The following is a 109,621-nucleotide window of genomic DNA, read 5'->3' on the forward strand; positions in this document are numbered from 1 at the left end:
TTGGCCAAGGGATGACCCGTCGCGTCCGCCTGGGGGTCAATATCGATCATGTCGCCACGGTGCGGAACGCGCGCGGGGGCGTGCATCCCGATCCGGTGCGGGCGGCGCAAGAGGCGATAGGGGCGGGGGCGGACGGCATCACCGCCCACCTGCGCGAAGACCGCCGCCACATCACGGACGCCGACATCACCGCCCTGACCGATCTGTGCCGCCGGGCCGGCCGGCCGCTGAACCTGGAGATGGCGGTCACGGACGAGATGCTGGCCATCGCCCTGCGTCACCGGCCCCATGCGGCCTGTCTGGTGCCCGAGCGGCGCGAGGAGGTGACGACCGAGGGCGGCCTGGCCGTCGCGGGTCATGAGGCGCGGATCGCCCCGGTGGCCCGGGCCCTGGCCGAGGCAGGAAGCCGCGTCAGCCTGTTCATTGAGCCATCGCCGGAACAGGTCGCCGCCGCCGCCGCCGTGGGGGCGCAGGTGGTGGAGTTTCACACCGGGCGCTATTGCCACCTGCCGGTCGGCGGGCGCGACGCCGAGTTCGCCCGCCTGGCCGCCGCCGCGAAACAGGCCCATGCGGCGGGACTGGAGGTTCATGCCGGTCATGGGCTGGATTACGATACGGCGCGAGAGGTTCTGGCCATTCCCGAAATCGTGGAGCTGAACATCGGTCATTTCCTGATCGGAGAGGCGGTATTCGTCGGTCTGGGGCCCGCCATCCGCGCCATGCGTCAGGCGATGGACGAGGCGACGGCATGATCGTCGGGGTGGGCGCGGACCTGTGCGACATCCGACGCATCCAGACGTCCCTGGACCGGTTCGGCGACCGGTTCCGCAACCGGTGTTTCACCCCCATCGAGATCGCCCGTTCCGAGCGCAAGCCTGATGCGGCCTGGAGCTACGCCAAGCGGTTCGCGGCCAAGGAGGCCTGCGCCAAGGCCCTGGGAACCGGAATGCGGCGGGACGTCTATTGGCGCGACATCGGGGTGGTGAACCGGCCATCGGGCCAGCCGACCCTGGCGCTGACCGGCCACGCGGCCGAGCATCTGGAGCGGATGACGCCGCCGGGACATCGGGCCGAAATCCACCTGACGCTGAGCGACGAACATCCCTATGCGCTCGCCTTCGTGGTGATCGAAGTCTTGCCCGCGACATAATCACGCTATACCGAATTCGCGCCGAAAGACCGCGCTCAGCGGCCGGGGGACAGAACGATGAGCGACGAACACAAGCCGCACGACGAACACGACCATGGGCATGACCACGCGCACGCCCCGGACACGCCGGTCGAGGGCGCCCACGAGGCCGATCCGCATGCGGTCGAACACGCCCCCGCCGCGGTCGAGGCGATCAGCGACGGCGACGACCACGGTCATGCGCCGGAAGACCATGTCCACGCCGAGAGCGCGCCGGTCGACGAGGCCGAGCCTGTGGCCGCCGAGGTGACCGAGGACGTTCACGTCGACCATACGCTGGACCCGGTGGAAGCGGTCAGCGACGGTGACGACCATACCCATGCGGAGCCCTCGGCCCCGGCGGCGGAGGCGGCCCCCCTGGCGGCCGTCGCCGCGACAGCGGCGGCGTCGGATCGCAAGCCGATCTGGAGTGACGCCGGCGACGCCCCGTTCGAAGAACCCGCCGCACCCATCTATGACCGCAAGGCCCGCAAGAAGGGCCGCAAATCCGGCGGTTCGGCCAATGAGACGGTCGAGATCTTCAAGACCGTCTTCTTCGCCCTGCTGATCGCCCTGGTGATCCGGGTCTTCCTGTTCCAGCCCTTCACCATCCCGTCGGCCTCGATGGAGCCCAACCTCTATGAGGGCGACTATATCGTCGTGTCCAAGTGGAGCTATGGCTACTCCAAACACTCGATCCCGTTCAGCCCGGGCCTGTTCCAGGGCCGGATCCTGGACCGCGCGCCCAAGCGGGGCGACATCGTGGTGTTCAAGCTGCCGCGCGACAACAAGACCGACTATATCAAGCGGCTGATCGGCCTGCCCGGCGACACCATCCAGATGCGAGCCAACCGACTGTATATCAACAACGAACTGGTGCCCGACGTCGTCCTGAGCCAGAGCCAGGTCGAGGATATGTTCGGGCCCCGGCCGGTCACACGCCTGCGCGAGACCCTGCCGGGCGGCAAGACCTTCACCATCCAGGACTGGGGTCCGGGCGGGGAGGTGGACGACACCGGGGTCTATTCGGTGCCCGCCGGCCACTATTTCATGATGGGCGACAACCGCGATAACTCGGTGGATAGCCGGTACGACGTCAACAGCGGCGTCGGCCTGGTCCCGGCCGAGAACCTGGTGGGCAAGGCGGAGATCATCCTGTTCTCCTGGACGCCGGGCGCCTCGCTGCTCAATCCGGTGTCCTGGTTCGCCAACGTCCGGCCCAGCCGCTTCTTCACCGTTCTGGACTGATGGCCGACCGCCGGGCCGAGGCGGTCGCCGCCCTGGCCCGCCGGATGGGCCACACGTTCACTGACCGCGCCCTGCTGGAGCGGGCCCTGACCCACTCCAGCGTGGCCGAGGGCGCGCCGCCCGGCCCGCGTGGGCCGATCGACAACGAGCGGCTGGAGTTCCTGGGCGACCGCGTCCTGGGCCTTCTGGTCGCCGACCGCCTGTGCCGCGACAATCCTCTGGCGGACGAGGGACGGCTGTCCTCGGCCCTGCACGCCCTGGTGGACAAGACCGCCTGCGCCCGGGTGGGTGAGCGGCTGGGCGTCGGCGAGGCGCTGCGCCTGTCGCCGGGTGAGAGCAAGTCGGGCGGGCGACGCAAGGCCGGGCTGATCGCCGATGCGGTCGAGGCCCTGCTGGCGGCGGTCTGGCTGGACGGCGGCATAGACGCGGCCCGCGCCGTGTTCGACCGGGCCTGGGCCGAGGAGCTGGCGGCGCCGCCGCCGGCCGCACTGGCCAATCCCAAGTCGGCGCTCCAGGAGTGGGCCCAGGCCAGGGGGCGGCCCCTGCCGACCTATGCGGTCGTCGAGCGCACCGGCTCGGACCACGCCCCGACCTTCACGATCAGCGTCTCCGTCGAAGGCGTCGAACCCTTGACCGCGCAGGGGCGTTCGCGTCAGGAGGCTGAGAAGGCGGCCGCCACGGCCCTGCTGAAACGAGAAGGCGTGATTTGACCGAACCGACCCCCACCACGCGCGCCGGCTTCGTGGCCGTGATCGGCGCGCCCAACGCCGGAAAATCCACCCTGGTGAACCGGCTGACGGGGTCGAAGGTCTCGATCGTCACCCAGAAGGTCCAGACGACCCGCTTCCCGGTGCGCGGCATCGCCATGGCGGGCGAGGCCCAGCTGGTTCTGGTCGACACGCCGGGCATCTTCACCCCCCGCCGACGGCTGGACCGGGCCATGGTCGCCTCGGCCTGGGGCGGGGCGGAAGACGCCGACGCCGTGGTGCATCTGATCGACGCCCAGGCGGAACTGGGGGCCGAGGGCCGCGAGGGCACGGCCGCCGACCGCCGCTCGGCCGAGGACACCGAGACCATCATCGCCAATCTGAAGGCCACCGGGGCCAAGGCGATTCTGGCGCTGAACAAGATCGACGGCATGCGGCGCGACACCCTGCTGGCGCTGTCCCAGCGGCTGTTCGACACGGGGGTCTATTCCCAGGTCTTCATGATCTCGGCCCTGTCGGGAGACGGGGTGGATGATCTGAAGGCGCATCTGGCCGGGCGGATGCCCGAGGGACCGTGGCTGTATCCCGAAGACCAGGCCGCCGACGTGCCCGCGCGCGTCCTGGCCGCCGAGATCACGCGCGAGAAGGTCTATCTGCGGGTCCATGAGGAACTGCCCTATTCGGCGGCGGTCGAGACCACGGCCTTCGACGAGCGGGCCGACGGCTCGGCCCGGATCGAGCAGACCATCTATGTCGAGCGCGAAAGCCAGCGGCCCATCGTCCTGGGCAAGGGCGGCCAGACGCTGAAATGGATCGGCCAGAAGGCCCGGGAGGAGCTGACGCTGATCCTGGACCGGCCGGTGCACCTGTTCCTGACCGTCAAGGTCGATCCGAAATGGCAGGACAGCCGCGCCCTGTACGCCCAGTTCGGCCTGGAGTTCGACGTCTAGCCTCGTGTTCAACGTACCCAAGACCGCCGGGGGACACCCCCGGTTCGTGCTGGGCGGCCTGGCCGTCCTGATCATCGGCGGGGCGGCCCTGGCGGCGGTGGCGACCGCCCGCCCGGCGGCCGCGGTGCGACCGTCTCCGGCCCAGGACGCCGCGGCCCGTCCGGCCGTGGTGGCGGTCGAGGACCTGCCGCAGCTGGCCGCCCGCCTGCGCGAAAGCCGCTTCATGGGCGGCGTCCTGGTGGCCCAGGGCGATCAGGTCCTGTTCCGCCAGGTCTATGGCGAGGCCGACCACGACACCGGCGCCCCTCTGAAGCTGGACACCCGGTTCCGCCTCGCCTCGGTGTCGAAGCAGTTCACGGCGGCGGCGATACTGAAGCTGCAGGACAGGGGCGTGCTGGACGTCCGCGACCCGGTCTGCCGTTGGATACGGCCCTGCCCGGAGGCCTGGGCGCCGATCCGCATTCATCACCTGCTGTCGCACACCTCGGGCATCCCCGACCTGATGGCGCGGCCGGGATGGGGGGTGCGACGGGTGACGCCAGCGACGCTGGACGAACTGACCGAAGACTCAAAGCGCTATCCGCTTCAGTTCGCGCCAGGGACGAAGGTCAGATACAACAATGCCGGCTTCAACCTGGCGGCGGCCGTGATCGAGGCGGCGTCCGGCCAGTCGTATGAATCCTTCGTCCAGCAGGAACTGTTCGGCCCGGTCGGCATGAACCGCACGGGGCTGGGCGACGCGGCGGGGATGGCGCGCGGCTACGCCAACCTGCCCGGCGGACTGACGGCGCAGGATCGGGCCAATGTCTCGATCATTCCCGGCGCCGGGGCCGCCTATTCGACCCTGGACGACATGCTGGCCTGGGAAAGGGCGCTGCATCATGGCCGGGTGCTGAGCGCCTACAGCTACGCCCAGATGCTGGCCGACCATGCCCCGGCCGAGGCGCATGAGCGGGGTCGGACGAAGGACCGTCTTTGGGGCTATGGGCTGTTCACGGACGCCATCGGTCGGCGGGTGTCGCCCGCCCTGGACGTGCGTCAGGTCTTCCATACGGGCAGCTGGTCCGGGTTCCGCAACCTGGTGACCTGGCAGCCGGACAGCGATATCACCGTGGTGGTCCTGTCGAACAACTATCACCAGCGCGACCAGGTGCTGCTGATCACCCAGCAGGCGATGGCCGAGGCGCTGGGACGGCCGATCCCCATGGGGATGGCGCGCGCTTCGGATCGGTCAGGCGGTCCGGTTGAGGGTGACGGCGCGGCCGTCGCCGGGGGCGGCGGCGCCTGAGGCGCCATAGGCCGATGCGGGCGGGCGAGCGGCCGCCATCTCCTCGGCGATGGCGCGCACCAGGCCTTCGGAGATGACGCGGGCGGCCTCCACGGCCCGGCCATGACGCGCCAGGACGGCCTCGAACGCCTGGGTCGCGGCGATCAGGGCCATGCGGTCGGCCGCGGGCGCATCCGCCAGGGCGGCGGGACTGGCCTTCAGCTGGGCTGACTCGCGGCGATAGGTGTTGGCCATCTCCTGGGTCTCGGCCATTCCGGCGGCGACGTCCTGGGGCCGGCGCGATTCGAAGGCGCGGGTCTCGTTGATCAGCCGATCAGTCAGGTCCTCGGTCAGGCGGATCAGTTGGCGCACGCGGGCGGCGGCCAGATCGTTTCCGGCGGTCATTGCGACAGCTCCTGCATCTTCAGCATTTCGGACATCACCTGGTCGGCCAGGCCGATGCCGCCGGCGCGGACGGTCTGTTTGGCCATGGCGTCGATCATGAAGCTGCGCCAGGTGTTTTCGGCCTGACCCCCGCCGAACGGGCCGTCGGTCGACAGGCCTTCGAACATCGGTTTCAGCATCTGCGACAGGAAGCTGGCCTCGAAGGCCTCGGCCGTTTCGCGCATGCGCGCATTCACCTGAGGGCGTTGGGGCGCGGCGGCCAGAAGGTCGGGCGAGACGGACAGGTCGCTCATCACATCACCTCGATTTCGGCCTGAAGGGCGCCGGCGGCCTTCACCGCCTGCAGGATGGAGATCATGTCGCGCGGACTGACCCCCAGGGCGTTCAGCCCATTGACCAGGGTGGACAGGGAGGCCGCGCCGCCGACGATCCGCATCTGGCGGCCCAGATCCTCTTCGACGCTGACGTCCGACTGGGGGACGACGGCGGTCTGGCCCTGGCTGAAGGGCGCCGGCTGGCTGACCATCGGCGTCTCCTGGACCGAGACGGTCAGGTTGCCCTGGGACACGGCGACGGTGGAGATGCGGACGTTCTCGCCCATGACGATGACGCCGTTGACCTCGTCGATCACGACCTTGGCGGGGGCGTCGACCTGGACCGGCAGGTTCTCGATCCGGCTGATGAAGCCGGCCATGCCGATCTGGGCGGGCGCGCGCAGGGCGACGACCGAGCCGTTCTCGGCCATGGCCGAACCCGGATAGACGCCGTTAACGGCGGCGGCCAGCCGCTGGGCCGTGGTGAAGTCCGGGTTGCGCAGCGTCAGCCGCACCTCGTTCATATTGGCCAGCTCGAACCCGGTCTCGCGTTCCACCGTGGCGCCCGAGGCGATGCGGCCGGCCGTGGGCACGCCGCGCGTCACCGACGACCCGGACCCGCCCGAGGCCGAGACGGCCCCGGTCTGGACCGATCCCTGGGCCACCGCATAGACCTGACCGTCCGCGCCCTGCAGGCTGGTGACCAGCAGGGTGCCGCCCAACAGGCTCTTGGCGTCGCCCATGGTCGAGACAGAAACGTCGATGCGCGAACCGGGCGTGGCGAAGGCGGGCAGCTCGGCGGTCACCATGACGGCGGCCAGGTTCTTGGTGTTGGCGTTGGCCGAGCGGATGTTGACGCCCAGCCGTTCCATCATCCCTTCCAGGGACTGGCGGGTGAAGGGCGAGTTGCGCAGGGAATCCCCGGTCCCGTTCAGCCCGACGACCAGGCCATAACCGACCAGCTGGTTCGACCGGACGCCCTCCACCGCGGCGATGTCCTTGATCCGCGACTGGGCCAGGGCCGCGCCGGGCGTCAGTCCGACCATCAGGGCCAGGGCGAGGGCGGCAAGCAGGTTTTGCATCGTGGGGCCTTCCGGAAGCCGTTTCGATTAACCCTGATGCGAAAGCCGTGCCGGATGCGGCCTGTAAGAATTACAATGACTTGTTGATGTATCCGCCGCGAGGGGGCGGCAGGTTTTGCCGCGCCATTAACCAAACGGTGACGCGCCACGCCGATGGTCCGCGCATGGACTGGAGTCTCCGCCCATGAAGGTCACGGGATCGACCGGCGCCCCGGCGTCAACAACAGGACGGACCACGCCGCGCACGAGTGGGGGGTTCAGCCTGACGGGCGCGAGCGGCGCGGAACGCGCGGCGGCCACGGCGGCGGCGGTCGGCGCGGGGCCAGTCACCGACGTCACCGGCCTGATGGCGCTTCAGGGTGTCGAGGATGCGACCGAACGGCGTCGCCGGGCGATCCGGCGCGGGGCCGGCCTGCTGGACCGGCTGGAGGAACTGAAGCTGGCCATGCTGGGCGGCGAGGCGGGGGAGGCGGCGCTGGAACGACTGGCCCGCGCGGCCCGGGAAGACCGGCCTGACATGCCCGATCCGGACCTGGCGGCCGTGCTGGATCAGATCGACCTGCGCACAGCCGTCGAGCTCGCCAAGGCCGAAATTGGCCGTCGCTGAGTGTAATTGCTGAACTTCCTGCAACTTATCGCCGCTCATCAGGCGAAAAGTGATGAAGAAATGTCACGGCGGACCCGGCGATGAAAGCTTGGCCGATCACGGAGGCGCGAACGGCGTTGCCGCGACTCGTGGATTTCTCATATACGGCGGACGACGCCAGGGGGGCGTCGAGGTTGACGAGCGTGAATGCGATGACCGCAACGGCGTCTGTTAGGGTCGAGGCCCCGGAATATCGACCGTCCGAGACCGAGCCCTTCATGAATGAACGGCAGCTGGCCTATTTCAAGAACAAGCTGCTGGCGTGGAAGGACGACATCCTGCGCGAATCTCGCGGGACCGTCGTGAACCTGAAGGCCGAAACCGAGAACCACCCCGACCTGGTGGACCGCGCCTCGTCCGAATCCGACCGGGCGCTGGAGCTGCGGACCCGGGACCGGCAGCGCAAGCTGATCTCCAAGATCGACGAGGCCCTGCGCCGGATCGAGGACGGATCCTACGGCTACTGTGAAGACACCGGCGAGCCGATCGGCCTGGGCCGGCTGGAAGCCCGCCCCACCGCCACCCTGTCGGTCGAGGCCCAGGAACGTCACGAGCGCCGCGAACGCGTCCACCGCGACGACTGAACGGTCCGTACCGATGCGGCTGCTGATCGGCCTGGTCTTCGTTCTGCTGTCGGCCATGCCTGTCGGCGCCCAGGCGCCGACGCCCGCCGCCATGCAGGGCGACTATGTCTTCATCGAGTCGGCTGAGGTCGGGCGGGGTTTCCATATCCATGTCCGATATCCCGAAGGCTACGACCCGACGGCCGCGCGTCTGTATCCGACCGTCTATGTAACCGACGGGGACAGCCTGTTTCCCATGCTGGCTCCGGTCCAGCTGTTCCTGCACTATGACGACGGCCTGCCTGAGGTGCTGATGGTGGGCATCGCCTATGGCGGTTTCGACCCGTCGGTGAACCGCCGCAACATCGACTTCCAGACGCCGGGCGACCGTGTGGAACAGGCCGGCGCGGCAGCCTTCCAGCGGTTTCTGACAACCGAACTCATCCCCCAGATCGAGTCTCGCTACCGCTCCGATCCCGAACGCCGCATCCTGTTCGGCCAGTCACGGGGCGGAGCCTTCGTGCTGTATTCGGCCGTGACAGACCCTGATCGGTTCTGGGGGCGGATCGCGAGCAATCCATCGATCACGCCGGGAATAGAGTCCTTGCTTTCCCCCGCCGCATCGGCGGCGCGGCGCGATCTGAGCCTGATCGTGGCCAGCGGGACACGCGATCGCGCCGATCTGCAGGTCGAGGCGGCGCATTGGCTGGCCGCCTGGGAGGCGCGGCCCGAGCGCCCCTGGGCGCTATATGGCGAACGGATCGATGGCGGGACACACGCGGCGGACGCCCCCGCGGCCTATCGGCGAGGCATGAGCCGACTGTTCGCGGGCGTGCAGGACTAAGCCTTCGCCTTGACTTCGGCCTGATGGGGCGCGACCTAGCCGCCTCGCATCGCAAGGTCGCCTGAACCCATGTCCGTCAAGGTCCGCTTCGCCCCGTCGCCGACGGGGAAACTGCACGTCGGCAACGTGCGCACCGCCCTGGTCAACTGGATGTTCGCCAAGGGGCAGGGCGGCAGTTTCGTCCTGCGCATCGACGACACGGACCTGGCGCGGTCGACGGCCGAGTTCGAGCAGGGGATCGAGGACGATCTGACCTGGCTGGGCCTGTTGTGGGACGAGCGGCACAACCAGTCCAAGCGGTTCGACCGCTATGAGGCGGCGGCCGAGAAGCTGAAGGCCGATGGCCGGCTGTACCCCTGCTACGAAACGGCCGAGGAACTGGATCGTCGCCGCAAGGTGCAGCTGTCGCGCGGCCTGCCGCCCGTCTATGACCGCGCCGCCCTGAGCCTGACCGAGGCCGAGAAGGCCGCCTTCGAGGCCGAGGGCCGTCGCCCCCACTGGCGGTTCAAGCTGGACGGCAAGCGGGTGGCCTGGGAAGACCTGGCGCGCGGCCATGCCGAGGTGGACACCGCCTCCATGTCCGACCCCGTGCTGATCCGCGAGGACGGGCTGTTCCTCTACACCCTGCCGTCGGTGGTGGACGATATCGACATGGGCATCACCCATGTGATCCGGGGCGAGGACCACGTCACCAACACCGGCGCCCAGATCGAGATCTTCGAGGCCCTGGGCGGACCCGTGCCGGATTTCGCCCATATGCCGCTGCTGGTCGGGGCCGACGGCGCGGCCCTGTCGAAGCGGCTGGGGTCGCTGTCGATCAGCGAGATGCGGGATCAGGGCTATGAGCCGATCGCCATCACCAGCCACCTGGGCCGTATCGGCACCTCCGATCCGCTGGAAGTCGCCGAGTCCGTCCAGGCCCTGGGGGCGGGCTTCGCCTTCGCCAAGATGGGGCGGTCGCCGGCGCGCTACGACACGGCCGATCTGGATCGGCTGAACGCCCAGGCCCTGCACGCCATGGACTACGCCAGCGCAAGGCCGCGACTGGAGGCCCTGGATTGCGACCTGGGTCCGGACTTCTGGGAAACTGTGAAGCCGAACCTGAACAAGATGGCCGATGTCATTGAAATGGCGCGTATCGTGCGCGGCCCCGTGGCCCCGGTCATCGAGGATGCAGGCTTCGCCCAGGCGGCGCTGGAGACCTTGCCCGAGGTCATCGACGCGGGCGCCTGGGCGGTCTGGACCGAGGCGGTGAAGGCCCGGACGGGGGCCAAGGGCAAGGCCCTGTTCATGCCGCTGCGGCTGATGCTGACCGGCCAGGCGCATGGGCCGGATATGGCGGCCATGGTGCGGCTGATGGGACGCGAGACCCTGGTGCGTCGGCTGAACGGCGAGGCGAGCTGACCGGACGCCGGTCAGCCCTGCTTCTTCGCTTTGAACTTGGGCTTGCCCTTGTTGGGGCCAGCCTTCTTGACCCAGGGCTTGTCACCCGCAGCCTTGGGTCCGGGGGCCTTCTTCGCCCACGGCTTGTCGCCGTCCGGTTTCGGCCCGCGCGGCCCCTTGGACCAGGGCTTGTCGCCATCGGCCCGAGCCGGGCCGTCATCCCGGCGCGGCTTCTTGCTCCAGGGCCTGTCCTCGCCGCCGCCGTCGCGCGGCTTGAAGGGCTTGCGGTCGCCTTCGGGCTTGTCGTCGCGGCGCATCTTGAAGGGCGGGCGGTTTCCGCGCGGCGGGGCGGTACGCTCCCTGGGCGCCGGGGCGACGGTCGGTTCGATCTTCACCCCGTCCTCGGCCGGAGCCTGGATGGCCTGGGTGAAGCGTTCGACGGCCGAACGGGTGATCTCGAACTTGGTGTCGCGCTCGAAGATGCGGATGGCGCCGATGTCGCGCTTGGTCACATGGCCCAGGCGGCAGATCAGGGGCAGCAGCCATTTCGGATCGGCGTTCTTCTCGCGCCCCAGATTGATGCGGAACCAGTCGCAGTCGGCGTCGCGGGCGAAGTCGATAAAGGGCTCGTCCTTGGTCCGCACCTGGTCGCGCTTCATCCGCTCGTCGTCATAGACCTCTTCCGGCTCGGGCATGCCGGCCTTGCGGGCGCGGATCAGCAGGGCGGCGATCTCTTCGGCCGGGCGACGGGCCAGAAGGTCGCGCGCCAGGGCCGTCTCCTCGTCCGAGAATTGCTCGACCGCCGTCAGGCCGTCCAGCAGGCGCGCCCTGTCCTTTTCGCGGATCTCCTCGGCCGAGGGCGGGCCGCTCCAGACCGCGTCCAGCCGCGCCTCGGCCAGCATACGCTCGACCTTGCGACGGCGGGCGTAGCTGACCAGCAGCACCGACACGCCCTTCTTGCCCGCGCGGCCGGTGCGGCCCGACCGGTGCAGCAGGCCGGCCTGGTTGATCGGCGTCTGGGCGTGGATCACCAGCCCCAGGTCCGGCAGATCCAGTCCGCGCGCCGCCACATCGGTGGCCACGCAGACGCGCGCATGACCATCGCGCAGGGCCTGAAGCGCGTCCGACCGCTCGCGCTGGCTCAGTTCGCCCGACAGGCCGACGACGGAAAAGCCACGCTCGCGCAGGGCGGCGTGCAGGTGGTTCACCGCCTCGCGCGTGTTGCAGAAGACGATGGCGCCGGGCGATTCAAAGTAGCGCAGCACATTGACCACGGCCCGTTCCATGTCGGTCGGGGCGATGCGCATGGCGCGGTATTCGATGTCGCCGTGCGGCGTGTCCTTGGAGGTGGCGTCGATGCGCAGGGCGTCGCGCTGATAGGTCCTGGCCAGGGTCACGATCTCGCGCGCCAGGGTGGCCGAGAACATCAGGGTGCGGCGCTCGGCCGGCGTCGTTTCCAGGATGAACTCCAGGTCCTCCTTGAAGCCCATGTCCAGCATCTCGTCGGCTTCATCCAGCACCACGGCGCGGATGGCCGTCAGGTCCAGATTGCCCCGTTCGATATGGTCGCGCAGGCGGCCGGGGGTGCCGACGACGATATGGGCGCCGAAATTCAGGGTGCGGGCCTCCTTGCGCGCATCCATGCCGCCGACGCAGGTGACCACCCGCGCGCCCGTCTCGGCGTACAGCCAGGTCAGCTCCGTCGCCACCTGAAGCGCCAGTTCGCGCGTTGGGGCGATGACCAGGGCCAGGGGGGCGTCCGCCTTGTCGAACCGTTCGGCCTCGCCCAGCAGGGTCGGGGCGGCGGCCAGGCCGAAGGCCACCGTCTTGCCCGAGCCGGTCTGGGCCGAGACCAGCAGGTCGCGCCCGGCGGCCTCTTGGCCCAGAACGGCGGACTGCACCGGGGTGGGCGTCTCATAGCCACGGCCGGCGAGGGCGTGGTCCAGCGAGGGATGACAGGGCGGGAAGGGCATAGGGGGTAGGTCCGAAACGGCGATGACGCCATGGCCGACAGGGGCCGGGGCGGGTAAGAGAGCGGGCGAAAGAGGAAGGCAAGGCGACGGCGGGCGAAACGGGCGGTTCAAGGACCGCGGTTCAGCGTCCGTGGCGGCTCATACGCCCTTTGCACGCCTCTGAGGGTTTTTTCTGGGCGGAACCGGATGAGTTTCGATTTCGACGCGACCGTGGTCGGAGCCGGGGCCGTGGGCCTGGCCTGCGGGCGGGCGCTGGCCCGGCGCGGCCTGTCGGTGCTGGTGCTTGAGGAACAGCCGCACATCGGCCAGGGCGTGTCGTCGCGCAATTCCGAGGTGATCCACGGCGGCCTCTATTATCCGACCGGATCGCTGAAGGCGCGATTCTGCGTCGAGGGGCGCCGGGCGCTGTACGCCTTTCTGGACAGCCACAAGGTCGATTACCGCCGATGCGGCAAGCTGGTCGTGGCGACCGAGGCGGCCGAGGTTTCGCGCATCGAGGCCATCTTTGCACAGGCGGTGACCAATGGGGTCGAGAACCTAGAACACCTGACCGGCGCCCAGGCGCGGACGCTGGAGCCGGAACTGAACGCCCACGCCGCCATACTGTCGCCCGAGAGCGGCGTGTTCGACAGCCACGGCTACATGCTGGCCCTGCAGGGCGAGATCGAGGATGCGGGCGGATCGGTCGTGGTCTCGGCGCCGTTCGAGCGGGCCGCGCCGCTGCCGGGCGGCGGCTTCACTGCCCGCGTGGGCGGGGAGGGGGCGACCGAGGTGACCAGCCGCCTTCTGGTCACCGCGCCCGGCCTTTCGGCCCAGGCCGTGGCGGCGCGGATCGAGGGGTATCCGGCCGACCGCATTCCGGCGCGCCACCTGGGCAAGGGCGTCTATTTCCGTCTGACTGGCGCGGCGCCGTTCGACCGGCTGATCTATCCGCCGCCGATCCCCGGGGCCCTGGGCACCCATTATCGCCGCGACCTGGGCGGGCAGGGGGTGTTCGGGCCGGACCTGGCCTATGTTGAGACCGAGGACTATTCGGTCGATCCGGCCGAGCGTGAGGAGTTCGTGCGCTATATCCGTCGCTTCTGGCCAAATGTTCAGGCAGATCGTCTGACGCCCGACTATGCCGGCATCCGGCCCAAACTGCATGGGCCGGGCGAGGTGCAGCCGGATTTCCAACTGCACGGGCGCGAGGTTCACGGCATCGACGGCCTGGTCGCCCTGTTCGGCATCGAAAGCCCCGGACTGACCAGTTCGCTGGCCATCGGCGAGGCGGTGGCGGGGATGCTGGCCCATGACTGAGCTGACCATCCGCGACGCGGTTCCCGACGACATCCCGGCCCTGCATGCCCTGATCGAGAGCGCCTATCGGGGCGAGGCCTCGCGCGCGGGTTGGACGACCGAGGCCGATCTTCTGGATGGCCAGCGCACCGACCCCGACGATCTGGCGGACATCCTGGCCGATCCGGCGCAGCGGATGCTGACCGCATGGCGTACCGGCATCCTCGTCGGTTGCGTCCTGATCGCCGACCGGGGGCAGGGGACGGGCTATTTCGGCATGTTGTCCGTCAGCCCGACGCTTCAGGCCGCCGGCCTGGGGCGGCGGCTGGTCGCGGCCGCGGAGGCGGAAATGGCCGCCCGATTCGGCGCCCGACGGGTCCGCATCTCGGTCTTCCCCCAGCGCGCCGAACTGATCGCTTGGTATGAACGGCTGGGGTATGCGGCGACCGGTGAGACCCTGGCCTTTCCCTATGGAAACCCCAGATTCGGCCTGCCGCGGCGTGACGATCTGCATTTCATCGTCATGGAGCGAGACCTGGCGTAACCGCGCCTTGAAATCGCCCGCGGCTTCATGCATAAGCCCGCCCTCGCGTGGCGGCCTCACCCGGCCGCCGCAACCGTTTTTGCGCCTTCGCAGGCGCCCGACCCAGAAGATTGAGACGGACATGGCCGTTCCGAAGCGCAAAGTATCCCCCTCGCGTCGCAACATGCGCCGCGCCCACGACGCCCTGGGCGCCAACGCCTATGTCGAGGACAAGGACACCGGCGAGCTGAAGCGCCCGCACCACATCGACCTGAAGACCGGCACCTATCGCGGCCGCCAGGTCCTGACGCCCAAGGAAGACTAAGCCTCTTCCAGGCTTCGGCTGGAATTGAAGCGGCGCGCGGTTGGTCCCGCGCGCCGTTTTCGTGCGTTATGGCGGCTGCACCCAATCCGAGGAGCCGCCCATGATCCGCCGCCTGATGCTGACCGCCGCCGTGGCCTCGCTCGCCGCCTGCAATGCGCCCGAGCCGGCCCAGCCCGCGCCCGAACAGCCGGTCCCGCCCGTCGAACAGCCCGGCGCCCCGGTCTCGGCGGGCGACAAGCTGACGGCCCAGGGGTTCGGGCCGCTGCGTATCGGCATGACCCGGGCCGAGGTCGAGGCGGCCCTGGGCCCCGACGCCAACCCCAACGCCGTCGGCGGCGCGGATCCCCAGATCTGCGACCAGTTCCGTCCCGCCCGCGCGCCCGAAGGCCTGCTGGTCATGCTGGAGAACGGCGTCCTGACCAGCGTCTGGGCGACCCGCAATCCGGCCATCGAGACTGATCGCGCCCTCAATATCGGCGACACGGCCGCCGAGGTGCGCCGCGTCTACGGCACGGCCGTCGTCGCATCGCCGCACAAATACGAATCCGCGCCGGCCGAATATCTGACCGTCTGGTCCACGGCCGACCACACCGGCCCGGACGCGCGCGGCGTCAAATACACCATCGGCTCGGACGGTAAGGTCCAGTCCATCGCGGGGGGCGGGCCGTCCATCGAATACGTCGAAGGCTGCGCCTGACGACCGAAGGTTGGCGATTCGCGCGCGGCTCCGCTAAACCGCGCGCAATCCCTTTTTCGCCAGCCTGAAGGCCGCCCCCATGACCGACATCGCCGACATCGTCGCCCGCCAGATCCTCGATAGCCGGGGCAATCCGACGGTGGAGGTGGATGTGACCCTGGACGACGGCAGCTTCGGCCGCGCCGCCGTGCCCTCGGGCGCCTCGACCGGCGCGCACGAGGCGGTCGAACTGCGTGACGGCGACAAGGACCTGTGGGGGGGCAAGGGGGTCCAGAAGGCGGTCGACGCCGTCAACGGCGAGATCTTCGACGCCCTGTCGGGCATGGACGCCGAGGATCAGCGCCGCATCGACTCGACCCTGATCGGCCTGGACGGCACGGCCAACAAGGGCCGCCTGGGCGCCAACGCCATCCTGGGCGTCAGCCTGGCCTGCGCCAAGGCCAGCGCGGTGTCGGCCAACCTGCCCCTGTATCGCTATCTGGGCGGCGTCTCGGCCCGCGTCCTGCCGACGCCGATGATGAACATCATCAACGGCGGGGCACACGCCGACAATCCGATCGACATCCAGGAGTTCATGATCCTGCCGACCGGCGCCGAGACCTTTTCCGAGGGCCTGCGCATGGGGACCGAGATCTTCCACGCCCTGAAGAAGGCCCTGAAGGACGCCGGCCACAACACCAACGTCGGCGACGAGGGCGGCTTCGCCCCTAACCTGGCCTCGGCAGAAGCGGCGCTGGAGTTCATCACCAAGGCGGGCCAGGCGGCCGGCTATCTGGCGGGCGAGGATTTCCACCTGGGCCTGGACGTGGCCTCGACCGAATTCTTCAAGGACGGCAAATACGTCATGACGGGCGAGGGCAAGACCTTCGACCCGGACGGCATGGTCGGATACCTGGCGGACCTGTGCGAACGCTTCCCCATCGTCTCGATCGAGGACGGTTGTGCGGAAGACGATTTCGACGGCTGGAAGATCCTGACCGACCGTCTGGGCGACCGGGTGCAGCTGGTGGGTGACGATCTGTTCGTGACCAATCCGGCCCGTCTGGCGGCCGGCATTGGCGAGGGCCTGGCCAACTCCATTCTCATTAAAGTCAATCAGATCGGCACGCTTTCGGAGACCCTGGATGCGGTCGATATGGCCCATCGCGCGGGCTATACGGCCGTCATGAGCCATCGCTCGGGCGAGACCGAGGACGCCACCATCGCCGACCTGGCCGTGGCCACCAACTGCGGTCAGATCAAGACCGGATCGCTGGCCCGCTCGGACCGCACGGCCAAATACAACCAGCTGCTGCGCATCGAGGAGATGCTGGGCGACCAGGGCGCCTATTACGGCGACGGCATGCTGCTGAGCCGCTGAGTTCCGACTTACGGTCAAGCTACGGTTCATTAGGCATTTTCGGTCACGGTCGCTCAATCGTGTTTGCGCGCTCAGAAGGAGCGTCCGAAGTGCCCGAACGTATGAAGCCGTATCTGCCCACCCTGTGTCTGCTGGCGGCCGTCCTGTACCTTGGGGTGCAGGCCCTGACCGGCGAGCGGGGCCTGCTGGGCGCCGCCGAACGGGACGCCCTGCTGGATCGGCGCGAGGCCCAGCTGGACGCCCTGACCGAACAGCGGCGCGATCTGGAGGTGCGGGTCCGCTATCTGCGCAGCGAAAGCCTGTCGCGCGATCTGCTGGAGGAACGCGCCCGCGCCGTGCTGGGGTTCGCCGACCCTCGCGACTATGTGATCCGCGTTTCCGCGCCGACGCATCAGGCGGTTTCGACGACCCGGTCCTGAACTTTCGTTACATGCCGTGAGGGTGACTTTGCCTTTCGGGAACGAAGGCTGCTAAAGCCCCTTTCCGTAACGACAGAGAAGGCCCCAGAGCGTTTTCCGCCGGGCCCAGACGGGAGATGGCGGATGGCGAAAGCCCCCTCCGACAAGACGAAGCCCAAGACCATTCCGAACGCCCCCCAGGCGTCGAAGGAAGACCTGCTGCGCTATTACCGCGAGATGGTGCTGATCCGCCGGTTCGAGGAGCGGGCGGGCCAGCTGTACGGCATGGGGCTGATCGGCGGCTTCTGCCACCTGTATATCGGCCAGGAAGCCGTGGCCGTGGGCGTTCAGGAGAGCGTCAAACAGGGCCATGACAAGATCATCACCGGCTATCGCGACCACGGCCACATGCTGTGCGCGGGCATGGACCCCAAGGAGGTGATGGCCGAGCTGACCGGCCGCATCGGCGGCTCGTCCAAGGGCAAGGGCGGCTCGATGCACATGTTCGACGTGCCGACCGGCTTCTATGGCGGTCACGGCATCGTCGGCGCGCAGGTGGCGCTGGGCACCGGCCTGGCCTTCGCCGGCTGGTATCGCGGCGATGACAGCGTGTCGTTCGTCTATTTCGGCGACGGCGCGGCCAACCAGGGCCAGGTGTACGAGAGCTTCAACATGGCCCAGCTGTGGAAGCTGCCGGCCATCTACATCATCGAGAACAACCAGTACGCCATGGGCACCTCGATCGAACGGTCCTCGGCCACGACCGAACTGTTCCAGCGCGGCGCCAGCTTCGGCATTCCGGGCGAACAGGTGGACGGGATGGACGTCCTGGCCGTGCGCGACGCGGCGGCCCGCGCGGTGAAGCGCGCCCGCGAAGGCGGCGGACCCTTCATCCTGGAGGTGAAGACCTATCGCTATCGTGGCCATTCCATGAGCGATCCGGCCAAATACCGCACCAAGGAAGAGGTCGACGAGGTCAAGAAGACCCGCGATCCGATCGAGCATATCAAGGGGCTGCTGGATCAGGCCGGGGCGACCGAGGACGACCTGAAATCGATCGACAGCGAGATCAAGGCCATCGTCGCAGAGGCCGTCCAGTTCGCCCAGGAAAGCCCCGAGCCCGATCCGTCCGAGCTCTATACCGACGTCTATGTGGAGGCCGCCCAGTGACCGACATCCTGATGCCGGCGCTGTCCCCCACCATGGAAGAGGGCACGCTGTCGAAATGGCACGTCAAGGCGGGCGACACGGTCAAGGCCGGCGACGTCATCGCCGAGATCGAGACCGACAAGGCGACCATGGAGGTCGAGGCCGTGGATGAGGGCGAGATCGCCGAGATCCTGGTGGCCGAGGGCTCCGAGGGCGTGAAGGTCAACACCCCCATCGCCCGGATGGCGGGGGAGGGCGGCGCCGCGGCGCCCGCTCCCACGTCTGCGCCCAAGACCGAGACGCCCAAGGCCGAGGATCAGACGACCACTGACCAGGGCGGCGAGCCCGAGAAGAAGGACGCCACCGCCAGCGGCCCCAAGGTCGAGTTGCGCGATCCCGACATCCCCGCCGACGCCAAGCTGGTGAAGACCACCATCCGCGACGCCCTGCGCGACGCCATGGCCGAGGAGATGCGCCGCGACGAGGCCGTCTTCCTGATGGGCGAGGAAGTGGCCCAGTATCAGGGCGCCTATAAGGTGTCGCGCGAACTGCTGCAGGAGTTCGGGCCGAAGCGGGTGGTCGACACCCCGATCACCGAGCACGGCTTCGCCGGCCTGGGCGTCGGCGCGGCCATGAGCGGGCTGAAGCCGATCGTTGAGTTCATGACCTGGAACTTCGGCATGCAGGCCATCGACCACATCATCAACTCGGCGGCCAAGACCCTGTATATGTCGGGCGGCCAGATCCGCGCGCCCATCGTCTTCCGAGGCCCCAATGGCGCCGCCAGCCGCGTGGCGGCCCAGCATTCCCAGGACTATTCCGCCTGGTACGCCCAGATCCCGGGCCTGAAGGTCATCGCCCCCTATGACGCGGCCGACGCCAAGGGTCTGTTGAAGGCGGCGATCCGCGATCCCAACCCCGTCGTCTTCCTGGAACACGAGATGATGTACGGGCTGGAATTCGACGTTCCGGACGTCGAGGACTGGGTCCTGCCGATCGGCAAGGCCAAGGTCCGGCGCGAGGGGACCGATGTGACGATCACGGCCCACAGCCGCATGGTCGGTTTCGCCTTGCAGGCCGCCGAACAGCTGGAAGCCGAAGGGATCAGCTGCGAGGTCGTGGACCTGCGCACCCTGCGGCCGCTGGATACGGACACCGTCATCGAAAGCGTCAAGAAGACTAGCCGCCTGGTCTCGGCCGAGGAAGGTTGGGGTTCCATGGGCGTGGGCGCCGAGGTCGTGGCCCGGGTGATCGAACACGCCTTCGACTATCTGGATGCGCCGCCGCTGCGGGTGCATCAGGAAGACGTGCCTCTGCCCTATGCCGCCAATCTGGAGGCCCTGTCGCTGCCGGGCGCCGACAAGATCGTGAAGGCGGTCAAGGCGGTGATGGCATGACCGACATCCTGATGCCCGCCCTGTCTCCGACCATGGAGGAGGGCGTCCTGTCCAAATGGCACGTCAAGGCCGGCGATGTGGTCAAGGCCGGTGACGTCATCGCAGAGATCGAGACTGACAAGGCGACCATGGAGGTCGAGGCCGTGGATGAGGGCGAGATCGCCGAAATCCTGGTGGCCGAAGGCTCCGAGGGGGTGAAGGTCAACACCCCCATCGCCCGGCTGAAGGGTGAGGGCGGCACGGCCGCCCCGGCGCCGAAACCCGACGCGTCGTCTCCTCCCCGTGAAACGGGGAGGGGGACCGCCGAAGGCGGTGGAGGGGTTCTTGCCACCTCGCCGTCGCCCCAATCCGCGACCACGCCCGCCGCTCAGACCCCCTCCACCGCTTCGCGGTCCCCCTCCCCACAGGGTGGGGAGGAGACAAGGATTTTCGCCTCGCCCCTGGCCCGGCGCATCGCCGCCCAGAACGGCGTGGACCTGAAATCCGTCAAGGGCACCGGCCCGCACGGCCGCATCGTGCGCCGCGATGTCGAAGGGCTGAAGGGCGGCGCTGCCCCGGCCACGGCTTCGGCCGCCGCCGCCGAACCGCGCAAGGTGATGTCGCTGGAACAGCAGGGCATCCCGGCCGGCAGCTACGACCTGGTCCCGCTGGATGGCATGCGAAAGGCCATCGCGCGGCGTCTGACCGACAGCTTCCGCGACGTGCCGCACTTCCCCCTGACCATCGACTGCGAGATCGACGGCCTGCTGGCCAGCCGGGCCAAGGTCAATGCGATGCTGGAAGCCTCGGGCGTCAAGGTCTCGGTCAACGACTTCGTCATCAAGGCCAGCGCCATGGCCCTGAAGGCCGTGCCGGAGGCGAACGCCAGCTACACGCCCGAAGGCATCGCCATGCACCACCACGCCGATGTGGCCATGGCGGTGGCGATCCCAGGACAAGATGGGGGCTCCGGCGGCCTGATCACCCCGATCATCCGCCAGGCCGAGCTGAAGTCCCTGTCGCAGATCGCGACGGAGTCGAAAGACCTGGCCAAGCGCGCCCGCGACCGCAAGCTGAAGCCCGAGGAGTTCCAGGGCGGCACCTTCAGCGTCTCGAACCTGGGCATGTTCGGCATCAAGGCCTTCGCCTCGATCATCAACGAACCGCAGGGCGCGATCATGAGCGTGGGCGCCGGCGAACAGCGTCCGGTGGTCAAGAACGGGCAACTGGCCGTGGCCACGGTGATGACCGTCACCCTGACCTGCGACCACCGCGTGGTCGATGGCGCCGTGGGGGCGCGGTTCCTGCAGGCGTTCAAGGCCATGATCGAAGATCCCGTGACGATGCTGGCCTGAGGATCAACAGATGGATTTCGACCTCATCGTCATCGGCTCGGGCCCCGGCGGATATGTCGCCGCCATCCGCGCCAGCCAGCTGGGCCTGAAGACGGCCATCGTCGAACGCGAGAACCTGGGCGGCATCTGCCTGAACTGGGGCTGTATCCCGACCAAGGCCTTGCTGAAATCGGGCGAGAAATACGAGAGCCTGAGCCATCTGAAGGACTACGGCCTGTCGGCGGAAAAGGTCGGCTTCGACTTCGACGCCATCATCCAGCGCTCGCGCGGGGTGGCCAAACAGCTGAACAGCGGCGTCGGCTTCCTGATGAAGAAGAACAAGATCGAGGTCATCGAGGGGACGGCGAAACTGGAGAAGGGGCAGGGGGCCCCCAAGGTCGTCATCGCCCTGAAGGACGGCGGATCGCGCACGGTCCAGGCCAGGTCGGTCATGCTGGCGGTCGGCGCCCGCGCCCGCGCCCTGCCGCAGATCGGGCTGGAAGCCGACGGCGACCGCATCTGGGCCTATCGCGAGGCCATGACGCCGAAATTCCTGCCCAAGTCGATCGTGGTCATCGGCTCGGGCGCCATCGGCATCGAGTTCGGCAGCTTCTATCGCGCCCTGGGCTGCGAGGTGACGGTGGTCGAGGCCCTGGACCGCATCATGCCGGTCGAGGATATCGAGGTGTCCAAGGCGGCCCAGAAATCCTTCGAGAAGCGCGGGATGAAATTCCGCGTCGGCGCCAAGGTGACCAAGGTCGCCAAGGACAAGTCGGGCGTCACCGTGGCCATCGAGGCCGGCGGCAAGGCCGAAACCCTGACCGCCGAGGTCTGCATCTCGGCCGTGGGCATCACGGCCAACACCGATGGCATCGGCCTGGAGGCGCTGGGCGTCGAACTGGACCGCGGCCACATCAAGACCGACGGCCATTGCCAGACCAATGTAAAGGGCCTTTACGCCATCGGCGACTGCGCCGGCGCGCCCTGGCTGGCGCACAAGGCGTCGCATGAAGGCATCCACGCCGCCGAACACATCGCCGGATTTGCGACGCCGCACGTCGTGTCGCCCATCGCCGGCTGCACCTATGCTCAGCCTCAGGTCGCCTCGGTCGGCCTGACCGAGCAGGGGGCCAAGGAAGTGGGCCGGGCGGTCAAGATCGGCCGCTTCCCGTTCAAGGTGAACGGCAAGGCCATTGCGTCGGGCGACACCGACGGCTTCGTCAAGGTGCTGTTCGACGACAAGACCGGCGCCCTGGTCGGCGCCCACATGATCGGCGCCGAGGTCACCGAGATGATCCAGGGCTATGTCACCGCCATCACCATGGAGGCGACCGAGGAGGACGTGATGGGCACCGTCTATCCGCACCCGACCATGTCCGAGGCCATGCACGAGGCGGCGCTGGACGCCTATGGCCGCGTAATCCACATCTAGGTCATGCGGATCGTCGGCATCGCGGGCAGCCTGAGGGCGAAGTCGTTCAACCTGGGCCTTCTTCATGCGATGCATGAAGTCGCGCCGGAGGATGTGGAACTGGACGTGCGGACCCTGCACGGGACGCCGCTGTATAACGCCGATGACGAATCGGAAGGCGGGCTGCCCGAGGCCGTGCGGGTGCTCAAGGACGCGGTGGCCCAGGCGGACGGGCTGATCCTGGCGACGCCGGAATACAACAATGGCGTGCCGGGCGTGTTCAAGAACGCCATCGACTGGATGTCGCGGCCGGCGGGCGACATAGGCCGGGTGTTCGGCGGAAAGCCGGTGGCCCTGTTGGGTGCGTCACCCGGCGGATTCGGCACGATCCTGTCCCAGAGCGCCTGGCTGCCGGTGCTGAGGACGCTAGGAACGCGCCCGTGGTTCGAACAGAAGCTGCTGGTGTCGCGGGCGGGTAGTCTGTTCGACGACGAGGGCCGGCTGACGGACGCGGCGACGCGCGAGCGACTGCGGGAATTCATCGAAGGCTTCGCACGCTTCGCCAAGGAGGGCTGAGGGGACGCCGGGGACGCAACCAGAGGACTTCAGGCTGAGCAGCCACATTTATCGCCTAAGATATATTATGCGAAATAAGCTGGCATGCCTGATGGGGTTGGTGCATCCGGATACGCCCGGAAACCGCTGATCACATTCAATATATCAGGAACGGCCTTCGCTCTTCGATCCAGTCGCTCTCGTCCGCCGACGCCATATGATCCAGGTCGCCCGCATGGGCGTCGCGATCATCCACCCATTCGCGCAGCGCCGTGCCGCCGTTGATGGTGTCGATCGGCAGTTTGCCGAAGGCGTATTCGTACGGGAAATCCCGCCACAGATCGTAGTCGGGATAGAGGTTGCGGATCGCCTTGAACCCCGCCGCCTGCACCCGCCATGGCCGAAAGGCGTGGTGGTCATAGACGGGGTCCTCGCAGTGGATCTGGACCCCCGAACACAGTTTGCCGACATGTTTGTGGAAGGTCGGCTCGAACCACATGTCCCGCAACACGCAGCCGTCCAGCCAGCCCGGCGCGATGCGGCGCATCTCGGCGATCACCGCCCGCGCGTCGATATCGGGCGCCCCAAACAGCTCCAGCGGCCGGGTCGTGCCCCGCCCCTCGGACAGGGTCGCCCCCTCGATCATCACCGTGCCGGCGTAGGCGCGGGCCATCGACAGGTTCGGTGCATTGGGGCTGGGGTTGATCCACGCCCTCTGACCCAGCGGCCAGCCATATCCCGGAGCGCCCTCGGGATCGTAGTTTTCCATCCCGATGACGCGATATTGCACATCGATCTTGAAGTGATGGATAAACCAATGCCCCATCTCGCCCAGGGTCAGGCCATGCCGCATCGGCATCGGCCCGGCGCCAACGAAGCTTTCCCAGCCGGGCTTCAGCGTCGTGCCCTCGACCGGCCGCCCGGCGGGGTTGGGACGGTCCAGAACCCAGACCTCCTTCCCATGCGCGGCCGCCGCCTCCAGCACGTAAAGCAGGGTCGTGACGAAGGTGTAGATGCGGCAGCCCAGGTCCTGAAGATCGATCAGGATGACGTCGAAGGTCTGCATCCATTCGTCGCGCGGACGACGCACCTCGCCATACAGGCTGAAGACCGGGACGCCATGCACCGGATCGCGGTAATCCGAGCTTTCCATCATATTGTCCTGCAGATCACCCTTCATGCCGTGCTGAGGCCCGAAGGCGGCGCTGAGGGTGATGTCGGGACAGGCCGCCAGGGCGTCCATGGTGTGCGTCAGGTCCGCGGTCACCGAGGCGGGATGGGCCAGCACGGCCACCCGCCGGCCCTGCAGCGGCGCCCGCAGCGCGGGATCGGACAACAGGCGGTCGATGCCGAATTTCATGGGATCTCCAGCACGAAGGAGTCGGGGTGATGAAAGTCCGGCTTATCCGACGCATGGGCCAGGGCCCAATAGGAAATCCGCCCGTCCAGGGCCTCGATCACAGCAGCCAGGCCCAGCGCCTGCGCGCCCGGCGGCAGGTCGATCACCGTTTCCAGGCCGACGTAATCAGAACCACCGTCCAGAAGCGCGGGGTCGGCGGCCTCGGCTGCCTTAGCCATGCCGTCGCGATAGCCGTTGAACCGATAGCTGGCCCACTGGCCCGATGGGGACAGGTTGAACTCCCGGTATCCCTCGGCAGTCCGCACGAAGACTTCGAAACAGGTGTGCTTCCACAAGCCATCGACGCGTCCCTGAGCCGGTGCGGGCCATTTCAACGCATCGACGTCACCGTCCGTAAAATAGCGCAGCCACAGGCGGTTGCCGCGTCGTTCCAGTTCGACCGAGACCTCGATCTGCGGAGCCGGCGTTGTCGGATGGGGCTTCAGATCCACGTGCATCACTCATCGATGGCGAGCCGTTCGGTGCGGGTCAACGCAGGGCGGCCGACTCACAGGAAAAACCCCACCGCCAGCCGGATCAGGACCAGGAAGATACCCACCGCAGCGATCATTGGGGGCGCGATCAGCAGCCCCACCGCCAGCCGCATTCGTCGCAAGCGTTGCGCGATCCAGGCCAGACCCCCGAAGACGCCAAGGGCACAGGCGGTCACCGCATAGTGTCGCACATCGGCGCCGCCCAGCATCAAGGCCAGACCTAGAGCACTCCAGGCGAGAACGACAGGGCCCAGACCGCGACGCCAGCCTTGATCCGCATGCATGATCATTCGCTCCTATGGGCCCGCGTGCTACACGCGCGCTTCGTCTCCTTGCCAGCGCCTCCCGCCATGATCGATCAAGACTTCAAATCTGACTTCCTGCGCACCCTCCGTGACCGGGGCTACATCCACCAGATCACCCATCCGGCCGAGCTGGATGCGGCGGCCAGCAAAGGCGTGATCGCCGCCTATATCGGCTTCGACGCCACGGCGCCCAGCCTGCATGTCGGCAGTCTGATCCAGATCATGATGCTGCGCCGGCTTCAGCAGGCGGGGCACAAGCCGATCGTCCTGATGGGCGGCGGCACGACCAAGGTCGGCGATCCGACCGGCAAGGACGCCTCGCGCCCGCAACTGACCGATGAGATGATCCAGGCCAATATCACCTCGATCCAGACGGTCTTCGCCAAATTCCTGACCTTCGGCGATGGGCCGACCGATGCGGTCATGGTCGACAATGACGAGTGGCTGTCGAAGTTTGGCTATGTCCAGTTCCTGCGCGAGTTCGGGACCCAGTTCACGGTCAACCGGATGCTGGCCTTCGACTCGGTCAAGCTGAGGCTGGAACGCGAACAGCCGATGACCTTCCTGGAATTCAACTACATGCTGATGCAGTCGGTTGATTTCCTGGAGCTGAACCGCAGCCGCAACGTCACCCTGCAGATGGGCGGCTCGGACCAGTGGGGCAATATCGTCTCGGGCGTCGATCTGGTGCGGCGCAACGAGGGGCGCACCGCGTTCGGCCTGACCACGCCGCTGTTGACCACCGCCTCGGGCGGCAAGATGGGCAAGACCGCCCAGGGCGCGGTCTGGCTGAACGCCGAACAGCTGTCGCCCTACGATTACTGGCAGTTCTGGCGCAACGCCGACGACGCCGACGTGGGCCGGTTCCTGCGCCTGTTCACCGACCTGCCGCTGGACCAGATCGCGTCTCTGGAGACGCTGGAAGGCGCGGGAATCAATGACGCCAAGAAAGCCCTGGCCGACGCCGCGACCACCATGCTGCACGGCGCCGATGAGGCGGCCAAGGCGCGCGCTGCGTCCGAGGCCGCCTTTGAACAGGGCCGACTGTCGGCCGACCTGCCGACCGTCGAACTGCCGCGCGACGAGGTCATCGGCGCCATGATCGCAGCCCTGGCGACCAGGGCCGGCCTGACCGCCTCCAACGGCGAGGCCCGGCGCCTGGCCCAGGGCGGGGGCCTGCGCCTGAACGACGCCGCGATCAACGACGGCGCCCAACTGGTTTCCGAGGGCGACCTGAACGCGGACGGGGTGCTGAAACTGGCGGCGGGCAAGAAGAAGATCGTGCTGGTGAGGCCCGTCGGATGATCGTCGCCGAAGGCTCCAAGCCCCCTGCCCTGTCCCTCCCGACCGACGGCGGAGGGCATATCGACCTGGCCGGTCCGGCCGTGATCTATTTCTATCCCAAGGACGACACCCCCGGCTGCACCAATGAAGGCAAGGATTTCTCGGGCCTGATCGAGGATTTCCACGCCCTGGGCGTCGCCGTCATCGGCGTTTCGCGCGACAGCGTGAAGAAGCATGATCGCTTCAAGGCCAAGCATGACCTGAAGGTGATCCTGGCGTCCGACGAGGACGGCGCCGTCACTGAAGCCTGGGGCGTCTGGGTCGAAAAACAGCTCTATGGCCGCAAATACATGGGGATCGAGCGGGCCACCTTCCTGATCGACGCCGATGGAACCATCCGGCGCGCCTGGCGGAACGTGCGGGTTCCCGGCCATGCCCAGGAGGTGCTGGAGGCCGCCAGGGCCCTGTAATCCGCCACCGGAAAGAACAGTCCCAGATTCGTCCGCGCAACCACCGGGCGAAAAACTCCCCTATCCAGATTCGCGGCGCCTGTCCGTGCGGGAAATCATGGTTAAGATTGGGTGAACGCTATTGCAGAAACGTCACGGCTCTCGGATAAAGCCGGGTACCGGGGGGTGTGGCGTATGGATCAGGATCAGGGGAACGGGCGACGCTCAGTAATCGAGCGCTGGTTCCCGGAACGGCATCTTTATCTGCGGTCCAATGGCGAGACGCGCGGCTATGTCCTGACCCGCGGGCGCCAGATGCTGGGCGTGGCCGCCGCGGTCCTGCTGGGCGGCTGGACCCTTGTCGCCTCGGGCGGCTTCCTGTTCGATCTGGCCACCGAAAGCACGGCCGACCAGGCCGTCCGCCGCACCCGAGCGGAATCCGAGCGCCGCACCGCCGATCTTCAGGCCCGCCTGGACAGCGCCGTGGTGCGGATGTCGACGACCACCGGATCGCTGGACGAAATGGCGGCCATGGTCGAGCGGCGCCATGCGGCCCTGACCAAGGTCATGGGGATGTTCCACGGCGTGCCGGGGGCCGAACAGGCCCTGCAACCGGCCCCTACGGGAACCCAGACCGGCAATCCGATCCGGCGGATCCTGGGCGTCCGGATGGACCAGGAGCGGCTGATCGCCCGCGCCGACGCCTTCGCCCAGACGCGTGCCGAACGGCTGCGACTGGCCTTCCGCCTGGCCGGACTGAACCCCGCGGCCTATGCGCCCCAGGGGGCGCCGCTGGGCGGCCCCCTGGTCGAGGCGCGCGATCCCAAGGCCCTGGCCGTCATCCTGGATGTCGACGAGGCCTTCGCCGTCCGCATCCGCAACGCCGCCGACAATCTGACCGACATGCGTCGCCTGGCCGATGCGGCCGATGGCCTGCCCTTCGACCGGCCGACCCAGGCGCGGACCACCTCGGGTTTCGGCGTCCGCTTCGACCCCTTCAACGGCCGGCCCGCCGTGCATCAGGGCCAGGACTTCGCCGCCCCTCTGAACAGCCCCGTCCACGCCACCGCCCCGGGCGTGGTCTCTTTTGTCGGGATCCGTTCAGGGTATGGAAAGACTGTCGAGATAGATCATGGTCGCGGTTTCAAGACGCGCTTCGCCCATCTCAACGCCACGGCGGTGACGCCCGGCCAGCGCGTGGCCCTGGGCCAACGTGTTGGCGCCATGGGCAACACCGGCCGCTCCACCGGCGTCCACCTGCACTATGAGGTGTGGGTCGATGGCCGCCCCCAGAATCCAGCCCGCTTCATGAAAGCCGGAGACCAGCTTGTTCAACAAGACTAAATCCCCCGCCCGCCCCGCCGCGGCCCCGATCCCGCCGCTGCCGGACCTGCCCTCTCCGAGCCAGCCCAAGGCCGCCGCACCGGCCCCGACGCCCTCGCCCGCCAGCGCGACGCCGGGGCGCGGCCTGTCGATGCTGTCGGCCGACCTGCAATTCACCGGCAATATCGCCGGCTCGGGCGACCTGCAGGTCGACAGCCAGGTCAAGGGCGACATCCGCGTCGGCCGTCTGATCGTCGGCGAAACCGGCGCCGTGGAAGGCAATGTCTCGGCCGACTATGTCGAGGTGCGCGGCCGGATCGTCGGCGGCGTCTCGGGCAAGCAGGTGAAGCTGATCTCGACCGCCTATGTCGATGGCGACATCACCGCCGAACAGCTGTCCATCGACATCGGCGCCTATTTCCAGGGCCGGGTGTTGCAGGGATCGCGCCAGCCCGCGCCCGCCGCCGCGCCGACGCCGGCGCCCAAGCCGGTCATCCCCCAGATGGGCGATGCGCCGGCCCCGGCGGCGCCGACGGGTTCGACGCCCGCCTGATCTGGAGGCGACAAGAGGGTCGCGTCTCGGTGCGGCCCTTTTCACGCCATAAATGTTCTTGCTTTGTTCGAATGGTTCGGCTATGTTCGCTCATGGCCAGACAGCCGACGAAAGGACGCGGGGCCCGGTCCAACGCCAGTGGGCGGTATGAAGCGACGCAGACTCAGGAATTCGACGACGGCTGGACCGTCGATGACGCCCCGATCGCGTCGCTCCGCACCAGCCTGACCCCGGAACGGGCGCGGACGATCATCGCCCGCAACGACAGTCCCGACGTCGGCTTCGACCGATCCATCAACCCCTACAAGGGCTGTGAACATGGCTGCATCTACTGCTACGCCCGTCCGTCCCATGCCTGGATGGGCCTATCCCCGGGCCTGGATTTCGAGAGCCGGCTCTTCTTCAAGCCCGAGGCCGCGCGTCTGCTGGAACAGGAGCTGTGCCGGCCCCGATACCGCTGCCGGCGCATCCACATAGGCGGCAACACCGATCCCTATCAGCCGGTCGAGCGGACGTTGAAATCGACCCGTTCGGTGCTGGAGGTGATGCAGCGGTTCAACCACCCCTTCTCGATCATCACCAAGTCGGTCCTGATCGCGCGCGACGCGGACATTCTGGGCGCCATGGGGCGAGAGGGTCTGTGCTCGGCCTTCGTCTCGATCACCACCCTGGACCGCAAACTGGCCCGCGACATGGAGCCCCGCGCCTCGACCCCGGCGAAACGGCTGGAGGCCATCAGCCGCCTGGCCGAGGCTGGGTGCCCGGTCGGGGTCGGCTTCGCCCCGGTCATCCCCGGCCTGAACGATCATGAGTTGGAGGCGGTGCTGGAGGCCGCCGCCAAGGCCGGGGCGACCAGCGCCATGTATGTGACCCTGCGTCTGCCCCTGGAGATCAAGGACCTGTTCCGGGAGTGGCTGGCCGACGCCCGGCCCGACCGCGCCGCCCGCGTCATGTCCCTGATCCGCCAGACGCGGGGCGGTCGCGATTACGATCCGGACTGGTCCCAGCGGATGAGGGGAACCGGCCCCGTGGCCGAGCTCATCGCCACGCGGTTCAAGGCGGCGGTCAAGCGGTTTGGGCTGGATGGACCCCGCCCCCTGCTGGACGAAAGCCGATTCCGCATTCCCGATGACGCCCGTACCCAGCGGGATCTGTTCGACCGGGACCATCGCCCGGCAGCCTGAAGTCTGTAGGCCTGAAGTCTGGCGACCGCCTCGACCGCCTCAGCGCGAAAACACCCCCACCAGTTCGACGTGGGCCGACCACAGGAACTGGTCGATCGGCGTCACCCGTTCCAGCCGGAAGCCGGCGTCGATCAAAAGGCGCGCATCGCGGGCGAAGGTGGCCGGATTGCAGGAGACGCCGACCACCACCCCGGCCTTGGTCTGGGCGATCTGGGCCGTCTGTTCAGCCGCCCCCGCGCGCGGCGGGTCGAACACGATGGCGTCGCACCCCCTCAGGTCATAGGGGGCGAGCGGACGGCGGAACAGGTCGCGCGCCTCGGCCGTGATCGGCTTCAGTCCCTTCGCGGACCGGATGCCCGCCCGCAGGGCGGCGATCCCAGCGGCCGAGGCGTCGGCCGCCAGGACCGGCGCGATCTGGGCCAGGGGAAAGGTGAAGGTCCCGGCACCGCAGAAGAGGTCCGCGATCTTACCGGCGTCCTGAACCGCCGCGACCGCCCGCTCGACCATGGCCGCCTCGGCCTGGGGCACAGCCTGCAGGAAGCCGCCGGCCGGAAGCGGAATGGTGGCGGGCCCGAAGGCGACACGCGGCTGGCGCGCCATGACCAGGGTCTCGCCCGCAAGACTCAGCCGCGCCAGGCCTCCCTCCCCCGCCGCCTGGATCGCACGCATCTGGGCGTCGCGCGACAGGCCGCCCGAGCGGCGTTCGACCCCCGTCACATCGACATCCAGCCCGTCCAGGGTCCAGGTCGCATGCAGGGTCGGGGCCGATTTCGGATGCTCCAGGAAGGCGTCGGCCACCGCCCTGAGCGCCGGGATGGCGGCCACGATCCGGGGGTCCGCCACCGGGCAGGCGCTGACGGAAACCAGTCGCCAGGACCGCCGCGCCTTGAAGCCCAGAACGACGCCGCCGTCCGGCCCGCGCCGGGCATGAAGCGCGAGCCGACGCCGCGCGCCCGGCGGGGTGGCGACCGTGGCCTCGATCTCGCTCTCGATCCCCTCGCGCGCCAGGGCCTGACGCACCAGATCCTGTTTCCATTCCAGATACGGCGCTGCGGCCCAGTGCTGCAGCGAACAGCCGCCGCAGTCGCCATATTGGGGCGAGACCGGAGCGACGCGCTCCGGGCTGGGCGCCATGACCTCGACCGCCTCGGCCCGGCCGTCGCGAACCGTCGCCTGGATCGTCTCGCCGGGCAGGGTCAGGGGGGCATAGACCGGGCCTGAGGCAGTGCGGGCCACGCCGTCGCCCTGGGCGCCGATGTGGGAGATGGTCAGGGTCTCGCGCATCCAGGCCTTCTAGCCTTCCCTGACGGCGTGAGGAACATGAACGAAGATGAACGCTGCGCTCAAAATCCGTTCAGCTTGGCGGCCCTATCTGTTCACGCAACGCAAACGGCCTCCGGGTCGTTCAGCGCCCGGACAGACCAGCAAACGGAGGGCCCGAAATGATCGGCGCCAAGACCAAGATCGCCGCCGCCGCCACCGTCATCGCGGCCCTGATGGTTCCGGGCGCGGCCTCGGCCCAGTCGGCCTACTACGGCGGGGGCTACGGCCAGAACTACGGCCGTTCCTACAACAATCAGGCCTATGACCCCTGCTATCGCGACGGACGCACCGGCGCGGGCGGCGTCATCGGCGCCACGGCCGGCGCCGTCCTGGGCTCGCAGATCGCCGCGCGCGGCCGCCGCACCGAAGGCAGCGTCCTGGGCGGGGTTCTGGGCGCCGTGGTCGGGTCGCAGATCGGCCGCTCGTCCAGCCAGGCCTGCTACAGCCAGCAGGGCTATGGCTATCAGGCGCCCAGCTACAACGAACGTGATGGCCGCTATGACAACGCCTACAGCCAGGGCCGCTACGACGAACGGTATGAAGAGCGGTACGAAGACCGCTATGACGACCGGTACGACAGCCGCTATCAGGGCGGCTATTCCGATCGCGGCTATGACTATGACCGCGGCGGCGACTGCCGCATGGCCGAAAGCCGCATCCGCCTTCCCGACGGCCGCTACGAGACCCGCTATGTCCGCAGCTGCCGCGACAGTTCGGGCCGCTATCGCGTCGTCGATTAACATCCAGCCCCCCTGGCAATTGACGACGTGACGGAGCCGCCGGTGGAGAAATCCACCGGCGGTTTTCTCTTGTTTGTTTCGCTATCGCTCGCGACGCGGTCGCTCGCTGCTTGAGCGAGGTCGTTCGCCATGTGGCGGCTCGCTGCTTGAGCGAGGATTGGCCATCGCAGCCCCGCTAGAGTTTCGCCCAGAGCAGATATTCGACATTGCCGTCACCGCCTGTGATCGGACTGTCGGCCGTGTCGCGCACGGTCCATCCCAGGCCGCTCAGCCAGGCGACGACGCGATCCAGCGCCGCCTGGCGCGCCTCGGCGTCGCGCACAACGCCGCCGCGCCCGACGTCCTGGCGACGCTCCATCTCGAACTGAGGCTTGACCAGGGTGACCAGATCGGCGCCCGGCCGGGCCAGCGCCAGGACGGCGGGCAGCACCTTGGCCAGGCCGATGAAGCTGGCGTCGCAGACGATCAGATCGACCGGATCGGGGATCACCGCCGGCGACAGGTCGCGCGCATCGGTCTTCTCCAGATTGGTCACGCGCGGGTCGGCGGCGATGCGGGGGTGCAACTGCCCCTGCCCCACATCCACGGCGAAGACGCGCGCCGCGCCGCGCTCCAGCAGAACCTCGGTGAACCCGCCGGTCGAGGCGCCGACGTCGATGGCCGTGCGTCCTTCGACCGCCACGGGCCACAGGCTGAGGGCGTGATCCAGTTTCAGCGCCCCGCGCCCGACGAAACGATGCGCCGCCTCGGCTTCGATCACCGCGTCCTCGGCCAACTGTTCCGACGGCTTGGCCACGGTGCGGCCGTCGGCGGTCACCCGCCCGGCCTCTATGGCGGCGCGGGCGCGGACGCGGGTGTCGAACAGGCCGCGCGCGACGAGAAGTTGGTCGGCCCGCACCCTCAACGCCTTCTGCCCTCGGGGGAGAAGGTGGCATGCGAAGCATGACGGATGAGGGGGCTGTCGGCAGCGCCATTGATAGGCGACAGAGAAGGGGTGGAGGCAGCCCCCTCATCCGAGGCGCTCCGCGCCCCACCTTCTCCCCCGAGGGGAGAAGGAATCATAGGGCGCTCAGGCGATCCAGCGCCGCCTGAAGGCGCACCTTGCCCGCCTCGGCCTCGGCCTTCTTCTGTCGCTGCTCCTCGACCACCTCGGCGGCCGCGCGGGCGACGAAGTTCGGGTTGCCCAGCTTCTTGTCGACATGGGCGATGTCGCTGTCGAAGGCGGCGATCTCCTTCGACAGCCGCGCGCGCTCGGCCGACAGGTCGATGATGTCGGCCAGGGACAGGGCCGCCGTGGCGCCGCCGGTGACGAAGGTCACGGCCCCCGAAGGCGCCGCCGAGGCGGTGTCCAGCGACGAGACCCGGCCCAGGGTCAGGATCAGTTCGCGGTGGCGCGCCATCCGTTCGGCGGTGGCGGCGTCGGGCGCCACGAAGGCCAGGGGCGGCTTGGCCGAAGGCGGAACGTTCATTTCCGCGCGCAACTGACGGATTTCGGTGACCAGATCGACCAGCCAGCCGATCTCGCCCTCGGCGGCCGCATCGACGAAGGCGTCCGGCAGTTCGGGCCAGCGCGCGCCCAGCAGCATGGGCTCGGCCCGCGCCGCGCCCTGGTCTGCCAGCTGGTCCCACAGCTCCTCGGTGATGAAGGGCATGACCGAGTGCATCAGCTTTAGCGTCTGATCCAGCACCCAGGCGGTCATGGCCCGGGTCTCGGCCCTGGCCGCCTCGTCCGCACCGTTGAATACCGGCTTGGCCAGCTCCAGATACCAGTCGCAGAAGACGTTCCAGACGAAGCGGTAAAGGGCCGATGCGGCCTCATCGAACCGGCCCGCTTCCAGCGCCGACGACACGGCGCGCTCGGCCTTGGTCAGCTCGCCGCGGATCCAGCGGTTGATCGTCTGGTCCACGCCCGCCGGGTCGAAGCCCGCGACGCGGCGCGCCTCGTTCATCTGGGCGAAGCGGGCGGCGTTCCACAGTTTGGTACCGAAATTACGATAACCTTCAATGCGCTGTTTCGACAATTTGATGTCGCGCGTGCCGGAAAGGATGGCCATGGTGAAGCGCAGGGCGTCGGCCCCCACCTCGTCGATGATGTTCAGCGGGTCGATGACGTTGCCCTTGGACTTCGACATCTTCTGGCCCTTCTCGTCGCGGACCAGGCCGTTGATGATGACGCGCTTGAACGGCGCCTCGCCGGTGAAATGCAGGCCCATCATCATCATCCGGGCGACCCAGAAGAAGATGATGTCCGCCGCCGTCACCAGGTCGCTGGTCGGATAGAAGCGGGCCAGATCCTCGGTCTTCTCGGGCCAGCCCATGGTCGAGAAGGGCCACAGGGCCGAGCTGAACCAGGTGTCTAGGACGTCCTCGTCCTGGGTCAGGGGCAGGTTTCCGGCCTGGGCCTGGGCCTCCGCCTCCGTTTCGGCGACGAAGATCTGGCCGTCCGGGCCATACCAGGCCGGGATGCGGTGGCCCCACCACAGCTGGCGCGAGATGCACCACGGCTCGATGTTGCGCAGCCACTCGAAATAGATCTTCTCGTAGGACTTGGGCTCGAACACCGTGTCGCCCTGCTCCACCGCCTTCAACGCGGGCTGGGCCAGGGTCTTGGCGTCGACATACCACTGGTCCGTCAGCCACGGCTCGATGACCACGCCCGAGCGGTCGCCGTGCGGGACCATGTGGCGGGTCTTCTCGATCTGCTTCAGCCAGCCCTCTTCCTCGGCGCGGGCCACGATGGCCTTGCGCGCGGCGAAGCGGTCGAGGCCTTGAAGATCGTGAGGGATAGCATCAAGCGCACGCCATTCCTCTTCCTTCCATATGCTGGAAGAACCGAAATCATTGTAGTTTCCGGTGGCGGCGTCGTAACGGGCATCAATCCTTTCCGCCGCGATGATGCGGCCGAAGGCGTCCATGATGTTCAGGGCAGCCAGCCCCGCCCGCTTGCCGACCTGGAAATCGTTGAAGTCGTGCGCCGGGGTGATCTTCACCGCGCCGGAACCCTTGGTCGGATCGGCGTACTCATCGGCGACGATGGGAATACGCCGCCCGGTGATCGGCAGGATCACCGCCTTGCCGACGATGGACGCATAACGCTCATCGTCCGGATGCACGGCCACGCCGGTGTCGCCCAGCATGGTCTCGGGCCGGGTGGTGGCGACGACGATGTAGTCGCGCGTCTCCCATTCCGTGGCCTTGCCGTCGTCGTCGAAGGCGGCCGGATGTTCATAGGTGACGCCGTCGGCCAGCGGATAGGCGAAATGCCAATAGGCGCCGTCGACCTCCTTCTGCTCGACCTCCAGGTCGCTGATGGCGGTCTGGAAATGCGGGTCCCAGTTGACCAGCCGCTTGTCGCGATAGATGAGGCCTTCCTTGTGCAGTTGCACGAAGACCTTGCGCACGGCGGCCGACAGGCCCTCGTCCAGGGTGAAGCGTTCGCGGCTCCAGTCGCAGCTGGCGCCCAGGCGGCGCAGCTGGCGCACGATGGTTCCGCCGCTTTCGGCCTTCCATTTCCAGACGGTGTCGACGAAGGCGTCGCGGCCCATGTCGCGGCGGCTGACGTTGCCGGCCGCCGCCAGCTGGCGCTCGACGACCATCTGGGTGGCGATGCCCGCGTGGTCGGTGCCGGGCAGCCACAGCACCGCCTTGCCCTTCATACGGTGATAGCGGGCCAGCACATCCTGAAGCGTGTTGTTCAGCGCATGGCCGATGTGCAGCGACCCGGTCACGTTCGGCGGCGGAATGACGATCGAATAGGCGTCGGCGGCGCCGTCCGTCGGCAATGCGGCGCGCGGCGCGAACAGGCCGCTGCTTTCCCACATCTCGTAAAGACGGGGTTCGGCGGATTTCGGATCGAAAGTCTTATCAAGCATCGGGAAGGGTCTTTGCAGAAACGAGAAAGGGCGGCCCCGCCGGAGCCGCCCTGTGGTGATCTAGTGGAGATCAGGTCGCAGGTGAAGGTCAGCCGGCGTTGCGGGCGATGCGTTCGACTTCCTTGCGTACCTGGGCCTCGACGATGGCGGGCAGATTGGCGTCCAGCCACTCCTTCAGCATCGGTCGCAGCAGTTGGCGCGCCAGTTCGTCGATGGTCGGGCCGGCGGCCGAGGACATCTCTGTCGGTTCGGGCTGGCGAAGCGAGGCGGCCAGGCCCGCGAAGGCCGAGGCGGCGGTGGAGGCCGCGGCCGTTCCGACCAGGGTGTCGCCGGTGGGCGCCGGATAGGCGGGGGGCTCGGGCGTAGGGGCCTCGGCCTGGGGCTCGAAGGCCGGCTCGCTGACCGTGCGCGCTTCGGGGAAGGGTTCGGGCGCCGGCTCCGGTTCGGGGGCGGGGGCCACGTCCAGGTCGCCGATCGTCTCAGCGGCCGGCGCTTCATAGCGATCAGTCAGGTCCAGAACATCGTCCTCGGACGCGACAGGCTCTTGGACAGAGGGGGTTTCGTCCATCAGGGCCGGAGACACCGCTTCGGGTTCGGCCTCGGTCGGCGACTCGACGGCGGCGTCCGGCGCGGCCGCGGTGGTTTCGGCCGGGGCCTCGTCCTCGGAGATGATCCGGCGGATCGACGCCAGGATCTCCTCCATCGTCGGTTCCTGGGCGGTCTGATCGGTCATGGCGAAACCCTGGGACGAAGCGGTTCGGGACGGGCCCTGAGGTGGGCGAAGCGCGGCCGCGAGGGGCGGACCGGCCGCAAAGTCGTCGCATCTACGCCCGCTGGAATCAACGGCCGTTTTCGCCTGTCAGGATAAATCCGGGCCAGCCTGGCGTCTTCAGGCGCCCGGCGCGGTGCGGATGATCCCGTCCTTCAACTGGGCGTCGATCGGCGCGTCGGGAGCGTCCGCGGCCGGAACGACCGGCGGGGCGGCGATGCGGTCGATGGCTTCGATCACCCCATCCCAGGGCAGGGCGCCGCGAAGACGGACGCGATTGTAGTTGGCGACCGGATCATAGGCCTCGACCGCGACCAGGTCGGGTCCTTCCAGCCGGCCCATGGCCGCCAGAAGCTGGGCCTGGGCCACATATTCGTTGCGACGCGCGGAGGCCAGGGTGACCTCGGCGCTGCGCAGCTCCAGTTCCTGGTTCAGGACATCCAGGGTGGTGCGCAGGCCGACCTGGGCCTCCTGGCGGACGCCTTCGGCGGCGACCGAGGCGGCGCGAACCGCCTCCTGCCCCGCCTGCAGGGTCGAACGGGCCGACACCACCTGGGCGTAGGCCGAGCTGACCGACTGAAGCACATTGCGACGCTCGCCTTCGACGCCGATCTGGGCGGCGTTGGCCTGCTCCAGGGCCTGGGCGACGCGCGACCGGTTCAGTCCGCCGGTGAACAGGGGAATCGACACCGAGGCGCCCGCGCGGAAAGAGGTGCGGTCCGCCAGGTCGGGATCATTCAGCGTGCCGGCCCCGCCATAGGAGGCGGTCAGCTGGGCCGAGGGCAGATAGGCCGACCGCGCCTGGGCCACACGCGCCTCGGCGGCGCGCTGGTTGAAGGCGGCGGCGCGCAGGGCCGGATTGTCGTCCAGGGCCACGTCCATGGCGGTTTCGAAATCGGCGGGCAGGCCCGGCAGGGCGGGCAGCGCGTCCAGAGTTCCCGGCGACTGGCCGACCACGGCGGCGTAGGCGGCGCGCGACACGGACAGCTGGGCCTGGGCGTTGGCCAGGTCGGCCTCGGTCTGGGCCAGGCGAGCCTCGGACTGGGCCACGTCGGTGCGGGTGATCTCCCCGACCTCGAACCGGGCGTTGGATTCGTCCAGCTGGCGGCGCAGGACTTCGCGGTTGGCCTGGCGGATACGCAGGATCTCGACATCGCGCAGGACGTCGGCATAGGCCTGGATCACCGAAGCCAGCACCTGCTGTTCCACCCGGCGCAGGTTCTCGCGTCCCGCCAGGACGCCGGCCTCGGCCGCCGTCACCCCGTGGCCGACGCGGCCGGCGGAATAGATCGTCTGGGTCAGGTTCAGCCCGAGGTTCAGGCTGTCGCTCTCGCTGTTGCCGCCGGTGGTGACGGTGTCGATGATGCCGTCATTGTCCAGATCGACGCCGGTGGAGGTCGTCACGGTGGGGGCGCGGGTGCGGGTGTAATCGACGCCGCCCTGGGCGTTCAGGGTGGGGCGAAGGCCGGCGCGGGCCTGGGGCACGGTCTCGTCCAGCGCCCTCTGCTCGGCGCGCTGGGCCAGCAGGGTGGGATTGGTCTGATAGGCCAGGGCCAGGGCCGTCTGCAGATCATCGGCCCAGGCCGGCTGGCCGGCGGCGACGGTAAGGGCCGCCAGTGCGACCGAAACGAGCGCGCGCGAACGTTGCAACATCTTCTGTTCCTGTCAGACGCCGGGGGAGCGGCGTCAGTAAATCGGTTGTCCGCGTTGGTGGCGACGGTTTTGGCCTGACGCCAGTTAAGTTTTCTTCACGCGGCGGCGGCGGGAGTCCGTCGCCGCGTCGTGATTCACAGCGCGAATGTAGGCGCCGGCGTCAGTTCCGCCAGAACCGGCGGGGTGGAATCGAACAGTTCCTTGCGCGACAGCCCCCCCTCGCGGCCGCGGACATAGAGGACCGCCTTGCCAACCGGCCCGGAGCGTTCGACCACGGCCAGCCGCCCGCCGGGCCGCAACGCCGCCAGCCAGGCCTCGGGCCGCACGTGGACGGCGGCCTCGCTGACCATGACGTCCCATCCTTCGCCTTCCGGCTCTGCGAACGGGCGAACGACCGTCGCCACCGTTTCCTCGACCAAGGCCGGCCCCACCTGATTCATGACCGCCTGGGAGGCCTCCTGGGCAGTGACGTTCAGGCCCATCCGGGCCAGGACCATGGCCGCATAGGGCGCCGCCAGGCACAGGGCGCGCTCGCCGGGCCGCGCCTCCAGGGCCTGCATCAGCTTGGCGATGTCGCGCGCGGGCATCAGCTTGCGGCCCTCGGCGATCTCGACCGCCGTTTCGGCATAGACGGCATAGGCCCGCTCGGCCGGGACCAGTCCTTCGCGCGGCGCCGCCATCAGGGCGGCCTGCAGCGCCCGATCGGTGACGTCGTTCACGCGGACCTGAGAGTCCACCATGACCTTGCGCGCGGCGGCGAAATCCATAGCGAGGCGTTCCTGAGACTTTGGACGGGAATTGCGCGTGCTTATAGGTCCGTGCGTTGCAGCGGACAATCCGATCTGATAGCGAACGCGCCTCGCGATGGCGCGGCCCTTTTCCAGGGCGCGGGGCCTGATGGCGGAGTGGTGACGCAGAGGACTGCAAATCCTTGCACCCGGGTTCGATTCCCGGTCAGGCCTCCATCGCGAGATTTCCTTACTCGGACGGGCTTCGCGTCACGCCGGTTATACCGGTGCGGTGATCCAGCCTATGGCGCCCGCCGCGCCCAGGGCCGCCCCCACGATGGCGGCGACCAGCACGATGCGCGCATTGCGATGGATGAAATACAGAATGCCCATGACGCCCACTCCCAACCCGTGGGCGCCAAGTTGCCACATTCCACGCATTCATCAAGGTGTACGAAGGGTTAATGCGGTGACGGTTGCGTGATCATCGAACCCGGATCAGTTCATAGAGCGCCAGGGCGGAGGTCGTGGCGACGTTCAGCGAATCGAACCCATCGGCCATGGGGATTCCGACGACGCGCAGCCGTTCCAGAAGCGCTGCAGGCAGGCCGGGACCTTCCGATCCCAGCAGAATGGCGCGGCGACCTCCTTCCCTCACCTGATCCAGCCGTTCCGACGCCCCGGGGCTGAGCGCCAGGATCTCGAACCCTTGGCGGATCAGCGCGCCCACCAGATCCTCGGCCGAGGCCGCCGCCATGGGGGTTCTCAGCACCGCTCCGACCGAGACCCGGATGGCCTTTCGGTAGAAGGGATCGCAGCAGCCGGGGTCCAGCAGGACCGCATGGGCGCCGAAGGCGGCGGCGTTGCGGAAAATCCCGCCCATATTGTCGTGGTTGCCGATGCCGATGGCGGCCACGACCACCGCATCCTCGGGCGCCGCGGCCAGCAAATCTTCCAGGGGCCTGGCCTGGGGACGGCGGCCAACGGCCAGGATGCCGCGATGCAGGGGAAAGCCGGCGATGGCGTCCACCACAGCCTGATCGGCGACATGGACGGGAACGGCGTCCGGCAGAGCTTCGATGATGGGGCCCATGGCCTCGACCCTGTTCTCGGCCAGAAGCAGGGCCTCTGGCGCGCACAGGCAGCGGGGCGAAACCAGGGTTTCGACCACGACCCTGCCTTCGGCGATGAACCGCCCGTGGCGTCCCACCAGGTCGCGCTCCTTCACATGGCGGAAAGGCGCGACGCGCGGGTCTTCGGGATCATGGACGAAAGTCAGGGCCATTTTCGATGATTACCCATTGCACGACGCGCGAGGCCGCTGCTATAGGCGCGCCTCCCGAGCATGTTCCGCGGTAGCTCAGTGGTAGAGCAGCCGACTGTTAATCGGCTGGTCGTAGGTTCGAATCCTACCCGCGGAGCCATCTCCCTCCCCCTCGAAAACCGCCAAAAAAGAGCCCGACGCGAGCGCCGGGCTATAATCAGGTTCGGTGATGGTGGGTGTCCTCAAAGACAGAAGACGACCCCTTGATCCGCCGCTTTGGTTAACGAAACCTCAATGCGACGCCGGGGCTGAATCGGGAAGCCAGGTCGTCTGGAATCCGGCCTCCCCCAGGGGTTGTCGGATCAGCCAGCCTTCGCCAGCCCGGGTCGCCGCGGCGCGTGTCTGGTCCGCTCCGGGATAGGCGTATCGCCGTCCGTTGATGCTGATGTCCGCGGGGCCGGGGCGTCCTCCGGCCACGGCCGCCCAGCGCCCCACCTTGTCTCCCGTTGCTTCGATCGCCGGCCGTCCGTCGATGACCAGGTGAACCGGTGCGCCCGGCTCCACCGATCCCGAAAGGGCCAGCATGCGCCCGTCCCAGTCGACGGCGCCCAGGGGCTGACGCGTATCTAGGCGTCGGCTCGGCCCGCCCGGCGTAAGCGCGGCGATCGGTCCGCGCCCACCGGCGAGGATCAACAGTCGCTCGGGCGCCGGGGACGCCTCCTGTCCCGTCTGCACTTCGGGTGTCAGAAGCACGGCGTTCGCGGGCGCCGGCATGCGGATGTCGAACCGTCCCGAATCGTCCGCCGAGGCGGCGAAGACCACGCCTTCGGCGCCTCTCAGGGCGACGCGGGCGCCCGGGGCGGCCTGGCCGGAAACGGAGAGGTCCGATCCGGATGGCCGGACCGCCTCGACATGGGGTGGGGATCGCCAGGCGGCCCCCGCGTCCTGAGCCCGTTCGGCCGGATCGGCCCGCCCCTGCGAACAGGCGGCGACGGCCAGGGCCAGCATCATCAGGCTCAGACGTTTGCGCGGGCGCATGAAGCCTCTATGGCTAGGAACACGGATCGACAGGCCGCCGCGCGACAGTCCTAACGCGCGCCTCCGCGTCTGTCTCGCCACCCATCGTATCAGAGGTTCCATGTCGCCTGTTCAACACCCCGCCATCCAGCCGTTCGACGGCCCTTCGGTCTGCCTCTTCTGCGGCTCGTCCGAGGCCGCCCATGCCGACTATATCCAGGTCGCGCGGGATTTCGGGGCCGCGATGGCCACCCGGTCATGGCGGCTGGTCTATGGCGGCGGCGGGGTCGGGCTGATGGGCGCCTCGGCGCGCGCCGCCCATGAGGCGGGCGGCAAGGTCCTGGGCATCATGCCGAACTTCCTGCGCAGCCGCGAGCGGCTGTTTGATGATGTCGAGACCCTGGTCGTCGACACCATGCATGAGCGCAAGATCCTGATGTACGACCAGTCCGACGCCTTCGTGGTCGCGCCGGGCGGGGTCGGCACCCTGGAAGAGGTCGTCGAACTGCTGTCGTGGAAGCGGCTGGATCTGCACGCCAAGCCGGTCATCTTCCTGAACACCCATGGCTTCTGGGCGACCTTCTTCGCCCTGATGGAGCACAGCGTCGCCGAAGGGATGACGCCGCCCTCCTTCCTCCAGGCCTGGGATGTGTGTGACACGGTGGAAGAGGCCGCGGACCTGCTGGCGCGTCGGTTCTCCGAGGCTGCGTCAACCCGCGCCTTGAAATATGATCAGCGTTAAGTAAACGTCGATCATGCGACGTACTGAGTGCATTGCCTTTCAAGATGCGCATTGACAGTTTTGAAACGCAACGCACAATGGCGCGCAGGGCCATGCCGCCCTCACATCCTTCCGGAGACTCCCCAATGCGCGTTCTTCTGATCGCTGCGGCCGCCCTGATCGCGGCCCCCGCCCTGGCCCAGTCGGCCCCCGCCCCGACCCGTGCGACCCTGTCGGACGCCGGCCGCGCGCCTGCCGCCGCCACCATCATCGACGGCGCCAACTGGCGTTGCGACGGGGTCGAATGCGTCGCCACCGGCGGCGCCAACCAGCCGGCCGCCCGCGCCTGCCGCCGCGTGGTTCAGCGCTTCGGTCCGGTTTCGGCCTTCGCCTGGAAGGGCGTCGAACTGAGCGCCGAACAGCTGGCCGCCTGCAACGCCTGATCCTGACGCGAGGATGGATCGGGCCTCTGCTTCGGCGGAGGCCCGACACCTCAAGGCCTGCCTGGCGTCGATCAGACGCCTGCGTATCTCCGTTTCGCCTCAGCCTCGAAACACTGCATCAGCCTGTCGACCGCACGGTCGAAATTGGCCTGGAGCATCAGGTCCAGCAAACGAGACTTGAAGGCGAAGTCGATCATGAACTCCACGCGCGTTCCTATTGGATCGACGTGGAATTCCCACCTGTTCTTGAGGTGTTTGAACGGCCCGCGGATCAGGCCGACCTCGACCATGTTCCGGTTGGCGTCATGCCGCACCCAGGTCGAGAACCGCTCTTTCAACATGGCGAAACCGACCCCGGCCTCGGCGTCCAGCAGGCTGACGCCCGGCGCCTCTTGCCGCGCATTCCAGACCCGCATCGAGGTCACCCACGGCAGAAAGTCCGGATAGGCGCGCACGTCCGCGACCAGCGCCGCCAGTTGCGCGGGCGCATAGGGCAGGATTTTCGTGACGCGGTGGACGGCCATTCAGATCCCTTCCCCCCTTGCGGGGGAAGGTGGCTCGCGGAGCGAGCCGGATGGGGGGGCTTGTTCAGCGCGCAGACTGTTGAGGATCGGGCTTGAGGTTGGCAGCCCCCCAATCCGAGCCGCGCTGCGGCCCACCTTCCCCCGCAAGGGGGGAAGGGAGAAAAGAGCGACCGTCAACGCCGGTTCTGCCCCTCGCGCGCCGCCTTTAGCCGAGCGAAGTCGTCGCCGGCGTGGTGCGAACTGCGGGTCAGGGGCGAAGACGACACCATCAGGAAGCCCTTGGCGCGGGCGATGGCCTCATAGGCCTTGAACTCTTCGGGCGTGACGAAGCGGTCGATGGCGGCGTGTTTCCGCGTCGGCTGCAGATACTGGCCGATGGTGATGAAGTCGACGCCGGCGGACCGCATGTCGTCCATCACCTGCATGACCTCTTCCTTGGTCTCGCCCAGGCCGACCATGATGCCGGACTTGGTGAACTGGTTGGGGTCGCGCTCCTTGACCATCTGCAGCAGGCGCAGCGAGTGGAAGTAGCGGGCGCCGGGCCGGATCTTCAGATACAGGCGCGGCACGGTTTCGAGGTTGTGGTTGAAGACGTCGGGCGTGGCGTCGATCATCACCTCGGCCGCCCCGTCCTTGCGCAGGAAGTCGGGCGTCAGGATCTCGATGGTGGTGTTCGGCGCCTGGATGCGAATCTGGCGCACCACCTCGGCGAAATGGGCCGCCCCGCCGTCGGCGACGTCGTCACGGTCCACGCTGGTGATGACCACGTGGTTCAGCCCCATCTGCTGGACAGCCAGACCGACCTTGCCGGGTTCTTCGGGATCGAGCGGCTGCGGCAGGCCCGTCTTGACGTTGCAGAAGGCGCAGGCCCGCGTGCAGGTGTCGCCCATGATCATCAGGGTGGCGTGCTTCTGGCTCCAGCATTCGCCGATGTTCGGGCAGGCGGCCTCTTCGCAGACGGTGTGAAGGCCCTTTTCCTTCACGATGGCGCGGGTGGTGTTGTACTGGCCCGACCCCGGCGCCTTGACGCGCAGCCAGTCGGGCTTGCGCAGCACCGGGCTTTCCGGCCGGTTCTGCTTCTCCGGATGGCGAAGCTGGGCCGGAGAGGCCTTGAGCGTGTCGATCAGGGTCACCATTCGCCCGCTATGTCGGCTTTCGGCGGCGCAAAGGCAAGCCGCCGGCCGAGACCTCGGTTCACGGCGCGTTACACATCTTTTCTTCGCGTGTTCGGCCCTCTAGTTTGCCTTCCCTTGAACGTGGGCGGTCAAGACCCGCAATGGAGGGACGGCTTGAAGGTTTCGGCGGATCTGCTGGCGGGGCAGGAACCGATCTTCGACGCGCTGATTACGGCGCGCGACCGGTTCGGCGACAAGGACATCCTGGAAGACCAGGACCGCAATCCCCTAACCTACACGGGCCTGATCCGCGCCGCCTTCGTGCTGGGCCGCAAGATCGCGGCGGTGACCGAGCCTGGTGAGCGGGTGGGTATATTGCTGCCGGCCAGTTCCGGGGTGGTTGTGACCTTCTATGGGCTGCATGCGCACGGCCGTGTGCCGGTGATGCTGAACTTCACCTCGGGCGAGCGGAACCTGAAGGCGGCGATCAAGGCCGCGGGTGTGAAGAAGGTGCTGTCGGCCAAGCGGTTCGTCCAGCAGGCCAAGCTTGACGACCTGATGGCCGACCTGGCCACGGTCGCCGAGATCGTCTGGCTGGACGATGTGCGCAAGACGATCGGCCTGCAGGACAAGATCTATGGCCTGGTCGCCGGGATGGCGCCGCGCCGGTTCCGTGCACGGACCAGGCTGGAGGATCCGGGCGTCATCCTGTTCACCTCGGGCAGTTTCGGTGCGCCAAAAGGGGTGGTGCTGAGCCAGGGCAACCTGACCGCCAACTGTCGCCAGGTGGCGGCCCATATCGACCTGGACCCCGCCTGGGTGGTGTTCAACCCCCTGCCCACCTTCCACTGTTTCGGATTGACCGGCGGGGTTCTGCTGCCGCTGCTGTGTGGAATGAAGGCGTTCCAGTATCCGTCGCCCCTGCACGCCAAGCAGATCGTTGAACTGCTGCCGCAGGTGAGGGCGTCCATCGTCTTCGCCACCGACACCTTCCTGAACCAGTGGGCGCGGGTGGCGGGACCGGACGACTTCTCGACGCTGGAATTCATCGTCGCCGGCGCCGAGAAGGTGAAGGACGAGACCTATCACCTGTTCAACACCAAATTCCGGGGAGTGAAGCTGCTGGAAGGCTATGGGGCGACCGAGGCGGCGCCGGTGGTGGCGGTGAACCATCCGGATCACAACCGACCCGGCACGGTGGGCCAGATGCTGCCCGGCATGGAATGGCGCCTGGATCCCGTTCCCGGCATCACCGAAGGCGGCCGCCTGTATCTGCGTGGCCCCAATGTGATGCGGGGCTATCTGTCGGCCGACGACCCGCAGGTGATCGAGCCCCTGGAAGGCGGGTGGCACGACACGGGCGACATCGTGGACGTGGACGCCGAAGCCTATGTCTCGATTCTCGGCCGGGTGAAGCGGTTCGCCAAGATCGGCGGCGAGATGGTCAGCCTGACGGCCGTCGAGGGCTTGGCCAGCGCGGTCTGGCCCGAGGCGCGGCACGCGGTAGTCTCCATCGCCGATGCGCGCAAGGGCGAGAAGCTGGTCCTGGTCACGGACCGCAACGACGCCGAGGTGGCCCAGTTGGCCGAGTGGGCGCGCAATCACGGCGCTCCGGAACTGGCCGTGCCCAAGAAGATCATGCGGGTGGCCGAGGTGCCGGTCCTGGGCACGGGCAAGACCGACTATGTCGCCATCCAGCAGATGGCCGAGATGGACAAGGCCGCCTGACGAACGCGGTTGCGGGAAAGGCGTAGCTGTTCCACCCTCCCCTTCCCTGAACCTTGGGAGGAGGGATTCGGATGTTTGCATCGTTCTCGCGTTATCAGCCGCAGTTGCTGTCATTGCTGCGGATCGTGGCCGGCCTGCTGTTCGTCAGCCATGGCACGGCGAAGGTGCTGGGTTTCCCCGCGATGGAGGGGATGCCGGGGCCGGGTCTGAGTCTGGGCGGCCTGTCGGGTCCGCTGGAGCTGATCCTGGGTGTGCTGCTGGTGCTGGGCCTGTTCACGCGCCCGGCGGCCTTCCTGGCGGCCGGATTCTGCGCCGTTGGCTATTGGGCGGTCCATGGCATGCAGACCTTCATGCCGATCCAGAACGGCGGCGAGACCATCGCCCTGTATTGCTTCGTCTGGCTGTACATCATGGCCGCCGGCCCGGGCGCCTGGGCGGTCGACAACATGATCGGCAAGAAGGGCTGATCAGCCGATCCTGACGCCCGTCATCGAGATCGAACCGCCCTCGATGAGGTCGTTGAAGAAGCTGACGTCGTCGCCCGGCCTGCGCTGGGCGGCGACATACAGCAGCGGCAGATAATGTTCGTCAGTCGGGACGCTCAACTGGGCTTCCTCGGCCAGATGCACCCAGTCGATCAGGGCGTCATCGTGCCCCCGCGACAGGGCTGATTTGACCGCCTCGTTAAAGGCCACGGCCCAGGGATAGGCCTCTCCGCCCGCCCGCTTCCATGTCCGCAGATTGTGCACGAAGTCGCCCGATCCGGCGATGACCACGTCTTCGTCACGCAGGGCGTTCAGCCGTTTCGCCAAGTCGTAATGACCGCGCGCATCCAGGCGCCGGTCCAGCGACAGCTGCACCACCGGCACATCGGCGTCCGGCCAGACATGGGTCAGCACAGACCAGGTTCCATGATCGAGCCCCCATTGGTCCGTCATCGTCGCGCCGGTCAGGTCCGACACGCGCCGCGCCAGATCGGGCGAACCGGGCGCGGGATACTGCATGGCGTGAAGTTCGGGCGGGAAGCCGCCGAAATCATGGATGGTCTGGGGCCGACCCATCGCCGTGACCCCCAATCCTTGCGTCTCCCAATGGGCCGAGACCATGACCACGCCCCTCGGCTTGCCCAGGTCGCGGCCGACCTGGGCCCAGGCGTCGGCGAACGGCCCGCCCAGGGCGTTCATGGGCGAACCATGGCCGAAGAAGACTGCTGGACGGGTCATGGGATCAGCCCACCAGCTTCTTGGCCGTCTCGGCCACATAGCGCCCCTGGAAGCGGGCGCCGTCCAGTTCGTTCTCGCTGGGCATGCGCGATCCATCGCCGCCGGTGATGGTGGTGGCGCCATAGGGGCTGCCGCCGGTCACTTCGTCCAGGCGCATCTGGCCCTGGAAGGCATAGGGAAGGCCCGCCACCAGCATGCCGTGATGCAGCAGGGTCTGGATCAGGCCGATCAGGGTGGTCTCCTGGCCACCGTGCTGGGTGGCGGTGGAGGTGAAGGCGGCGCCGACCTTGCCGACCAGGGCGCCCTTCATCCAGATGCCGCCGGTCTGGTCCAGGAAGTTGCGCATCTGGGACGCCGCCGTGCCGTAGCGGGTGCCGGCGCCGATGATGACGGCGTCATAGTCGGCCAGGTCCTCGGGCCGGGCGATGGGCGCGGCCTGATCCAGCTTGTAGCCGCTGCTGCGCGCCAGATCTTCGGGCACCAGTTCGGGGACGCGCCTGATGTCCACCACGGCGCCCTCAACCGACCGCGCGCCTTCGGCGACGGCCTCGGCCATCTTCTCGATGTGGCCATAGGTGGAATGATACAGGACCAGGATCTTCGGCATGGCGCCCTCCGCATGATTGACAGCTGTCTGTAACAGCGACGGATGCTGATATGGGGCGCGCCCCATGCAGGACGCAAGGCCCGATGTTCAGATTTCCATGTGGCGGCGCCCGACCGGACAGACACGGTCATAGAAGGCCTGATCGGCCGGAACCTTCCCGCCGCGCGACAGACGGAATCGATGCTCGACGATCATGGCCTGCTGTTCGATGTTCAGGCCGGGCCACAGGCAGTCGTCGCTGACCGCATAGGCATAGGCGGTTGGGCCGTCCCCGGCCTTCAGCTTGCCGGTCAACAGGTTGACGCCGTGCTGGGCCTGCCAGACATGCACCAGTTCATGCACCAGAACCGCCTGGCGGCTGAGTTCGACCGTGGACAGGTCGGGCGCCAGGTCGCGCGCGGGCCAGACGATCCAGTCGCGCCCGAACCAGCGGCCGGGCACGAAGGCGCGCGAGAACGGCCATGGCGCGGCCAGCAGACAAAGGGTGTCCAGCCTCAGGTCATCAGCGAACACCTCGACCGCCAGGGCCCGTTCGCCGGGCGTCAGGGCGCGTATTGTCCAGGCCGGCGTCACGGATGACCCTGTGGGGCCGCCTCGCCCACCCATTCCCAGTGCCAGGGCTCGAACACATAGGGGACGAAGCCGAAGCGGCCTGCATTGGCGACCAGCCAGCGATAGGCGGCGCCCTGGCTCATGTGCCGGCGGCTGGCCGGGACGGTGGAGTCGACGCCCAGCCCCTCGATCTGGCCGACATAGAGATCCACGGCCGTTCCGGTGCGGTGGGGCGAACAGACGGCGCGGCGCACGCCGTCGCAGTTCCCCTGCTGGGCGCAGCGGGCGGCGTCGGCCTCGGGATCGCGGAAGCCGGAGAAGATCTGGAGCAGTTCCGGGTCGGCGGCGATCTCCGGGACCTCGGCGCGGGCGGCGGCGACCATGCGGCGATAGGCGGCCAGGACGTCGCGGCGCAGCAGGCGGGTCAGGCGGTCCGCATGCTCTTCTTCGGCGACCAAATAGCCCAGGCTGCTCAACGGCGGCGGATCGGGGCAAGGGCCGCCGTTGACCCGGGCCATGATGAAGGGCCGCCGTTCCTGCCAGACGCCGCGCAGAACCTGGAAGGTGTCCTGATCGAACACGCCGGTGGCCGGCAGGTTGTAGCGGGCCTGGAGCCGCGACAGGGCCTCGGCGAAGACCGGCGTCGTGGGCGCGCACGCCGTGCCCAGTTCCTTGTGGACCAGGGGCAGATAGGTCTCCCAGCCCCATTCCTGGGCCCCGAAGGGTGACCATTCCAGCGAATAGACCGAGATGGCGTTGGCGAAGGCCTGGCCCGCCCATCGATCATCGCCGGCCTGACAGGGGTCGCGGGTCTGGGCCGCCACGGGCGAGGCCAGCAGGGCGATCAGCAGGCTCAGCATGGGCCAGAGGGCGCGCATGAGGGCAACAGACCCCGGACTTGCGGCGACGGCAAGGCTGCATCGCCTGACGATTGCTGGCAGGGTGGCCGGGCCGCCCGACTCGCAGGCGGCGTCCGCTGGATCGCCGGATGACCGACGCCGCCCCGCCCGCCCCCGTGTCTCAGCGCCGCAGCAACCGCACCCTGGCCGCCTTCGCCGCCAGCTGCCTGCCCTACGCCGCCCTGGGCCTGCCGGTCTATGTGACCCTGCCCGAGTTCTACGCCAGTCATGTGGGCGTGCCCCTGGCGGCGGTCAGCCTGATCTTCCTGATCGTGCGGCTGGCGGACATCGTGGTCGATCCGGTGCTGGGCGTGGTCATCGACCGCACCTCGACCAAGTGGGGCCGCTACCGAGTCTGGATGGCCATCGGCGCGCCGATCCTGATGCTGTCGGTGGCCATGCTGTTCTTCGTGGCCCAGGGCGCGTCGGCGACCCATCTCGCGGTGTGGCTGGTGGTCATGTATCTGGGCTATTCCATCAGCCTGCTGAGCCAGATGAGCTGGGCCGCCGTGCTGTCGCCCGACTATGACCAGCGGTCGCGCATCTATGGCTGGTGGCAGGTGTTCAACATCCTGGGCGTGCTGGCGGTTCTGCTGATCCCGGTGGCGGCGCAAGGCCTGGGCCATAGCTATGTCGAGGCGGTGCGGATGCAGGGCGGCTTCATCGTCGTGCTGCTGCCGCTGGCGCTGCTGGTCACCTTCCTGTTCACGCCCGAGCCGAGGAACGTCACGCCGCCCCCGCACGGCGGACTGGGCGCGACGCTGCGGATGATCGCCAAGCCGGTTCTGAGGCGCCTCTTGATCTCGGACCTGATGCTGGGCGCGGCGCGGGGCCTGATCGGGGTGCTGTTCTTCTACTTCTTCGAGCAGGCGCGCGGCTTCGAGCGCGAGCAGACCTCCATCCTGTTGCTGGTCTATTTCGTGGCCGGCCTGGTGGGCGCGCCGGTGTGGGCGGCGCTGGCGACACGGATCGGCAAGCACAGGGCGCTGGCGGTCGGCAGCGTCTACTTCGCGGTCAGCTTCGCGGCGGCGACCCTGCTGGTCCCGGCGGGGAACTTCCCGGCCGCCCTGGCCGCCATCTTCGGCACGGGCCTGGCCTTCGGGGCGGCGGACCTGCTGCTGCGGGCCATGATGGCCGACGCCTCGGACGCGGTGCGGCTGGACGACGGGGCGGACCGGACGGGGCTGTTGTTCTCGATCCTGAACGCCACGTCGAAGATGGGATACGCCCTGTCGGTCGGCGCCTTCGCGGTGCTGGAATGGATCGGCTTCGACGCCCAGCCGGGGGCGGTCAACGACCCCGGCGTGATCGCCGGCCTGCAGTGGCTGTTCATCGCCGCCCCGGTGACCCTGTTGCTGATCTCGGCCGCCGTGCTGCGTATCTATCCGCTGACGCCGGATCGTCATGCCGAGATCCGCGCCCGCCTGGCCGCCCGCGACGGCGAGGCGGCATGACCCCCATCGACCGGCTGAAGGCCATCATGGCGCGGCTGCGCGACCCGGACGGCGGTTGTCCCTGGGACGTGGAGCAGACCTTCGCCACCATCGCCCCCTATACGATCGAGGAGGCCTATGAGGTCGCCGACGCCATCGAGCGGCGCGACTGGGACGAGCTGAGGTCCGAGCTGGGGGACCTGCTGTTCCAGGTCGTCTTCCACGCCCGCATGGCCGAGGAACGAGGGCTGTTCGCCTTCGACGACGTGGCGAACGCCATCGCCGACAAGCTGGAGCGGCGTCATCCGCACGTGTTCGGCGCCGAGGACGCCCGGCCCGACGCCTGGTCCCAGAAGGCCCGGTGGGAGGACATCAAGGCCGAGGAGCGCAAGGCGCGGGCGCAGCACGGGGTTCTGGACGACGTGCCGGTGGCCCTGCCCGCCCTGGCCCGCGCGGCCAAGCTGACCAAGCGGGCCGGACGGGTCGGCTTCGACTGGCCCTCGACCGACGAGGTGTTCGACAAGCTGGCCGAGGAGGTCGCCGAACTGAAGGCCGAGATCGCGGCGGGCGACCTGGACAAGGCGCGCGAGGAGATGGGCGATCTGCTGTTCGTCGTCGCCAACCTGGCGCGCAAGCTGAACGTCGAGCCGGAGGACGCCCTGCGCGGGGCCAACGCCAAGTTCGTGCGCCGCTTCGCCTTCATCGAGGCGGAACTGGCCAAGGACGGGCGGACGCCGGACCAGTCGGACCTGGCCGAGATGGACGCCCTGTGGGACGCGGCCAAGGCGGCGGAACGGGCATGACCTCCGGGGCGCATGATCCCGGCGGCAAGGTGCGGCTGGCGCTGATGGACGGCGTCCGGGGCGATGCCGTGTTCAGCGAGGACGGCCGCTATCGCCCCTTGATGCGGCGTTGGCTGGGGGACGCCTTCCCCGACCGCTACCTGCTGTTCATCGGCATGAACCCCTCGACGGCCGACGCCACGGTCAACGACCCGACCTGTGCGCGTGAATGGACCTTCGCCCGGCGCGAGGAGTTCGACGCCATGGTCAAGGCCAATGTCGGCGACTATCGCGCCACCGACCCCAGGATGCTGCTGGCGCCCGGCGTGGTCGCCTCGTCGCCCGCCAACCTGCCGGCGATCCGACGGGCGGCGGCGGGGGCGGAGAAGGTGATCCTGTGCCACGGCAGGCTGAACCGCGCCCTGGCCCCGGCGGGAGCGGCGATGGTGGAGGCGCTGAGCGCGGACGGCGTGGACCTGTGGTGCTTCGGGACCAATGGCGACGGGAGCCCGAAGCATCCGCTGTATCTGCGTGGGGATACGCCGTTGGTGCGGTGGCCCTGATCCCTCTCCCGTGGGGAGAGGGCTTGAGGCTCGCAGAGCGCAGCGATGCGCCAGCCGAAAGGGTGAGGGGTTTGGCTCTCACCCGGCCAGCACCGTAACCCCTCACCCTTTCACGCCGCCAATCGCCCTGACGGGCTCTTGGGCGTTCAAGCCCTCTCCCAACGGGAGAGGGGATTCGAGCGGGGGATCGGACTCCGGAAAAACAGGGTGCAAGGAGTCCAGTGGCGGAGATTCCGCATCAGGATTTTCCGTCAGATTATTAAAATCATTGATGTTCGCATCCTCGACCGCCACCAGCCTCAGCGGCTCGGCTCCGGACTCCAGCCGGGGCGGGGCGGCGTCGGGCAGGTCGGCCATGACCTGGGATCGGGCGCGGTCGGCGAGCTTGTCGTAGAGGCGCATCCAGCTGGACGCCTCGGCCGCGCGGCCCGTGCCCAGGGCGCGGCGGATGTTCAGGAAGGCCTGATCGGCCAGGTCGGCGAAGCTGACATCGTCGTCGGGGTGGTATTCGCCGGGCTCGGGCGCGACATCACAGGCCGGCTGGTCCATCCGCCGCCAGCCGCCGACCCGCGCATGCAGCCGGAACGAACTGAGCGACATGCCATACCTCTGGCAGATGCTGGCCGCCGTCATCCCCGCCAGATATTCGCGCCGTGCGTGGTCCCAGAGGGTGTCCGACGGACCGGCGAAGTCGGCGGGGTCGATTTGGGTGCTGGAAGGCATGCCGGGCGCTTAGCACGCGGGTGCGTCAGGAGCGGACGGGGGTGGAGGAGAACAAGCCGACGCCCGAGCAATTCAACCTGTCTAAGATGCGCTAGTAAGACAAGCCGCCTTCAAGGTGACTACACGTCAGAATCGCGCTGACTTGCGACCTTCTTCAACTTGGAAGCGTGTCGTGAAACTCAACATATCAAAAGCGCCCTTGGGCCTGGGCGCCGTCAGCGTTCTTTCGCTGCTCGTGGCTGTGTTTTTCGACACGGCTCCGGAAGGCACTCACAACATCGGTCTGATGCAGACACAGATGCTATGGTTTCAGTTCGGCGCATTGTGTGCAATTTTGGCCTGCCTCCTGTTAATCGCTCAGCGCCTTGACCGACCTAATCATGCGTCCAGCGTTAAGGACATAAGGTGACAAGTCCTCGGGTTGCATTGGTTTTTTGCCGTCGCATTGGTCAGTTTGGGATATCAGGGCCCATCCGACGGCGAGTTTGAGGCCGCGATCCAAGGGGCCATTGAAATGGCGCAGAGCCCAGAGCGGATCGATATCGAAGTATTCTCAGCAACAAGGATGAGTTGTCAGCCGCCGAGAAGCGTCGTTTTGTCACGATCCATGAACGTGCGGCGAAGGCGGCAAGGAACAGACAGGCGATTGAAGCAGAAGGACGCGCGAAAGGTTATCTCTGATGTTTAGAAACGCTAGTTGAGCCATACCCAACGTGGCCGAGACGTCTGAGACCGCCTCCTCTTTCGTCATTCCGGGCGAAGGCTCGCTCGCGAGCCGCAGACCCGGAACCCAGCGGCGCGCGTGAGCGCGAAACGGTCAGGAGCGCGGTGGTCAACGCTTTTACCCGGAATGGCGCCGTCCGCCTTTCGCCGCCGTCGCGGCGCCGCTGGGTTCCGGGTCTTCGCTACGCTTCGCCCGGAATGACGAAAGGAAGAGTGCTCACCCTGCCTCGAAACGCCGCTTGAACCGCCCCAGCGCCGCCGGGTGCGGCCGCACGGTGATGTGGAACCGGCCCTGGCCGTTCATGTCAGGCGTAGCGGATTTCCTGAAGGTCGATCTCGCGGATCAGCCTGCGCGCCGTTTCCTCGTCGATGACGCGACGGCGGCTGAGACGGACCAGTTCCTCCCGCTCGGCCGCCAGGCCCGCCAGACGCAGGCGCCGTTCGACATCGTCGGCCTTGCGCGCCTTCTGAACCGCCTCGGCCTCGGTCTCGGAGCGGGTCTCGATGCGGTGACGATAGACCTCCATGATGCGGGCCGCCGTGTCGGCGTAGAGGTCGGGATCGGCCTTGCCTTCGGCCATGGCGTGCTGGGCGTCCTCTATGGCCCGGATGGCGGCCCAGGCGGCGGCGACGCGGGACCGGTCCTCTTCGGCCAACCGCCCCGTCTCGGGCGGCAGCTGGACGTTCTTCAGCAGGCGCGGCAGGGCGACGGAGGCGACCACCAGCGACACGACGATGACTCCCGCGGCCAGGAAGATGGCCAGGTTCCGCGCCGGCATCGGCGTGCCGTCGCCCAGCACGAACGGCAGGGTCAGGATGCCGGCCAGGGTGATGGCCCCGCGCACCCCGGCCAGGGACATGACGGTCACCAGTCGCAGATCGACCTTGGGCGTGCTGCGCCCGCGACGACGGAACAGGGTCAGCTTCAGCGAGGTCCACACCCAGATGAAACGCAGCACCGCCAGGGCCGCCACGATGGCCAGGACATAGATGGCCAGCCACCAGACATCGCGGTGCTGGGTCGTCTGGATCACCTCGGCGGCGCGCGCCAGGATCGAGGGCATCTGTTCGCCCAGGATGACGAAGATCAGGCCGTTGGCCACGAACTGCACCGTGTCCCAGACCACGGCCCGGCGGATGCGGGTGGCGGCCAGGGCCGAGCCCTTGCGCTCGGTGAAGCTCATGGCCACCCCGGCGGCGACGGCGGCCAATATGCCCGAGGCGTGGATGGCTTCGGCGGCCAGATAGGCGGCGAAGGGCATCAGCAGGCTGATCAGGATCTGGCCCCCGACGTCCTCGCCCCAGCGGCGGCTGACCAGCCCCTTGACCAGGCTGATGGCCATGGTCATGGCCACGCCCGCGGCGACGCCGCCGACGGCCAGCCAGGCGAAGGTTCCCACCGCGTTCGTCAGTGAAAACGCACCCGTCGTCGCCGCGATCACCGCGATGCGCATGCAGGTCAGGCCCGTGGCGTCGTTCAGGAGGGACTCGCCTTCCAATATGTGCATCAGCCGCTTGGGGATCGGCGCGCGCGAGGCGATGGCCGAGACGGCGATGGGATCGGTCGGCGACAGGATGGCGGCCAGGGCGAAGGCCACCGCCAGAGGCATGGCCGGGATCATCCAGTGGATCAGGAAGCCCAGGCCCACCACGGTGAAGACCACCAGGCCCAGGGCCAGTTCCAGGATGACGACGCGGTCACGCAAGACGTCTTCCTTCGGAATCCGCCATCCATCCACGAACAGCAGCGGCGGCAGGAACAGCAGGAAGAAGATCTCCGGGTTCAGATCGACCGATTCCCCGGTGATCAGGACCACCCCCGCCCCCAGGCCGATCTGGATCAGAGGCAGGGGGACGCGGGTGATGCGCGCGACCCAGCCCGAGAGGACCACGGCCACCAGCAGCAGCAGAACGGTCTCGATCAGATGCATGGGCGCGCCGGGATGTCGGGATACAGACGCTCGAACCGACCCAGGGCGGCGGGATGCAGGCGCACCGTCAGCCGCAGGTCGCCATCCGGCGCCGTTTCGCGCGCCGTGACGCGGCCGTTCTCATAAAGCCAGGCGGCCACCTCGCCGCGATGGGGGGGAACGGTGAGCAGGGTTTCCGGTTCGTCGTCGATCAGGGTGGTGATGGCGTGGCGAAGGGCGTCGATCCCCTGCCCCGTCCAGGCCGAGATGGCGACGGCGCGGCCGGTTTGCACCAGGCGGTCGGCGGCGCCGACGATCTCGGCCCTGGCGTCGTCGTCCAGCAGGTCGATCTTGTTCCAGACCTCCAGCACCCGGCGGGGCTTGCCCTCTATCGCCGGGATCTGTTTCAGCACCGCTTCGACGTCGCGGGCCTGGGCGGCCGTATCGGGTGAGGCGATGTCGCGCACGTGCAGGATCAGGTCCGCCTCGCCCACCTCTTCCAGGGTGGCGCGGAAGCTTTCGACCAGTTCGTGCGGCAGGTCGGAGATGAAGCCGACGGTGTCGGCGACGATGGCGGGGCGGCCCTGGGGCAGGCGGATGGTGCGCTGGGTCGTGTCCAGGGTGGCGAACAGCAGGTCCTTGGCCAGGACTTCGGAGCCGGTCAGCCGGTTGAACAGGGTCGATTTGCCGGCGTTGGTGTAGCCGACCAGGGCCACGGTCGGGAACGGAACCTTTTGCCGCTGTTTGCGGTGCAGGCCGCGGGTGCGGCGCACGTCCTCCAGCTCGGTCTTCAGTTTGACGATGCGGTCGGCGATCAGGCGGCGGTCGATCTCGATCTGGGTCTCGCCAGGGCCGCCGGTGGCGCCTGTGCCGCCGCGCTGACGCTCCAGGTGGGTCCAGGTGCGGACCAGGCGGGAGCGTTCGTATTCCAGCCGCGCCAGCTCGACCTGAAGCCGGCCTTCCCTGGTGCGGGCGCGGCGGCCGAAGATTTCGAGGATCAGGCCCGTGCGGTCGATGACCTTGGCGTCCCAGGCGTTCTCCAGATTGCGCTGCTGGACCGGGGTCAGCTGGTCATCGACGACCACGGCCTCGGCCTCGGCCGCGCGGACCAGGGCGGCCAATTCCTCGACCTTGCCGGCGCCGAAAAGGGTGGCGGGCGCGGGCTTGCGGATGCGAACGATCTCTTCGGCGCGCACGTCCAGATCGAGGGCGCGGGCCAGGCCCACCGCCTCTTCCAGTCGCTCGTGCGCCAGGCGATCGCTTTCGCTGCGCCCGTCCGGATGGACGACGATGGCGCGGATCAGCGGGACGGCGTGGTCGATGCTTTTTTGGGTCAATCAGTCTTCTTCGGCGTCGGGTTCGTACAGCTGAACCGGCGCGGACGGCATGATGGTCGAGATGGCGTGCTTGTAGACCAGCTGGGACTGGCCGTCGCGGCGCAGCAGGACACAGAAGTTGTCGAACCAGGTGACGATGCCCTGCAACTTGACCCCGTTCACGAGGAAGATGGTCAGCGGCGTCTTGGTCTTGCGGACGCTGTTCAGGAAGGCGTCCTGGAGGTTCTGGCGTTTGTCTTGCGACATGGCGGGTTGGCCCCTGTTCTTGATTGTTCGCGCCGGAGGAGGCGGCGCGAGCGCCAGATTAGACGCCCGCCCCTTGCGCCCGCAATGCGCTAAATGGCGTCGCGTTCGGCGGCTTCAAGATAGAGCGCCCTCAGACGGGTGGCGATCGGGCCCGGCTTGCCGTTGCCGATCTTCACGCCGTCGATCGACACCGCCGGCATCACGAAGCCCGTGGCCGAGGTGTAGAAGGCTTCGCGCGCGCGCTTGGCCTCGTCCACGCTGAAGGCGCGCTCCTCAAGCTCCAGTCCCTCTTCGGCGATCAGGGCCATGACGGCGGCCCGTGTGATGCCGCGCAGGATGTTGGACTGGGCGTCGCGGGTGCGCAGCTTGCCCTCCTCGTCCACGATCCAGGCGTTGGTCGAAGAGCCTTCGGTGACCAGCCCCATGTCGTCGACCATCCAGGCCTCGGCCGCGCCCCGCTCTTTGGCCGCCTGTTTGGCCAGGACATTGGGCAGCAGGCCGACCGTCTTGATGTCGCACCGGCCCCAGCGGATGTCGGGCTGGGTGATGACCGCCACCCCCTTGGCCGCCAGGGCGTTCCCCTTGGACAGCGGCAGCGACTTGGCGGTGATAACGACGCTAGGCGGGGTGCCCTCGGCCGGGAAAGGATGGTCGCGGCGGGCCGTGCCGCGCGTGACCTGGATATAGACCAGGCCTTCGACAATGCGGTTGCGGCGCACCGTCTCCTTCAGCACCATCTCCAGCGCCTGGCGGGTCATCGGGTGGTCGATGCGCAGTTCGTCCAGGCTGCGCCACAGCCGGGTCAGGTGGCCATCGAAGTCGGCCAGCCGGCCGTCGAAGACCGACCAGACCTCATAGACGCCGTCGGCGAACTGGAAGCCCCGATCCTCGACATGGACCACGGCCTGACCGTGCGGAAGATACTGGCCGTTGACGTAGGCGATGCGCGACATCAGCCCAGGTCCTCGTCATCGCCGCCGCGCGCGGGCGAGACGCCCAGGGACTTCAGTTTCCTGTGCAGGGCGGATCGCTCCATGCCGATGAAGGCGGCGGTGCGGCTGATGTTGCCGCCGAAGCGCATGATCTGGGCGGCCAGATACTCCCGCTCGAACACCTCGCGCGCCTCGCGCAGCGGCAGGGCGATGGTGCGTTCGGCGCCCAAGCCGCCGCCCGAGCCGCCGCTGGCCACCTCCTGGGGCAGCATGTCGGCGGTGATCGGCTCGTCCGGGTCGCCGGTGGCCAGGATCAGCAGCCGTTCCACATTGTTGCGCAGCTGGCGCACGTTGCCCGGCCAGGGATGGACCTGGAGCACGGCGATGGCGTCTTCGCCCATGCGACGGCGCGGCAGGCCCTGGGAGGCGGCCAGGCTGTCGATGAAATGCTCGATCAGTTCGACGATGTCCTCGCGCCGTTCGGCCAGGGGCGGGACGCGGATCGGCACGACGTTCAGCCGGTGGAACAGATCCTCGCGGAATCGGCCGTCGGCGATCTCCTGCTTCAGGTCGCGCGAGGTGGAGGTGATGACCCGCACATCGACCTGGACATCCTGTTCGCCGCCGACCCGGCGAAAGCGCTGTTCGACCAGGACGCGCAGGATGCGGCTCTGGCTCTCGCGCGGCATGTCGGCGACGTCGTCCAGATAGAGGGTGCCGTTGTGGGCGCGTTCGAAGACGCCGATCTTGGACGGACGGCCGTCGGCGCCCTCCTCGCCGAACAGTTCGACGTCCAGCCGTTCAGGCGTCATGCCGGCGGCCGAGATGGCCACGAACTCGCCGCGGGCGCGGGGGCTGTTCTCGTGGATCTGGCGCGCGACAAGCTCCTTGCCCGAGCCGGGCGGGCCGGAGATCAGGACCCGGCTGTTCGCCGGCGCCACCTTGGCGATGGTGTTGCGCAGGGTCTGGGCCGCCGCCGAACGGCCGATCAGACCGGCCGGGGCGCCCGCCTGGGCGCGCAGGCGGCGGTTCTCCCGCTTCAGCGAGGCGGCTTCCAGCGCCCGTTCGACCACCACCACCAGCCGGTCGGACTTGAACGGCTTTTCGATGAAGTCATAGGCGCCGCGTTTCAGGGCGCTGACCGCTGTCTCGATGTTGCCGTGGCCCGAGATCATCACGACCGGCAGGTCCGCATCGATCTCCCGGATGACGTCCAGCAGTTCCAGCCCATCCAGCCCGCCGCCCTGCATCCAGATGTCCAGGATGGCCAGGGAGGGCTTGCGCGCGCCAATGGCGGCCAGGGCCTCGCCCGAGTTCGAGGCGGTGCGGACGGCGTGGCCTTCATCTTCCAGCAGGCCGGAGACGAGGTCGCGGATGTCCGCTTCGTCGTCCACGACCAGGATGTCGGCTCCATTGGATCGCATGGCTATCGCTCGCTATTCGGCCGCGACCGCGCCGCCGGAACTGGGGGCGCGGCCGGCCTTGCCGGTCGGTTGCAGGGGAAAGGTCAGGGAGACGCAGGCGCCGCTCAGGGCCTGGGCGTCGCCCAGCCGCATCTCGCCGCCGTGGTCCTCGCAGATGCGCTTGACGATGGCCAGGCCCAGGCCGGTGCCCTTTTCTCGCGTCGTCACATAGGGTTCGGCCAGACGGTCCCGATCCTTGGCGGGCAGTCCGACGCCGTCGTCCTCGATCATGAAGACGGCCTGGCCGTCGGCCACGTCCAGCCGCGCGATCATGCCCGGACGGGCGCTGTGGAAATTCATGCCTTCGACGGCCCGGCGGGCCGAGACCGCCTCGCCCGCGTTCTTCAGGATATTGGTCAGGGCCTGGCCCACCATCCGGCCGTCGCAGCGCAGGGTGGCGGCCGGCAGGGGTTCGGCGATCTCGACCAGGATCTCGGGCGCCGCCACGCGCTGGGCGAAGACAGCCTGGCGCAGAATCTCGGCCGGGTCCTCATCGGCGAAACGCGGGGCGGGCATGCGGGCGAAGGCCGAGAATTCGTCGACCATGCGGCCGATGTCGCCGACCTGGCGGATGATGGTCTCGGTGCAGCGGTCGAAGGTTTCGACGTCGTCGGCGACCCGGGCCCGATATTTGCGCCGCAGCCGTTCGGCCGACAGCTGGATCGGCGTCAGCGGATTCTTGATCTCGTGCGCGATCCGCCGGGCCACGTCGCGCCAGGCGGCGTTGCGCTGGGCCGTCACCAGCCGGGTGATGTCGTCGAAGGTCAGGACCATCTCGCCGCCCAGGCCGCCCTCGATCCGGACGCGCAGGCGGCGTGTCTCCCCGCCCCGGCTGACGTCGATGTCTTCTTCGATATGGGCCTCGGCGCGGCCGACCAGGTCGCCGAGTTCGGGCGAGACCTTGGCCAGGGACTTGCCGTGAACCTCGGCCTCGGCGATGGCCAGAAGCTCGCGCGCGCTGTCGTTGATGGCCGAGATGCGGCCGCGCCGATCCAGGCCGATGACGCCGGCGCTGACCCCGGAAAGCACGGTTTCGATGAAGCGGCTTCGGCCCTGGGCGTCTTCGCTGGCGGCGCGCAAGGCTTCCTGCTGAGCCTGAAGATCGCCTGTCATTCTATTGAAAGCGTTGGACAGAACGGCGATTTCGCCCGGATCCTGGCTGGCGTCGACACGGGCGGTCAGGTCGCCCCCAGCCACCTGGTCCGCCGCCTTCACCAGCCGGGCGATGGGGGCCGCGATGGCGCCGGCGGCCGACAGGCCCAGCCAGACGGCGCCGACCAGGACCAGAAGGACGGTCTCCAGATAGCTGAGGGCGAAGGCCGCCTGGATGCGGGCGCGGCTTTCCTCGGCCTCGCGGTAGGCCTGGATCGACTGGTCGGACGCCCGCATCCGCGCGATCAGGCCGGGCTGCAGCGGCCGCACAACATACAGATAGGCGTCGCCATAGGCCGGCAGGGCCAGCAGCGACCGCACCACGTCCGGACCCTCGGTCACCGCCTGGGGCGGGGCGCCGCCGTCGGCCGCGGCTTCCAGCGCCTGATGCGGCGGCGCGCGATAGGGCGGCGCTTCCGGAGATTCGCCGCGCGCCAGGACCTGTCCCTGGCCGTCGATGATGTAGATGGCCGGATAGCCGAAGATCTCGGCCGCCTGCATCAGGGCGTCGGAGAACTGGATGCGGTTGTCGAACAAAGGCCGTGCCGCCGTCAGCTGGTCGGCGATGGTCTCCAGGTCCGCGTCCATGGTGCGAGACACGTCGGAAATGTAGGCCCGGCCGATCACGGCCCCATTGTTGACCGCCGCCTGGACGTTCTGGCTGAACCACTGGTCGACGCCGCGGTTGACCAGGACGCCGAAGACCAGGGCGATCAGGATGGCGGGCGCCAGGGCCACCGCCGAGAACAGGGTCACGAAACGCAGATGCAGACGGGCGCCGGCGTCGGCGCGGTCGCGCACCAGGTTGCGGATCTGGCGCGCCGCGACCAGGGCCAGTCCGGCGATGACCACCAGATTGGCCAGCAGGATGTAGAGAACCGCCCGGCTGGCCTGGGCCCGGGCGCCGCTGGCGGTATCGCCCGGCGCGACGGCCACCAGCCAGATGGCCAGGCCCGTGATCAGCAGGGCGGCGACATAGGCGACGCCGAAGGCCAGTCGGGTGCGATCGCCGGTCAGCCTGGCCCAGGCCGAGGGCGAACGGCCCCTGGCGTCTTCCATGGCGGAGGCGGGCGTGGCGGTCATGCCATGGCAGCTTCCACCGGCTGTGGCGGAAAATCAACAGGACAGTGGCTATCCGGCGTCACCTCGCCGCACCACAGGGCGGACAGGGCCTGTTCGACGGCCTCGGGCGTCTCCAGACGACACAGGCGCGCCTTGGCCGCCCGGCGCTCGGCCGCGTCCGCCGGCCAGGGGGCCTGCTCGACATACCAGCCCAGGTGTTTGCGGAACATCTTCAGGCCCAGGGGAAGGCCGTAGAAGGCCACCGAGGCGCGCAGGTGGTCGATGACGATGGCCAGGCGCGCCTGCGGTCCCGGCTCCTGCAGCACCGTCCCGTCGGCCAGGGCCTGTTCCAGATAGGCCGGCAGCCAGGGCCGGCCATAGACCCCGCGCCCCAGCATCAAGGCGTCCGCGCCCGAGGCCGTCAGGGCCTCCCGGGCGTCTTCGGCCGTGACGATGTCGCCGTTGACGATGACGGGGATCGCGACCGCCGCCTTGACCTGTGCGACCGCCCGCCAGTCCGACGTCCCGGTATAGAATTGCTGGCGCGTGCGGCCGTGGACGGTGACGGCGGCGACACCGGCCGCCTCGGCCCGGCGGGCGATGTCGGCGGCGTTGCGGCTGTGGTCGTCCCAGCCTAGCCGCATCTTGACGGTCACCGGGCGCGAGACGGCGCCCACGACCGCCTCGACGATCCGCAGCGCCTGGTCCGGCGTCCGCATCAGGGCCGAGCCGCAGGCGGCGCCGGTTACTTCCTTGGCCGGACAGCCGAAATTCAGGTCGATGATGTCGGCGCCCGCCCGCTGGGCCATAAGGGCGCCCTCGGCCATCTTGTCGGGGTCGCCTCCGACCAGCTGGATGACGGTCAGGGGTAGCCCCTGCCCCACCGCGGCGCGGCGCACCACGTCGGGCCGTCCGCGCGCCAGCTCGGCCGAGGCCACCATCTCGGTCGCCACATAGGGCGCGCCCAGCCGCGACGCCAACAGCCGGAACGGCAGGTCGGTGATCCCGGTCATGGGGGCGGTCAGCACCCGGCCGGGCACCGTCACGTCGCCGATCTGGAGGCTGCGGCTCATCCGCCGCCAGATAGGGCGCCGGACGCGCCGGGTCCACGCCTCAGAAGACGGCCAGGGCCGTCCGCACCGCCAAGACCAGCAGGACCAGGCTGGCCGCCGAGAACACCAGGAAGCGCAGCCGGATGACGTTGACCGTCGCCTGAACCAGGCTGTGAACCACCCGCAGCGCGACATAGGCCCAGGCCAGCCAGACGGCGGCCGGATCGGCCACGCCCGCCACGGCCGCGCTCAGGGCCGTGGCGTAGAAGATCGTCGGCTGCTCCATCAGGTGGTTGTAGTTGTCGGCCTTCCATCGCACCTGGGGCGGAAGCGGCGCCAGCAACTGATCGCGCGGCAGGGTCGGGTCCAGCCGCACCCGGGCCCGCGCCATGGCCGGCAGCCGGGTGGCGTAGAGCCACAACCACATCACCATTGACCACAGGACCAGGGCCATCACGGGCGCAAGAATGGATGGGGTCATCGGCTGTCCTCCCTTTCGGCCAGGGTCGCCCGGCGTGCGGGCGGCGTCAACGCGCCCCGCCCGCTCTCGCCAGGGGTGGAAAATGGTCTAGAAGCGCGGCCATGAGGTTCTCATCGGTCATTGTCGCCGCCGGGTCGGGACGGCGCGCGGGCGGCGCCAAACAGTGGCGCGCCCTGGGCGGCCGCGCGGTGGTGCGGTGGTCGGTCGAGGCCCTGCTGAAGGCCGGGGCCGAAGAGGCGGTGGTGGTCATTCCCGCCGGCGCCGAGGGCGAGCTGGGCCAGGCCTTGGCTGGGCTGACCGGCTGGCGCGCGGTGACCGGCGGCGCGACGCGGGCGGATTCGGTGCGGGCGGGGCTGGCGGCCCTGACCTGCGCGGCCGACCAGCAGGTGCTGGTCCATGACGCGGCCCGGCCGCTGTTGAGCCGGGGGGTGATCGAACGGCTGCTGGCGGCCCTGGAGACCGCGGACGGCGCCCTGCCCGGCCTTGAGGCGGCCGACAGCCTGCGTCGCGTCGATCAGGGAATGGTGGGCGACAGCGTGCCGCGTGACGGCCTGGTCCGGGCCCAGACTCCCCAGGCCTTTCGCCGCGGGACGGTCGAGGCCGCCCATGCCGCCTGGACGGGGGCCGAGCCGCCGACCGACGAGGCCGAGGCCGTGCGCGCGGCCGGCGGGCGCGTCGCCGTGGTGGCGGGAGACCCGCGCCTGATGAAGCTGACCTATCCCGAGGATTTCGCCATGGCCGAGGCCCTGATCCCCCGCCGCACCCATGTGGGGATGGGATTCGACGCCCACCGCTGGGGGCCCGGCGGGGCGGTGTGGCTGTGCGGGGTGGAGATTCCGCACGACCAGACCCTGATCGGCCATTCCGACGCCGACGCGGGCCTGCACGCCCTGACCGACGCCATACTGGGGGCGCTGGGCGAAGGCGACATCGGCGACCATTTCCCGCCCACCGACCCGCAATGGAAGGGGGCGTCGTCCGACCGCTTCCTGAGCCATGCGGCCGGTCTTGTCGCGGCGCGCGGCGGCGTCATCGTCCATGTGGACGTGACCCTGATCTGCGAACGACCGAAGGTGAAGCCGCACCGCCAGGCCATGCGCGAACGGATCGCCGCCCTGCTGGACATGCCGCTTCAGTCCGTCAGCGTGAAGGCGACGACGACCGAGGCCATGGGCTTCACCGGCCGTGGCGAAGGCCTGGCCGCCCAGGCCGCCGCGACGGTGGAGTTGCCCGTCAAACCATAAATCACGTCACTGGGTGAGGTGGCGCCACAGGGAGCCGATCAGGTTGACGTAGTCGTCGGTCCAGGGCCTGACCTGGGTTTCCTGAAGCTGGTTCCAGCGGCCATCGGCGCGGAAACGGGCCAGGCCCGCCTCGGTCGGAGACAGGATCAGGGCCTCGGTCGAGGCCTCGGCCATTTCCGGCGCGTCCGGGTCCTCGACATAGACCTGATGCAGGGCCGGAACGCCCAGGGCCTGGGCCGCCGCCTGGGCCGGCAGGGTGATCTCCAGATTGCGGTTCGACAGGTGCAGCACCACCACGCCGTCCGGCTTCAGCAGGCTGAGATACAGGCCCACCGCCTCGCGCGTCAGCAGGTGGGTCGGCACGGCGTCGGACGAGAAGGCGTCGATGACCAGAAGGTCGTAGGTCCCCCTCGCCTCCTTGCCCAGGGTCAGGCGGGCGTCGCCCAGGACCGTGCGGATCGGGCCGTCGGCGCAGGTCGAGATGAAGGTGAACCAGCGCGGATCGCGCGACATCCGATCGACCATCGGATCGATCTCGAAGAAGGTCAGGCTGTCGGACGCCCGCTTGTAGGCCGCCAGGGCGCCGGACCCCTGGCCCACCACGCCGATCACGGCGCCGGGCCGGTCGCGCAGGGACAGGGCCGCCTGTCCGAGCGGAGTCGAGGGGGCGTAGTAGAGGGTCGGCTGGCAGGCCCTGGCCGGATCCCGCGCCTGGGCGCCGTGCAGGGTGGTGCCGTGCATCAGGACATGGACCGGCCCGCCCAGCCGCGGGTCGGTCGTCTCGGCCACCTTCATCACACCGAAGAAGCTGCGGTCCGTGAAGCGGGCGTCATAGCCGCGCGCGATGTAGTGGGACGACAGGGCCATGGCCGCCAGGATGATGACGAAGGCCGGGCCGCGATCCCGCAAAAGGAAGGCGCAGATCGCCGACACGCCCAGAATGACGATGGCCAGTTGCTGCATCCCCCAGGGCAGAACCCGGTTGAAGGCCCAGGCCAGGTCCCAGTTGGCCCTGAAGACGGCCGACAGCAGGGGCGGAATGGCGGCGACCAGCAGGGCGGCGACGAACAGGATGATCTCGTTGCGCTGGACCGGCCGGGTCAGGGGCGGCCGGGCCAGGCCGACCAGGACCAGAACCAGAGGATATTCCCACACCATCTTGAAGATCACCGGCGCCAGCAGGGCCGTGAAGGCGCCGCCGATCACCCCGCCCAGGGACATCAGCAGGTAGAACTCCGTCAGCCGGTCCGGCGCCGGTCTCCGCTCGGCCAGCAACTGGTGGCACATCAGGGCGGTGAAGAAGAAGGTCGCCAGGTGGACCGCGAACAGCATGGGCCAGAAGCCGGTGCGGAAGGCCACCAGCATGACACAGGCCGAGGCCAGGGCCGCCTGCAGCAGCAGGGTGGCCCAGATGGGGATGGCCGGCCGCGTCTGGAAGGCGATGACGAAGGTCAGCAGATACAGGGCCAGGGGCGCGACCCAGAGAAACGGCGCCGAGGCCACGTCGGTCGACAGATGGGTCGTGACGCCCAACATCAGGCTGGACGGGGCGGCGGCCAGAAGCACCAGTATGCCCCTGTCGCGCCAGGAAAGGGCCGGACTGGTCGCCAGACGCGGCGGCTCCTGGGCCAGGCCGCGGGTGCGCCAGACCACAAAGGCCAGGCCGGCGACCATCAGGATGAAGACTCCATAGCCGGCGCTCCACCCCGCCCTCTGCCCGCCCAGCGTCGCCAGGGGCTCGATCAGCAGCGGATAGGCCAGCAGGGCCAGGAAGCTGCCCAGGTTGGAGGCGGCGTAGAGGACATAGGGATTGCGTCCCTCGGGCGTGCCGGCGCGGACGCGGGCGAACCAGGCCTGGAGCAGGGGCGCGGTGGCGGACAGGACGGCGAAGGGCGCGCCGACCGACAGGGCCAGGGTCGCCAGCAGCCATCCGATCGGGGCGGCGGGGTCCGGATCGCCGAACAGGCCGCTGACATGCAGCGGCAGGAACAGGGCCGCCGCCGCCAGAAGGGCCAGGTGAACCGCCACCTGAAGACGGATCGAACCGATACGCTGAAGCCCGTGGGCATAGCCATAACCCGCCAGAAGCGCGGCCTGGAAGAAGACCATGGAGGTGTTCCAGACCGAGGGGGAGCCCCCCAACTGAGGCAGGACCAGCTTGGCCACCATCGGCTGGACCGCGAACACCAGGGCGGCCGAGGTGAAGATGGCGACGGCGAAGAGGCCGTAGGTCATTCGCCCTTCGCGGCCGGGCGCGGTCTGGACGGCGGTGTCGGTCATGTGCAAGGCCCATCGACATCGGCGGTCGACAGACGCCCGCCCCTTCGGTCACGCTAGACCGACTCGCCCAGCTTGCGGATAGCCGATGTTTCCAGACGATCTTCAGGCCCTGGCTGAACATGTCGTCGGCCGCGCCATCGACCGGGGGCTGACCTTGGCCACGGCCGAAAGCTGCACGGGCGGCCTTGTGGCCGGGGCGTTGACAGCGGTCGCGGGATCGTCGGCGGCGGTCGACAGGGGCTTCGTCACCTACAGCAACGCGGCCAAGATGCAGATGCTGGGCGTGGCCGAGGCGACCCTGGCGGCCCATGGCGCCGTCTCGCGCGAGACGGCTCTGGAAATGGCCCAAGGGGCGGTGGAGCGATCGGAAGCCCAGGTCGCGGTGTCGATCACGGGGATCGCCGGCCCCGGCGGCGGATCGCCGGACAAGCCGGTGGGCCTGGTGCATTTCGGCTCGGACGGGCCGGCGGGGCCGAGGCATGTCGAACGGCGGTTCGAGGGCCTGGACCGCGAAGGGGTTCGGCTGACCAGCGTGCGCCAGGCGCTGGAGATGCTGTTGGAGCAGATGGAATGATTGTCGATGCGCGCGGCCATCGCTGCCCCGTGCCGACGCTCAGACTGAGAAAGGCGATGGCGACGGCCGGGCCGGACCGACGGCTGACCCTGCTGGCCACCGATCCGATGGCGCGGATCGACGCGCCGCACCTGGCGGCTCAGATGGGATGGGCCGTGGTCTCGATAGAGGAGGCCGACGGCGTCCTGACCATCATCGTCGAGACGCCCGCCGCGCCGACAGACTGACCACCTCGGCCGCCGGGGTCTCTTCCTGCGGCTGGAACTCGGGCGCGCCGCGCGAGCGCCAGGCGATCTCCATCTCGGTGGCGAAGGCGCCGCCGTAGAAGATGGCGTTGACGTTCCACGACAGCCAGATCAGCAGAACCACCACCGCCCCGACCGAGCCATAGGTGGCGCCCAGCTGGGCGATCCGCTCGACATAGATGGCGCACAGCCAGGACGAGATCATGGACAGCAGGGTGGCCGCCACCCCGCCCACGATGGCCGGAACCCAGGCGACCCGCGTCCGGTGGCTCATGGCGTAGCGGTAGAGCATGGTCAGGCCCAGGGCCAGGCCGGCCGCCGGCAGCAATCCGTCGAACGGCAGGGCGTCGTTGCTGCCCGAGGCGCCCGCGGCCACGCCCGCATGCATCAGGACCCGCGCCGTGACGACCGCGCCGGACACCACGGTGAACAGGCCGAAGGCGAACAGGGCCACGAAGAAGGCCAGCAGGTTGAATTTGAAGAAGCCGTGCGGCTCGGTCTCGTCATGGATCAGGTTCAGGCCCGCCAGCAGGGCCTTGAACCCGCGGTGGGCCGCATAGGCGCCGATGATCAGGGCGAAGGCCGACTGGGCCGAGACGGCGCTGGCGGAGGTGGCGGCCAGGCGGTTGATCTCGGCCAGGAAGATGGCCTGGGCGGCATGCGGCAGGACATCGGCCAGGGCCGCCGCCTGCTGGCTGACCGGCCCGATCGACAGGCCGATCTTGTACAGGCCGATCAGGATGGCGATGGCCGGAAAGACCGCCAGCAGGGCGAAGAAGGACACGCCCCCGGTGTAGAGCATGACGTCCCGGCCCCAGCTGCGCGTGAAGGCGCGGACGGCCATCCGGCCCCAGAACGCCGGAGTGGCGATCTCGTTGATACTGGATTTCAAACCCCAAGCTCCGCGACTCACCCGCCGCGTCTCCTACCCAATCCGGGCGCCATAAAAGCGCCATCGACGATCCGGCGCAACGCGCCATTGCATCTGGGGGCGCCGCCGCTATGGTCCGGCCGCCCGGACCCTGCGTCGGGGCGCAATGGCAGTGGAGGCCGTTCTTGGAGTCTGATCCGCGCGTTCTGATCGTCGCTGCGACGGACGACCGGATCGAGGCCCTGTCGCAGGGGCTGGACGCCCTGGGGTGGCGCACGGTCTCGGCCCGGACGGCGAGCGCGGGCGCGGCGACGCTGAGGGATTTCCCGCTGGATGCGGCGGTGGTCGATCTGGAGGCGATGGAGCCCGACGCCATCGATCACCTGCGCGACGCCGCCCTGCCCCGCAGCCTGGCCGTCATCGCCGTGGGCCCGGCCGACGCCCCGGCGGCGGCGGGCGCGGACCTGATCATGCGACGGGCGCCCCATCCGGCCCAGGCCGCGCTGCGCCTCGAACAGCTCAGCCGTGCGGCGGTGGCGCGCGAGGAATTCAGCCTACGGCAGGCCACATTCGCGGCGCGCGATGTCGATCTTTCGCTGGAGCCCAAGGTCGAGACGCCGCTGAAGATCCTGGCGGCGGGGGCGGCGGACCGGCGTTTCCTGGCCCTGTCCAACGCCCTGACCGCCGAGGGCGCCGAGGTGGTGGCCGCCCCGACCCCCTATACCGCCTTCGACTATCTGCACGAGGCGGCGTTCGACGCCGTGGTTCTGTGGGGCGGCCAGGACCATGCGCCGGCCCTGTCGATCGCGGCGGGGATGAAGCGGAACACCCGGCTGTTCCACATACCGCTGGCCCTCTATCTGCGCAGCGTCGGCGAGGTGAACCCGGCCGACCTCTACAACCGCGGCCTGGCCGACGTCGCGGCGGCCGATACGTCCGAGCAGGAGACGGCGGACAGGGTGCTGAGCCTGGCCCGCACCCATCGGCGCGACCAGGCGGTGCGGATCGCCCTGGACCAGGTGCGCGCCAGCGGGCTGATGGACTCCGCGACCGGACTGTTCACGCCCGAGATCTTCGCCGCCCACCTGGCGCGCCTGGCGTCCGCCGCCCAGGCCCGGCGGCGGCCCCTGTCGGCCTGTGTCTTGAGGGTGGCCGAGACCGAGGCGGTCCGGGCCGCGCGGACCGGAGGCTGGCTGGACCGCGCCATGCCCCAGATCGGGGCCATGGTGTCCCGTCTGGTGCGGGTCGAGGACACGGCCGCGCGCCTGGCGCCCGAGGTCTTCGCCCTGGCCCTTCCGGCGACGCCGGGCGAAGCGGCGCGGCTGGCGGCCGAACGGATCGCGGCGGTGATCGGATGCACCGCCTTCGACGCCGGACCCGACCGCTCGCCCTTCGTGGTCGAGTTCGATATCGGCGCCGCTTCCCTGGGCGACAGCGACAGCGCGGCCGTGCTGCTGGAGCGGGCGTCGATGAATATCCGACGCTCCGTCCGCTGAGTCGTCCGGATCAGGCGCCGGCCACCCGCGCCAGATCGGCCGTGATCCGCTCGGCGACCTTCAGCCGGTCATCCGGCGTGGGCCAGTCGCCCTTGACCACGATCTTCTGGTCCGGGCGGATCTTCCAATAGGCGTGGTTCTTCTGGATCAGGCCGACCAGGCCGACCGGGTTGGGGAAGCGGTTGTCGCGCAGGGTCAGGACGGCGCCCATAGGCCCGACGTCGATCTTCTCGATACAGGCGGTGCGGCAGTTGGCCTTGATCCCGACGATGCGCAGCAGCTGTTTCGCCTCGTCGGGCAAGGGGCCGAACCGGTCGATCAGTTCGGCGGCCAGGGCCTCGCGGTCCTCCATCCGCTCGGCGTCGGACAGGCGCCGATACAGGCTGAGGCGAACATTCAGGTCTGGGACGTAATCCTCTGGAATCAGGACCGAAGCCCCGACGTTGATGGCGGGAGACCAGCCGCGGTCCGGCGCGCCCTCGCCGGCCTCTCGCAGCTCGTTGACCGCGTCTTCCAGCATCTGCTGATACAGCTCGACGCCCACCTCGCGGATATGGCCCGACTGTTCGTCGCCCAGCAGATTGCCGCCGCCGCGCTGGTCCAGGTCGTGGCTGGCCAGCTGGAAGCCGGCGCCCAGGTTGTCCAGCGACTGCAGCACCTGCAACCGCCGCTCGGCCGACAGGGTCATGGGCCTGTTCGGATCGGTGGTCAGATAGGCGAAGGCCCGCGCCTTGGACCGGCCGACGCGGCCGCGGATCTGATACAGCTGGGCCAGGCCGAACATGTCGGCGCGGTGGACCACCAGGGTGTTGGCCGTGGGAATGTCCAGGCCGGATTCGACGATGGTGGTGGACACCAGCACGTCATACTGACCGTCGTAGAAGGCGGTCATCACCTCTTCCAGCTGGGTCGGGCTCATCTGGCCGTGGCCGACGACGAATTTCACCTCCGGGACCTGTTCGCGCAGGAAGCGTTCGATGTCCGGCAGGTCCTTCAGGCGCGGCGCGACATAATAGGCCTGGCCGCCGCGATATTTCTCGCGCAGCAGGGCCTCTCGCACCAGCACCGGCTCCCACGGCGTGACATAGGTCCGCACCGCCAGCCGATCGACCGGAGGCGTGGCGATGATCGACATTTCGCGGATGCCCGACAGGGCCATCTGCAGGGTGCGCGGGATGGGCGTGGCGGTCAGGGTCAACAGGTGGACGTCGGCGCGCAGCGTCTTCAGCTTCTCCTTGTGCTTGACGCCGAAATGCTGCTCTTCATCAACGATAACAAGGCCCAGATCGCGGAACCCGACCTGATCGCTCAACACCGCATGGGTGCCGACCACGATCTCGAAACTGCCGTCCTTGAGGCCCGCGCGGGTCTCGGAGGCGTCCTTGGCGGTGACCATGCGTGACAGGTGGCGCACCTTGACCGGCCATCCGGCGAAGCGTTCCGAGAAGGTCTTGAAATGCTGGCGGGCCAGCAGGGTGGTGGGGGCGACGATGGCCACCTGCTTGCCGCTCATGGCCACGACGAAGGCGGCGCGCAGGGCCACCTCGGTTTTGCCGAAACCCACGTCGCCGCAGATCAGCCGGTCCATCGGCTGGCCCTTGCCCAGGTCCTCCAGCACGTCGCCGATGGCGTTCAGCTGGTCCTCGGTCTCCTCATAGGGGAAGCGGGCGCAGAATTCGTCGAACAGGCCCGACGACGGGGTGATGGATTCGGTGGAGCGCAGGGCGCGCTTGGCGGCGAGGGCGATCAGCCCCTCGGCCATGGCGCGCAGCCGCTCTTTCGCCTTGGCCTTGCGCGCCTGCCACCCGGCGCCGCCCAGCCGGTCCAGCTGGACCCCGTCGCTGTCGGTTCCGTAGCGGGTCAGAAGGTCGATGTTCTCGACCGGCAGGAACAGCTTCGACTCGCCTGCATAGCGGATTTCCAGGCAGTCGTGCGGCGCCTGCTGGATGTCCAGCGTCTTCAGCCCCTCATAGCGGCCGATGCCGTGATCCAGGTGCACCACCAGATCGCCGGCGGTCAGGGCCGAGGCCTCGGCCAGGAAGTTGGACGCCCGCCGCTTGCGCTTGGGCCGCGCCAGGCGGTCGCCCAGGATGTCGGTCTCGGAGATGACCGCGACGGCGTCGGTCGTGAAGCCATGCTCGACCGGCAGGACGCCGCGCAGATAGACCCCGTCCGGCGCCGCCTGAACATCGCGCCAGTCGCGGACGGCGATGACGTGTTGCAGGCCGTGGTCGCCCAGCATGGCGGCCAGGCGATCCGACGAGCCCTCGCTCCAGCTGGCGAACAGGACGCGGCGGCCCTGGCCCTTCAGCGCCTCGGCGTGGCGGGCCACGGCCTCGAACAGATTGACGCTGTCCTGGGCCCGTTCGGCGGCGAAACTGCGGCCCAGGCGGCCGCCCGCATCCTCGGCGCCGCTGTCGAACGGGGTGAAGCGACGCACCTCGCGCCCCGCAAGGGCCTGGTTCCAGTCGGCCTCGGGCAGATAGAGGCGATCCGGCGGCAGGGCGCGATTGACGATACCCCCCTGCCCCCGCGCCTTGGCCGCCTCTTGCCGCGCATCATGGGCGTCATCGGTCAGGCTCCAGCGTTCGGCCCGCGCCGCCTCGACCTGATTATCCAGAAACACCGTGGCGTCGTCGGGCAGATAGTCGAACAGCGTGTCCAGCCGGTCGTAGAACAGCGGCAGCCACTGCTCCATGCCCTGGCGCCGCGCGCCCTCGCTGACGGCGACATAGAGGGGATCGTCGCCCCCGGCGCCGAACAGGTTCAGATAGCCGGTGCGGAAGCGGGATATGGCCTCGGCGTCCAGCTGGATTTCCGATACGGGCGCCAGGTCGACCGCCTTGCGCTGGCCGGTCGATCGCTGGGTTTCGGGATCGAAGGTGCGGATCGATTCCAGTTCGGACCCGAACAGGTCCAGCCGCACCGGCTCGTCGAACCCCGGCGGGAAGACGTCGATGACCCCGCCGCGCACGGCGAATTCGCCGCGTTCGGAGACGGTGGAGGCGCGGACATAGCCATTGGCGGCGAAATATGTCTCCAGCGCCGCCGTATCCAGGTCCAGCCCGATCCGGGCCGAGAAGCCGGCGCGGCGTGTCGCGTCCCGGGGCGGCGTGCGCTGCATGGCCCCGGCCACGGTCGCCACCACCAGCAGGGGCGGATCGCCAGCCTTGCGCTCGGCCAATCGCGTCAGGGTCGCCATACGCTGGGCCGCCACGCCCGCGCTGGGACTGAGCCGGTCATAGGGCAGGCAGTCCCAGGCCGGATAGTCCAGAACTTCAATATCCTGGCCGAAGAAGCGGAACGCTTGAACGAAGGCGCCCGCGCGCTGGAAATCCCGCGCGACGAACAGGCCCAGGCCGCCGTCCGCCAGGGCGCGCGCCACGACCAGGGCGTCCAGACCCTCGGGCGCCCCACCCAGTTCGACATCGCGCCGACGCGGCGACGATCCGTCCATCAACCGGCGCCCCGCGCCACCGCGGCGGCGACGTGTTCGCGCATGAAGGCGCGGATGCGGGCCATCAGGGGCGTCTCATGCTCGGCCGGTGTCGGATCGCGTTCGATGATCCAACCGTACAGATACTGGTCGTCGATGTTCAGCAGGGCCTCCAGCTGGTCCAACTCGGCCTCGCTCAATGACGGTCCGACCTGTTCGACGAACGGGCCCAGCACCAGGTCCGCCTCGCGGAATCCCCGGCGCCAGGCGCGGAAGGCGATGCGGCCGCGTTTCTGTTCCAGACGTGCGTTATCCTCGGCCACGCGGTTTTCCCGGTCCGTGTTCATCAACAAGGCGCGTCAGATAGCGTTCCCGCCCGGCTTTCGCCAGCTATGCTGTCCATCAAATGCGGCCCGAGATTCTGTTTCCCCTGTTTGCGCCGGTCACCCGCCTGAAAGGCGTGGGTCCGCGCGTCCAGCCCCTGGTCGAGCGGCTGGCCGGGCCGCTGGTGCGCGATCTGGCGTTCCTGGCGCCGACGGGGGTGATCCGGCGACGGCCGATGACGGCGTCTGATGCGGTCGAGGGCGAGGTGGGGATTTTCCGCCTGCGGATCGACCGGCTGATCCCGCCGCACAAGATCGGGGCGCCGCTCCGCATGCGGGCGTCGGACGAGACGGGCTTCGTGCACCTGATCTGGTTCGCCGGATCGCCCCAGCAGATCGAACGCCTGGCGCCGCCGGGGACCGAACGGATCGTCAGCGGCAAGGTCGAGCGGTTCAATGGCGAGGTGCAGGTTCCGCATCCCGACTACATCCTGCCGCCGGACCGCGCGGACGAGATTCCGATGTCGGAACCCGTCTATCCGGCGACGCAAGGCCTGACCTCGCGCCAGGTGCGCAAGCTGGTGATCGCGGCGCTGGAGGCCGCGCCGGATCTGGTGGAATGGCAGGATGCGGCCTGGATCGGGGCGCGGCGCTGGCCCGGCTGGCGCGCGGCGCTGGAGGCGGTTCATGGGCCCCGGACAGAGTTCGATCTGTCGGACGAGGCGCCGGCGCGCCAACGCCTGGCCTTTGACGAACTGCTGGCGCACCAGCTGGCCCTGGCGCGGCGGCGGCGGGCGCGGCTGATCGAGCCGGCGCCGGTGATCGCGCCGGGCGAGGCCTCGGCGAAACTGCTGGCCGCCCTGCCCTTCACCCTGACGGGCGCTCAGGCGCAGGCGGTGGCCGAGATCCGCGCAGATCTGGCCTCGGGCTGGCGCATGGGGCGGCTGCTTCAGGGGGATGTCGGATCGGGCAAGACGGCGGTGGCGGCCCTGGCCCTGGCCGATGCGGCGTCCAGCGGCTTCCAGGGCGCCCTGATGGCCCCGACCGAAATCCTGGCGCGCCAGCATTTCGAACGGCTGGGACCGATGCTGGCGGCCGCCGGGGTGTCGACCATCCTGCTGACCGGCCGCGACGGGGCGGCGGAACGGCGCCAGAAGCTGCAGGCCCTGCTGGACGGCTCGGCCCAGGTGGCGGTGGGCACACACGCCCTGTTTCAGGACGCGGTGCGGTTTGACCGGCTGGCCCTGGCCATTGTCGATGAACAGCACCGGTTCGGGGTCAGCGAACGCCAGCGGCTGCAGGCCAAGGGCGATCCACGCCTGGGCGGGGTGCATCTGCTCAGCATGTCGGCCACGCCGATCCCGCGCACCCTGGAACTGACGCAATATGGCGAACTGGACGTGTCGCGTCTGACGGAGAAACCGCCCGGCCGAACGCCGGTGACCACAGCCGTTCTACCTCTGGCGCGGATCGGCGATGTGGCGCGGCGGTTGAAGGCGGCGATCAACGAGGGGGCGCAGGCCTACTGGATCTGCCCCCTGGTGGCCGAATCCGAGGCCAGCGACCTGGCGGCCGCCGAGGCGCGGGCGGTCGATCTGAAACGCATCCTGGGCGTCGAAGTCGGCCTGGCCCACGGCCAGATGGACGGGGCCGAGCGCGAGCGGGTCATGGCCGATTTCGCCGATGGGCGCCTTCCCCTGCTGGTCGCCACCACGGTGGTCGAGGTGGGGGTGGACGTGCCCAACGCCACCATCATGGTCATCGAACACGCCGACCGGTTCGGCCTGGCGCAACTGCATCAGCTGCGCGGGCGGGTCGGTCGCGGGGCCAAGGCCAGCGCCTGCATCCTGCTGTACGGCGGCGGGGCGGACGGGACGCTGGGCGAGACGGCGCGCGAGCGTCTGGAGATGCTGCGCCACAGCGAGGACGGCTTCGAGATCGCCGAGGCGGATTTCCGCCTGCGGGGCGGCGGCGATCCGCTGGGCCTTAAGCAGAGCGGGTTTCCGGCCTATCGGTTCGCCGACCCGATCCGGCATCGCGAGCTGATGCTGGCGGCGGCCGATGATGCGCGGATGCTGCTGGACCGCGACCCGGACCTGACGTCGGATCGCGGTCGGGCAATCCAGGTGCTGGAAGAGCTGTTCGACTGGCGCGCTCAGCGGCCGGGCACGGACTGACGCGCCTGCCACGCGGCCAGGCGCGCCTGAACATCAGCTTCAATATCCCCGTAGAAGAGATTGTAAGGCCGGGCCATTCGGCGTTCGTTCCAACTGCCCTTCTCGCTGAAGGATTCGCGATTGGCATGGTCGATCCGCAGCAGGCCGTCGCGGCATTGGGTCGTGACCTCGCGCGCCATCAGGGCCGGCCGCGCGCCCCATTCCAGCCCCGTGGCGTTGGTGGCGCCGCGATGACGCCGCGCCTCGACCAGGACCTCGCGCATATCTCCGCTGACCGGGTTGACGCACAGAGGCGTGCGCCCGCCCAGATCGATCAGGCGGCCACGGTCGTCCCAGACCAGGGCCCGGCGCAGGCGGCGATGGGCCGCCCCCTCGTCCGCCTCTCCCACCTGGGACCAGGCCAGCAGGCAGCCGGTCTGGTTTCGCGTCGCACAGGGCGGCAGGGGCGTCCGGTCCCGCGCCACAAGGGTGTCGATCAGATAGGCGGCCGCCAGGCGGCGGCGCAGGGCGGGATCCGGCGCCACCCTCTGGCGCAACAGCCGGTCCAGCAGTTCGCCGCCCTGCTCCACCCCGGCCAGGACGATGGGGCCTTCGGGATGGCGGGCAAGGAAGGCCTCGAACGCCGCCTGGACATCGCCATAGGCGAAGGCCCGCGCCTCGCGCGCATCGTCGCGCAAGGTCAGCCGGGCGTAGAGGCCGGCCTGGCGATAACGGGGCGCGCTGATGCTCCCGGCCGCGGCGAACGGCCCGGCGTAGTTGGGCAGGACGACACGACGCAGATAGGCGTCCGCCTGGGGGTCGCCGATGGGCCCGTTCCACTCGCGGGCGCCGGCATAGGTGGTGGGATGCAGGAAGAAGACGGCCGCCGGGCCGGCCCCCTTGATCCGCGCGTCGCGCAGCGCCCAGGCCCCGGCCTGATCATAAGACAGGGCGGGGGGCGGCTCATAGGTCTGGAACGGCTGTTGCGGGTCCAGCCCGGCGCGCAGGATGTCGCCGCGCCACACCGCCACGGCGGCCGTGAACAGGAAGACCAGGAAGAAGCCCGCATAGCCGACCCACTGGCCCGCGGTCAGGCGCGGCAGGGTCAGCCGGGGCGGTTTCATCGATAAGGATCCGGCTGACTGAGGAAGGACTGGACGTAGCGGCGCACCCCCTCCTCCAGCGGCGTGGACTGGCCGGGGAAGCCCAGAGCGCGCAAGCGATCCATGCGCGCCTGCGTGAAATACTGATACCGGTCGCGGATCGCATCGGGCATGTCGACATAGGCGACCGAGGGCGCCTTGCCGGCGGCGACGAAGGTGGCGTTGGCCAGGTCGAGGAAGGACCGCGCCTGGCCCGACCCGGCGTTGAAGACGCCGTTGATACCGGGCGTCGCCAGCAGCCATTCGATGATGTCGACCACGTCGTCGACATAGACGAAATCGCGCAACTGGCCGCCGTCGGGGTAGTTGGGATTGTGCGAGCGGAACAGGCTGACCGTCTCGCCGGCCGCCACCTTTGGCCAGATCTGGGCCACGACCGACTTCATCCCGCCCTTGTGGTATTCGTTCGGGCCATAGACGTTGAAGAATTTCAGGCCCGCCCACTGGCGCGGCGCCTGGCCGGCCGTCGCCTGGCGCACGGCGTATTCGTCGAACAGCCTTTTCGAATATCCATAGGCATTTAACGGCTGAAGCGAAGACAGCGCCTCAATCGTATCATCGTCGTCGAACCCCGCATCGCCATCGCCATAGGTGGCGGCGGACGAGGCGTAGATCAGCCGCTTGTCGCGGATGGCGCACCAGTCCCACAGGTCGCGCGACAGGCTGAAGTTGGTGCGCAGGATCAGGTCGGCGTCCGGCTCGGTGGTCGAGGAGATGGCGCCCATGTGGATGACGGCGTCGATGGCCTCGGCATGCTGTTCCAGCTTGTGAAACAGCTCTTCGGGCGCCCACAGGTCGGCGACCCGGCTCTTGGCGATGTTCTTCCACTTGGCCAGGTCGGCGGTCTCGAACCGGTCGCAGACCACCACGTCCCAGCGTTCCTGGGCCGCCAGGCGTGAGACGATGTTGGAGCCGATGAAACCGGCGCCGCCGGTGACGACCATCATCTGACGGGTCACGCCGCGCCTCCTGACAGCTTTTCGATGGTTCGGGTGGTGGAGAAGCCGTCGCGGAAGTCGGCCAGTTTCACCTCACCGCCCCAGCTTTCGACCAGATCGCCGCCGACCACGCCTTCGCGGGTGTAGTCAGACCCCTTGATCAGCACATCGGGCCGCAACCGCTCGATCAGGGCCAGGGGGGTGGGGTCGTCGAAGGCCGTCACCCGGTCCACGCTGCTGAGGCCGCCCAACACCACGGCCCGGCTGTCCAGATCGTTGACCGGCCGCCCCTCGCCTTTCAGCCGCCGCACCGAGGCGTCGGTGTTCAGCGCCACGATCAGACGGTCGCACCAGCTCTTCGCCTGCTGAAGATAGGCGACATGACCGCGGTGCAGGATGTCGAAACAGCCGTTGGTGAAGCCGACCTTCAGCCCCTGGCGCCGCCAGGTCTCGACCTCGGCCGCCAGTTCGTCCAGCGGCGTGACCTTGGCCTGGGCGGCCTGGGCGTGCTGGCTCATCTCGGCCTCGATCAGTTCGGCGGGGGTGACCACGGCCGTTCCCGCCTTTCCGACCACAACGCCCGAGGCCAGGATGGCGAACTGCACCGCCTGGTCCAGCGACGCGCCCGCGCCCAGGGCCAGGCCCAGGGCCGCCAGGCCGGTGTCCCCGGCGCCCGAGACGTCGAACACCTCGCGCGCCCGGCCGGGGAAGTGGCGCACCGAGCCGCCGCGCTCCATCAGGCTCATGCCCTTACCCGCGCGGGTGACAACGATCGCGCGGGCCGTGGCGGCGTCCAGCAGAGCCGCCAGGGCCGCCTCGACCTCGGCGTCCGTGCCGACCGGCAGGCCGGTGGCGGCGGCCAGTTCGCCGGCGTTGGGCTTGATGACGTCCACCGCGCCGTAGCGGGCGAAGTCGCGTCCCTTGGGGTCCACGATCACGGGAGCGCCGGCCGACAGGGCCGCCGCAATCGCGTCGTCGCCCACGCCGCCTTTTGCGTAATCCGACAACAGGATGACGGAAGCTCCTGAAAAGGCGGCATTGTCAGTGATCGCGCGGTCGCCGGGCGTCTCGTCGTCCAGGCGCAGCAGCTGTTGGCCGGCGGCGACATAGCGGGTCTTGACGATGGTGGCGGCGCCGGCGCGCGCCTGAACGAAACTGTCGATTCCGTCTTCCGCCGCGATCAGGGCCGACAGCTCGTCGCCCGCCGCATCCTGGCCCACCACGCCGGACAGACGCGCCCGACCGCCCAGGGCGGCGACATTGCGGGCGACATTGCCCACGGCGCCCGGCATGGCGAGGGATCGGGTCGCGCGCAGCACCGGCACCGGCGCCTCGGGCGAGACGCGCGCCACCTCGCCATAGACGAAGCGGTCCAGCATCAGGTCGCCGACGCAGGCCACCGTCACGTCGCCGATACGGTCCAGCAGCCCCTGCAGGGCGCCCAGGTCCAGTTGGGGTTCGCGGGTCACGGCCATGCCCTGCGACTAGACCATTTTTTGCCGGAGCGAAATCTGAGCCCGGTTGGACGACGTCCAACCGAACCGATTTCGCTCTGACGGATTCAGGCCGCCTTGGCGACCGGGCCCTTGAAGCCGCTGGCGATGGCCAGGTCGTCGAAGGCGATCAACTGGGCCGCCAGGGCCTCGAACTGATCGACCGGGACCATGTTCGGCCCGTCCGAGGGGGCGTTGTCCGGGTCCTGGTGCGTCTCCATGAAGACGGCGTCCACGCCCACCGAAACGGCCGCGCGGGCCAGGACCGGCACGAACTCGCGTTGGCCGCCCGAGGACGTGCCCTGGCCGCCCGGCTGCTGGACCGAATGGGTCGCGTCGAACACCACCGGACAGCCGATCTCGCGCAGCACCGGCAGGGCGCGCATGTCGGAGACCAGGGTGTTGTAGCCGAAGCTGGCGCCGCGCTCGCAGGCCATGACATTGGGGTTTCCGGCGCCCACCACCTTGGCGATGACGTTCTTCATGTCCCAGGGAGCCAGGAACTGGCCCTTCTTGATGTTGATGGCCTTGCCGGTGGCGGCGGCGGCCAGCAGCAGGTCGGTCTGGCGCGACAGGAAGGCCGGTATCTGCAGCACATCCACCGCCTGGGCGGCGATGGCGCAGTGTTCCTCGGTATGGACATCGGTCAGGACCGGCAGGCCGGTGACCTCGCGGATTTCGGCGAAGATGGGCAGGGAGCCTTTCAGACCGAAGCCGCGCGCGGCGCTGGCGCTGGTGCGGTTCGCCTTGTCGAAGCTGGTCTTGTAGATAATGCCGACATCCAGCCGCTGGCCGATCTCCTTCAGCTTGTGGGCCATCTCCAGGGCGTGCTGGCGGCTTTCCAGCTGGCACGGGCCGGCGATGAAGACGATGCGGCGGCCGCCCCCGATGGCGACGGGACGCGACAGGCCCTGGGAGATTTCGATGACGGCGTTGGGTCGGCTCACGGGCGGAACTTTCGTATGAGACGGGGCGTCTGGCGTAAGGTCTGACGCGCGCACGCCGTCAGGTGGCGCCGGCCGCCCAGGGTTTCAACCTATCACGAAGGAAAACGCCGTGACCATCGCCAGCCCCCTGATCACCACGGCCGAGCTGCAAGCGCGGCTGGGCGACCCCCGGCTGCGGATCGTGGACGCCAGCTGGCATCTGGACGGACGCGACGGCCGGGCCGAATTCGAGGCCGCGCGCCTGTCCGGCGCGGTCTTTTTCGACCTGGAGGCCGTATCCGCCCCCGACAGCGACCTGCCGCACATGTTGCCGGACGCGGCGTCGTTCGGCCGAGCCATGGGAGACCTGGGCCTGGGTCATGATGATCCGGTCGTCGTCTATGACGCCTCCGGCCTGTTTTCGGCGGCTCGGGCCTGGTGGATGCTGACGGTCATGGGCGCCCGCGATGTGCGGGTGCTGGACGGCGGCCTGCCGAAGTGGCGGGCGGAAGGCCGGCCCCTGAAGACTCAATCCGCCCCCCTGCCCCGGCCGGGCCGGTTCGAGGCCCGCCTGGACGCCGGCCAGGTTGTCGGACTGGACGATGTCCGCCAGGCCCTGACGCAGGGCGAGCAGGTGGCCGACGCCCGTGGCGCGTCGCGTTTCCGGGGCGAAGGGGCCGAGCCGCGCCCCGGCGTGCGCGGCGGCCATATGCCGGGGGCGCGCAACCTGCCCTACGCCAGCCTGCTGAACCCCGACGGGACGATGAAACGCGGCGAGGCTCTGGCGGCGGCCTTTCGGGACGCCGGACTGGACATCGAACGGCCGATCCTCACCACCTGCGGTTCGGGGGTGACGGCGGCGATCCTCAGCCTGGGTCTGGCCGAACTGGGCCGGACCTCGCGCCTGTATGACGGCAGCTGGGCCGAATGGGGCGGGCGTGACGATACGCCGGTGGCTGTCGGCGCCTAGGTTCTGTGGCCCCCTAGGGCGGCGGGGCGACCGGTTCGGGCCCGACGCTGACGGGCGCATCCTCTTCGCCCCGCGACACCACGGCGGCCGCGACCAGATCGCCGGTGACGTTCAGCGTCGTGCGGCACATGTCCAGGAAACGGTCGACGCCCAGGACCAGGCCGATCCCCTCGGCCGGCACGCCGACCATGACCAGGATCAGGGCGATGACCGGCAGGGAGCCGGCCGGAACGCCGGCCGTGCCCACGCCGCCCAGGATGCAGACCAGCATCACGATCAGCTGTTGCTGAAGGCTGAGATCCACGCCGAAGAACTGGGCCAGGAACAGGACGGTGACCCCCTCGAACAGGGCCGTGCCGTTCTGGTTGGCGGTGGCGCCGACAGTCAGGACGAAACGCGAGATGCGCCGGGGCAGTTTCAGCTCCTCCTCGGCTACGCGCAGCGACACCGGCAGGGTCGCGTTGGACGAAGCGGTCGAGAAGGCCACCACGATGGGTTCGCGCACCCCCTTGAAGAAGCGGACCGGGTTCATGCCGCCGCCGATCCAGACGGCCAGCGGATAGACCACGAACATGTGGATCGCCATGGCGCCCACGGCCACGGCGGCATAAGCGCCCAGCCGCACCAGCAGGTCCCAGCCGAAGACGGCGGCCAGGTTGAACATCAGGCAGGCGATGGCGATGGGCGCCAGTTTGATGACGAGGTTGATCAGCTTCATCATCACCTCGAACACCCCCTGCAGCGCCTCCTGCAGCCGGTCGGTCGAGGGCGACTTGGCCATGACCAGGCCGATGCCGAAGAACAGGGCGAAGATCATCACCGGCAGGATCTGGTTCTCGGCCGCCGCCGTGATGACGTTCGACGGGATCATGTCCAGGAAGAAGCGGCCGGCCTCGATGTTCTGAGGCGCGCTGCCGACGATGCCGGCGGCGCCGGCGGCGCCCTCCTCCAGCAGCCGTTGGGCCAGGGCGGGATCGACGCCGTCGCCGGGCCGGAACAGGTTGACCATGCCCAGGCCGATGGCCACCGCTATGCCCGAAACCACGATGGTGAACAGCAGGGTCTTCCAGCCGACGCGGCCCAGGGCCTTCAGGTCGCCCATTTCCGCCACCCCGATCACCAGGGCCGAGAACAGAAGCGGCAGGACCAGCATGAACAGAAGGCGCAGGAAGATCTGGCCGACCGACCGGATCAGCTCCATCAGCCAGGGCGCGGTCTCAAGCCCGTTCAGATTGACGATCAGGCCCCCGCCCAGGCCCGCCACAAAGCCCAGCAGCATCCACACATACAGCGGAATCCCGCCACGCTTCGTCGTTTCCATCTGCCCCCCGGGCGCTGTTGTCCTTATCGAACCGGCAGGCCGTAGATCAGCCCGGCCGGTCGCGCGTTCCATTGTGCGTTCAACCCGCGGGCCAGGTCGAGAGAAGATTTCGGCCCGATGTTGCGGTTGAAGATTTCGCCGTAATTACCTGTGCTGACTATGGCTTTCAAAGCCCAATCCTGCGGAAGGGCCAGCATTTCGCCGAAATGACCCTCGGAACCCAGCAGGCGCCGCACGCGCGGATCGCGACTGTCGCGGGCCATCTGGGCCGCCGTTTCCTGAGTCACCCCCAGCTCTTCGGCCAGGATCAGGGCGTTCAGGGTCCAGCGCACCACGGCCGCCCACTGTTCGTCGCCACGCCGCACGACGGGCCCGAGCGGCTCCTTGGACACGACGTCGGGCAGGATGGCGTGCTGGCCCGGGTTGGCCAGGGTCGAACGGGCGGCGGCCAGGGCCGAGATGTCGGCGGTGAAGGCGTCGCAGGCCTCGCGCTCATAGGCGGCGCGCGCCTCTTCTTCATTGGGAAGGACGACGGGCGTGTAGGCGATGCCGCGCGAGCGGAAATAGTCATCGGCGTTCAGCCGCGTCGTCGAGCCGGCCTGAACGCAGACGCGGGCGCCCTCCAGCTCGGTCGCGCTGGCCAGGTTCAGGGCGCGGCGCACCAGGAAGCCCTGGCCATCGTAATAGTTGACCCCGGCGAAGACGAAGCCGTCCCCCGCCTCGCGGCTCATGGTCCAGGAGGTGTTGCGCCACAGGACGTCGATTCGCCCGTCACGCAGGGCCGGCAGGCGTTCCTCGGCGCTCAGCGGAACGAAGCGCACCGCATCCCCGTCCCCCAGGACGGCGGCCGCCAGGGCGCGGCAGAAATCGACGTCGAAGCCCCGCCAGCGCCCACGGTTGTCGGTATAGGCGAAGCCCACCAGCCCCTGGTGCACCCCGCAGGCCAGCCGTCCGCGCGCCTTGATCGCGGTCAGGGTCGGGCCGGCGGGGATCTGGGCTTCCTTGCCCGCGCGCACCGCCGGGGTCTGATCCGAGGCGGGAACCGCATCGGGCGCCGGTTTGCGATCGCAGCCGACCAGGATCAGGGCCAGAAGAGCCATGGCGCCGCCGGTCAATCGCATGATCGCTGCTCCCTTGCTTGCGCCCCCCGAGGCTTTAGAGGCTTTTGAGCGCCGAACCGCAACCCGCGAAGGGATAATCCGTGCCGTTCTCCGACCGCACCCGTCTGATCGCCTCGGCCACCGCGCGCGGCGCCGGGCGTCGCCCCGTCAGCCCGCCGATCGAACGGGCCTCCACCCTGCTGAACGACGATCCGGCGCGGATGGCCGACGCCGCCGACGGCCCCGTCTATGGGCTGGACGGCACAGGGGCGGCGCGGGCTCTGCGCGCCGCCATCGCGGATCTGGAAGGCGCCGCGGACAGCTGGTTGACGCCGTCGGGACTGGCGGCGGTGACCGTGCCGCTGATGGCTCTGCTGAAGCCGGGCGACGCGGTGCTGGCCAGCGACGGCCTCTATGGTCCCACACGCCGGTTCCTGACCCGGTGGATGGCGGCGCGAGGCGTCACGACGCGGTTCCACCCGGCCGGCGCCGATGTGGCCGCCATCGTCGACCTGCTGACGCCGGCGACGCGGGTCGTGCTGATCGAAAGCCCCTCGTCCCTGACCTTCGAGATGACGGACGTCCCCGCCCTGGCCGCCGCCTGTCGCGGTCGCGGCGTCCTGACGGTGATGGACAACGCCTGGGGGGCGGGCCTGGCCTTCCGACCGCTGGCGCACGGGGTCGATGTCTCGGTCCAGCCCCTGACCAAATACGCGGCCGGTCATTCCGACCTGCTGATGGGGGCGATATCGGTGCGCGACCCCGCGGTCGGGCGGCGGATCGCCGAGACCATCGAGGACCAGGGCTGGCACGTCTCGCCCGACGACGCCTGGCTGGCGCTTCGGGGGCTACGCACCCTGCCGCTGCGCTATGCCGAACAGGAGGCGTCCGCGCGGCGCGTGGCGCAGTGGCTGGCGGCCCAACCCGAAGTCGCCCGCGTGTTGTGGCCCGCCCTGCCCGGTGATCCCGGTCAGGGTCTGTGGGCGCGCGACTATTCCGGCGCCGCCTCCCTGTTCGGACTGGTCATGCGCGGCGGAAACGAGACGCGGGCCCATGCCCTGATGCGGGGTCTGACCCTGTTCGGCCTGGGCTATTCCTGGGGCGGGTTTGAAAGCCTGATCACCTATGAGACGCCGCAAATGGCCCAGCGCCGGCATCCGCCCGTGCTGGAAGGTCCGCTGCTGCGGCTGCACGTCGGGCTGGAGGATCCGGAAGACCTGATCGCCGACCTGGAGATCGGCCTGGCCGCCTGGCGCGCCCACCAGGACTCGAACCTGGAACCGTCCGCTTAGAAGGCGGGTGCTCTATCCGGTTGAGCTATGGGCGCCTGCACAGGCAGACGTGATTTCGCTAGGGGAAACCGCGTCGCGGCTCAAGCAGCGAGCAACCGCGTTGCGAGCGGTAGGCGAACCCAAAGCCGCCTCAAGCAGCGAGCAACCGCGTTGCGAGCGTAGGCGAACCCAAAGCCGCCTCAAGCAGCGAGCAACCGCGTCGCGAGCGGTAGGCGAACCCAAAGCCGCCTCAAGCAGCGAGCAACCGCGTTGCGAGCGGTAGGCGCACTAAAAGACTCAATGCGTCCAGGACTGCTTGCGGTTGGTGGCGAAATTGTCGGCGTAGGCCTTCAGGATCACCGGCGGCTCGTTCGGCTCGTGCAGGCGGAACGGGATGCCGTGGCGCTCGGCATAGGCGACGGCCTCTTCCTGGGTGTCGAAGGTCAGGCGGACCTGGCCGTTCATATCGGTGGACGACGTCCAGCCCATCAGGGGGTCGAGGGTGCGGGCCGAGGCGGGCTCGAACTCCAGTCGCCAGTCGCGGCTCTTGGCCTTGCCGGACTGCATGGCGGTCTTGGCGGGACGATAGATGCGAGCGAGCATGGCGGGCCTTCGATGATCGAACAGGGGGTGAATAGCGGCGGCGGGTCCGTGGGTCCAGCGTCTCAGGCCAGGCCCGCCCCCTCGTCCAGGCCCAGCATCAGGTTCAGGTTCTGCACCGCCGCGCCCGAGGCGCCCTTGCCGAGGTTGTCCAACAGGGCCACCAGCCGCGCCTGTTCGCCATTGCGGTCGCCGAAGACGTGCAGGCGCAGGCGGTTGGTGCCGTTCAGCCCCTCGGGCGTCAGGCCGGTCATGGCCTCGGTGGTTTCCAGGTCCGCGACCTCGACGAAACGGGCGCCGTCATAGGCCTCGACCAGGGCGCCGTGGATCACCTCGATCGACGGCTGGGACGGCAGGGCCGACAGGTGCAGCGGAACTTCGACCAGCATGCCCTGGCGATAGTTCCCGACCGCCGGGGCGAACAGGACGGGCCGCGACAGGCCCGCATGGGTTGTCATCTCGGGCACATGTTTGTGCTTCTGCGTCAGGCCATAGGCGCGGAAGGGGTCGGGCGCGCCCTGCTCGAACTCGGCGATCATGGCCTTGCCGCCGCCGGAGTAGCCGCTGACAGCGTTGACGGTGACCGGCCAGTCGGCGGGGACCAGGCCCGCCCGCACCAGGGGCGCGACCAGGGCCAGGAAGCCGGTCGGATAGCAGCCGGGGTTGGAGACGCGCGTCGCGCCGGCGATCCGTTCGCCCTGGCCGGGCGCCAGTTCGGGGAAGCCATAGGTCCAGTCGGGATCGACGCGATAGGCGGTCGAGGCGTCGATGACCCGCACGGCCGGGTTGTCGACCATGGCCACGGCTTCGCGCGCCGCATCGTCGGGCAGGCACAGGATGACGGCGTCGGCGGCGTTCAGAGCCTCGCGCCGCGCCGCCACGTCGCGCCGCCGGTCGCCCAGCAGGATCAGTTGCAGATCGGACCGGCCCTCGACCCGCTCGCGGATCTCCAGCCCCGTGGTCCCGGCCTCGCCGTCGATGAAGAGGGTGTGGGTCATGGCTCGCTCCTAACCCTTCTCCCCTTGCGGGAGAAGGTGGCAGGCCGAAGGCCTGACGGATGAGGGGTCACGCAGGTCCGTCAGTCTTTGACCAGCTTCCGCTTTGAGGCGGCCGTGATCGCGTCGATGACCCCCCATGGGCGGTTCTCGATCTGGCTGTTGGGAAACCTCAGCACGATAAAATTCTCGGCAGCGAACCAGGCGTCCCGTTCGGCGTCATGGAGTGCGCGGTCTTCATGAGAGGGGCCGTCCGCCTCGACGATCAGTCTGTGACGGAGACAGACAAAGTCGGCGATGTAGCAGCCGATCACGACCTGGCGGCGGAACTTCAGGTCTTCCAGGCGCCGATCCCGAAGCAATCGCCAAAGGCGCCGCTCGTAAAGAGCCGGTTGGCGGCGCATCTCCTTGGCGCGAGACTGAAGCCAGTCGTCCATTTGGGAACGCTAGCGCGACGGACGGGGCGGTGCGACCCCTCATCCGTCAGGCTTCGCCTGCCACCTTCTCCCGCAAGGGGAGAAGGAAGAAAGAAAAAAGGGCGCTCCGGTTTCCCGAAGCGCCCCAAATCCAAACCGTATGATGCGGCTTAGCGCTTCGAGAACTGGAAGCTGCGGCGGGCCTTGGCGCGGCCGTATTTCTTGCGCTCGACGACGCGGCTGTCGCGGGTCAGGAAGCCGTGCGGCTTCAGGACCTTGCGCAGTTCCGGCTCATAGTGCGTCAGGGCGTGCGACAGGCCGTGGCGGATGGCGCCGGCCTGGCCCGACAGGCCCGAGCCCTCGACCGTGCAGATCACGTCGAACTGGGTCGTGCGGTCGGTGACCGTCAGCGGCTGGGCGACCATCATCTGCAGCACGGGGCGAGCGAAATAGGCGTTCAGCTCCTTGCCGTTGACGGTGATCTTGCCCGAGCCCGGCTTCACCCACACGCGGGCGATGGCGTTCTTGCGCTTGCCGGTCGAATAGGCGCGGCCCAGCTTGTCCAGCTTCTGGACGGCGGGGGCGGCGTCTTCGGCGGCCGAGGACATGCCCTTCAGGGCGTCGAAGCCGGTCGCGGCTTCGGTGTTGGCGACGTCGGTCATGCTCAGACGCTCCGGGTGTTCTTGGCCGACGCCGACGCGAAGTCGATCGTCTGCGGGTTCTGGGCCTGATGGGTGTGCTCGGCGCCGGCGAACAGGCGCAGGTGCGTCATCTGCTTGCGGGCCAGGGGCGATTCCTTGGGCAGCATGCGCTCAACGGCCTTTTCCAGCACGCGCTCGGGGAAGCGGCCGCCCAGCACCTTGGCCGGGGTCGTTTCCTTGACGCCGCCCGGGTGGCCGGTGTGACGGTAATAGACCTTGTCGGTGTTCTTGGCGCCGGTGAACACCACCTTGTCGACGTTGGTCACGATGACATAGTCGCCGCAGTCGACATGCGGGGTGTAGGTCGGCAGGTGCTTGCCGCGCAGGCGGTTGGCGATGAAGGTCGCGAGACGGCCCACCACGACGCCTTCGGCGTCGATATGGATCCACTTCTTCTCGACCTCGGCCGGCTTCAGCGAAGCCGTGGTGCTCTTCAGCATGACTGAGGATCCTTGGGAGGAGGCGAAACTGCATGCCCGGCCGGAGGTCGGACGAGCGGAAGGCGCGCTGATAGAGGATGCGGGCGGCGAGGTCAACGCCGATTGTGCGGCTTAAATCACATTATCACATTGAATTTTTACGATATTTCGTATTTGGTATTAAAATACCCGATAATTCGGATCCGTTTCACGGCCAGGGCGGTCCATCCAGCAGAACGATGGCTTCGCGCACATAGACGGCCTGCACCACAACGCCCAGGTTCAGCCGCTCGTCCGAGACCAGCACCTCCTGGGCCAGGACGCCGGCGATGAAGGGATGGTCCGGCTCGGCCTTGCCCGGCGCACTGCGCGCCGCCGGGGTCCAGAAGACCGGGCCGCCCGAGTTTCCGGGGAAGACGGTGAAATCCAGCAGGAAGGTCGGGAAGGCCGCGACGGGTGACAGGGGCCAGGACGCCACCCGTCCGACCCGCAGGATCGGAAACCCGGCCCGGTTCGACGACAGTCCGCGCGGAAAGCCCAGGGAGAACAGCTCGTCTCCCGGCCCGACCTGATAGGCGGCCAGGGTGTTCCGGTCGGCCAGCCAGCCCAGGGGAATGGCCGCGCGGGTGAAGGCGTCGGGCGCCGTGATCTCCATCACCGCGATGTCGCGATCCGGATGGCGGGTCCACAAGGGCTGGTCGTCCGCCGCGCGGATGGTCACGGGCTGAGGCTCGAACTTCCAGCTTCCGTCCGCCAGGGCCGAGCGCCAGCCCACGCGCATCTGCGCGCCCGGCATCTGGTTCAGCACATGGGCGGCGGTGACCAGAACGGTGCGGGGCGTCCCGTCGGGGCGCGGCGCCTCGATCAGAAAGCCGGCGCCGACCGTGCGCGTCCCCTGCCCGTCCGGCTGGTCCAGCTGGATCGTCGCCCCGATCAGGGCCAGGGTCAGGTCCCAGGCCGGGCGCGCGGGCGCCTGTGTGGACGCGGCGGCCTGGGCGGGCGCCGGCGGCTGGGGCGGCGTCTGAACCTGGATCCACATGGGCGATCCGCACTCCTGTTCCTTTGTTCATTTGACGGCGCCGGCGGGCCCGCACAAGGTCGCGCCGCTTGCAAGTCGGGAGCCTTTGCAGAATGAACCGCCGCGAACTGATCGCCTCGTCCGCCGCCCTGGCCGTCGCCGCCGGAGCGCCTGCCGTTTCCGCCCGCACCGCCCAGTCTTCAGGAGCCCCGATGCCCGTCCCGCCCGTCGCCAAGAAGGTCCCCGCCCGCATCGAGCAGCTGGGTCGTGTCCGCATCGACGACTATCAGTGGCTGAAGGACGACAACTGGCAGGCGGTTCTGCGCGATCCCACGCTGATCAAGGCCGACGTCAAGGACTACCTGACCGCCGAGAACGCCTATCGCGAGGCGATGATGGCCGGCACCCTGCCGATGCAGGCGGCCATGTTCGAAGAGATGAAGGGCCGCATCAAGCAGGACGACAGCTCGGTCCCCTCGCCCGACGGCCCGTGGGAATACTACACCCGCTTCCGCACCGGGGATCAGCACCCGCTGTTCTGTCGTCGCCCGCGCGCCGGCGGCGAGGAGCAGATCCTGCTGGACGCCAACGCCCTGGCGCAGGGCAAGGCCTATTCTCGCGTGGCGGCCACCGAACACAGCCCGGACCAGAGCCTGTTCGCCTATGCCGAGGACGCCCAGGGGTCGGAGGTGCACCAGATCTTCGTCAAGGACCTGGCGACCGGCCGGATGGTGGCGGACCCCATCGGTTCGGCGACCGGGAATTTCACCTTCTCGCCGGACAGCGCCTGGATCTTCTGGACCAACCGCAACGACAACGGCCGATCGGACAAGATATTCCGCCGCCCGGCGCGCGGGGGCGAGACGGTCCTGGTCTATGAGGAAGCCGACGAAGGCATGTTCACCGGCGTCGGCCGCACCTCCGACGACGCCTTCGTCATGATCACGATCAATGATCACGAAACCTCCGAGGCGCGCGCCATCCCCGCCGCCGATCCGACCGCGACGCCCGTGGTCCTGGAGCCGCGCCACGCCGGGCTTCAGTATGACGCCGACCACTGGGGCGACCGCTGGGTCATCCGCACCAACGCCGACGACAGCATCGACTTCAAGGTGGTCGAGGCGCCGACGGGGACGCCGGGCAAGGCCAGCTGGAAGGACCTGATCCCCCACACGCCGGGCCGGTTCATCGAGAACGTCACCGTTTCGTCCGGCCACCTGGCGCGCCAGGAGCGGGCCGACGCCAACACCCGCATCATCGTGCGCGACCGCGCCGGCGCCGAACACGGAATCGCGGTGGACGAGCCCGCCTACGCCCTGAACCTGTTGGGCTGGTCCGAGTTCGACAGCCCGATGATGCGCTACAGCTACAACTCGCCGTCCACGCCGACCTCGACATTCGACTACGACATGAGCTCGCGCGAGCGGACCCTGAAGAAGGTGCAGGAGGTGCCGTCGGGCCACGATCCGGCCGACTATGTGGTCGAACGGCTGAACGCCCCCGCCTCGGACGGCGAACTGGTGCCCGTCACCCTGCTGCGTCGCAAGGACACGCCGGTGGACGGCTCGGCCCCGGTGCTGCTGTATGGCTACGGCAGCTATGGCATCCCCATGGCCGCCAGCTTCTCGACCAGCCGGCTGTCGCTGGTGGACCGCGGCTTCATCTGGGCCATCGCCCACATCCGCGGCGGCTCGGACAAGGGCTGGAACTGGTTCCTGAACGCCCGGCGCATGACCAAGAAGAACACCTTCACCGACTTCATCGCCTCGGCCGAACACCTGATCGAGCGCAACTACGCCCGCGCGGGCAATATCGTGGCCTATGGCGGCTCGGCCGGCGGCATGCTGATGGGCGCGGTCAACAACATGCGGCCGGACCTATGGGCCGGGGTGATCGGCCAGGTGCCCTTCGTCGACGTGCTGAACACCATGAGCGACACCAGCCTGCCGCTGACCCCGCCGGAATGGCCCGAATGGGGCAATCCGCTGGAGGACGCCGAGGCCTATGACTACATCGCCAGCTACAGCCCCTATGACCAGATCACGTCACAGGCCTATCCGGCGATCCTGGCGGCCGGCGGCCTGTCGGACCCGCGCGTGACCTATTGGGAGCCGGCCAAATGGGTGGCCCGCCTGCGCCCGGCCAGCACCTCGGGCAAGCCGATCCTGCTGAAGATCAACATGGAGGCCGGCCACGGCGGCGCCTCGGGCCGGTTCGACTATCTGAAGGAACTGGCGGTCGACTACGCCTTCGCCGTCTGGGCGGTGGAGAAGGGCTGGGAGCGGGCCTGACCCGATCTTGCGGCCATCGGTTCGCCGCCGATGGCCGCGCCCTTCGGTCGGCGTTCGGAAGGGTATCGTCAGCTTACCCAGGCCCCGCCGCCCGCTAGGCTGAAGCTCCGAACCCTCATGGCGGAGCGCATACGATGACATCTCTTGATCGACGGACCCTGTTCGCGGGCGGACTGGCCCTGACACTCAGCCCAGCCGCGCCCGCCCTGGCGCGCGTTCTGCGGCAGGAGCCGAGCCGCGAGTTCCAGGTCCGCACCAATGTGGCCAACGCCCGCTACATCAAGCATCGGCCGAAGGTGGCGGTGGCCAGCTATGGCGTCAGCTTCTTCTACACCGGCAAGACCCGGACGATGTCCGGCGGCGGCGGCGCGCGGATCGACACCGCCCTTTACGGCGTCTCGCCCCAGATGATGACGGAAGTGGCCGAGGCCGCCTGCCTGGACCTGCGCGCGCGCCTGGCCGCCGCCGGGGAGACGGTCGTGGGCGTGGACGAGACCCGCGCCGCCCTGGCCGCCGCCAATACGCCTCTGCGCGACGGCAATCAGTTCCAGGGCCAGGGCACCTTCGACGGCGTCACTGTGGCCCAGCGCTGGCTGACGGTCGGATCGCAGACCGCGCCCATGGTCACCGGCTATTCCGGCGAGGCCAACAGCATGCTGGCGGGCATCGGAACCCGCAATCGCCTGGCCGCCGCCTCGGCCGCCCTGGACGCCATCATCCTGACGCCGGTGATGTGGCTGGACTACGCCCGCATGCGCGCGCGGCGCGGCGTGGGGGTGGAAGGCGAAGTGGTAGTGGGCGTGCGCGCCGCGCCGTCCGGCTTCATCGTGTCGGCCGCCGATCCGCGCGGGCGGTTGGTCATGGCCACCCTGTCGGTCGCCGACGATGTCTATTCCAGCCAGTCCTACGCCATGGACGTCAGCAGCGTGTCGGACCCCAGCGGCCTTCAGGCCCTGATGAACGTCAATATGAGCCACGCCCGCATCATCGCCGACCCGGCCCGCTGGACCCCAATCGCCCTGGACGCCGCGCGCGGCTACAACGCCGGCCTGACCGACGCGGTGCGCCAGATCCGGGCGGGGTGAGCGGGCGACGGATTGTCAGGGAAGCCGGACAGCGGTGGCTGGGGAACTAGGACTCGAACCTAGAATGACGGTACCAAAAACCGTAGTGTTACCATTACACCATTCCCCAGCAGGTCCGGTGATCCGCGCCGGCGGGCGGCGGGAGGGCGGTCGAATACGCCAAGGCCGCGGGGGATGCAACACCCGCTTTGCAGACAATTTTCGCCGGTGTGAAAACGACGCTTGCGGGCTCCAGGGGCCCTCGTTATAAGCCCCGACCTCAAGTCGGAGTGTGGCTCAGTCTGGTAGAGCACTGCGTTCGGGACGCAGGGGTCGCAGGTTCGAATCCTGCCACTCCGACCATCTTCCTCCCGCCTCGGAAATGATGATCCGCCGCCGCCTCTTCGTGGAAGACGGGCGCGCGGGCGCCTATCTGTTCGGGCATGAGCACACAGACAGATCCCAAGACCGTCGTCGACTTCTGGAAAGAGGCAGGCCCCGACAGATGGTTCGCCAAGGACGAGGCGTTCGACGCCGAATTCCGCGACCGCTTCATGGACGCCCATCTGGCCGCGGCGCGACGAGAACTGGATGGCTGGATGGACACGGCCGAGGGCGCGCTGGCCCTGATGGTCCTGCTGGACCAGTTTCCGCGCAATGTCTGGCGCAACACCGCCCACGCCTTCGCGACCGACCCGCTGGCGCGCCATTTCGCCCTGACGGCGCTGGACGCCGGCCGGGACCAGGAGGTCGAGAACGACCTGAGGCGGTTCTTCTACCTGCCGCTGCAACATGCGGAGGACATGGCGCTTCAGGACCTCCAGGTGCGCCTGTTCCAGGCCATGGATCGCCCCGCCGACGACCGCTGGGCCGAGCATCATCATGGGGTGATGACCCGGTTCGGCCGGTTCCCGCACCGCAATCGGGCGCTGGGACGTGAGACGACGCCCGAAGAGGCGGAATTCCTGAAACAGGACGGGTTCCGGGGCTGACGTCAGGTTCAGGCGCCCCGCAACGGCTTGGCTTTCGCATACCGCCACGCTAGCAAACGCATATCGGCTGTATCTGAAAGCCTCGAGGGGAATTCCATGACCAAGCCCGTTCTGACCACCGCCCTGGCGGCCGTGGTCGCCCTGTCCGCCGTCGCGCCGACGGCCCAGGCCCAGAGCCGCCGCAGCGGCGCCCAGCGCACCCAGGACGCCCAGGTGGCCCAGATTCCGCGCTGCACGCGCAACCTGGGCACCATCACCATCGCCGATGGTCAGGCGGACGTCTTCCGCGAGCTGCAGCTGTCGCCCCCGCAAAGCCTGCTGCGCGTGGTGATCCAGCGTTCGGGCTGCTTCACCCTGGTGGATCGGGGCGTGGGCATGAGCGTGGCCCAGCGCGAGCGTGAACTGGCGGGACAAGGCGGGCTGCAGCGCGGTTCCAACGTCGGCGGCGGCCAGGTGCGGGCGGCCGACTATGTGCTGGTCGGCGAGGTCGCCAGCCAGAACGCCAACTCGGGCGGCAGCGCCGTGGCCGGGATCGCCGGCGCCCTGATCGGCGGCACGGCCGGGGCCCTGGTCGGCGGCATCCGCACCCGCCGCTCGGAAGCCAATGTGGTCCTGTCGCTGACGGACGTCCGCACCTCGGAAACCGCCCTGGTCACCGAAGGCTACGCCTCGAAGAACGACCTGGGCTGGAGCGCCGGCGGCGGCGGCTTCGGCTCGACCGGCTTCGGCGGCGCCGTGGGCGGAGGCTATGAGAACACCGAAATCGGCCGGATCGTGTCCCAGGCCTTCATCAGCGCCTATGCCGACATGGTCACCCAGATGGGCGGCCTGGGCGAGGCCGGATCGGCCGCGGCCCGCGCCCCGATCGAGAGCTATACGGTCCAGCAGGCGGCCACCCTGAGGGCCGAACCGCGCACCGGCGCGGCGGTCGTCCGCGCCCTGCCCGTCGGCCTGCGCGTCTATCCCACCGGCAACCGCAACGGCCCGTGGTGGGAAGTGATCGACGACAACGACAACACCGGCTGGGTCCAGAATGAGCGCCTGGCCCAGAGCCAGTAACCGCATCGTCCCATCGGGATGCGAGCAGCGGCCTCCGAGTGATCGGGGGCCGTTTTTCGTTCCACCATGCGTCCACAGAAGTGTGACCGCCCGGCACCGAAACCGGGCGCCTCGAATCACCCATCTGCGTCAAGCTGGCGGCATGAACGCCCAGGCCGCCTTCGCTGATCCGCACGACCGCATGGACGCCGCGCCCGCGGACCATCCGGAATGGCAATATCTGAACCTGCTGCGCGACATCCTGGACAACGGGGTGCGGCGCGACGACCGGACCGGCACGGGCACCCTGGGCGTGTTCGGCCGCCAGATGCGGTTCGACCTGGCCCGTGGCTTTCCCCTTCTGACCACCAAGAAGCTGCACACCCGGTCGATCATCGTCGAACTGCTGTGGTTCCTGCGCGGCGAGACCAACATCCGCTGGCTGAAGGAGAACGGCGTCAGCATCTGGGACGAATGGGCCGACGCCGAGGGAGAGCTGGGCCCCGTCTACGGCAAGCAGTGGCGCAGCTGGACCGCGCCGGACGGCCGCGTCATCGACCAGATCGCCAAGCTGGTCGAAGGGCTGAAGACCAACCCCAACAGCCGCCGCCATATCGTCAGCGCCTGGAACCCGGCCGACGTCGACGACATGGCCCTGCCGCCCTGCCACTGCCTGTTCCAGTTCTTTGTCGCGGACGGAAAACTGAGCTGCCAGCTGTATCAGCGCAGCGCCGACGTCTTCCTGGGCGTGCCGTTCAACATCGCCAGCTATGCGTTGCTGACCCTGATGATCTGTGAAGTGACGGGGTATGAACCCGGCGAGTTCATCCACACCTTCGGGGACGCCCATATCTATCTCGACCATCTGGAGCAGTCGAAGCTCCAACTGACCCGTTCGCCGCTGCCCTTCCCCAAGCTTTCGTTCCGGCGGCGGCTGCACGATATTTTCGAATTCAAGCGCGAGGATATCGTGATCACTGGATATGAGGCGCATCCTCATATCCCGGCAAAGGTCTCAAAATAGCGCATCGTGACCCGACCCGGTCTCTTCATTGGCTCTTCAAGCGAAGCTCTGGACGTCGCCTATTCCCTCCAGGCGATGCTTGAATATGAGACCGACCCCACGGTTTGGACCCAGGGAGTGTTTCGGCCCTCGTCCCAGACATTGTCGGACCTCGTCCGAGAAGCCCGCGAGACGGATTTCGCAGCCTTCATCTTCGCTCCAGACGACATCGTCACCGTGCGAGGTGAGACGACGCACGTCGTGCGCGACAATGTCCTGTTCGAGTTGGGCCTGTTCATCGGAGCCTTGGGCGTTGAGCGATGCTTCCTGGTCACGCCGCGCAATTCCGAGCCCTTGAAACTGCCGTCCGATCTGCTGGGCGTGACACCGCTCCGCTATGCAGCAGACCGCGGCGACGGGAGACTGATGGCCGCGCTCGGGCCCGCCAGCCACGCCATTCTCGAGCAGGTTCGAAGGTTTGGACGACGCTCCAGCGCTCCAGAGACGTTGACTGAGGCGGCGGCGCCCACTCCGACTGAAATCGCTGATTTGACTGAACGCTTCCTGGCCGAATGGGGCGATGGCGACCTTCTCCTCGCCCGAGCGCGCCTGCGCAAGGGCGCGCCGATGCATATGCTCGAGGACGAGGACGGCCAGGCGACCCGGGACGTGAAGGCGCTGTTCAACTTCCTCAACGGCATGGCGGATGCGGTCATCGCGGGCCGCGCCGACGAAGAACGTCTCAAGCCGGTCTTTGAAAATCCCGTGCGTTCGGTGTGGCGACACGCTTTCACCTATCTCGCGCCGCTGAACGTGGCGGATGAATGGTGGAGTCCCCTGCCCCAGATCGCGGAATTAGACCGACGCTGGAGCCGAGATCAGTTTTGACCCTTTCCGATCTCACCGCCTCCGTCCTGCGCATCTCCGACATCTACGCCGCCGAGCACGGCATAGAGCGCGACCGCGACTGGGCGCTGTTGAAGCTGCAGGAGGAGCTGGGCGAGCTGACCGCCGAGCATCTGCGGCTGTCGGGCCGGGCGCGGGGGGCACCGGACCCAAGGGCCCTGGCGGATGAGGCGGCTGATGTTCTGGGGATGCTGCTGATCTATTGTGATCGGGCCGGCGTCGATATCGAACAGGCCATGAAGGACAAATGGCTGAAATGGCTGGAGCCGAAATGAGCGGCCTGCCTGATCTGGTCCTGGTCGTCGCGCGCGATGTGAACGGCGTCATCGGGCGGGACGGCGGCCTGCCGTGGCGGCTGCGCAGCGATCTACAGCGGTTCAAGGCCATCACCATCGGCAAGCCCTGCATCATGGGCAGAAACACCTGGGAGAGCCTGCCGCTGCGGCCCCTGCCCGGCCGGCTGAACCTGGTCCTGACCCGCGACGAAGGCTACGGAGACGCCGGCAAGACCAGGGGGGCGCTGGTGGTCACCAGCCTGGACGAGGCGCTGGAGATCGCGCGCGAACAGGCGATGGAGGACGGCGTCAACGAGATCTGCGTCATCGGCGGCGCGGCGCTTTACGCCGCCGCCCTGCCCCGCGCCAAGCGGCTGTATCTCACCGAGGTGCAGACCGAGGTGGACGGCGGCGACACCTGGTTCCCGGCCTTTGACGCAGACGCCTTCGTCGAAACCGCGTCGGAGAGGGTTCCGGCGGGCGAGAAGGACGACCATTCCATGGTGTTCCGCGTTCTGGAACGACGCTGAAGGAGACGCCCCATGATCATCACCACCGCCAACGACCTGCCCGGCCATCGCATCGTCCGCACCATCGGCGTGGTGCGCGGCATCACCGTGCGTTCGCGCAACGCCGTGGCCGATGTGGTCGGCGGGCTGCAGTCGATGCTGGGCGGACGGGTCGGGGCCTATGTCAAACTGGCCGAAACCGCGCGGCAGGAAGCCTATGACGACCTGATCGCCCATGCGCGCGAGCTTGGCGCGGACGCGGTGATCGCCATGCGATACGACGCCAATGAAATCATGCCGGGGATCACCGAGGTCCTGGCCTATGGCACGGCGGTGAAGATCGAAGCCGCCTAGAGGCCCAGCGCCTCCTCCACGCGCGCGGCGATGGCGGCGAAGCGGGCGGCGAGGTCGCCGTTCGGATCGCTGGCGACCACGGGCGTTCCCGCATCGCCGGCCTGACGCAGGGAGGCGTCCAGCGGCAGGTCGCCCAGGAAGGCCACGCCCAGGCGCGCCGCCTCCGCCGCCGCCCCGCCCTGGCCGAAGACCGGGCCGCTCATGTTCTCGATCAGGCCCAGGGTCGGGACGCCCACCTGCTGGAACAGGGCATGGCCGCGCCGGGCGTCGGCCAGGGCCACCTCCTGCGGCGTCGAGACGATCACGGCCCCGTCCAGCGGCGTCTTCTGGATCAGGGTCAGCTGCACGTCGCCCGTGCCCGGCGGCAGATCGACCACCAGCACGTCCAGCGACGCCGCCTCGGTTCCCCAGCGCGTCTGGGTCAGCATCTGGGTGATGGCCTGGCTGGCCATCGGCCCGCGCCAGATCATGGCGTCGCCCGCGCCGGTCAGCAGGCCGACCGACATGGCCTTCAGCCCATGGGCCAGATGCGGCTGCATCGCCCCATCGACGTATTCAGGCTTGCCCGACAGGCCCAGCATGGTCGGCAGGGACGGGCCATAGACATCGGCGTCCAGCACCCCGACCGACAGGCCGCGCGCCGCAAGCGCCGCCGCCAGATTGACCGCGACGGTGGACTTGCCCACCCCGCCCTTGCCACTGGCCACCGCCAGGACGCGGCGCACATGGGCGGGACGGTCGATGGGCACGGGCGCCTTGGGCCGCCCCTGATCCATCGCCGCCCTGGACAATCCGGCCGTGCGCGCGCGCGGCGGCTGGGCAGGCGGCGCGGGCGGCGGGCCTTCGTCGCTGAGCACCACCAGCACCCGCTGGACCCCTGGCAGTGCCTTCAGCGCCGCCTCGGCCTGGCCGCGGATGGCCTCATAGTCGCCCTTGCGCCCGCGCGGCACGTCCAGGGCGCAGCCGGCCCGGTCGTCGGCCGCCACCACCCCGCGCGTCAGCCCGGCGGCCACCAGCCCCTGGCCCGAGGCCGGGTCGATGATCTGGTCCAGGGCCTGAAGAACGGCGTCGCGGTCGGGCACGGAGGGCATCCTGCGCTTGCGGGAAAGGGCTTGGGCGTCACATATCGGAAGCCGCGCCGCCGAACCAATCCCCGTGAGCGAAGTTGACGCATCCGCCCCTCACCCTGATCGCCGGTCCGACCGCTTCGGGCAAGTCGCGCCTGGCGCTGGAGACGGCCCGAACGACCGGGGCGGCGATCCTGAACGCCGACAGCCAGCAGCTGTACGCCGACCTGAGCATCCTGTCGGCGCGGCCGTCGGCCGAGGATGTGGCGGCGGCCGAACATCGTCTGTATGGCGTCGCCGACGCCGCGGACGCCTGGTCGGTCGGGCGATGGGCGCGGGCTGTGCTGAACGAGATCGGGGCGCTGGAGGCCGAGGGGCGTCCGGCGATCCTGGTCGGCGGCACGGGGCTGTATTTCCTTTCTCTGACCCGAGGGTTGGCGGATATTCCTGAGGTTCGAGTCGAGGTCCGGGACCAGAGCCAGGCCGCGTTTGACAACGAGGGCGAGGCCGTCTTCCGCCGCCGCCTGGGCGCCGTCGATCCTCAGACCGAGGCCGCCATCGCGCCCGGCGATCGCCAGCGACTGGTCCGGGCCTTCAGCGTCCACGCCCAGACCGGCCGGCCGCTCAGCGCCTTCAAGGCCGACACCCGCCCCCTGATCGCGCCCGACCGCTGGACCGGCCTGGTGATCGAGCCTGAGCGTGAACGTCTCTATGCCGCCTGCGACGCGCGAGTGGACCTGATGATCGAAGGCGGCGCCCTGGACGAGGTGCGCGCCCTGATGGCCCGGCGCCTGGACCCCGGCCTTCCGGCCATGAAGGCGGTGGGCGTGCGCGAACTGGCGGCGCATCTGGCGGGCGAGATGATGCGGGACGACGCGGTCGCGGCGATGAAACAGGCCACCCGCAACTACGCCAAACGCCAGCTGACCTGGTTCAGGAACCAGACGCCGGACTGGCCGCGTCATCCGGGCCAGGTGATGAGCCCATAAGCCTCGTCACCCTCGGGCTTGTCCCGAGGGCCCATGGCGGCCGCAGGCCGGACTGGTGGCTGTTCTGGCTTTTGGTCAACACCATCCGCGTTCGAGGACGACGCGAAGAGGGGCCCTCGGGACAAGCCCGAGGGTGACGGACTGTTGAAGGCCTTTATGAAACTTGGACTGGAGTATGAGGCCACGTCCTAGGCCTAAGCCCTTCAAATCCGGCGCTGGAACCGCTATATTGGCCTTGTCCGGGTTCGCCCGGACTATGGCGATAAACGCGCCTGTAATAAGCGGACCGGACCCGGGTGCGATTCCCGGCGGCTCCACCAATCTCTTCCGCGTTATCGGCGGGACTGTGCGGGGCCGACTAGCATCGACGGACGTGTAAAGAGGATTGCTTTCGCTCGTCCTGGCCCACCGCATCGGGCCTTTAACTAACTGCGAACGATAACTTCGCTGAGGAATACGCTGTCGCCGCGTAATGCGGTTCCGGTAATTCCAACCTAAACTCCTGGGGGTTCAGATCTTCAGGCGGGGCCTGTCGGGAGCCTGGCAACAGAATCCCGGCGCTTATCCCCGATCTCGCCCCGCCCAAATCGCCCTTGCGCCAGATTCGCGGCCGCGCGGCCTTCCGTCCGCGCCACGGCGCCGCTATCAACGCGCGAGCAGCAGGATCGCCAATGGCCCAGGAAAAGCCCCCCGTCGACGAGATGCACTATGAGCAGCTCGCCCAGGATGCGCTGCGGGGCGTGATCCGCGCGGCGCTTGAGCGCGCGGCCAGTCCGTCCGGCATTCCCGGCGCCCACCATTTCTACATCACCTTCAAGACCCGCGCGGCGGGCGTTTCACTGCCGCCCGACATCATGGCCAAATACCCGGACGAGATGACGGTGGTGCTGCAGCATCAGTTCTGGGACCTGTCGGTCGAGCCCGAGCTGTTTTCGGTGATGCTGAAGTTCGGCGGCCTGCCGAAGGTGCTGGTGGTGCCCTACAAGGCCGTGACGCGTTTCTATGACCCCAGCGTGCAGTTCCTGCTGCCGTTCGAGCCGCCCGAGATCGTCGAGGACGAACCCGAGCCGCCGACGCCCGAACCCGAACCCGCCCCGTCGGGATCGGAGGGCCCCAAGGTCGTCTCCCTGGATCAGTTCCGCAAGAAATAGGCGCGAAACCCGCTTGACGACCGCGCCTTGAAGCGAGAACATTTGGCGAACATCATGGAGGGTGAAATGCTGACCGGAGGCTGTCACTGCGGGGCCGTGCGCTATGAGATGCCGGCCGAGGTCGCGCACCACGCCCTGTGCCATTGCACGGATTGCCGCAAGACCAGTGGGGCGCCGGCCGTGGCCTGGGCCCTGGCCCCCACGGATCAGGTGAAGATCACCGGCAAGACCCAGGCCTATGCCTCGTCCGAACATGCGCAGCGGCATTTCTGCGCGGCCTGCGGGACCGGCCTCTTCTACACCAACGCGGTCATCTTTCCCGGCATGATCGACGTGCAGAGCGCCACCCTGGACGATCCCGACGCCATTCCCCTGCAGGGGCAGATCCAGACGGCGGAACGGATCGGCTGGATGGGCGAACTGGATCGGCTGCCGTCGTTCGAGCGCTATCCGGGACCGCCCGCCGACTGACGCGGGAAGGCGCGCAGGGTGATGCGTTCGCGTTCGCCCTCGCGCCGTTCGACCAGCAGGCGCGCCACCTGGGCGTCGTCGTGGAACAGATAGCCCTTGATGGCGTCCAGCAGGGCCTTGGCCAGGTTGTCCAGGTCCATCCAGGGCGGATCGCCGACATGCTCCATCACGATCTCGACCGTGAAGTCGCCCCAGGACGGACGCGCGCCGCGCCATTCCTTGCGCATGAATTCATAGACCAGGGGCTTGTAGTATTTGGCCTGGGTGGTCAGGCCGTCGATGGCGATCTCGACCGCATCGCCGATCTCGCGCGCCCGGACCTTGCCCGTCCCGACCCAGCCGTCGTTCAAGCCGCGCACCGCGCCGGCATGTCACCGACCAGACGCGCCGAAAGGATGCGGATCGGCGGGGTCAGCTGCTCCTCCCCATCGGCCGGCGACATCTGGATGCGCCGCGCCACGTCCAGGCCCTGGGTCAGGCGGCCGAAGGCGGCGAAACCCTGGCCGTCGGGATTGCGCCCGCCGCCGAAATCCAGGCTGGGCGTGTCCTGGGTGACGATGAAGAAGCTGGAGGTCGCGCTGTCCGGCCCATCGCGCGCCATGGAAATGACGCCCGCCTGATGGCTGAGGCCTGTGTCGCGCGTCCGCTCCAGCCGGATCGGCGGGCGGCGGTCGTCGTCGGACCCTTGCGGCGTCGCGGCCTGGATCACGTCGATGGGGTTGGGATTGGCGGTGTTGGTCGCGCGCACCACGGTGCGGAAAAAGGCCCCGCCGTCATAGTCGCCCGCCGCGACATAGCTCAGGAAGTTGCACACGCTGACCGGCGCCCGGTCCAGGGCCAGTTCGACGACCATGGTCCCGGCGTCAGTCTCGATCCGCACCGACGGTGCCGCGTCCTGCCGGGCCATCGCCGCAGAACCGGCCAGCGTCATGATTGCACTGAGAGCCAGCAGCGCCGCCGTCCGACCCGTCGCCATGCTCATGTCCCCGACCTCCGCCTTGTTCCCGCGCCTTGCCGTGCTACACCGCCGCGCATCCTCCCGCCACGTCTAAAGAGCCGCTCCGCATGACCGCGCACCGCACCGAAACCGACACCTTCGGCCCCATCGAGGTCGCCGCCGACCGTTACTGGGGCGCGCAGGCGCAGCGCTCGCTGGGCAATTTCAGGATCGGCTGGGAGAAACAGCCCCTACCGATCGTGCGGGCGCTGGGGATCGTCAAGCGCGCGGCGGCCGAGACCAACATGGCGCTGGGCAAGCTGGACCCCGCCATCGGCGACACCATCGTCAAGGCGGCGAACGAGGTGATCGAGGGCAAGCTGAACGACCACTTCCCGCTGGTGGTCTGGCAGACCGGATCGGGCACCCAGTCGAACATGAACGCCAACGAGGTGATCTCGAACCGGGCGATAGAGATGCTGGGCGGCGAAATGGGGTCCAAGAAGCCGGTCCACCCCAACGACCACGTCAACATGAGCCAGTCGTCCAACGACACCTATCCCACGGCCATGCACGTCGCCTGCGCCGAACAGGTGGTGCGCGACCTGATCCCGGCGCTGCAGCACCTGTACGCCGCGCTGAAGGCCAAGTCCGAAGCCTGGGGCCACATCATCAAGATCGGCCGCACCCACACCCAGGACGCCACGCCCCTGACCCTGGGCCAGGAGTTCGGCGGCTATGCCCAACAGGTCGCCAACGGCATCGAGCGGATCGAACAGACCCTGCCCAAACTGATGGAACTGGCCCAGGGCGGCACCGCCGTCGGCACCGGCCTGAACGCGCCCGTCGGTTTCGCCGAACAGGTGGCCGAACGCATCGCCGCCATCACCGGCCTGCCCTTCACCACGGCGCCGAACAAGTTCGAGGCCCTGGCCGCCCACGACGCCATGGTGTTCAGCCACGGGGCCATCAACACGGTGGCCGCGTCGCTGTTCAAGATCGCCAACGACATCCGCTTCCTGGGGTCCGGTCCCCGTTCGGGCCTGGGCGAACTGGCCCTGCCCGAGAACGAGCCGGGCAGCAGCATCATGCCGGGCAAGGTCAATCCGACCCAGTGCGAGGCCCTGACCCAGGTCTGCGTCCAGGTGTTCGGCAACCACGCCGCCGTGACCTTCGGCGGGTCGCAGGGGCATTTCGAGCTGAACGTCTTCAACCCGGTGATGGCCTACAACTTCCTGCAGTCGGTGCGCCTGATGGCCGATGCGGCGATCAGCTTCACCGACAACTGCGTGGTCGGGATCGAGCCGCGCGAGGACAACATCAAGCGCGGGCTGGACAACTCCCTGATGCTGGTCACCGCCCTGAACGGCAGGCTGGGCTATGACGCCTGCGCCAAGATCGCCAAGACGGCGCACAAGAACGGCACCACCCTGCGCGAGGAAGCGGTGGGCGGCGGCTATCTGACCAACGCCGAGTTCGACGAGGCGGTGCGGCCCGAGAAGATGATCTCGCCGGGCTGAGGATCGAGGCCGGACAAGCGAAAGGCCCCGCCGATGGCGGGGCCTTCTGCATTTCGGGGCCGGATCAGTGCTTCTCGGTCCAGCGCGCCTTGGCGTCGTCCTTGGTGATGTTCAGATGGACGTGTTCGTCGACATGATCGACCCAGCTGACGGGGATCATGTGGTGTCTGAAGCCGGCGCCGAGGTCCAGCTTGGCCAGTTCGATCTGGTCGCCCTTCACATGATCCACGCGGCCGACGTGGCCGCCGTCAGAGCCCACGACTTCCTGGTGTTCCTTGATGGTCGAGACGTCTAGCATCGGTGTTCCTTTCCTGTGTCGAGCCGGTGGAACGCCTTGGGGGCCGCCGGGTTTCGGATGAGGACGCCATGGCCGAGATCATCAATCTGAACCGCGCCCGCAAGGCCCGCGACAAGGCGGAAAAGACGGCCCGCGCCGCCGCCAACCGGGCCGCCCACGGCCGGACCAAGGCCGAACGCCAGGGGACCGAGGCCGAGCAAGCGCGCGCCGACTCGTTGCTGGACGGCCACCGACGCGAGACGGAGGAGAAGGAATGAGCGGCTTCAACCCCGGCACGCGCACCGGCCTGATCGCCCTTCTGGCCGCGCGGCGGATCAAGGCCGAGAAACTGCGCCGCGAAAAGGCCGCCCACGCCCGGACGAAGGAAGAGGTCCTTCAGGCGCGCAAGGCCAAGGCGGAAACCAAGCGATCCGGCTGGTTCCGCTAGGCGGCGGAGACCCGCGGCGCGCGGATCAGCAGCACCTGGCCGGCCAGCACCAGGGCCAGACCGGCCAGGGCGCCCAGGCCGAAGCGGGCGTCCTCGAACAGAACCGAGACCAGCATGGCGATCGGCGGCGTCATGGCCGAGATATAGCTGGCCAGGGCATAGCCCCTCAGCCGGGCGATGGTGAAATAGAGGCCGAAGGCGACCACCGACCCCAGGATCGACAGATAGGCCAGGGACAGCAGATAGGCCGGCGTCGTCTCGATGCGCCATTCGGTCCCCGCGACCAAGCCATAGAGGACCAGGAAACCCGTGCCATAGGCCATGGCCCAGGCGGTCTGGGGCAGGACGGGCGCGCCGGCCTGCTGGCCGCGCCAGGCGAACAGATTGCCGATGGCCGCCCCGGCGACGCCGACCAGGGCGAAGACCAGGCCGACCATGGCGTCCGAATCCATGTCGGCGCGCATCAGCTCGGAGCCGAACAGCACCGCCACCCCGCCCATGCCCAGCAGGGCGCCCAGCCAGGCGGCGCGGGCCGCCTTCTGGCCCAGGACAAGGCGGAAAGCGATCAAGTTGACGAAGGCCAGGCCGGCGAACAGCACCGCCACCACCGCCGAGTTGACCCGTTCTTCCGCCCAATAGACGCAGGCGTAGTCGATGGTGAAGGTGAACAGCCCCTGCCCCATCGCCGCCAGATGCGCCGCGCGCGGCAGGCGCAGGGATCGGCCGGTCAGCAGGCACGCCGCCATCATCACCGCCGCCGCCAGGCCGAACCGCCAGGTGATGGAGGCGATCGGATCGACACGCCCAAGCTGCAGGGTGATGGCGTACCAGGTCGTGCCCCAGATCAGGGCGCAGGCGGCCACCCCCGCCCCCGCCAGCACGGTCGGCGACCGCCAGAAGCGCCGGACGGGCGGTTCCATTTCGCGGATGTCGGGCGGCGGATTGTCGGCAGGCGGCACGGGCGCGACTCATGCGAAACGAAACGGGAACTTCCGTTAGCATCCGAGGCGCATCCACGTCGCCTCAAACCTTGCTGCGGTATGTGACCGGCGCGATCTCTGTTAGGTTCGAACGAACAGGAGACGCCGATGCGCCCTTTGCTGCCCGCCATCCTCGTGGCCTTCATGGCCCCCGCCTGCGCCTCCGCGCCCGCGCCGGTTGCTGGGACGACGACGGTCGAGGTGACCGCCGCCTATCGCGAGCGGATCCTGCTGCCGCCCGGCCATGTGCTGATCGTGCGGATCGAGGATGTCAGCCTGGCCGACGCCCCCGCCACGACCCTGGCCGAGATGCGCGTGGCGCTGGACGGCCGCGCCCCGCCCTATCCGGTGACGTTCAGCATTCCGGCCGGGGCGATCGATCCGCGCCATGACTATGCGGCGCGGGCCGAGATCCGCGACGCGACGGGCGCCCTGAGGTTCACCACCGACACGCGCCATTCGGTGCTGACGCGCGGCGCCGGCCTGCGCGCCGACATCGTCATGGTCGGCGTGGGCTGACGGCTTGTCGGCCCTGGTCAAACGTTCGGTGCTGCTGGCCGGCCACGCCACCTCGGTGGCGCTGGAGCCGGAATTCTGGGCCGTGCTGGACCGGATCGCGGCCGAGCGCGGCCTGACCAAGGCGGGCCTGCTGAAGATGATCGACGCCGAGCGCGGCCGCCGTCCCCTGGCCTCGGCCTGTCGGGTTCTGGCGCTGGAATGGAGCGCGCGCGGGCGTGATTGACAGCCGCGTCCGGCGGGCGCTTGCTGGCGTTTTCGCACCCAGGAGCGCGCCATGGCCGACAGCCGACTGATCCCCGCCCTCGTCTTCGGCGGACTTCTAGCCGTCGGCCTGATCGGCGGGGGCGCCCTGGTCGGTCAGGGGATCGTGAATCTGCGGGCCGGCGACCGCACCGTCACCGTGCGCGGCCTGTCGGAGCGGGAGGTGAAGGCCGATCTGGCGGTCCTGCCGGTGCGCTTCACGGCGTCGGGCGAGGTGCTGTCGGACGTCCAGGCGCGGATCGACGCCGACCTGGCCACGGTGCGGAGCTTCCTGACGGCCCAGGGCTATCCGGCGAGCGCGGTCGATCTGGGCCGGCTTGAGGTCGCGGACACCCGAAGCCGCGAATACGGCAACCAGCAGGGCCCCCGCTTCATCCTGGCCCAGACGGTGATCGTGCGAACCAATGATGTGGCTCGGGTCCAGGCCACCACCCGCGCCCTGAACGACCTGGTGCGGCAGGGGGTGGTGCTGCAGGACTTCCAGGGTCCGTCCTATATCTTCACCAAGCTGAACGCCGTGCGTCCGGCCATGATCGCCGAGGCCACCGCCGCCGCCCGCACCGGGGCCGAGCAGTTCGCCAAGGATTCCGGCAATCCCCTGGGTCCGATCCGTCAGGCGACCCAGGGCTCGTTCGAAATCCTGCCGCGCGACGGCGACGGCGGCGAGGCGGCCTCGGTCGACAAGAAGGTCCGCGTCGTGGCCACCATCACCTATCGTCTCAGGTGACCGGCGGCGTCGGGGTCGGAACGGTCGGCGGCTCGACCGGCGGCAGGGTCGGCGCCTGCATCTCGGGAACATTGACGTCGATATCGACCTTGCGCGTCTCGCTGGGCGCGCGGGCGAAGACGAAATAGGCGACGATCGCCAGAACCACGACCACCCCGCCCAGGATGAAGCCAAGGGCGGCGTTGCCGCCGCCGGATCGATTTGTGTTCTCGGCCATGATCAGCGCCTCTTCCGATTGACGATGGCAGGGGAACGAGGCGCGGGCGAACCCGGTTCCGCAAAACGCACCGCGACGGACGCTGACAGCGGCGCCTGTGCCCCCTATGTTCTCGTTTTGCCGAGTCTGACGAACCGCCCGTGACCGACCTGCCCGCCCCTCGCATATCCGACCTGGCCCGCGCCGCCGCGCCCGCGGGCGACTATATGGCCGGGCTGAACCCGGAGCAGCGCCAGGCGGTCGAGACGACCGAGGGGCCGGTGCTGGTTCTGGCGGGCGCCGGCACGGGCAAGACGCGGGTGCTGACCACACGCCTGGCGCACATTCTGGCCACGGGCCGGGCCAGGCCGTGGGAACTGCTGGCCGTCACCTTCACCAACAAGGCCGCGCGCGAGATGCGCGAGCGGATCACCCATCTGATCGGCCCCTCGGCCGAGGGCCTGCGCTGGCTGGGCACCTTCCATTCGATCGCGGCCCAGATTCTGCGTCGGCATGCGGAACTGGTCGGGTTGAAATCCAGCTTCACCATCCTGGACACGGACGATCAGGAGCGGCTGCTGAAACAGCTGTTGGAAGCCGCCAATATCGACACCAAGCGCTGGACGCCGCGGTCCCTGGCCAATCTGGTCGACCACTGGAAGAACCGCGGCTGGACGCCCGAGAAACTGCCGCCGGGCGAGGATTTCGCCAACGGCAAGGGTCAGGGGCTGTACACCGCCTATCAGGCTCGCTTAAGGGCGCTGAACGCCTGCGACTTCGGCGACCTGTTGCTGCACAACCTGACAATCCTGTCGCAACATGCCGATCTGGCGGAAGAATATCGCCGCCGGTTCCGCTACATCCTGGTCGACGAATATCAGGATACGAACGTGGCCCAGTATCTGTGGCTGCGGCTGCTGACCTCGTCCACCGGCAATGTCTGCTGCGTCGGCGACGACGATCAGTCCATCTATGGCTGGCGCGGCGCCGAGGTGGACAACATCCTGCGGTTCGAGCGCGACTTTCCCGGCGCCCGCGTCATCCGGCTGGAGCGCAACTATCGCTCGACCGAGCACATCCTGGCCGCCGCCTCGGGCCTGATCGCCGCCAATCGCGGACGGCTGGGCAAGACCCTGTGGACCGAAGACAAGGGCGGCGAAAAGGTGCGGGTGCGCGGCGTCTGGGATGGCGAGGCCGAGGCCCGGCTGATCGGGGACGAGATCGAGACCGCGCGCAGATCCGGCATGAATTACAAGGACATCGCGGTGCTTGTTCGCGCATCGTTTCAGATGCGGGCGTTCGAGGAGCGGTTCCTGATGCTGGCCGTGCCCTATACGGTGATCGGGGGGCCGCGCTTCTTTGAACGGGCCGAGATCCGCGACGCCCATGCCTATCTGCGGCTGATCCAGTCCGAAGACGACGACCTGGCGTTCGAGCGGATCGTCAATGTCCCCAAGCGCGGGATCGGGGACACCAGCGTGCAGAAGATCCTGCATATCGCCCGCAGCCAGGGCGTATCGGCCATGACGGCGGTGCGGCAGTTGCTGGGCTCGGACGAGCTTCAGGCCCGTACCCGCACGGCCCTGTCCAATTTCGTGCGCGACCTGGACCGCTGGCGCGCCCTGGCGACCGATACGGCGCACTGGACCCTGATGGAAACGGTGCTGGAAGAGTCCGGCTATACCGACATGCAGAAGGCCGACCGGACCAGCGGCCAGACCCGGCTCGACAACCTGAAGGAGCTGGTCCAGTCGATGCAGTCGTTCGAGACGCTGCAGGCCTATCTGGAGCATGTCGCCCTGGTCATGGACCTGGATCGCGGCGAGGCGGGCGCGGATTCGGTGCAGATCATGACCCTGCACGGCGCCAAGGGGCTGGAGTTCCCGCTGGTCTTCCTGCCGGGGTGGGAGGAAGGCGTTTTCCCGTCCCAGCGCAGTATCGACGAGAAGGGCGAAAAGGGCCTGGAGGAGGAACGCCGCCTGGCCTACGTCGGCGTCACCCGCGCCCGCGCCGACGCCCGCATCAGCTTTGCGGCCAACCGACTGGTCTATGGCCGCTGGACCAGCCAGCTGCCCAGCCGGTTCGTGGACGAACTGCCCCTGGCCAATGTCGAGGCCCAGTCGGAAACCGGCTATTACGGCGCCTCGGCGGGCATGAAGGAGGCCAAGAGCCGCTGGGACGAGGCGCCCAGTTTCGGCTCCAGCTATTCCAGCCCCGGCTGGAAACGGGCCCAGGAGCATGTCCGCGCCGCCGCCCCCCTGACGCCGCGCGACCGGCTGGCCCGCAATGCGGTGATCGAGGGCGAAGGCCGCCTGGTCGCCACGGCCGACCCGTCGTCCGGCGGCGGCTGGGTGCGCGGCGAGCGGGTCTTTCACCAGAAGTTCGGCTATGGCGCCATCCGCGCCATCGAGGGCAACAAGCTGCTGGTCGCCTTCGACAAGGCGGGCGAGAAGAAGGTGATCGATACGTTTGTGGAGCGGGCGTGATGAGCGCGCGGGGATATGCTAAGCTGCCGTCATGGCCGATGGTGCTCTGACCCTCACTCTGGACGACTACACCGCCGCCAAGATTGAAGCGCGAGCGAAGGCGATGGGCATCCCGCCGGAAGAATTGGCGGCCATGGTGCTGGACGCCCGCTTCTTCGACTATGACGACTTCACCTGGATCAATGGCGACCCGCGTGACGACGACCCCGGCCGGTACGAC

Annotated in this window: 114 protein-coding genes, 5 tRNA genes and 1 other RNA gene (2 of these 120 running past the window's edge); 66 read left to right on the forward strand and 54 right to left on the reverse strand. The window is 68.6% G+C overall.

The window, feature by feature from the left end; translation table 11 throughout:
- The 7 genes from pyrE to KF910_RS02765 form a co-directional block, all read left to right on the forward strand.
- Positions 1 to 15 carry the 3' end of an orotate phosphoribosyltransferase gene (gene pyrE, locus KF910_RS02735; RefSeq protein ID WP_292258679.1) on the forward strand. Its footprint begins 573 nt before the window's first position, so the window shows 15 of its 588 coding nt (coding positions 574-588); the start codon falls outside the window, past its left edge; the stop codon is at positions 13 to 15.
- Positions 12 to 752 (forward strand): pyridoxine 5'-phosphate synthase, encoded by a 741-nt coding sequence (locus tag KF910_RS02740; protein ID WP_292258680.1) that lies wholly within the window; start codon positions 12 to 14, stop codon positions 750 to 752. The genes pyrE and KF910_RS02740 overlap by 4 nt, the downstream gene beginning before the upstream one ends.
- On the forward strand, positions 749 to 1,150 hold the full coding sequence (gene acpS / locus KF910_RS02745) for a holo-ACP synthase (RefSeq protein WP_292258681.1): 402 nt from the start codon (positions 749 to 751) through the stop codon (positions 1,148 to 1,150). The genes KF910_RS02740 and acpS overlap by 4 nt, the downstream gene beginning before the upstream one ends.
- A gap of 489 nt (positions 1,151 to 1,639) precedes the next feature.
- Complete coding sequence (gene lepB / locus KF910_RS02750) at positions 1,640 to 2,416, forward strand: signal peptidase I (protein ID WP_292258872.1); 777 nt, start codon at positions 1,640 to 1,642, stop codon at positions 2,414 to 2,416.
- Complete coding sequence (gene rnc / locus KF910_RS02755; protein ID WP_292258682.1) at positions 2,416 to 3,126, forward strand: ribonuclease III; 711 nt, start codon at positions 2,416 to 2,418, stop codon at positions 3,124 to 3,126. The genes lepB and rnc overlap by 1 nt, the downstream gene beginning before the upstream one ends.
- On the forward strand, positions 3,123 to 4,073 hold the full coding sequence (gene era, locus KF910_RS02760; RefSeq protein ID WP_292258683.1) for a GTPase Era: 951 nt from the start codon (positions 3,123 to 3,125) through the stop codon (positions 4,071 to 4,073). The genes rnc and era overlap by 4 nt, the downstream gene beginning before the upstream one ends.
- A gap of 4 nt (positions 4,074 to 4,077) precedes the next feature.
- Entirely contained in the window at positions 4,078 to 5,361 is a 1,284-nt protein-coding gene (locus tag KF910_RS02765; protein ID WP_292258684.1) for a serine hydrolase domain-containing protein, read from the forward strand.
- Here the strand turns inward: KF910_RS02765 and KF910_RS02770 are convergent.
- From KF910_RS02770 to KF910_RS02780, 3 genes are read right to left on the reverse strand one after another with little or no spacing between them, the layout of a single operon-like run.
- Positions 5,305 to 5,745, reverse strand: a complete 441-nt coding sequence (locus KF910_RS02770) for a flagellar basal-body protein FlbY (RefSeq protein ID WP_292258685.1) — start codon at positions 5,743 to 5,745, stop codon at positions 5,305 to 5,307. The two genes, KF910_RS02765 and KF910_RS02770, sit on opposite strands and share 57 nt — an antisense overlap.
- Positions 5,742 to 6,038, reverse strand: coding sequence for a rod-binding protein (locus KF910_RS02775; protein ID WP_292258686.1), 297 nt, complete (start codon positions 6,036 to 6,038; stop codon positions 5,742 to 5,744). The genes KF910_RS02770 and KF910_RS02775 overlap by 4 nt, the downstream gene beginning before the upstream one ends.
- On the reverse strand, positions 6,038 to 7,141 hold the full coding sequence (locus KF910_RS02780) for a flagellar basal body P-ring protein FlgI (RefSeq protein ID WP_292258687.1): 1,104 nt from the start codon (positions 7,139 to 7,141) through the stop codon (positions 6,038 to 6,040). The genes KF910_RS02775 and KF910_RS02780 overlap by 1 nt, the downstream gene beginning before the upstream one ends.
- 184 nt (positions 7,142 to 7,325) lie before the next feature.
- Between KF910_RS02780 and KF910_RS02785 the strand changes: the two genes are divergently transcribed.
- The 4 genes from KF910_RS02785 to gltX all read left to right on the forward strand — a co-directional run bounded on the left by KF910_RS02785 (position 7,326) and on the right by gltX (position 10,598).
- Positions 7,326 to 7,748, forward strand: a complete 423-nt coding sequence (locus tag KF910_RS02785; protein ID WP_292258688.1) for a flagellar assembly protein FliX — start codon at positions 7,326 to 7,328, stop codon at positions 7,746 to 7,748.
- Positions 7,749 to 7,939: 191 nt separating this feature from the next.
- The gene (gene dksA / locus KF910_RS02790) at positions 7,940 to 8,371 is read left to right on the forward strand and encodes an RNA polymerase-binding protein DksA (protein ID WP_292258689.1); all 432 of its coding nucleotides are present in this window, start codon (positions 7,940 to 7,942) and stop codon (positions 8,369 to 8,371) included.
- A gap of 13 nt (positions 8,372 to 8,384) precedes the next feature.
- On the forward strand, positions 8,385 to 9,194 hold the full coding sequence (locus tag KF910_RS02795) for an alpha/beta hydrolase (RefSeq protein ID WP_292258690.1): 810 nt from the start codon (positions 8,385 to 8,387) through the stop codon (positions 9,192 to 9,194).
- Between the two features lie 69 nt (positions 9,195 to 9,263).
- Positions 9,264 to 10,598, forward strand: a complete 1,335-nt coding sequence (gltX, locus tag KF910_RS02800; RefSeq protein ID WP_292258691.1) for a glutamate--tRNA ligase — start codon at positions 9,264 to 9,266, stop codon at positions 10,596 to 10,598.
- A gap of 11 nt (positions 10,599 to 10,609) precedes the next feature.
- On the opposite strand, the gene KF910_RS02805 is transcribed toward gltX, so the two are convergent.
- A complete protein-coding gene (locus tag KF910_RS02805; protein ID WP_292258692.1) occupies positions 10,610 to 12,550 on the reverse strand; it encodes a DEAD/DEAH box helicase in 1,941 nt (646 codons plus the stop codon).
- Positions 12,551 to 12,736: 186 nt separating this feature from the next.
- Here KF910_RS02805 and KF910_RS02810 point away from each other — a divergent pair, with 186 nt between their 5' ends.
- The 11 genes from KF910_RS02810 (at position 12,737) to KF910_RS02860 (ending at position 22,977) form a co-directional block, all read left to right on the forward strand.
- On the forward strand, positions 12,737 to 13,849 hold the full coding sequence (locus tag KF910_RS02810; RefSeq protein WP_292258693.1) for an NAD(P)/FAD-dependent oxidoreductase: 1,113 nt from the start codon (positions 12,737 to 12,739) through the stop codon (positions 13,847 to 13,849).
- Complete coding sequence (locus KF910_RS02815) at positions 13,842 to 14,372, forward strand: GNAT family N-acetyltransferase (protein WP_292258694.1); 531 nt, start codon at positions 13,842 to 13,844, stop codon at positions 14,370 to 14,372. Before KF910_RS02810 ends, KF910_RS02815 begins: the two co-directional genes overlap by 8 nt.
- Before the next feature lie 121 nt (positions 14,373 to 14,493).
- Positions 14,494 to 14,676, forward strand: a complete 183-nt coding sequence (gene rpmF, locus KF910_RS02820; protein ID WP_292258695.1) for a 50S ribosomal protein L32 — start codon at positions 14,494 to 14,496, stop codon at positions 14,674 to 14,676.
- 100 nt (positions 14,677 to 14,776) lie between these two features.
- Positions 14,777 to 15,373, forward strand: coding sequence for a hypothetical protein (locus KF910_RS02825; RefSeq protein WP_292258696.1), 597 nt, complete (start codon positions 14,777 to 14,779; stop codon positions 15,371 to 15,373).
- Positions 15,374 to 15,452: 79 nt separating this feature from the next.
- Complete coding sequence (gene eno / locus KF910_RS02830) at positions 15,453 to 16,733, forward strand: phosphopyruvate hydratase (protein ID WP_292258697.1); 1,281 nt, start codon at positions 15,453 to 15,455, stop codon at positions 16,731 to 16,733.
- A 101-nt stretch (positions 16,734 to 16,834) separates the two neighbouring features.
- Positions 16,835 to 17,152: an FtsB family cell division protein gene (locus KF910_RS02835; protein ID WP_416354678.1), complete on the forward strand. Its 318-nt coding sequence runs from the start codon at positions 16,835 to 16,837 to the stop codon at positions 17,150 to 17,152.
- 123 nt (positions 17,153 to 17,275) lie between these two features.
- On the forward strand, positions 17,276 to 18,301 hold the full coding sequence (pdhA, locus tag KF910_RS02840; protein WP_292258699.1) for a pyruvate dehydrogenase (acetyl-transferring) E1 component subunit alpha: 1,026 nt from the start codon (positions 17,276 to 17,278) through the stop codon (positions 18,299 to 18,301).
- A complete protein-coding gene (locus tag KF910_RS02845) occupies positions 18,298 to 19,677 on the forward strand; it encodes a pyruvate dehydrogenase complex E1 component subunit beta (protein ID WP_292258700.1) in 1,380 nt (459 codons plus the stop codon). Before pdhA ends, KF910_RS02845 begins: the two co-directional genes overlap by 4 nt.
- Positions 19,674 to 21,011 (forward strand): pyruvate dehydrogenase complex dihydrolipoamide acetyltransferase, encoded by a 1,338-nt coding sequence (locus tag KF910_RS02850; RefSeq protein WP_292258701.1) that lies wholly within the window; start codon positions 19,674 to 19,676, stop codon positions 21,009 to 21,011. Before KF910_RS02845 ends, KF910_RS02850 begins: the two co-directional genes overlap by 4 nt.
- A 10-nt stretch (positions 21,012 to 21,021) precedes the next feature.
- Positions 21,022 to 22,422 carry a dihydrolipoyl dehydrogenase gene (lpdA, locus tag KF910_RS02855; protein WP_292258702.1) on the forward strand — a complete coding sequence of 467 codons (1,401 nt, stop codon included), beginning with the start codon at positions 21,022 to 21,024 and terminating at the stop codon, positions 22,420 to 22,422.
- 3 nt (positions 22,423 to 22,425) lie between these two features.
- Positions 22,426 to 22,977 carry an NADPH-dependent FMN reductase gene (locus KF910_RS02860; RefSeq protein ID WP_292258703.1) on the forward strand — a complete coding sequence of 184 codons (552 nt, stop codon included), beginning with the start codon at positions 22,426 to 22,428 and terminating at the stop codon, positions 22,975 to 22,977.
- A gap of 136 nt (positions 22,978 to 23,113) precedes the next feature.
- Here the strand turns inward: KF910_RS02860 and KF910_RS02865 are convergent, their stop codons facing one another.
- From KF910_RS02865 to KF910_RS02875, 3 genes are read right to left on the reverse strand one after another with little or no spacing between them, the layout of a single operon-like run.
- A complete protein-coding gene (locus KF910_RS02865) occupies positions 23,114 to 24,316 on the reverse strand; it encodes a DUF1343 domain-containing protein (protein ID WP_292258704.1) in 1,203 nt (400 codons plus the stop codon).
- Positions 24,313 to 24,813 (reverse strand): DOMON-like domain-containing protein, encoded by a 501-nt coding sequence (locus tag KF910_RS02870; protein WP_292258705.1) that lies wholly within the window; start codon positions 24,811 to 24,813, stop codon positions 24,313 to 24,315. The genes KF910_RS02865 and KF910_RS02870 overlap by 4 nt, the downstream gene beginning before the upstream one ends.
- Positions 24,814 to 24,863: 50 nt before the next feature.
- A complete protein-coding gene (locus KF910_RS02875) occupies positions 24,864 to 25,139 on the reverse strand; it encodes a hypothetical protein (protein WP_292258706.1) in 276 nt (91 codons plus the stop codon).
- A gap of 60 nt (positions 25,140 to 25,199) precedes the next feature.
- Here KF910_RS02875 and tyrS point away from each other — a divergent pair, with 60 nt between their 5' ends.
- The 5 genes from tyrS to KF910_RS02900 all read left to right on the forward strand — a co-directional run bounded on the left by tyrS (position 25,200) and on the right by KF910_RS02900 (position 29,947).
- Positions 25,200 to 26,459, forward strand: a complete 1,260-nt coding sequence (tyrS, locus tag KF910_RS02880) for a tyrosine--tRNA ligase (RefSeq protein ID WP_292258707.1) — start codon at positions 25,200 to 25,202, stop codon at positions 26,457 to 26,459.
- Positions 26,456 to 26,908 carry a peroxiredoxin gene (locus KF910_RS02885; protein WP_292258708.1) on the forward strand — a complete coding sequence of 151 codons (453 nt, stop codon included), beginning with the start codon at positions 26,456 to 26,458 and terminating at the stop codon, positions 26,906 to 26,908. The genes tyrS and KF910_RS02885 overlap by 4 nt, the downstream gene beginning before the upstream one ends.
- Positions 26,909 to 27,082: 174 nt before the next feature.
- On the forward strand, positions 27,083 to 28,231 hold the full coding sequence (locus KF910_RS02890) for a peptidoglycan DD-metalloendopeptidase family protein (RefSeq protein ID WP_292258709.1): 1,149 nt from the start codon (positions 27,083 to 27,085) through the stop codon (positions 28,229 to 28,231).
- Positions 28,215 to 28,763 (forward strand): bactofilin family protein, encoded by a 549-nt coding sequence (locus KF910_RS02895; RefSeq protein WP_292258710.1) that lies wholly within the window; start codon positions 28,215 to 28,217, stop codon positions 28,761 to 28,763. Before KF910_RS02890 ends, KF910_RS02895 begins: the two co-directional genes overlap by 17 nt.
- Positions 28,764 to 28,855: 92 nt before the next feature.
- Complete coding sequence (locus KF910_RS02900; RefSeq protein WP_292258711.1) at positions 28,856 to 29,947, forward strand: PA0069 family radical SAM protein; 1,092 nt, start codon at positions 28,856 to 28,858, stop codon at positions 29,945 to 29,947.
- 39 nt (positions 29,948 to 29,986) lie between these two features.
- Here the strand turns inward: KF910_RS02900 and KF910_RS02905 are convergent, their stop codons facing one another.
- Positions 29,987 to 31,231, reverse strand: a complete 1,245-nt coding sequence (locus KF910_RS02905; protein WP_292258712.1) for a class I SAM-dependent RNA methyltransferase — start codon at positions 31,229 to 31,231, stop codon at positions 29,987 to 29,989.
- 158 nt (positions 31,232 to 31,389) lie between these two features.
- Here KF910_RS02905 and KF910_RS02910 point away from each other — a divergent pair, with 158 nt between their 5' ends.
- Positions 31,390 to 32,010 (forward strand): glycine zipper 2TM domain-containing protein, encoded by a 621-nt coding sequence (locus KF910_RS02910; protein ID WP_292258713.1) that lies wholly within the window; start codon positions 31,390 to 31,392, stop codon positions 32,008 to 32,010.
- A gap of 175 nt (positions 32,011 to 32,185) precedes the next feature.
- On the opposite strand, the gene KF910_RS02915 is transcribed toward KF910_RS02910, so the two are convergent.
- From KF910_RS02915 to KF910_RS02935, 5 genes are all read right to left on the reverse strand, one after another.
- The gene (locus KF910_RS02915) at positions 32,186 to 32,908 is read right to left on the reverse strand and encodes a TlyA family RNA methyltransferase (protein ID WP_292258714.1); all 723 of its coding nucleotides are present in this window, start codon (positions 32,906 to 32,908) and stop codon (positions 32,186 to 32,188) included.
- 160 nt (positions 32,909 to 33,068) lie between these two features.
- Positions 33,069 to 35,882, reverse strand: coding sequence for a valine--tRNA ligase (locus tag KF910_RS02920; RefSeq protein WP_292258715.1), 2,814 nt, complete (start codon positions 35,880 to 35,882; stop codon positions 33,069 to 33,071).
- Between the two features lie 88 nt (positions 35,883 to 35,970).
- On the reverse strand, positions 35,971 to 36,615 hold the full coding sequence (locus tag KF910_RS02925) for a DUF2497 domain-containing protein (RefSeq protein WP_292258716.1): 645 nt from the start codon (positions 36,613 to 36,615) through the stop codon (positions 35,971 to 35,973).
- A gap of 156 nt (positions 36,616 to 36,771) precedes the next feature.
- Entirely contained in the window at positions 36,772 to 38,304 is a 1,533-nt protein-coding gene (locus tag KF910_RS02930; protein ID WP_292258717.1) for a TolC family outer membrane protein, read from the reverse strand.
- A 134-nt stretch (positions 38,305 to 38,438) separates the two neighbouring features.
- Entirely contained in the window at positions 38,439 to 39,071 is a 633-nt protein-coding gene (locus KF910_RS02935) for a protein-L-isoaspartate O-methyltransferase family protein (RefSeq protein WP_292258718.1), read from the reverse strand.
- A 124-nt stretch (positions 39,072 to 39,195) separates the two neighbouring features.
- Here KF910_RS02935 and KF910_RS02940 point away from each other — a divergent pair.
- Positions 39,196 to 39,269 (forward strand) — tRNA-Cys (locus tag KF910_RS02940).
- Positions 39,270 to 39,516: 247 nt separating this feature from the next.
- Here KF910_RS02940 and KF910_RS02945 read toward each other — a convergent pair.
- The gene (locus KF910_RS02945) at positions 39,517 to 40,317 is read right to left on the reverse strand and encodes a TrmH family RNA methyltransferase (protein WP_292258719.1); all 801 of its coding nucleotides are present in this window, start codon (positions 40,315 to 40,317) and stop codon (positions 39,517 to 39,519) included.
- Positions 40,318 to 40,381: 64 nt separating this feature from the next.
- On the opposite strand from KF910_RS02945, the gene KF910_RS02950 reads away from it, so the two are divergent.
- A tRNA-Asn gene (locus KF910_RS02950) sits at positions 40,382 to 40,456 on the forward strand.
- A gap of 131 nt (positions 40,457 to 40,587) precedes the next feature.
- On the opposite strand, the gene KF910_RS02955 is transcribed toward KF910_RS02950, so the two are convergent.
- Complete coding sequence (locus KF910_RS02955) at positions 40,588 to 41,334, reverse strand: hypothetical protein (protein WP_292258720.1); 747 nt, start codon at positions 41,332 to 41,334, stop codon at positions 40,588 to 40,590.
- Between the two features lie 100 nt (positions 41,335 to 41,434).
- On the opposite strand from KF910_RS02955, the gene KF910_RS02960 reads away from it, so the two are divergent.
- Together KF910_RS02960 and KF910_RS02965 are read left to right on the forward strand one after the other, a co-directional pair.
- Positions 41,435 to 42,055 (forward strand): TIGR00730 family Rossman fold protein, encoded by a 621-nt coding sequence (locus KF910_RS02960; RefSeq protein WP_292258721.1) that lies wholly within the window; start codon positions 41,435 to 41,437, stop codon positions 42,053 to 42,055.
- Between the two features lie 125 nt (positions 42,056 to 42,180).
- Complete coding sequence (locus tag KF910_RS02965; RefSeq protein ID WP_292258722.1) at positions 42,181 to 42,477, forward strand: CC_3452 family protein; 297 nt, start codon at positions 42,181 to 42,183, stop codon at positions 42,475 to 42,477.
- Positions 42,478 to 42,548: 71 nt separating this feature from the next.
- Here the strand turns inward: KF910_RS02965 and KF910_RS02970 are convergent, their stop codons facing one another.
- Together KF910_RS02970 and lipA are read right to left on the reverse strand one after the other, a co-directional pair.
- On the reverse strand, positions 42,549 to 43,001 hold the full coding sequence (locus KF910_RS02970; RefSeq protein ID WP_292258723.1) for a type II toxin-antitoxin system RatA family toxin: 453 nt from the start codon (positions 42,999 to 43,001) through the stop codon (positions 42,549 to 42,551).
- Between the two features lie 173 nt (positions 43,002 to 43,174).
- On the reverse strand, positions 43,175 to 44,137 hold the full coding sequence (gene lipA, locus KF910_RS02975; RefSeq protein ID WP_292258724.1) for a lipoyl synthase: 963 nt from the start codon (positions 44,135 to 44,137) through the stop codon (positions 43,175 to 43,177).
- Between the two features lie 153 nt (positions 44,138 to 44,290).
- Between lipA and KF910_RS02980 the strand changes: the two genes are divergently transcribed.
- A complete protein-coding gene (locus KF910_RS02980) occupies positions 44,291 to 45,844 on the forward strand; it encodes an AMP-binding protein (protein WP_292258725.1) in 1,554 nt (517 codons plus the stop codon).
- A gap of 71 nt (positions 45,845 to 45,915) precedes the next feature.
- Complete coding sequence (locus KF910_RS02985) at positions 45,916 to 46,311, forward strand: DoxX family protein (protein ID WP_292258726.1); 396 nt, start codon at positions 45,916 to 45,918, stop codon at positions 46,309 to 46,311.
- Here the strand turns inward: KF910_RS02985 and ygiD are convergent, their stop codons facing one another.
- The 4 genes from ygiD to KF910_RS03005 all read right to left on the reverse strand — a co-directional run bounded on the left by ygiD (position 46,312) and on the right by KF910_RS03005 (position 49,104).
- On the reverse strand, positions 46,312 to 47,067 hold the full coding sequence (gene ygiD / locus KF910_RS02990) for a 4,5-DOPA dioxygenase extradiol (protein WP_292258727.1): 756 nt from the start codon (positions 47,065 to 47,067) through the stop codon (positions 46,312 to 46,314). It abuts the gene before it with no gap.
- A 4-nt stretch (positions 47,068 to 47,071) separates the two neighbouring features.
- A complete protein-coding gene (gene wrbA / locus KF910_RS02995) occupies positions 47,072 to 47,674 on the reverse strand; it encodes an NAD(P)H:quinone oxidoreductase (protein WP_292258728.1) in 603 nt (200 codons plus the stop codon).
- 87 nt (positions 47,675 to 47,761) lie between these two features.
- Complete coding sequence (locus KF910_RS03000) at positions 47,762 to 48,247, reverse strand: hypothetical protein (RefSeq protein WP_292258729.1); 486 nt, start codon at positions 48,245 to 48,247, stop codon at positions 47,762 to 47,764.
- Positions 48,244 to 49,104, reverse strand: a complete 861-nt coding sequence (locus KF910_RS03005) for a D-alanyl-D-alanine carboxypeptidase family protein (protein ID WP_292258730.1) — start codon at positions 49,102 to 49,104, stop codon at positions 48,244 to 48,246. Before KF910_RS03005 ends, KF910_RS03000 begins: the two co-directional genes overlap by 4 nt.
- Positions 49,105 to 49,214: 110 nt before the next feature.
- Here KF910_RS03005 and KF910_RS03010 point away from each other — a divergent pair, with 110 nt between their 5' ends.
- Genes KF910_RS03010 through KF910_RS03020 form a run of 3 tightly spaced genes read left to right on the forward strand, consistent with a single transcriptional unit; the run spans position 49,215 to position 51,903 of the window.
- Complete coding sequence (locus KF910_RS03010) at positions 49,215 to 50,579, forward strand: MFS transporter (RefSeq protein ID WP_292258731.1); 1,365 nt, start codon at positions 49,215 to 49,217, stop codon at positions 50,577 to 50,579.
- Positions 50,576 to 51,361, forward strand: coding sequence for a nucleoside triphosphate pyrophosphohydrolase (gene mazG, locus KF910_RS03015; protein WP_292258732.1), 786 nt, complete (start codon positions 50,576 to 50,578; stop codon positions 51,359 to 51,361). The genes KF910_RS03010 and mazG overlap by 4 nt, the downstream gene beginning before the upstream one ends.
- The gene (locus tag KF910_RS03020; protein WP_292258733.1) at positions 51,358 to 51,903 is read left to right on the forward strand and encodes a DUF1643 domain-containing protein; all 546 of its coding nucleotides are present in this window, start codon (positions 51,358 to 51,360) and stop codon (positions 51,901 to 51,903) included. The genes mazG and KF910_RS03020 overlap by 4 nt, the downstream gene beginning before the upstream one ends.
- A 102-nt stretch (positions 51,904 to 52,005) precedes the next feature.
- Here the strand turns inward: KF910_RS03020 and KF910_RS03025 are convergent, their stop codons facing one another.
- From KF910_RS03025 to KF910_RS03065, 9 genes are all read right to left on the reverse strand, one after another.
- Positions 52,006 to 52,626: a hypothetical protein gene (locus KF910_RS03025; RefSeq protein WP_292258734.1), complete on the reverse strand. Its 621-nt coding sequence runs from the start codon at positions 52,624 to 52,626 to the stop codon at positions 52,006 to 52,008.
- A gap of 1,028 nt (positions 52,627 to 53,654) precedes the next feature.
- On the reverse strand, positions 53,655 to 55,280 hold the full coding sequence (locus tag KF910_RS03030) for a Na+/H+ antiporter (protein ID WP_292258735.1): 1,626 nt from the start codon (positions 55,278 to 55,280) through the stop codon (positions 53,655 to 53,657).
- The gene (hflX, locus tag KF910_RS03035; RefSeq protein WP_292258736.1) at positions 55,271 to 56,596 is read right to left on the reverse strand and encodes a GTPase HflX; all 1,326 of its coding nucleotides are present in this window, start codon (positions 56,594 to 56,596) and stop codon (positions 55,271 to 55,273) included. Before hflX ends, KF910_RS03030 begins: the two co-directional genes overlap by 10 nt.
- The gene (gene hfq / locus KF910_RS03040) at positions 56,597 to 56,842 is read right to left on the reverse strand and encodes an RNA chaperone Hfq (protein WP_292258737.1); all 246 of its coding nucleotides are present in this window, start codon (positions 56,840 to 56,842) and stop codon (positions 56,597 to 56,599) included.
- An 89-nt stretch (positions 56,843 to 56,931) separates the two neighbouring features.
- Complete coding sequence (locus KF910_RS03045) at positions 56,932 to 57,795, reverse strand: D-amino-acid transaminase (protein WP_292258738.1); 864 nt, start codon at positions 57,793 to 57,795, stop codon at positions 56,932 to 56,934.
- Positions 57,795 to 59,198 (reverse strand): sigma-54-dependent transcriptional regulator, encoded by a 1,404-nt coding sequence (locus tag KF910_RS03050; RefSeq protein WP_292258739.1) that lies wholly within the window; start codon positions 59,196 to 59,198, stop codon positions 57,795 to 57,797. Before KF910_RS03050 ends, KF910_RS03045 begins: the two co-directional genes overlap by 1 nt.
- A gap of 12 nt (positions 59,199 to 59,210) precedes the next feature.
- Positions 59,211 to 61,472, reverse strand: coding sequence for a sensor histidine kinase NtrY-like (locus tag KF910_RS03055; RefSeq protein WP_292258740.1), 2,262 nt, complete (start codon positions 61,470 to 61,472; stop codon positions 59,211 to 59,213).
- Positions 61,469 to 62,524 (reverse strand): tRNA dihydrouridine synthase DusB, encoded by a 1,056-nt coding sequence (gene dusB / locus KF910_RS03060; RefSeq protein WP_292258741.1) that lies wholly within the window; start codon positions 62,522 to 62,524, stop codon positions 61,469 to 61,471. The genes KF910_RS03055 and dusB overlap by 4 nt, the downstream gene beginning before the upstream one ends.
- A gap of 40 nt (positions 62,525 to 62,564) precedes the next feature.
- Positions 62,565 to 62,984 carry an MAPEG family protein gene (locus KF910_RS03065; protein WP_292258742.1) on the reverse strand — a complete coding sequence of 140 codons (420 nt, stop codon included), beginning with the start codon at positions 62,982 to 62,984 and terminating at the stop codon, positions 62,565 to 62,567.
- Positions 62,985 to 63,085: 101 nt separating this feature from the next.
- Here KF910_RS03065 and KF910_RS03070 point away from each other — a divergent pair, with 101 nt between their 5' ends.
- Positions 63,086 to 64,228 carry a bifunctional 2-C-methyl-D-erythritol 4-phosphate cytidylyltransferase/2-C-methyl-D-erythritol 2,4-cyclodiphosphate synthase gene (locus KF910_RS03070; protein WP_292258743.1) on the forward strand — a complete coding sequence of 381 codons (1,143 nt, stop codon included), beginning with the start codon at positions 63,086 to 63,088 and terminating at the stop codon, positions 64,226 to 64,228.
- A 6-nt stretch (positions 64,229 to 64,234) separates the two neighbouring features.
- On the opposite strand, the gene KF910_RS03075 is transcribed toward KF910_RS03070, so the two are convergent.
- Positions 64,235 to 66,508 (reverse strand): spermidine synthase, encoded by a 2,274-nt coding sequence (locus KF910_RS03075; RefSeq protein WP_292258744.1) that lies wholly within the window; start codon positions 66,506 to 66,508, stop codon positions 64,235 to 64,237.
- A gap of 85 nt (positions 66,509 to 66,593) precedes the next feature.
- On the opposite strand from KF910_RS03075, the gene KF910_RS03080 reads away from it, so the two are divergent.
- Both KF910_RS03080 and KF910_RS03085 read left to right on the forward strand, forming a co-directional pair.
- Positions 66,594 to 67,082: a CinA family protein gene (locus KF910_RS03080; RefSeq protein WP_292258745.1), complete on the forward strand. Its 489-nt coding sequence runs from the start codon at positions 66,594 to 66,596 to the stop codon at positions 67,080 to 67,082.
- Positions 67,083 to 67,138: 56 nt separating this feature from the next.
- A complete protein-coding gene (locus tag KF910_RS03085; RefSeq protein ID WP_323805196.1) occupies positions 67,139 to 67,309 on the forward strand; it encodes a sulfurtransferase TusA family protein in 171 nt (56 codons plus the stop codon).
- Here the strand turns inward: KF910_RS03085 and KF910_RS03090 are convergent.
- Positions 67,275 to 68,219, reverse strand: a complete 945-nt coding sequence (locus tag KF910_RS03090) for a YihY/virulence factor BrkB family protein (RefSeq protein WP_292258747.1) — start codon at positions 68,217 to 68,219, stop codon at positions 67,275 to 67,277. The genes KF910_RS03085 and KF910_RS03090 overlap by 35 nt on opposite strands.
- A 164-nt stretch (positions 68,220 to 68,383) precedes the next feature.
- On the opposite strand from KF910_RS03090, the gene KF910_RS03095 reads away from it, so the two are divergent.
- Complete coding sequence (locus KF910_RS03095) at positions 68,384 to 69,694, forward strand: diguanylate cyclase domain-containing protein (protein WP_292258748.1); 1,311 nt, start codon at positions 68,384 to 68,386, stop codon at positions 69,692 to 69,694.
- A gap of 10 nt (positions 69,695 to 69,704) precedes the next feature.
- Here KF910_RS03095 and mfd read toward each other — a convergent pair whose 3' ends face one another.
- Entirely contained in the window at positions 69,705 to 73,151 is a 3,447-nt protein-coding gene (gene mfd / locus KF910_RS03100) for a transcription-repair coupling factor (protein ID WP_292258749.1), read from the reverse strand.
- Positions 73,151 to 73,453 (reverse strand): succinate dehydrogenase assembly factor 2, encoded by a 303-nt coding sequence (locus KF910_RS03105; protein ID WP_292258750.1) that lies wholly within the window; start codon positions 73,451 to 73,453, stop codon positions 73,151 to 73,153. Before KF910_RS03105 ends, mfd begins: the two co-directional genes overlap by 1 nt.
- An 83-nt stretch (positions 73,454 to 73,536) precedes the next feature.
- On the opposite strand from KF910_RS03105, the gene recG reads away from it, so the two are divergent.
- Positions 73,537 to 75,630, forward strand: coding sequence for an ATP-dependent DNA helicase RecG (gene recG / locus KF910_RS03110; RefSeq protein ID WP_292258751.1), 2,094 nt, complete (start codon positions 73,537 to 73,539; stop codon positions 75,628 to 75,630).
- Here recG and KF910_RS03115 read toward each other — a convergent pair.
- The 4 genes from KF910_RS03115 to kdsA form a co-directional block, all read right to left on the reverse strand.
- Complete coding sequence (locus tag KF910_RS03115) at positions 75,609 to 76,733, reverse strand: DUF3089 domain-containing protein (protein ID WP_292258752.1); 1,125 nt, start codon at positions 76,731 to 76,733, stop codon at positions 75,609 to 75,611. The two genes, recG and KF910_RS03115, sit on opposite strands and share 22 nt — an antisense overlap.
- Positions 76,730 to 77,719, reverse strand: a complete 990-nt coding sequence (gene rfaD, locus KF910_RS03120) for an ADP-glyceromanno-heptose 6-epimerase (RefSeq protein WP_292258873.1) — start codon at positions 77,717 to 77,719, stop codon at positions 76,730 to 76,732. Before rfaD ends, KF910_RS03115 begins: the two co-directional genes overlap by 4 nt.
- Positions 77,720 to 77,727: 8 nt before the next feature.
- Positions 77,728 to 79,185, reverse strand: coding sequence for a D-glycero-beta-D-manno-heptose 1-phosphate adenylyltransferase (rfaE2, locus tag KF910_RS03125; RefSeq protein ID WP_292258753.1), 1,458 nt, complete (start codon positions 79,183 to 79,185; stop codon positions 77,728 to 77,730).
- 86 nt (positions 79,186 to 79,271) lie between these two features.
- A complete protein-coding gene (gene kdsA / locus KF910_RS03130) occupies positions 79,272 to 80,204 on the reverse strand; it encodes a 3-deoxy-8-phosphooctulonate synthase (protein ID WP_416354677.1) in 933 nt (310 codons plus the stop codon).
- 55 nt (positions 80,205 to 80,259) lie between these two features.
- Between kdsA and sseA the strand changes: the two genes are divergently transcribed.
- A complete protein-coding gene (gene sseA, locus KF910_RS03135; protein WP_292258755.1) occupies positions 80,260 to 81,099 on the forward strand; it encodes a 3-mercaptopyruvate sulfurtransferase in 840 nt (279 codons plus the stop codon).
- Positions 81,100 to 81,112: 13 nt separating this feature from the next.
- Here sseA and KF910_RS03140 read toward each other — a convergent pair whose 3' ends face one another.
- A complete protein-coding gene (locus KF910_RS03140; RefSeq protein ID WP_292258756.1) occupies positions 81,113 to 82,420 on the reverse strand; it encodes a dicarboxylate/amino acid:cation symporter in 1,308 nt (435 codons plus the stop codon).
- A 23-nt stretch (positions 82,421 to 82,443) separates the two neighbouring features.
- Positions 82,444 to 83,541: an amino acid ABC transporter substrate-binding protein gene (locus KF910_RS03145; RefSeq protein WP_292258757.1), complete on the reverse strand. Its 1,098-nt coding sequence runs from the start codon at positions 83,539 to 83,541 to the stop codon at positions 82,444 to 82,446.
- Positions 83,542 to 83,621: 80 nt separating this feature from the next.
- Here KF910_RS03145 and metC point away from each other — a divergent pair, with 80 nt between their 5' ends.
- Positions 83,622 to 84,812, forward strand: a complete 1,191-nt coding sequence (metC, locus tag KF910_RS03150; protein ID WP_292258874.1) for a cystathionine beta-lyase — start codon at positions 83,622 to 83,624, stop codon at positions 84,810 to 84,812.
- Here metC and KF910_RS03155 read toward each other — a convergent pair.
- The 7 genes from KF910_RS03155 to KF910_RS03185 all read right to left on the reverse strand — a co-directional run bounded on the left by KF910_RS03155 (position 84,771) and on the right by KF910_RS03185 (position 88,961).
- Positions 84,771 to 84,847 (reverse strand) — tRNA-Arg (locus KF910_RS03155). The genes metC and KF910_RS03155 overlap by 42 nt on opposite strands.
- 241 nt (positions 84,848 to 85,088) lie before the next feature.
- Positions 85,089 to 85,394: an ETC complex I subunit gene (locus KF910_RS03160; protein WP_292258758.1), complete on the reverse strand. Its 306-nt coding sequence runs from the start codon at positions 85,392 to 85,394 to the stop codon at positions 85,089 to 85,091.
- Between the two features lie 62 nt (positions 85,395 to 85,456).
- On the reverse strand, positions 85,457 to 86,389 hold the full coding sequence (gene argC / locus KF910_RS03165; protein WP_292258759.1) for an N-acetyl-gamma-glutamyl-phosphate reductase: 933 nt from the start codon (positions 86,387 to 86,389) through the stop codon (positions 85,457 to 85,459).
- Positions 86,390 to 86,469: 80 nt separating this feature from the next.
- Positions 86,470 to 86,823, reverse strand: coding sequence for a DUF559 domain-containing protein (locus KF910_RS03170; protein WP_292258760.1), 354 nt, complete (start codon positions 86,821 to 86,823; stop codon positions 86,470 to 86,472).
- 149 nt (positions 86,824 to 86,972) lie between these two features.
- A complete protein-coding gene (gene rpsI, locus KF910_RS03175) occupies positions 86,973 to 87,464 on the reverse strand; it encodes a 30S ribosomal protein S9 (RefSeq protein ID WP_292258761.1) in 492 nt (163 codons plus the stop codon).
- 2 nt (positions 87,465 to 87,466) lie between these two features.
- The gene (gene rplM / locus KF910_RS03180) at positions 87,467 to 87,940 is read right to left on the reverse strand and encodes a 50S ribosomal protein L13 (protein ID WP_292258875.1); all 474 of its coding nucleotides are present in this window, start codon (positions 87,938 to 87,940) and stop codon (positions 87,467 to 87,469) included.
- A gap of 190 nt (positions 87,941 to 88,130) precedes the next feature.
- Positions 88,131 to 88,961: a S1 family peptidase gene (locus tag KF910_RS03185; protein ID WP_292258762.1), complete on the reverse strand. Its 831-nt coding sequence runs from the start codon at positions 88,959 to 88,961 to the stop codon at positions 88,131 to 88,133.
- Positions 88,962 to 89,053: 92 nt separating this feature from the next.
- On the opposite strand from KF910_RS03185, the gene KF910_RS03190 reads away from it, so the two are divergent.
- On the forward strand, positions 89,054 to 91,231 hold the full coding sequence (locus KF910_RS03190; RefSeq protein ID WP_292258763.1) for a S9 family peptidase: 2,178 nt from the start codon (positions 89,054 to 89,056) through the stop codon (positions 91,229 to 91,231).
- Positions 91,232 to 91,365: 134 nt separating this feature from the next.
- The gene (locus KF910_RS03195) at positions 91,366 to 92,316 is read left to right on the forward strand and encodes a hypothetical protein (protein ID WP_292258764.1); all 951 of its coding nucleotides are present in this window, start codon (positions 91,366 to 91,368) and stop codon (positions 92,314 to 92,316) included.
- A 35-nt stretch (positions 92,317 to 92,351) separates the two neighbouring features.
- Here the strand turns inward: KF910_RS03195 and KF910_RS03200 are convergent.
- Positions 92,352 to 92,425, reverse strand: a tRNA-Gln gene (locus KF910_RS03200).
- Positions 92,426 to 92,581: 156 nt separating this feature from the next.
- Here KF910_RS03200 and KF910_RS03205 point away from each other — a divergent pair.
- The 8 genes from KF910_RS03205 to KF910_RS03240 all read left to right on the forward strand — a co-directional run bounded on the left by KF910_RS03205 (position 92,582) and on the right by KF910_RS03240 (position 97,372).
- Positions 92,582 to 92,658 (forward strand) — tRNA-Pro (locus KF910_RS03205).
- Between the two features lie 80 nt (positions 92,659 to 92,738).
- The gene (locus KF910_RS03210) at positions 92,739 to 93,287 is read left to right on the forward strand and encodes a DUF924 family protein (protein ID WP_292258765.1); all 549 of its coding nucleotides are present in this window, start codon (positions 92,739 to 92,741) and stop codon (positions 93,285 to 93,287) included.
- Between the two features lie 96 nt (positions 93,288 to 93,383).
- Positions 93,384 to 94,346: a CsgG/HfaB family protein gene (locus KF910_RS03215; protein WP_292258766.1), complete on the forward strand. Its 963-nt coding sequence runs from the start codon at positions 93,384 to 93,386 to the stop codon at positions 94,344 to 94,346.
- A 181-nt stretch (positions 94,347 to 94,527) separates the two neighbouring features.
- Positions 94,528 to 95,349, forward strand: coding sequence for a thymidylate synthase (locus tag KF910_RS03220; RefSeq protein WP_292258876.1), 822 nt, complete (start codon positions 94,528 to 94,530; stop codon positions 95,347 to 95,349).
- A gap of 6 nt (positions 95,350 to 95,355) precedes the next feature.
- Positions 95,356 to 96,216, forward strand: coding sequence for a nucleotide-binding protein (locus KF910_RS03225; RefSeq protein WP_292258767.1), 861 nt, complete (start codon positions 95,356 to 95,358; stop codon positions 96,214 to 96,216).
- Positions 96,213 to 96,509, forward strand: a complete 297-nt coding sequence (locus KF910_RS03230) for a phosphoribosyl-ATP pyrophosphohydrolase (protein WP_292258768.1) — start codon at positions 96,213 to 96,215, stop codon at positions 96,507 to 96,509. Before KF910_RS03225 ends, KF910_RS03230 begins: the two co-directional genes overlap by 4 nt.
- Positions 96,506 to 97,039, forward strand: a complete 534-nt coding sequence (locus KF910_RS03235; RefSeq protein ID WP_292258769.1) for a dihydrofolate reductase — start codon at positions 96,506 to 96,508, stop codon at positions 97,037 to 97,039. The genes KF910_RS03230 and KF910_RS03235 overlap by 4 nt, the downstream gene beginning before the upstream one ends.
- 12 nt (positions 97,040 to 97,051) lie before the next feature.
- On the forward strand, positions 97,052 to 97,372 hold the full coding sequence (locus KF910_RS03240; protein ID WP_292258770.1) for a YbjQ family protein: 321 nt from the start codon (positions 97,052 to 97,054) through the stop codon (positions 97,370 to 97,372).
- On the opposite strand, the gene KF910_RS03245 is transcribed toward KF910_RS03240, so the two are convergent.
- Positions 97,369 to 98,454, reverse strand: coding sequence for an Mrp/NBP35 family ATP-binding protein (locus KF910_RS03245; RefSeq protein WP_292258771.1), 1,086 nt, complete (start codon positions 98,452 to 98,454; stop codon positions 97,369 to 97,371). The genes KF910_RS03240 and KF910_RS03245 overlap by 4 nt on opposite strands.
- A gap of 83 nt (positions 98,455 to 98,537) precedes the next feature.
- Between KF910_RS03245 and miaA the strand changes: the two genes are divergently transcribed.
- From miaA to KF910_RS03265, 4 genes are all read left to right on the forward strand, one after another.
- Positions 98,538 to 99,428, forward strand: coding sequence for a tRNA (adenosine(37)-N6)-dimethylallyltransferase MiaA (gene miaA / locus KF910_RS03250; RefSeq protein WP_292258772.1), 891 nt, complete (start codon positions 98,538 to 98,540; stop codon positions 99,426 to 99,428).
- A gap of 198 nt (positions 99,429 to 99,626) precedes the next feature.
- Positions 99,627 to 99,990, forward strand: a transfer-messenger RNA (tmRNA) gene (gene ssrA / locus KF910_RS03255).
- Between the two features lie 109 nt (positions 99,991 to 100,099).
- Positions 100,100 to 100,579: an SspB family protein gene (locus KF910_RS03260; protein WP_292258773.1), complete on the forward strand. Its 480-nt coding sequence runs from the start codon at positions 100,100 to 100,102 to the stop codon at positions 100,577 to 100,579.
- Between the two features lie 66 nt (positions 100,580 to 100,645).
- A complete protein-coding gene (locus KF910_RS03265; protein ID WP_292258774.1) occupies positions 100,646 to 101,050 on the forward strand; it encodes a GFA family protein in 405 nt (134 codons plus the stop codon).
- Here KF910_RS03265 and KF910_RS03270 read toward each other — a convergent pair.
- Positions 101,026 to 101,400: a RusA family crossover junction endodeoxyribonuclease gene (locus tag KF910_RS03270; RefSeq protein ID WP_292258775.1), complete on the reverse strand. Its 375-nt coding sequence runs from the start codon at positions 101,398 to 101,400 to the stop codon at positions 101,026 to 101,028. The two genes, KF910_RS03265 and KF910_RS03270, sit on opposite strands and share 25 nt — an antisense overlap.
- Positions 101,397 to 102,032: a peptidylprolyl isomerase gene (locus KF910_RS03275; protein WP_292258776.1), complete on the reverse strand. Its 636-nt coding sequence runs from the start codon at positions 102,030 to 102,032 to the stop codon at positions 101,397 to 101,399. The genes KF910_RS03270 and KF910_RS03275 overlap by 4 nt, the downstream gene beginning before the upstream one ends.
- Positions 102,033 to 102,115: 83 nt before the next feature.
- Between KF910_RS03275 and fumC the strand changes: the two genes are divergently transcribed.
- The gene (gene fumC / locus KF910_RS03280; protein ID WP_292258777.1) at positions 102,116 to 103,507 is read left to right on the forward strand and encodes a class II fumarate hydratase; all 1,392 of its coding nucleotides are present in this window, start codon (positions 102,116 to 102,118) and stop codon (positions 103,505 to 103,507) included.
- Positions 103,508 to 103,571: 64 nt separating this feature from the next.
- Here fumC and KF910_RS03285 read toward each other — a convergent pair whose 3' ends face one another.
- Complete coding sequence (locus KF910_RS03285) at positions 103,572 to 103,805, reverse strand: DUF2171 domain-containing protein (protein WP_292258778.1); 234 nt, start codon at positions 103,803 to 103,805, stop codon at positions 103,572 to 103,574.
- A gap of 68 nt (positions 103,806 to 103,873) precedes the next feature.
- Between KF910_RS03285 and KF910_RS03290 the strand changes: the two genes are divergently transcribed.
- Together KF910_RS03290 and KF910_RS03295 are read left to right on the forward strand one after the other, a co-directional pair.
- The gene (locus KF910_RS03290) at positions 103,874 to 104,062 is read left to right on the forward strand and encodes a DUF4169 family protein (RefSeq protein WP_292258779.1); all 189 of its coding nucleotides are present in this window, start codon (positions 103,874 to 103,876) and stop codon (positions 104,060 to 104,062) included.
- A complete protein-coding gene (locus KF910_RS03295; protein ID WP_292258780.1) occupies positions 104,059 to 104,232 on the forward strand; it encodes a hypothetical protein in 174 nt (57 codons plus the stop codon). The genes KF910_RS03290 and KF910_RS03295 overlap by 4 nt, the downstream gene beginning before the upstream one ends.
- Here KF910_RS03295 and KF910_RS03300 read toward each other — a convergent pair.
- Positions 104,229 to 105,191 (reverse strand): DMT family transporter, encoded by a 963-nt coding sequence (locus KF910_RS03300; RefSeq protein WP_292258781.1) that lies wholly within the window; start codon positions 105,189 to 105,191, stop codon positions 104,229 to 104,231. The two genes, KF910_RS03295 and KF910_RS03300, sit on opposite strands and share 4 nt — an antisense overlap.
- Before the next feature lie 129 nt (positions 105,192 to 105,320).
- Between KF910_RS03300 and KF910_RS03305 the strand changes: the two genes are divergently transcribed.
- Genes KF910_RS03305 through KF910_RS03315 form a run of 3 tightly spaced genes read left to right on the forward strand, consistent with a single transcriptional unit; the run spans position 105,321 to position 106,719 of the window.
- A complete protein-coding gene (locus KF910_RS03305) occupies positions 105,321 to 105,731 on the forward strand; it encodes a YbaY family lipoprotein (protein ID WP_292258782.1) in 411 nt (136 codons plus the stop codon).
- A gap of 4 nt (positions 105,732 to 105,735) precedes the next feature.
- Positions 105,736 to 105,954: a ribbon-helix-helix domain-containing protein gene (locus KF910_RS03310; protein ID WP_292258783.1), complete on the forward strand. Its 219-nt coding sequence runs from the start codon at positions 105,736 to 105,738 to the stop codon at positions 105,952 to 105,954.
- A gap of 51 nt (positions 105,955 to 106,005) precedes the next feature.
- The gene (locus tag KF910_RS03315) at positions 106,006 to 106,719 is read left to right on the forward strand and encodes an SIMPL domain-containing protein (RefSeq protein WP_292258784.1); all 714 of its coding nucleotides are present in this window, start codon (positions 106,006 to 106,008) and stop codon (positions 106,717 to 106,719) included.
- Here the strand turns inward: KF910_RS03315 and KF910_RS03320 are convergent.
- Positions 106,712 to 106,936 carry a hypothetical protein gene (locus tag KF910_RS03320; protein ID WP_292258785.1) on the reverse strand — a complete coding sequence of 75 codons (225 nt, stop codon included), beginning with the start codon at positions 106,934 to 106,936 and terminating at the stop codon, positions 106,712 to 106,714. The genes KF910_RS03315 and KF910_RS03320 overlap by 8 nt on opposite strands.
- Positions 106,937 to 107,076: 140 nt before the next feature.
- Between KF910_RS03320 and KF910_RS03325 the strand changes: the two genes are divergently transcribed.
- Both KF910_RS03325 and KF910_RS03330 read left to right on the forward strand, forming a co-directional pair.
- Positions 107,077 to 109,401, forward strand: coding sequence for an ATP-dependent helicase (locus KF910_RS03325; protein WP_292258786.1), 2,325 nt, complete (start codon positions 107,077 to 107,079; stop codon positions 109,399 to 109,401).
- Between the two features lie 31 nt (positions 109,402 to 109,432).
- Positions 109,433 to 109,621 carry the 5' portion of a hypothetical protein gene (locus KF910_RS03330; RefSeq protein WP_292258787.1) on the forward strand. 84 nt of this gene lie beyond the right edge of the window, so the window shows 189 of its 273 coding nt (coding positions 1-189); it begins with the start codon at positions 109,433 to 109,435; its stop codon lies beyond the right edge, outside the window.

It is taken from the genome of Brevundimonas sp., from assembly GCF_019636155.1.
In the GTDB taxonomy this organism is placed as follows: Bacteria; Pseudomonadota; Alphaproteobacteria; order Caulobacterales; family Caulobacteraceae; genus Brevundimonas.

Bases quoted from the DNA above. Each gene is read 5' to 3' on its own strand.
- KF910_RS02740 (WP_292258680.1), top strand. From the start codon at position 12: ATGACCCGTCGCGTCCGCCTGGGGGTCAATATCGATCATGTCGCCACG.
- acpS (WP_292258681.1), top strand. From the start codon at position 749: ATGATCGTCGGGGTGGGCGCGGACCTGTGCGACATCCGACGCATCCAG.
- rnc (WP_292258682.1), top strand. From the start codon at position 2,416: ATGGCCGACCGCCGGGCCGAGGCGGTCGCCGCCCTGGCCCGCCGGATG.
- KF910_RS02770 (WP_292258685.1), bottom strand. From the start codon at position 5,745: ATGACCGCCGGAAACGATCTGGCCGCCGCCCGCGTGCGCCAACTGATC.
- KF910_RS02775 (WP_292258686.1), bottom strand. From the start codon at position 6,038: ATGAGCGACCTGTCCGTCTCGCCCGACCTTCTGGCCGCCGCGCCCCAA.
- KF910_RS02780 (WP_292258687.1), bottom strand. From the start codon at position 7,141: ATGCAAAACCTGCTTGCCGCCCTCGCCCTGGCCCTGATGGTCGGACTG.
- KF910_RS02785 (WP_292258688.1), top strand. From the start codon at position 7,326: ATGAAGGTCACGGGATCGACCGGCGCCCCGGCGTCAACAACAGGACGG.
- dksA (WP_292258689.1), top strand. From the start codon at position 7,940: ATGACCGCAACGGCGTCTGTTAGGGTCGAGGCCCCGGAATATCGACCG.
- KF910_RS02795 (WP_292258690.1), top strand. From the start codon at position 8,385: ATGCGGCTGCTGATCGGCCTGGTCTTCGTTCTGCTGTCGGCCATGCCT.
- gltX (WP_292258691.1), top strand. From the start codon at position 9,264: ATGTCCGTCAAGGTCCGCTTCGCCCCGTCGCCGACGGGGAAACTGCAC.
- KF910_RS02805 (WP_292258692.1), bottom strand. From the start codon at position 12,550: ATGCCCTTCCCGCCCTGTCATCCCTCGCTGGACCACGCCCTCGCCGGC.
- KF910_RS02810 (WP_292258693.1), top strand. From the start codon at position 12,737: ATGAGTTTCGATTTCGACGCGACCGTGGTCGGAGCCGGGGCCGTGGGC.
- KF910_RS02815 (WP_292258694.1), top strand. From the start codon at position 13,842: ATGACTGAGCTGACCATCCGCGACGCGGTTCCCGACGACATCCCGGCC.
- rpmF (WP_292258695.1), top strand. From the start codon at position 14,494: ATGGCCGTTCCGAAGCGCAAAGTATCCCCCTCGCGTCGCAACATGCGC.
- KF910_RS02825 (WP_292258696.1), top strand. From the start codon at position 14,777: ATGATCCGCCGCCTGATGCTGACCGCCGCCGTGGCCTCGCTCGCCGCC.
- eno (WP_292258697.1), top strand. From the start codon at position 15,453: ATGACCGACATCGCCGACATCGTCGCCCGCCAGATCCTCGATAGCCGG.
- KF910_RS02835 (WP_416354678.1), top strand. From the start codon at position 16,835: ATGAAGCCGTATCTGCCCACCCTGTGTCTGCTGGCGGCCGTCCTGTAC.
- pdhA (WP_292258699.1), top strand. From the start codon at position 17,276: ATGGCGAAAGCCCCCTCCGACAAGACGAAGCCCAAGACCATTCCGAAC.
- KF910_RS02850 (WP_292258701.1), top strand. From the start codon at position 19,674: ATGACCGACATCCTGATGCCCGCCCTGTCTCCGACCATGGAGGAGGGC.
- lpdA (WP_292258702.1), top strand. From the start codon at position 21,022: ATGGATTTCGACCTCATCGTCATCGGCTCGGGCCCCGGCGGATATGTC.
- KF910_RS02860 (WP_292258703.1), top strand. From the start codon at position 22,426: ATGCGGATCGTCGGCATCGCGGGCAGCCTGAGGGCGAAGTCGTTCAAC.
- KF910_RS02865 (WP_292258704.1), bottom strand. From the start codon at position 24,316: ATGAAATTCGGCATCGACCGCCTGTTGTCCGATCCCGCGCTGCGGGCG.
- KF910_RS02870 (WP_292258705.1), bottom strand. From the start codon at position 24,813: ATGCACGTGGATCTGAAGCCCCATCCGACAACGCCGGCTCCGCAGATC.
- KF910_RS02875 (WP_292258706.1), bottom strand. From the start codon at position 25,139: ATGATCATGCATGCGGATCAAGGCTGGCGTCGCGGTCTGGGCCCTGTC.
- tyrS (WP_292258707.1), top strand. From the start codon at position 25,200: ATGATCGATCAAGACTTCAAATCTGACTTCCTGCGCACCCTCCGTGAC.
- KF910_RS02885 (WP_292258708.1), top strand. From the start codon at position 26,456: ATGATCGTCGCCGAAGGCTCCAAGCCCCCTGCCCTGTCCCTCCCGACC.
- KF910_RS02890 (WP_292258709.1), top strand. From the start codon at position 27,083: ATGGATCAGGATCAGGGGAACGGGCGACGCTCAGTAATCGAGCGCTGG.
- KF910_RS02900 (WP_292258711.1), top strand. From the start codon at position 28,856: ATGGCCAGACAGCCGACGAAAGGACGCGGGGCCCGGTCCAACGCCAGT.
- KF910_RS02905 (WP_292258712.1), bottom strand. From the start codon at position 31,231: ATGCGCGAGACCCTGACCATCTCCCACATCGGCGCCCAGGGCGACGGC.
- KF910_RS02910 (WP_292258713.1), top strand. From the start codon at position 31,390: ATGATCGGCGCCAAGACCAAGATCGCCGCCGCCGCCACCGTCATCGCG.
- KF910_RS02920 (WP_292258715.1), bottom strand. From the start codon at position 35,882: ATGCTTGATAAGACTTTCGATCCGAAATCCGCCGAACCCCGTCTTTAC.
- KF910_RS02925 (WP_292258716.1), bottom strand. From the start codon at position 36,615: ATGACCGATCAGACCGCCCAGGAACCGACGATGGAGGAGATCCTGGCG.
- KF910_RS02930 (WP_292258717.1), bottom strand. From the start codon at position 38,304: ATGTTGCAACGTTCGCGCGCGCTCGTTTCGGTCGCACTGGCGGCCCTT.
- KF910_RS02935 (WP_292258718.1), bottom strand. From the start codon at position 39,071: ATGGATTTCGCCGCCGCGCGCAAGGTCATGGTGGACTCTCAGGTCCGC.
- KF910_RS02945 (WP_292258719.1), bottom strand. From the start codon at position 40,317: ATGGCCCTGACTTTCGTCCATGATCCCGAAGACCCGCGCGTCGCGCCT.
- KF910_RS02955 (WP_292258720.1), bottom strand. From the start codon at position 41,334: ATGCGCCCGCGCAAACGTCTGAGCCTGATGATGCTGGCCCTGGCCGTC.
- KF910_RS02960 (WP_292258721.1), top strand. From the start codon at position 41,435: ATGTCGCCTGTTCAACACCCCGCCATCCAGCCGTTCGACGGCCCTTCG.
- KF910_RS02965 (WP_292258722.1), top strand. From the start codon at position 42,181: ATGCGCGTTCTTCTGATCGCTGCGGCCGCCCTGATCGCGGCCCCCGCC.
- KF910_RS02970 (WP_292258723.1), bottom strand. From the start codon at position 43,001: ATGGCCGTCCACCGCGTCACGAAAATCCTGCCCTATGCGCCCGCGCAA.
- lipA (WP_292258724.1), bottom strand. From the start codon at position 44,137: ATGGTGACCCTGATCGACACGCTCAAGGCCTCTCCGGCCCAGCTTCGC.
- KF910_RS02985 (WP_292258726.1), top strand. From the start codon at position 45,916: ATGTTTGCATCGTTCTCGCGTTATCAGCCGCAGTTGCTGTCATTGCTG.
- ygiD (WP_292258727.1), bottom strand. From the start codon at position 47,067: ATGACCCGTCCAGCAGTCTTCTTCGGCCATGGTTCGCCCATGAACGCC.
- wrbA (WP_292258728.1), bottom strand. From the start codon at position 47,674: ATGCCGAAGATCCTGGTCCTGTATCATTCCACCTATGGCCACATCGAG.
- KF910_RS03005 (WP_292258730.1), bottom strand. From the start codon at position 49,104: ATGCGCGCCCTCTGGCCCATGCTGAGCCTGCTGATCGCCCTGCTGGCC.
- KF910_RS03010 (WP_292258731.1), top strand. From the start codon at position 49,215: ATGACCGACGCCGCCCCGCCCGCCCCCGTGTCTCAGCGCCGCAGCAAC.
- mazG (WP_292258732.1), top strand. From the start codon at position 50,576: ATGACCCCCATCGACCGGCTGAAGGCCATCATGGCGCGGCTGCGCGAC.
- KF910_RS03020 (WP_292258733.1), top strand. From the start codon at position 51,358: ATGACCTCCGGGGCGCATGATCCCGGCGGCAAGGTGCGGCTGGCGCTG.
- KF910_RS03025 (WP_292258734.1), bottom strand. From the start codon at position 52,626: ATGCCTTCCAGCACCCAAATCGACCCCGCCGACTTCGCCGGTCCGTCG.
- KF910_RS03030 (WP_292258735.1), bottom strand. From the start codon at position 55,280: ATGCATCTGATCGAGACCGTTCTGCTGCTGCTGGTGGCCGTGGTCCTC.
- hfq (WP_292258737.1), bottom strand. From the start codon at position 56,842: ATGTCGCAAGACAAACGCCAGAACCTCCAGGACGCCTTCCTGAACAGC.
- KF910_RS03045 (WP_292258738.1), bottom strand. From the start codon at position 57,795: ATGTCGCGCATCGCCTACGTCAACGGCCAGTATCTTCCGCACGGTCAG.
- KF910_RS03050 (WP_292258739.1), bottom strand. From the start codon at position 59,198: ATGCGATCCAATGGAGCCGACATCCTGGTCGTGGACGACGAAGCGGAC.
- KF910_RS03055 (WP_292258740.1), bottom strand. From the start codon at position 61,472: ATGACCGCCACGCCCGCCTCCGCCATGGAAGACGCCAGGGGCCGTTCG.
- dusB (WP_292258741.1), bottom strand. From the start codon at position 62,524: ATGAGCCGCAGCCTCCAGATCGGCGACGTGACGGTGCCCGGCCGGGTG.
- KF910_RS03065 (WP_292258742.1), bottom strand. From the start codon at position 62,984: ATGACCCCATCCATTCTTGCGCCCGTGATGGCCCTGGTCCTGTGGTCA.
- KF910_RS03070 (WP_292258743.1), top strand. From the start codon at position 63,086: ATGAGGTTCTCATCGGTCATTGTCGCCGCCGGGTCGGGACGGCGCGCG.
- KF910_RS03075 (WP_292258744.1), bottom strand. From the start codon at position 66,508: ATGACCGACACCGCCGTCCAGACCGCGCCCGGCCGCGAAGGGCGAATG.
- KF910_RS03080 (WP_292258745.1), top strand. From the start codon at position 66,594: ATGTTTCCAGACGATCTTCAGGCCCTGGCTGAACATGTCGTCGGCCGC.
- KF910_RS03085 (WP_323805196.1), top strand. From the start codon at position 67,139: ATGGCGACGGCCGGGCCGGACCGACGGCTGACCCTGCTGGCCACCGAT.
- mfd (WP_292258749.1), bottom strand. From the start codon at position 73,151: ATGGACGGATCGTCGCCGCGTCGGCGCGATGTCGAACTGGGTGGGGCG.
- recG (WP_292258751.1), top strand. From the start codon at position 73,537: ATGCGGCCCGAGATTCTGTTTCCCCTGTTTGCGCCGGTCACCCGCCTG.
- KF910_RS03115 (WP_292258752.1), bottom strand. From the start codon at position 76,733: ATGAAACCGCCCCGGCTGACCCTGCCGCGCCTGACCGCGGGCCAGTGG.
- rfaD (WP_292258873.1), bottom strand. From the start codon at position 77,719: ATGATGGTCGTCACCGGCGGCGCCGGTTTCATCGGCTCCAACATCGTC.
- rfaE2 (WP_292258753.1), bottom strand. From the start codon at position 79,185: ATGGCCGTGACCCGCGAACCCCAACTGGACCTGGGCGCCCTGCAGGGG.
- KF910_RS03140 (WP_292258756.1), bottom strand. From the start codon at position 82,420: ATGGAAACGACGAAGCGTGGCGGGATTCCGCTGTATGTGTGGATGCTG.
- KF910_RS03145 (WP_292258757.1), bottom strand. From the start codon at position 83,541: ATGCGATTGACCGGCGGCGCCATGGCTCTTCTGGCCCTGATCCTGGTC.
- KF910_RS03160 (WP_292258758.1), bottom strand. From the start codon at position 85,394: ATGCTCGCTCGCATCTATCGTCCCGCCAAGACCGCCATGCAGTCCGGC.
- argC (WP_292258759.1), bottom strand. From the start codon at position 86,389: ATGACCCACACCCTCTTCATCGACGGCGAGGCCGGGACCACGGGGCTG.
- KF910_RS03170 (WP_292258760.1), bottom strand. From the start codon at position 86,823: ATGGACGACTGGCTTCAGTCTCGCGCCAAGGAGATGCGCCGCCAACCG.
- rpsI (WP_292258761.1), bottom strand. From the start codon at position 87,464: ATGACCGACGTCGCCAACACCGAAGCCGCGACCGGCTTCGACGCCCTG.
- KF910_RS03185 (WP_292258762.1), bottom strand. From the start codon at position 88,961: ATGTGGATCCAGGTTCAGACGCCGCCCCAGCCGCCGGCGCCCGCCCAG.
- KF910_RS03190 (WP_292258763.1), top strand. From the start codon at position 89,054: ATGAACCGCCGCGAACTGATCGCCTCGTCCGCCGCCCTGGCCGTCGCC.
- KF910_RS03195 (WP_292258764.1), top strand. From the start codon at position 91,366: ATGACATCTCTTGATCGACGGACCCTGTTCGCGGGCGGACTGGCCCTG.
- KF910_RS03210 (WP_292258765.1), top strand. From the start codon at position 92,739: ATGAGCACACAGACAGATCCCAAGACCGTCGTCGACTTCTGGAAAGAG.
- KF910_RS03215 (WP_292258766.1), top strand. From the start codon at position 93,384: ATGACCAAGCCCGTTCTGACCACCGCCCTGGCGGCCGTGGTCGCCCTG.
- KF910_RS03220 (WP_292258876.1), top strand. From the start codon at position 94,528: ATGGACGCCGCGCCCGCGGACCATCCGGAATGGCAATATCTGAACCTG.
- KF910_RS03235 (WP_292258769.1), top strand. From the start codon at position 96,506: ATGAGCGGCCTGCCTGATCTGGTCCTGGTCGTCGCGCGCGATGTGAAC.
- KF910_RS03240 (WP_292258770.1), top strand. From the start codon at position 97,052: ATGATCATCACCACCGCCAACGACCTGCCCGGCCATCGCATCGTCCGC.
- KF910_RS03260 (WP_292258773.1), top strand. From the start codon at position 100,100: ATGGCCCAGGAAAAGCCCCCCGTCGACGAGATGCACTATGAGCAGCTC.
- KF910_RS03265 (WP_292258774.1), top strand. From the start codon at position 100,646: ATGCTGACCGGAGGCTGTCACTGCGGGGCCGTGCGCTATGAGATGCCG.
- KF910_RS03275 (WP_292258776.1), bottom strand. From the start codon at position 102,032: ATGAGCATGGCGACGGGTCGGACGGCGGCGCTGCTGGCTCTCAGTGCA.
- fumC (WP_292258777.1), top strand. From the start codon at position 102,116: ATGACCGCGCACCGCACCGAAACCGACACCTTCGGCCCCATCGAGGTC.
- KF910_RS03285 (WP_292258778.1), bottom strand. From the start codon at position 103,805: ATGCTAGACGTCTCGACCATCAAGGAACACCAGGAAGTCGTGGGCTCT.
- KF910_RS03290 (WP_292258779.1), top strand. From the start codon at position 103,874: ATGGCCGAGATCATCAATCTGAACCGCGCCCGCAAGGCCCGCGACAAG.
- KF910_RS03295 (WP_292258780.1), top strand. From the start codon at position 104,059: ATGAGCGGCTTCAACCCCGGCACGCGCACCGGCCTGATCGCCCTTCTG.
- KF910_RS03305 (WP_292258782.1), top strand. From the start codon at position 105,321: ATGCGCCCTTTGCTGCCCGCCATCCTCGTGGCCTTCATGGCCCCCGCC.
- KF910_RS03315 (WP_292258784.1), top strand. From the start codon at position 106,006: ATGGCCGACAGCCGACTGATCCCCGCCCTCGTCTTCGGCGGACTTCTA.
- KF910_RS03320 (WP_292258785.1), bottom strand. From the start codon at position 106,936: ATGGCCGAGAACACAAATCGATCCGGCGGCGGCAACGCCGCCCTTGGC.